General features: G+C 37.0%; 80 protein-coding genes and 5 tRNA genes (1 of these 85 running past the window's edge). 44 read left to right on the top strand and 41 right to left on the bottom strand.

Annotated features, from left to right (window positions below):
* Positions 1-249: 249 nt before the first annotated feature.
* The 5 genes from QV06_RS07355 to QV06_RS07335 all read right to left on the bottom strand — a co-directional run bounded on the left by QV06_RS07355 (position 250) and on the right by QV06_RS07335 (position 764).
* A tRNA-Cys gene (locus QV06_RS07355) sits at positions 250-323 on the bottom strand.
* 85 nt (positions 324-408) lie between these two features.
* Positions 409-495 (bottom strand) — tRNA-Leu (locus QV06_RS07350).
* A 4-nt stretch (positions 496-499) separates the two neighbouring features.
* Positions 500-575: transfer RNA gene (locus tag QV06_RS07345), tRNA-Gly, on the bottom strand.
* Between the two features lie 22 nt (positions 576-597).
* Positions 598-684, bottom strand: a tRNA-Leu gene (locus QV06_RS07340).
* Between the two features lie 4 nt (positions 685-688).
* Positions 689-764 (bottom strand) — tRNA-Gly (locus QV06_RS07335).
* Positions 765-1,023: 259 nt separating this feature from the next.
* Here QV06_RS07335 and QV06_RS07330 point away from each other — a divergent pair.
* From QV06_RS07330 to slyD, 8 genes are all read left to right on the top strand, one after another.
* Positions 1,024-2,139: a methionine biosynthesis PLP-dependent protein gene (locus QV06_RS07330; protein WP_065237574.1), complete on the top strand. Its 1,116-nt coding sequence runs from the start codon at positions 1,024-1,026 to the stop codon at positions 2,137-2,139.
* Between the two features lie 129 nt (positions 2,140-2,268).
* Positions 2,269-3,315: an endolytic transglycosylase MltG gene (mltG, locus tag QV06_RS07325; protein WP_065237573.1), complete on the top strand. Its 1,047-nt coding sequence runs from the start codon at positions 2,269-2,271 to the stop codon at positions 3,313-3,315.
* Positions 3,312-3,947: a dTMP kinase gene (gene tmk, locus QV06_RS07320; protein WP_209435885.1), complete on the top strand. Its 636-nt coding sequence runs from the start codon at positions 3,312-3,314 to the stop codon at positions 3,945-3,947. Before mltG ends, tmk begins: the two co-directional genes overlap by 4 nt.
* Positions 3,926-4,924, top strand: coding sequence for a DNA polymerase III subunit delta' (gene holB / locus QV06_RS07315; protein ID WP_065237571.1), 999 nt, complete (start codon positions 3,926-3,928; stop codon positions 4,922-4,924). The genes tmk and holB overlap by 22 nt, the downstream gene beginning before the upstream one ends.
* 4 nt (positions 4,925-4,928) lie before the next feature.
* Positions 4,929-5,714: a YchF/TatD family DNA exonuclease gene (locus QV06_RS07310; RefSeq protein WP_065233813.1), complete on the top strand. Its 786-nt coding sequence runs from the start codon at positions 4,929-4,931 to the stop codon at positions 5,712-5,714.
* A gap of 46 nt (positions 5,715-5,760) precedes the next feature.
* Positions 5,761-6,303, top strand: coding sequence for a DUF1523 family protein (locus tag QV06_RS07305; protein ID WP_065237570.1), 543 nt, complete (start codon positions 5,761-5,763; stop codon positions 6,301-6,303).
* A 10-nt stretch (positions 6,304-6,313) separates the two neighbouring features.
* On the top strand, positions 6,314-7,057 hold the full coding sequence (locus QV06_RS07300; RefSeq protein WP_245174262.1) for an SIMPL domain-containing protein: 744 nt from the start codon (positions 6,314-6,316) through the stop codon (positions 7,055-7,057).
* A 49-nt stretch (positions 7,058-7,106) separates the two neighbouring features.
* Positions 7,107-7,685, top strand: a complete 579-nt coding sequence (slyD, locus tag QV06_RS07295; protein ID WP_065237569.1) for a peptidylprolyl isomerase — start codon at positions 7,107-7,109, stop codon at positions 7,683-7,685.
* A gap of 102 nt (positions 7,686-7,787) precedes the next feature.
* On the opposite strand, the gene yggU is transcribed toward slyD, so the two are convergent.
* From yggU to yihI, 5 genes are read right to left on the bottom strand one after another with little or no spacing between them, the layout of a single operon-like run.
* On the bottom strand, positions 7,788-8,075 hold the full coding sequence (gene yggU / locus QV06_RS07290) for a DUF167 family protein YggU (RefSeq protein ID WP_065237568.1): 288 nt from the start codon (positions 8,073-8,075) through the stop codon (positions 7,788-7,790).
* On the bottom strand, positions 8,075-8,632 hold the full coding sequence (locus QV06_RS07285) for a YggT family protein (protein ID WP_065237567.1): 558 nt from the start codon (positions 8,630-8,632) through the stop codon (positions 8,075-8,077). The genes yggU and QV06_RS07285 overlap by 1 nt, the downstream gene beginning before the upstream one ends.
* A gap of 15 nt (positions 8,633-8,647) precedes the next feature.
* Positions 8,648-10,015: an oxygen-independent coproporphyrinogen III oxidase gene (hemN, locus tag QV06_RS07280; RefSeq protein ID WP_065237566.1), complete on the bottom strand. Its 1,368-nt coding sequence runs from the start codon at positions 10,013-10,015 to the stop codon at positions 8,648-8,650.
* Positions 10,016-10,037: 22 nt separating this feature from the next.
* Positions 10,038-10,472 carry a DUF2489 domain-containing protein gene (locus QV06_RS07275; RefSeq protein ID WP_065237565.1) on the bottom strand — a complete coding sequence of 145 codons (435 nt, stop codon included), beginning with the start codon at positions 10,470-10,472 and terminating at the stop codon, positions 10,038-10,040.
* 2 nt (positions 10,473-10,474) lie between these two features.
* Entirely contained in the window at positions 10,475-11,029 is a 555-nt protein-coding gene (gene yihI, locus QV06_RS07270; protein ID WP_065237578.1) for a Der GTPase-activating protein YihI, read from the bottom strand.
* 127 nt (positions 11,030-11,156) lie between these two features.
* Between yihI and QV06_RS07265 the strand changes: the two genes are divergently transcribed.
* Entirely contained in the window at positions 11,157-11,648 is a 492-nt protein-coding gene (locus QV06_RS07265) for a hypothetical protein (protein ID WP_065237564.1), read from the top strand.
* Between the two features lie 126 nt (positions 11,649-11,774).
* Positions 11,775-14,195 (top strand): DNA topoisomerase (ATP-hydrolyzing) subunit B, encoded by a 2,421-nt coding sequence (gene gyrB / locus QV06_RS07260; RefSeq protein ID WP_065237563.1) that lies wholly within the window; start codon positions 11,775-11,777, stop codon positions 14,193-14,195.
* Positions 14,196-14,323: 128 nt separating this feature from the next.
* Here the strand turns inward: gyrB and QV06_RS07255 are convergent, their stop codons facing one another.
* The 6 genes from QV06_RS07255 to QV06_RS07230 form a co-directional block, all read right to left on the bottom strand.
* The gene (locus QV06_RS07255; RefSeq protein ID WP_065237562.1) at positions 14,324-15,811 is read right to left on the bottom strand and encodes a UxaA family hydrolase; all 1,488 of its coding nucleotides are present in this window, start codon (positions 15,809-15,811) and stop codon (positions 14,324-14,326) included.
* A gap of 8 nt (positions 15,812-15,819) precedes the next feature.
* Complete coding sequence (locus QV06_RS07250; RefSeq protein ID WP_065237561.1) at positions 15,820-17,271, bottom strand: tagaturonate reductase; 1,452 nt, start codon at positions 17,269-17,271, stop codon at positions 15,820-15,822.
* Between the two features lie 13 nt (positions 17,272-17,284).
* Positions 17,285-18,577, bottom strand: coding sequence for a TRAP transporter large permease (locus tag QV06_RS07245; protein WP_065237560.1), 1,293 nt, complete (start codon positions 18,575-18,577; stop codon positions 17,285-17,287).
* Complete coding sequence (locus QV06_RS07240) at positions 18,574-19,068, bottom strand: TRAP transporter small permease (RefSeq protein ID WP_065237559.1); 495 nt, start codon at positions 19,066-19,068, stop codon at positions 18,574-18,576. The genes QV06_RS07245 and QV06_RS07240 overlap by 4 nt, the downstream gene beginning before the upstream one ends.
* A 62-nt stretch (positions 19,069-19,130) precedes the next feature.
* Positions 19,131-20,114, bottom strand: a complete 984-nt coding sequence (locus tag QV06_RS07235; protein WP_065237558.1) for a C4-dicarboxylate TRAP transporter substrate-binding protein — start codon at positions 20,112-20,114, stop codon at positions 19,131-19,133.
* Between the two features lie 131 nt (positions 20,115-20,245).
* Entirely contained in the window at positions 20,246-21,253 is a 1,008-nt protein-coding gene (locus QV06_RS07230; RefSeq protein ID WP_065237557.1) for a zinc-binding alcohol dehydrogenase family protein, read from the bottom strand.
* A 140-nt stretch (positions 21,254-21,393) separates the two neighbouring features.
* On the opposite strand from QV06_RS07230, the gene QV06_RS07225 reads away from it, so the two are divergent.
* The 17 genes from QV06_RS07225 to lpxC all read left to right on the top strand — a co-directional run bounded on the left by QV06_RS07225 (position 21,394) and on the right by lpxC (position 40,446).
* On the top strand, positions 21,394-22,308 hold the full coding sequence (locus tag QV06_RS07225) for a GntR family transcriptional regulator (RefSeq protein WP_065237556.1): 915 nt from the start codon (positions 21,394-21,396) through the stop codon (positions 22,306-22,308).
* Between the two features lie 227 nt (positions 22,309-22,535).
* A complete protein-coding gene (mraZ, locus tag QV06_RS07220; protein ID WP_065237555.1) occupies positions 22,536-22,994 on the top strand; it encodes a division/cell wall cluster transcriptional repressor MraZ in 459 nt (152 codons plus the stop codon).
* 15 nt (positions 22,995-23,009) lie between these two features.
* The gene (gene rsmH / locus QV06_RS07215) at positions 23,010-23,975 is read left to right on the top strand and encodes a 16S rRNA (cytosine(1402)-N(4))-methyltransferase RsmH (RefSeq protein ID WP_065237554.1); all 966 of its coding nucleotides are present in this window, start codon (positions 23,010-23,012) and stop codon (positions 23,973-23,975) included.
* On the top strand, positions 23,972-24,292 hold the full coding sequence (gene ftsL, locus QV06_RS07210; protein WP_065233582.1) for a cell division protein FtsL: 321 nt from the start codon (positions 23,972-23,974) through the stop codon (positions 24,290-24,292). Before rsmH ends, ftsL begins: the two co-directional genes overlap by 4 nt.
* Before the next feature lie 21 nt (positions 24,293-24,313).
* On the top strand, positions 24,314-26,080 hold the full coding sequence (gene ftsI / locus QV06_RS07205) for a peptidoglycan glycosyltransferase FtsI (RefSeq protein ID WP_065237553.1): 1,767 nt from the start codon (positions 24,314-24,316) through the stop codon (positions 26,078-26,080).
* 10 nt (positions 26,081-26,090) lie between these two features.
* Positions 26,091-27,566 (top strand): UDP-N-acetylmuramoyl-L-alanyl-D-glutamate--2,6-diaminopimelate ligase, encoded by a 1,476-nt coding sequence (murE, locus tag QV06_RS07200; RefSeq protein WP_065237552.1) that lies wholly within the window; start codon positions 26,091-26,093, stop codon positions 27,564-27,566.
* 20 nt (positions 27,567-27,586) lie between these two features.
* The gene (murF, locus tag QV06_RS07195) at positions 27,587-28,981 is read left to right on the top strand and encodes a UDP-N-acetylmuramoyl-tripeptide--D-alanyl-D-alanine ligase (RefSeq protein WP_065237551.1); all 1,395 of its coding nucleotides are present in this window, start codon (positions 27,587-27,589) and stop codon (positions 28,979-28,981) included.
* Complete coding sequence (mraY, locus tag QV06_RS07190; protein ID WP_065237550.1) at positions 28,975-30,057, top strand: phospho-N-acetylmuramoyl-pentapeptide-transferase; 1,083 nt, start codon at positions 28,975-28,977, stop codon at positions 30,055-30,057. Before murF ends, mraY begins: the two co-directional genes overlap by 7 nt.
* A 17-nt stretch (positions 30,058-30,074) precedes the next feature.
* On the top strand, positions 30,075-31,403 hold the full coding sequence (gene murD / locus QV06_RS07185; protein WP_065237549.1) for a UDP-N-acetylmuramoyl-L-alanine--D-glutamate ligase: 1,329 nt from the start codon (positions 30,075-30,077) through the stop codon (positions 31,401-31,403).
* An 11-nt stretch (positions 31,404-31,414) separates the two neighbouring features.
* Complete coding sequence (gene ftsW / locus QV06_RS07180) at positions 31,415-32,590, top strand: putative lipid II flippase FtsW (RefSeq protein WP_065237548.1); 1,176 nt, start codon at positions 31,415-31,417, stop codon at positions 32,588-32,590.
* 8 nt (positions 32,591-32,598) lie between these two features.
* Positions 32,599-33,648 (top strand): undecaprenyldiphospho-muramoylpentapeptide beta-N-acetylglucosaminyltransferase, encoded by a 1,050-nt coding sequence (gene murG, locus QV06_RS07175; RefSeq protein WP_065237547.1) that lies wholly within the window; start codon positions 32,599-32,601, stop codon positions 33,646-33,648.
* Positions 33,649-33,657: 9 nt separating this feature from the next.
* Positions 33,658-35,100, top strand: coding sequence for a UDP-N-acetylmuramate--L-alanine ligase (murC, locus tag QV06_RS07170; protein WP_065237546.1), 1,443 nt, complete (start codon positions 33,658-33,660; stop codon positions 35,098-35,100).
* Complete coding sequence (locus QV06_RS07165) at positions 35,100-36,032, top strand: D-alanine--D-alanine ligase (protein WP_065237545.1); 933 nt, start codon at positions 35,100-35,102, stop codon at positions 36,030-36,032. Before murC ends, QV06_RS07165 begins: the two co-directional genes overlap by 1 nt.
* Positions 36,029-36,880, top strand: a complete 852-nt coding sequence (locus tag QV06_RS07160) for a cell division protein FtsQ/DivIB (protein ID WP_065237544.1) — start codon at positions 36,029-36,031, stop codon at positions 36,878-36,880. Before QV06_RS07165 ends, QV06_RS07160 begins: the two co-directional genes overlap by 4 nt.
* 5 nt (positions 36,881-36,885) lie before the next feature.
* Positions 36,886-38,184, top strand: a complete 1,299-nt coding sequence (gene ftsA / locus QV06_RS07155; protein ID WP_065233571.1) for a cell division protein FtsA — start codon at positions 36,886-36,888, stop codon at positions 38,182-38,184.
* 73 nt (positions 38,185-38,257) lie between these two features.
* Positions 38,258-39,472 (top strand): cell division protein FtsZ, encoded by a 1,215-nt coding sequence (ftsZ, locus tag QV06_RS07150; RefSeq protein WP_065237543.1) that lies wholly within the window; start codon positions 38,258-38,260, stop codon positions 39,470-39,472.
* Positions 39,473-39,528: 56 nt separating this feature from the next.
* Positions 39,529-40,446, top strand: coding sequence for a UDP-3-O-acyl-N-acetylglucosamine deacetylase (lpxC, locus tag QV06_RS07145; RefSeq protein WP_065237542.1), 918 nt, complete (start codon positions 39,529-39,531; stop codon positions 40,444-40,446).
* Positions 40,447-40,505: 59 nt separating this feature from the next.
* Here lpxC and QV06_RS07140 read toward each other — a convergent pair whose 3' ends face one another.
* From QV06_RS07140 to QV06_RS07130, 3 genes are read right to left on the bottom strand one after another with little or no spacing between them, the layout of a single operon-like run.
* Positions 40,506-41,843 carry a replication-associated recombination protein A gene (locus tag QV06_RS07140; RefSeq protein ID WP_065237541.1) on the bottom strand — a complete coding sequence of 446 codons (1,338 nt, stop codon included), beginning with the start codon at positions 41,841-41,843 and terminating at the stop codon, positions 40,506-40,508.
* 12 nt (positions 41,844-41,855) lie between these two features.
* Positions 41,856-42,470 (bottom strand): outer membrane lipoprotein chaperone LolA, encoded by a 615-nt coding sequence (gene lolA / locus QV06_RS07135; protein ID WP_065237540.1) that lies wholly within the window; start codon positions 42,468-42,470, stop codon positions 41,856-41,858.
* Between the two features lie 12 nt (positions 42,471-42,482).
* On the bottom strand, positions 42,483-45,389 hold the full coding sequence (locus tag QV06_RS07130) for a DNA translocase FtsK (RefSeq protein ID WP_065237539.1): 2,907 nt from the start codon (positions 45,387-45,389) through the stop codon (positions 42,483-42,485).
* A gap of 136 nt (positions 45,390-45,525) precedes the next feature.
* On the opposite strand from QV06_RS07130, the gene QV06_RS07125 reads away from it, so the two are divergent.
* Complete coding sequence (locus tag QV06_RS07125; RefSeq protein WP_065237538.1) at positions 45,526-45,882, top strand: MmcQ/YjbR family DNA-binding protein; 357 nt, start codon at positions 45,526-45,528, stop codon at positions 45,880-45,882.
* A 101-nt stretch (positions 45,883-45,983) separates the two neighbouring features.
* On the opposite strand, the gene QV06_RS07120 is transcribed toward QV06_RS07125, so the two are convergent.
* From QV06_RS07120 to yjgA, 8 genes are all read right to left on the bottom strand, one after another.
* Complete coding sequence (locus QV06_RS07120; protein ID WP_065237537.1) at positions 45,984-46,601, bottom strand: YfgM family protein; 618 nt, start codon at positions 46,599-46,601, stop codon at positions 45,984-45,986.
* Between the two features lie 11 nt (positions 46,602-46,612).
* Positions 46,613-47,896, bottom strand: coding sequence for a histidine--tRNA ligase (hisS, locus tag QV06_RS07115; RefSeq protein ID WP_065237536.1), 1,284 nt, complete (start codon positions 47,894-47,896; stop codon positions 46,613-46,615).
* 26 nt (positions 47,897-47,922) lie between these two features.
* Positions 47,923-49,038 carry a flavodoxin-dependent (E)-4-hydroxy-3-methylbut-2-enyl-diphosphate synthase gene (gene ispG / locus QV06_RS07110; protein WP_065237535.1) on the bottom strand — a complete coding sequence of 372 codons (1,116 nt, stop codon included), beginning with the start codon at positions 49,036-49,038 and terminating at the stop codon, positions 47,923-47,925.
* Positions 49,039-49,068: 30 nt separating this feature from the next.
* Positions 49,069-50,103: a RodZ domain-containing protein gene (locus QV06_RS07105; RefSeq protein ID WP_065237534.1), complete on the bottom strand. Its 1,035-nt coding sequence runs from the start codon at positions 50,101-50,103 to the stop codon at positions 49,069-49,071.
* A gap of 139 nt (positions 50,104-50,242) precedes the next feature.
* A complete protein-coding gene (pilW, locus tag QV06_RS07100; RefSeq protein ID WP_065237533.1) occupies positions 50,243-50,806 on the bottom strand; it encodes a type IV pilus biogenesis/stability protein PilW in 564 nt (187 codons plus the stop codon).
* A 21-nt stretch (positions 50,807-50,827) separates the two neighbouring features.
* Positions 50,828-51,943: a bifunctional tRNA (adenosine(37)-C2)-methyltransferase TrmG/ribosomal RNA large subunit methyltransferase RlmN gene (locus tag QV06_RS07095; protein WP_065234387.1), complete on the bottom strand. Its 1,116-nt coding sequence runs from the start codon at positions 51,941-51,943 to the stop codon at positions 50,828-50,830.
* A 231-nt stretch (positions 51,944-52,174) separates the two neighbouring features.
* On the bottom strand, positions 52,175-52,804 hold the full coding sequence (sodA, locus tag QV06_RS07090; protein WP_065237532.1) for a superoxide dismutase [Mn]: 630 nt from the start codon (positions 52,802-52,804) through the stop codon (positions 52,175-52,177).
* Between the two features lie 116 nt (positions 52,805-52,920).
* On the bottom strand, positions 52,921-53,451 hold the full coding sequence (gene yjgA, locus QV06_RS07085) for a ribosome biogenesis factor YjgA (RefSeq protein ID WP_065234903.1): 531 nt from the start codon (positions 53,449-53,451) through the stop codon (positions 52,921-52,923).
* A 114-nt stretch (positions 53,452-53,565) separates the two neighbouring features.
* On the opposite strand from yjgA, the gene pmbA reads away from it, so the two are divergent.
* The 5 genes from pmbA (at position 53,566) to tilS (ending at position 59,345) form a co-directional block, all read left to right on the top strand.
* Positions 53,566-54,915, top strand: a complete 1,350-nt coding sequence (gene pmbA, locus QV06_RS07080) for a metalloprotease PmbA (RefSeq protein WP_065237531.1) — start codon at positions 53,566-53,568, stop codon at positions 54,913-54,915.
* A gap of 270 nt (positions 54,916-55,185) precedes the next feature.
* Positions 55,186-56,130: a bile acid:sodium symporter family protein gene (locus QV06_RS07075; RefSeq protein ID WP_065234901.1), complete on the top strand. Its 945-nt coding sequence runs from the start codon at positions 55,186-55,188 to the stop codon at positions 56,128-56,130.
* A gap of 86 nt (positions 56,131-56,216) precedes the next feature.
* Positions 56,217-57,170, top strand: coding sequence for an acetyl-CoA carboxylase carboxyl transferase subunit alpha (accA, locus tag QV06_RS07070; protein ID WP_065237530.1), 954 nt, complete (start codon positions 56,217-56,219; stop codon positions 57,168-57,170).
* A gap of 13 nt (positions 57,171-57,183) precedes the next feature.
* On the top strand, positions 57,184-58,047 hold the full coding sequence (gene pdxY / locus QV06_RS07065; protein WP_065237529.1) for a pyridoxal kinase PdxY: 864 nt from the start codon (positions 57,184-57,186) through the stop codon (positions 58,045-58,047).
* Positions 58,047-59,345, top strand: a complete 1,299-nt coding sequence (gene tilS / locus QV06_RS07060; protein ID WP_156542014.1) for a tRNA lysidine(34) synthetase TilS — start codon at positions 58,047-58,049, stop codon at positions 59,343-59,345. The genes pdxY and tilS overlap by 1 nt, the downstream gene beginning before the upstream one ends.
* A gap of 6 nt (positions 59,346-59,351) precedes the next feature.
* Here the strand turns inward: tilS and purN are convergent, their stop codons facing one another.
* Together purN and purM are read right to left on the bottom strand one after the other, a co-directional pair.
* Positions 59,352-60,002, bottom strand: coding sequence for a phosphoribosylglycinamide formyltransferase (gene purN, locus QV06_RS07055; protein WP_065237528.1), 651 nt, complete (start codon positions 60,000-60,002; stop codon positions 59,352-59,354).
* Entirely contained in the window at positions 60,002-61,042 is a 1,041-nt protein-coding gene (gene purM, locus QV06_RS07050; protein ID WP_065237527.1) for a phosphoribosylformylglycinamidine cyclo-ligase, read from the bottom strand. The genes purN and purM overlap by 1 nt, the downstream gene beginning before the upstream one ends.
* 204 nt (positions 61,043-61,246) lie before the next feature.
* Here purM and upp point away from each other — a divergent pair, with 204 nt between their 5' ends.
* From upp to hda, 3 genes are all read left to right on the top strand, one after another.
* Positions 61,247-61,873 (top strand): uracil phosphoribosyltransferase, encoded by a 627-nt coding sequence (gene upp / locus QV06_RS07045; protein WP_065237526.1) that lies wholly within the window; start codon positions 61,247-61,249, stop codon positions 61,871-61,873.
* Between the two features lie 53 nt (positions 61,874-61,926).
* Positions 61,927-63,165, top strand: coding sequence for a nucleobase:cation symporter-2 family protein (locus tag QV06_RS07040; RefSeq protein ID WP_065237525.1), 1,239 nt, complete (start codon positions 61,927-61,929; stop codon positions 63,163-63,165).
* 97 nt (positions 63,166-63,262) lie between these two features.
* On the top strand, positions 63,263-63,958 hold the full coding sequence (gene hda / locus QV06_RS07035) for a DnaA inactivator Hda (protein ID WP_065237524.1): 696 nt from the start codon (positions 63,263-63,265) through the stop codon (positions 63,956-63,958).
* Between the two features lie 11 nt (positions 63,959-63,969).
* Here the strand turns inward: hda and QV06_RS07030 are convergent, their stop codons facing one another.
* On the bottom strand, positions 63,970-64,278 hold the full coding sequence (locus QV06_RS07030; protein WP_065237523.1) for a DUF5377 family protein: 309 nt from the start codon (positions 64,276-64,278) through the stop codon (positions 63,970-63,972).
* 113 nt (positions 64,279-64,391) lie between these two features.
* On the opposite strand from QV06_RS07030, the gene QV06_RS07025 reads away from it, so the two are divergent.
* Positions 64,392-65,459: an AI-2E family transporter gene (locus QV06_RS07025; protein ID WP_065237522.1), complete on the top strand. Its 1,068-nt coding sequence runs from the start codon at positions 64,392-64,394 to the stop codon at positions 65,457-65,459.
* On the opposite strand, the gene mreD is transcribed toward QV06_RS07025, so the two are convergent.
* The 3 genes from mreD to QV06_RS07010 all read right to left on the bottom strand — a co-directional run bounded on the left by mreD (position 65,456) and on the right by QV06_RS07010 (position 68,053).
* A complete protein-coding gene (gene mreD, locus QV06_RS07020; protein ID WP_065237521.1) occupies positions 65,456-65,944 on the bottom strand; it encodes a rod shape-determining protein MreD in 489 nt (162 codons plus the stop codon). The genes QV06_RS07025 and mreD overlap by 4 nt on opposite strands.
* Before the next feature lie 2 nt (positions 65,945-65,946).
* Positions 65,947-66,933, bottom strand: a complete 987-nt coding sequence (mreC, locus tag QV06_RS07015; RefSeq protein ID WP_065237520.1) for a rod shape-determining protein MreC — start codon at positions 66,931-66,933, stop codon at positions 65,947-65,949.
* A gap of 67 nt (positions 66,934-67,000) precedes the next feature.
* Complete coding sequence (locus tag QV06_RS07010) at positions 67,001-68,053, bottom strand: rod shape-determining protein (RefSeq protein WP_156536746.1); 1,053 nt, start codon at positions 68,051-68,053, stop codon at positions 67,001-67,003.
* 56 nt (positions 68,054-68,109) lie between these two features.
* Here QV06_RS07010 and QV06_RS07005 point away from each other — a divergent pair, with 56 nt between their 5' ends.
* Complete coding sequence (locus QV06_RS07005; RefSeq protein WP_065237519.1) at positions 68,110-68,460, top strand: hypothetical protein; 351 nt, start codon at positions 68,110-68,112, stop codon at positions 68,458-68,460.
* Between the two features lie 101 nt (positions 68,461-68,561).
* Here the strand turns inward: QV06_RS07005 and QV06_RS07000 are convergent, their stop codons facing one another.
* From QV06_RS07000 to QV06_RS06985, 4 genes are all read right to left on the bottom strand, one after another.
* Positions 68,562-71,651: an efflux RND transporter permease subunit gene (locus QV06_RS07000; RefSeq protein WP_065237518.1), complete on the bottom strand. Its 3,090-nt coding sequence runs from the start codon at positions 71,649-71,651 to the stop codon at positions 68,562-68,564.
* Between the two features lie 20 nt (positions 71,652-71,671).
* Entirely contained in the window at positions 71,672-72,862 is a 1,191-nt protein-coding gene (locus QV06_RS06995; protein WP_065237517.1) for an efflux RND transporter periplasmic adaptor subunit, read from the bottom strand.
* Between the two features lie 30 nt (positions 72,863-72,892).
* A complete protein-coding gene (locus tag QV06_RS06990) occupies positions 72,893-73,468 on the bottom strand; it encodes a TetR/AcrR family transcriptional regulator (RefSeq protein ID WP_065237516.1) in 576 nt (191 codons plus the stop codon).
* A 209-nt stretch (positions 73,469-73,677) separates the two neighbouring features.
* A complete protein-coding gene (locus QV06_RS06985) occupies positions 73,678-74,967 on the bottom strand; it encodes a citrate synthase (protein ID WP_065237515.1) in 1,290 nt (429 codons plus the stop codon).
* A 360-nt stretch (positions 74,968-75,327) separates the two neighbouring features.
* Between QV06_RS06985 and sucA the strand changes: the two genes are divergently transcribed.
* From sucA to sucD, 4 genes are all read left to right on the top strand, one after another.
* Entirely contained in the window at positions 75,328-78,126 is a 2,799-nt protein-coding gene (sucA, locus tag QV06_RS06980) for a 2-oxoglutarate dehydrogenase E1 component (protein ID WP_065237514.1), read from the top strand.
* A gap of 29 nt (positions 78,127-78,155) precedes the next feature.
* Complete coding sequence (odhB, locus tag QV06_RS06975) at positions 78,156-79,358, top strand: 2-oxoglutarate dehydrogenase complex dihydrolipoyllysine-residue succinyltransferase (RefSeq protein WP_065237513.1); 1,203 nt, start codon at positions 78,156-78,158, stop codon at positions 79,356-79,358.
* Between the two features lie 73 nt (positions 79,359-79,431).
* Entirely contained in the window at positions 79,432-80,598 is a 1,167-nt protein-coding gene (gene sucC, locus QV06_RS06970) for an ADP-forming succinate--CoA ligase subunit beta (RefSeq protein WP_065237512.1), read from the top strand.
* Entirely contained in the window at positions 80,598-81,467 is an 870-nt protein-coding gene (gene sucD / locus QV06_RS06965; RefSeq protein ID WP_065233791.1) for a succinate--CoA ligase subunit alpha, read from the top strand. Before sucC ends, sucD begins: the two co-directional genes overlap by 1 nt.
* 69 nt (positions 81,468-81,536) lie before the next feature.
* Here sucD and gorA read toward each other — a convergent pair whose 3' ends face one another.
* The 4 genes from gorA to QV06_RS06945 form a co-directional block, all read right to left on the bottom strand.
* The gene (gorA, locus tag QV06_RS06960) at positions 81,537-82,886 is read right to left on the bottom strand and encodes a glutathione-disulfide reductase (RefSeq protein WP_065237511.1); all 1,350 of its coding nucleotides are present in this window, start codon (positions 82,884-82,886) and stop codon (positions 81,537-81,539) included.
* Between the two features lie 106 nt (positions 82,887-82,992).
* On the bottom strand, positions 82,993-83,835 hold the full coding sequence (locus QV06_RS06955; protein WP_065237510.1) for a 23S rRNA (adenine(2030)-N(6))-methyltransferase RlmJ: 843 nt from the start codon (positions 83,833-83,835) through the stop codon (positions 82,993-82,995).
* 10 nt (positions 83,836-83,845) lie between these two features.
* Complete coding sequence (locus tag QV06_RS06950; RefSeq protein ID WP_065237509.1) at positions 83,846-84,388, bottom strand: methylated-DNA--[protein]-cysteine S-methyltransferase; 543 nt, start codon at positions 84,386-84,388, stop codon at positions 83,846-83,848.
* A gap of 61 nt (positions 84,389-84,449) precedes the next feature.
* Positions 84,450-85,346, bottom strand: coding sequence for a DMT family transporter (locus QV06_RS06945; RefSeq protein ID WP_065237508.1), 897 nt, complete (start codon positions 85,344-85,346; stop codon positions 84,450-84,452).
* Positions 85,347-85,528: 182 nt separating this feature from the next.
* Here QV06_RS06945 and ruvA point away from each other — a divergent pair, with 182 nt between their 5' ends.
* Complete coding sequence (ruvA, locus tag QV06_RS06940) at positions 85,529-86,146, top strand: Holliday junction branch migration protein RuvA (protein ID WP_065237507.1); 618 nt, start codon at positions 85,529-85,531, stop codon at positions 86,144-86,146.
* An 18-nt stretch (positions 86,147-86,164) separates the two neighbouring features.
* On the top strand, positions 86,165-86,971 hold the 5' portion of the coding sequence (gene ruvB, locus QV06_RS06935) for a Holliday junction branch migration DNA helicase RuvB (RefSeq protein WP_065237506.1). Its footprint extends 195 nt past the window's final position; 807 of the gene's 1,002 nt are visible here — the first part of the coding sequence; the start codon lies at positions 86,165-86,167; its stop codon lies beyond the right edge, outside the window.

Genomic DNA, 86,971 nt, shown 5'->3' with positions numbered 1-86,971 from the left:
GCAAAACTAAAAGACTCACCAAAAAAGCGGTGGGTCTTTTTTTATGCGCTAATTAATGCGTTGTTCTTTGATAAACAACATTGCAAAGAAGCGTATCAGAGCGAAGTGCTAAGACGACAATATCCGAGTGATTTTAAGGAGTAATTATGCCTATCTTATTTGTATAAAATAATTGGTAGGTGATTTAGTAGGTAATTTAAGAATAAATTATTATATTTATATTAAAATCAATGGTTTATTATTAGATAATGGAGGCGTGTACCGGAATCGAACCGATCTACATGGATTTGCAATCCAGTGCATAACCGCTTTGCTAACACGCCATATAAGGCATAATCAAGGATTTTAATAATGGAAAACTAATTTAACGAAGTTACTATTAAAAATCCGCTGAATATATTAATTGAATGGTGCCCGAAGCCAGACTTGAACTGGCACGCCTCGAAAGGCGAGGGATTTTAAATCCCTTGTGTCTACCGATTCCACCACCCGGGCAGTTTGGAGCGGGAAACGAGGCTCGAACTCGCGACCCCGACCTTGGCAAGGTCGTGCTCTACCAACTGAGCTATTCCCGCAAAATATTTTTTAGTTTTAAAATGGTGCCCGAAGCCAGACTTGAACTGGCACGCCTCGAAAGGCGAGGGATTTTAAATCCCTTGTGTCTACCGATTCCACCACCCGGGCAGTTTGGAGCGGGAAACGAGGCTCGAACTCGCGACCCCGACCTTGGCAAGGTCGTGCTCTACCAACTGAGCTATTCCCGCTAAGATTAATGTTGCTGTCAGCATCGTTAATCAACGAGGCGCATTTTACGGAATTGATTTTTTTTGTCAAACGATAATTCTTACTTTTTTGTTTGATTGATGAAAAAAAAAGCTTATTACCCATAGATAGTCGCGTTTTGTTGTTTTTTTATGCGTAAAGTGCTGAAAATTTATGAACTAGAGTGAATTGCTTTTCTGGAAGTGAAGTTTGTGCCAGAATGATGACCTTTGTTGTATAAAGTTAAGGATAGGAATTTTTATGACACAACAATCAATAGAAACTCTTTTAGTTCAACTGGGTAATCGCTCTGATCCAAGTACAGGTTCAGTAGCAACGCCAATTCATTTATCTACTGCTTTTGGTCATACAGATATTAAAGGAATTGCTACCGATAATTTTGACTATATTCGTACTAAAAATCCAACCAGAAACGTACTCGAAAATGGTATAGCTCAATTAGAAGGTGGGGATCGTGGTTTTGCTTGTTCATCTGGGATGGCAGCCATTCAACTAATTATGAGTTTATTTACGAGTCCAGATGAGTGGATTATCTCAAGTGATGTTTATGGTGGAACATACCGTTTATTAGACTTCTGTTATAAAAATAATCATGGGGTAAAACCTGTTTATGTGAATACGGCATCAATAGCTGCAATAGAACAAGCAATTACACCAAATACAAAAGCGATTTTTATTGAAACGCCTTCTAACCCATTGATGGAAGAGTGTGATGTTGATGCAATAGCAAAAGTGGCTAAAGCACATAATTTGTTATTAATTGTAGATAATACTTTCTTAACACCCGTATTGTTCCGTCCAATTGAGCATGGTGCTGATATTGTCATTCACAGTGCGACTAAATATATTGCAGGTCATAATGATGTATTGGCGGGATTGATTGTTGCTAAAGGGCAGGAGTTATGTGATCGCCTTTACTATATGCAAAATGGCGCAGGTCCAGTGTTAGCACCATTTGATTGCTACTTAACAATTCGTGGCTTAAAGACATTATCTTTACGTATGGAACGTCATCAACAAAATGCTCAACAAATTGCAGCATTCTTAGCGGAACAACCTGAAGTAACAGATGTGTTATATCCAAATAAAGGGGGGATGCTATCTTTCCGTTTAGCGAAAGAAGAGTGGGTAGTACCGTTCTTGAAAGCATTAAAATTGATTACTTTTGCAGAAAGTTTAGGTGGAACAGAAAGTTTTATTACCTATCCAGCTACGCAAACTCATATGGATATTCCTGAGGCAGAACGTATTGCCCGTGGTGTATGTAATCGTTTATTGCGTTTTTCTGTCGGTTTGGAAAATATCGAAGATATTAAAGCAGATGTATTACAAGCGCTTGAAGTGGCAAAAAGATAGTCTTTAGTGTGTTGTAACAGCGTGTCGGAGTAATTACCGACACGCTGTTATATTATGGATAACCATATTTTTAGAATAGGTTAAGTTTATGGTAAACTTAGCCACTTTTTAAAAAGTAGTTCAATATCGATGAAAAAATTACTCTCTTTATTCTTGCTATTATTGATTGGCTTAGGCGGCGCTGGTGCTTATGTTTACCACCATCTTTCTCAATTATTGACTTTACCAATTTCTCATACCGAACAACAATTATTGACCATTGAAAAAGGGACAAGCAGTAAACAATTTGCTGAAAAATTGGTGCAGCAAGGATTATTGCAAGAGTCGGTTTGGGGTTTACCCTATTTATTCAAATTACATCCTGAATATACCTTAAAAGCTGGAACATTTTCTTTAACAAAGATCGAAAATTTACAGCAATTACTGATATTAATTCATAGTGGCAAAGAGGCTCAATTTGCCCTTACTTTGCCTGAAGGAAGCACTTTTGCACAGTGGCGTAAGGCACTAGCAGAAGCTCCACATTTACAGCATACCTTGGCTGACAAAAGTGAAGCTGAAATTTATCAATTATTAAAACTACCCAATGGGGATAAGACCGCAGGCAAAATGGAAGGGTGGTTATATCCAGACACTTACTATTACACGGTAAATTCGACTGATTTGGCGTTATTACAACGTGCTGCCGATAAGATGCAAAAGACCTTACAGCAGGTGTGGCAACAACGTGATCAAACTTTGCCATTAAAATCAGCATATGAATTATTAATCTTAGCTTCAATTATTGAAAAAGAGAGTGCTGTAGCAAGCGAACGACCACAGATTGCTTCCGTATTTGTTAATCGTTTGAAGAAAGGAATCAAATTACAAACTGATCCCACTGTGATTTATGGAATGGGTGAAAAATATCAGGGCAATATTACGAAAAAAGATCTTAATACGGAAACCGCATATAACACTTATATTATTGATGGTTTGCCACCAACACCGATAGCTATGCCGGATAAAAGTTCTCTTGATGCAGCAGCAAATCCAGCAAAAACAGATTATTTCTATTTTGTCGCAGATGGTAATGGCGGACATAAATTTAGTCGTACTTTGAATGAACATAATCGTGCCGTACAGGATTATTTGCGCTGGTATCGTAATTGGAAAAATCAACAAGGAAATAAATAATGAAAGGCAAGTTTATTGTACTTGAAGGGCTTGAGGGTGCAGGAAAAACTACAGCAAAAAATGTTGTCGTGGAAAAATTACAACAATTAGGTATTAACGAATTTGTCTTTACACGTGAACCTGGCGGTACACCATTAGCGGAAAAATTACGTCAGCTAATCAAACAAGGGGAAGGCGATGAAATAATTACTGATAAAGCTGAGTTATTAATGTTATATGCAGCCCGTGTACAATTAGTTGAAAATGTGATTAAACCAGCGTTAGCGCAAGGAAAATGGGTGATTGGTGATCGTCATGATCTTTCGTCACAAGCTTATCAAGGTGGCGGAAGACAAATTGATTCGCAACTATTAAAAACACTCAAACAGACAGTTTTAGGGGACTTTCGTCCGGATTTGACCTTATATTTGGATATTGATCCTGAAATTGGTTTATCTCGAGCGAGAAATCGTGGTGAACTTGATCGCATTGAACAACAACAAATTGATTTTTTTGAACGTACACGCCAACGCTATTTGCAATTAGTCGCTAACGATCCCAATAGTGTGACAATTAATGCGAATCTTGCAATCGAAGAGGTAACGGCACAACTTAATCAGGCTATTGATACATGGTTCCAACGACACAATTAAACGGGCTAGTTTGGCTTGAGCCTGTCTATCAACAAATTACCCAAGCTTTTTTAAATGGGCATGGGCACCATGCGTTATTGATTCGCAGTGCGAATGATAATGGTGCGGAGCAGTTTTGTCAGGCAGTTGCTCAATGGCTGTTTTGCGAACATAAACAGCAAGGAAGAGCTTGTGGTGAGTGTCGTCAATGCCAATTATTTGAGCACCAATCTCATCCTGATTTTTATTTTTTAGCGGCAGAAAAAGGAAAAAAGATCAGTATTGAAAGTATCCGTGAAATCACAGATAAACTTTCTCGGCATAGTCAGCAGCAGAGTGCGAAAGTGGTGTATATCCAAGGAGTAGAACAATTAACAGAAGCCGCAGCAAATGCACTGTTAAAAACATTAGAAGAACCAACAGCAGATTGTTATTTTTTATTGCAAACAGATATTGAACATCAATTACTTGCCACAATTTATAGCCGATGCCAACTTTGGCCATTACCATTGCCAACTCAAGATCAAGGTGTAGCCTGGCTGTTAGCACAAGGGTTTAAACCAAGTGATGATTTACAAATTGCGTTAGCAATGAATTATGGACGGCCATTTGCCGCAAAAAATACCTTAGAGCAGGGTGAAATTGCTAAACGTTTAGAGTTTTTACGTCAATTTTGGAAGTTTTATCGTAATAGAAATTTATTAATGCTATTGCCTTATTTTCAAATGGATAATCCGATTCCTCAGTTAAATTGGCTAGAAGCGTTTTTAATGGATGCTTTAAAAGGCGCATTGGCAATTCATACAGGTTGGCAATGTAATGATTTACGCCAAGGTGTTGAAGCATTCGCCCAACAATTATCGGCATTAAAAATTTATCAAGGATTATCAATAATTCGACGAATGCGAGTTGATTTGTTATCGATTAATGGTGTTAATCAAGAGTTAATTATTGCTAATGGATTAATAGAAATGATTGAAAACGTATTTGAAGGTTAGAGAGATGTTTATTGTTGATTCACACTGTCATTTAGATGCATTGGATTATGAAAAATTACATAAAAATGTTGATGATGTTTTAGAAAAAGCGAAACAGCGAGATGTGAAACATTGCCTTGCGATTGGTGTAGGAATTTCTCGTTTTCATCAATTACAGCAGATGTTAGGGCAACGCAGTGACATTTCATTTTCGTGTGGGCTACATCCATTAGATATTGACGATGAAGTATTTGATGCGGAAAAATTAAAAGAGATTATTGCGTTACCAGATGTAGTTGCCGTAGGAGAAATCGGTTTAGATTATTATTACAGTGCAGAAAATAAACTTGAACAGCAAGCTTGTTTTGCAGCACAAATTGATATTGCTAACCAATTTAATAAACCCGTGATTATTCATACACGATCCGCAGGTGAAGATACACTTCGTCTATTAAAAGAACATCATGCAGAACGTTGTGGTGGCGTAATTCACTGTTTTACTGAAAACCAATGGTTTGCGGATCAAGCTTTAGATCTCGGATTTTATATTTCGGTGTCAGGGATTATTACATTTAAAAATGCAGAAGATATTCGAGAAGTGATTCGCCGTGTACCTCTTGATCGGCTCTTAGTGGAAACGGATTCGCCTTATTTAGCACCTGTTCCTTATCGTGGAAAACAGAATCAGCCAGCTTATGTAAGAGAAGTTTGTGAATATGTAGCCACTTTGAAAGGCGTTTCCACAGAAGCATTGGCAGAGATCACAACAAACAACTTTAGTCAGTTATTTGGCGTTAATTTGTCACAATAATATGCTAGGATAAATAACAGTTATTGATATAAAAGGGGAAATAACTATGGCACAGCACTCTAAAGTACGCCGTTTTTTTATGTGGTTTTTCATTACTGTTGCATTAGTTGTACATCTTATTTTAGCCGCAGGAGTGAATTACACTTTTCCAAGCTATGCGATTAAACAAATCACTGGTGTTGAAGTAAAACGGGTAGATAAAGATGGCCCAATTACCAAGTCAAATCCTGCTGATGGCCCAATCAGAGATGTTTATTACATTTATACTCAAGAACCACAAACAGAGAAAGTGATGGTTTATCGCAATGAAGATACGCGTTGGGGATTTCCATTTTATTTCAAATTTGATTCCGCAAATATTCAAGCCAAAGCACAAGCGCTAGCCAGTAAAAAAGCGTTAGTACAAGTAAAGTATTATGGTTGGCGGATTACGATGTTTGATGAATTTAGTAATGTGGTTTCATTGAAAGAAGTCACCGCAGAAGATACTGCATCACACCCAATCGTCAGTTATATTTTGTATATTGTCTTACTTTTGACATTATTCTTATCAATTCAATTTATTCGTGGTTGGTTTGATAGTGAGTAAATAGGGCATAATGAAAAATATGAACAAGAGAGGATTATTAGGGCGAATTTGTTTTGTAGTTGGGATGTTTTTTATTGGGCAAGTTCAAGCCGATAATAGTGTATCAACTCAGCTAGATAATTTAAGTAAAGTCAGTTATCAAGTCACAACAGAATTAGTAGTTAAAGAAGATAGGGTTCAAGTTGTATTAAATACTCAAATTCAGACAAATAAATTGACTAAAAAGGCAAGACAAACGCTTGAACAACGTATTGATGATCTGATACCTCAGCTAGCGAAGCATTACCCTGCTTTGAAAGTAGTAGGAAATCAACGCAATAGCTATGCAAATTATAGTAATGAGGGTAAGGTGGTTGGTTGGACATTAGAGGCAAGTCTGACATTAGAGAGCGGTGATTTTGCTGAAGTGGCTATCTTTATTTCTGAATTACCTAATGATTTTAGCGTGCAAAATACAAATTTCTTTGTTTCTACGGAAATGCGTAAACAGCAAGAAGCAGAGATGGTAAAAACGTTATTGGCTTTAGCACAACAGCAAGCAGAAGTCATTAAAACGGAATTGCACCGTGAGCGGTATCATATTATCAATATTAATTTGAATAATTCAGGGTATATGGCGACTCGAGCGATGCCTATGCGTTTAGCAAAAACAGCGGTAGCTGAACAAGCTGCTAATGATGGTTTAAGTTTTACACCAGGGGAAACCCGATTAATGATGAGTGTGGATGTTGTGATTTCACTATCCGAAAAATAGAAATTCCGTTACAATTTTATTCTTATTCCTACAATTATTGGAGAAATTAATGAAAGTTGCAAAAAATCATGTAGTAGGTATTGCTTATCAAGTTCGTACAGAAGATGGCGTTTTAGTTGATGAAGCACCAGCGAATCAACCACTAGAATATCTACAAGGTCATAATAACTTGGTGATTGGTTTAGAAAATGCCTTAGAAGGTAAAGAAGTTGGTGAAAAATTTGATGTTAAGGTAGCGCCAGAAGAAGCTTATGGTGTTTATAACGAGAATTTAGTGCAACGTGTGCCAAAAGATGTTTTTGTTGGTGTTGATGAATTAAAAGAAGGTATGCGTTTTATTGCGGATACTGATCATGGTCCATTACCAGTTGTGATTACTGAAGTAACAGATAATGATGTAGTTGTAGATGGTAACCATATGTTAGCGGGCCAATCATTACTTTTCACAGTAGAAGTCGTATCTGTACGTGAAGCAACAGCAGAAGAAATTGCGCATGGCCATTTACATCAACATGGTGAAGGTTGTTGTGGTGGACATGATCATCACCACGATGATGATGAAGAAGGAGGCTGCTGTGGCGGTGGTCATGGTGGTTGCGGTTGTGGTGGACATCACCATCATCACTAATAGCAAAATTTCCACAGAAAAAGGGCGGATATCCGCCCTTTTTTATAGGTAGTGATAAGTGTTTGATATAAAAAATTTAATAACTAACACAATATGGCAATTTTATTTTAGTAGCAGAGCAATCACTTCAGGAATTTGTGTTGGTGCAGCAATGAAGAGTTGTTTGTGGCGATTTAATTCACCTTTGCGTAACTCAATTTGGCTTTTAGCAACACGAAATTGTTTGCTGAGAAATTTAATCAGATGAGCATTAGCTTGTCCGTCAATAGGTGGAGTTGTGATGGTAACCTTAAGTTCATCACCATGTAAGCCAACAATTTGGTCTTTGCTGGCTTTAGGTTGCAAATAAATATTAAGTAATAATCCTTGTTCTGTTTGTTGTATTGCCATTACGCAATTAACCAAAGTTGTCCGAATATATCGAGCAGTACGTTATTCAATAAAATAAGTAGGATACTAAGCACCATCACTGAAAAATCTAACATTCCTGTACTTGGTAATATACGGCGGATAGGGGCCAATAAAGGTTCACTAATTTGGTATAACAGATAATCTAAAGGATTATTGCCGCGGCTAAACCAACTCATAATGGCACGTAAGAAAATAGCCCAGAAAATCATTTCACCCCAAGCTTTAGCAATAGAGAGAACGCCTAATAATAAAAGGTAGAAAAGATCTAATGACAATTTGCCTGCCATCAACCAATATAAAATTGGTAATTTAATTACACCTAACACAAAAGCGACCAAGAGAGCAGCAAAATCAATGTTATATTTCATTGGAATTAACTTGCGTAGTGGCGCTAATACAGGTGTTGTAAGTTTAACTAATGCTTGTGAAAGTGGATTGTAATAATCAACACGACAATATTGTAGCCACGTCTTTGCCACTAAGATGAAAAGATAAATACCAATAATGGTTTGTACAAGAAATTGCAATGTGTTCATTAAATCTCCTATCTATTAAATAATTCGTGAGAATTGTTGGCGTTTTGCTTGCTGACGAGAGTAAGTATCAAAACATAAACAAATATTACGAATTAATAAACGACCTTTTGCAGAAACGGTAATATTGTCATCATTAATTTGTAATAACCCGTCTTCAACCAGAGGTGCCAATAATGCGAGATCTTCTGCAAAGTGGGATTTAAAGTCAATTTGATATTGCTGTTCTATCGCTGCAAATGGCAATTTAAAGTTACAAATTAACGCTTTAATGACATCACGGCGTAAACAATCTTCGTTGGTGAGTACCAAACCTTTATGCAATGCGATACCACGAGTTTCTACGTTAGCATAATAGCTTTTTAACTCTTTTTGGTTCTGTGCATAAGTATCACCTAATAAACTAATTGCAGAAACTCCTAACCCCAATAAGTCACACTCTTGCTGTGTGGTATAACCTTGAAAATTACGATGTAGTACACCGTTTGCTTGTGCAATAGCCAGTTCATCATCAGGTTTAGCAAAATGATCCATACCAATAAATTGATATCCTGATTTTTGTAAAAACTCGATTGTATTTTGCAGAATAGCCAGTTTGGTTTCAGGAGAAGGGAGCTGTTCATCCTTAATTTTACGTTGCCCAGCAAAACGAGTCGGTAGATGAGCATAGTTAAATACACTTAAACGATCTGGATTGAGTTCTACCACTTTTTTCAAGGTAAACATAAAACTCTCTAAGGTTTGTAGTGGTAAACCATAAATCAAATCAAGGTTTGTTGATTGGAAACCAAGTTCTCTAGCACGCTGCATTAAAGCAAAAATGAAATCTTCGTCTTGTTCACGGTTAATTGCGGTTTGTACCTCTTTATTGAAGTCTTGAACTCCCATACTAATGCGGTTAAAACCGATATTACGCAAATGCTCTAACATCGAAAGTTCGATTTCACGCGGATCCATTTCAATACTAATTTCAGCTTCATCACTGATGGTGAAATTCTCACGTAGCATAGCCATTAAACGTGCAGATTGTTCCTCTGTAAGATAGGTTGGTGTACCACCGCCCCAGTGAATTTGAGTGACTGTACGTTGTGAAAAGAGTGATGCACGCGTGCGAATCTCTCTTTCTAAGTAATCGAGATAAATATCCGCTTTGTGTTGATGACGAGTAATCACTTTATTACACGCACAGAAGTAACAAAGTTTATGACAAAACGGAATATGTACATATAAAGATAATGGACGAGATGGATAACGTTTTGCCGCCATCACAAAGTCATCATTATTATAAACTTCGTTGAATTCTAATGCTGTTGGATAAGACGTATAACGAGGACCTGATTGGTTATATTTACGAATCAGATCATGATCCCACAAGATTTCGGACATAATATATTTCCCACTAAATTAATTATTTGATTCCCTCAAGTAGTTGAGGTAACTCCGATTTGATTTGTTGTTCTAATTTTGATTCCGTACTTTCTCGAGTACGATCTAATTGGCGTCTTTCTTTCTTGGCTAACGCTTGACGTTCCTCTTTAATCGGCATCTCTCTCACCGTGAGATAAAGCTGATACATAGCAGGAAACGCATTTAATTGAATTTTACCATAAGCCTCAAGTAATGGTTTAAGACGCAGTACCCCTTCAGAATGGTTACATTCATCAGTCAACATAGCTTTAGCAATAATCACAATACTTTCTTGTAAACGATCCAAGCGTTGTTGATATGCTTGTTGTAACATTCGTTTTTGTTTTTTGATTGCTAGTAATAGCGAAATTAAATAACCAAGCATGGCAAGCACAATTAGGCTACCAATACTAAATAATAAAACCGTACTATTCATAATTACTTAAATTGATTGATATCTATTTTTTCAAATTGTTGGTAGAGATCTTGGTCATCTTCATCATCTTCAATACCTAAGATTTCCATTAGCTCTTCAATTCTTGCTAGGCATTGATCAACAAATTGTTGATCTTGTTTAGATAAAGTTACACCGGCATCTAATTGATCGAGTAACTCATTTAATGCAACATTATTTTCTAACGCTAATAACTCTTGTTCTGGTGAAATAACTTTTTTAGGTTGTTTTATTTCATCAGATACAGTGACATTTTGGCGATTAACTTCTTCAACAATTAATGGAATTTTTTTACGACTGCCAACACGAGGATCTTTATTAACCTGTTGATTAACCTGATATTTTTCAGTTGCTGGGCTATAACGGTTGCCTGATGGGCGGCCTTTATGTTTTTTCTTACGTTTTTCTTCCCATGCTTTATTATCTAATTCATAGCGGGTCGGCTTTTTGCCTTTTTTTGCTACATTAGGCTCTTTTTTATCTTGCTTACGTGTAGGCATTAAATCACTAATTTTTCTAGTTTTCTTTTGGCGACTCATAATCAAAAATGAATAATAAATGGTTATAAAAAGGTGATATGGGTTGCGATTATAACATTGAATTGTAAAATTTAGCATCTACTGCTTTAGGTATATTAGTTTAATTTGAAGTTAAGGAAAGCATAGTATGAAAAAAGTCTTGCTCATTATTTCTGTATTGTTGTTGAGTGCTTGTGCGGGAAAAACGCCGCCTAAACCAGTGATTGAATTACCGCCAGAACAGATTGTGCAAACATCTTATGCGCCAGCTTATGAAGCAACGCAACAAACTTACCAAGGGCGAGTAAATGATAAATTTTATGTTGATTCATTTGAACATGGTGTATTGGATTGGTTTAAAGGCAAATATAAACAACCGATCTCTGAGTTAAAACATCAGCTTTATGATCAAGGTAAAGGGTTTGATGCCTATATTTATGATTATTATAGCGGGATGATTTTTGCAGCAGACTTGCAAAGTAATTTTCAACGTTTGAACTGTTGGCAGGGTATTGATCTACCGAGTTTACAGCAAGGGATTTATGACGCATTGCGTGATTTACAAGCACAGCGTTCAGCAAAAAATAAAACTTGGATTGAGCAAGGAAGCGAAAAATTTGCTCAACAATGTCGTCCTTAAATGCAATTAAATGGCGAAATTTACTACGAAAAGGTAAGGGGTAATCTAAGGTATTTTCTAGGATTTAATCCCCTTTTCTGCTATAATTTCGCCTAATTTTTTGAGTAAAAACTAGAGAATAAAAATATGTCAAATCAAACGTCAAGTTCTTATGATTCATCAAGTATCAAGGTTTTAAAAGGGCTAGATGCCGTACGTAAACGTCCGGGAATGTATATCGGGGATACCGATGATGGTACTGGATTACACCATATGGTATTTGAAGTGGTGGATAATGCGATTGATGAAGCGCTTGCAGGATATTGTAAGGATATTGTTGTCACTATTCATGAAGATAATTCCGTTTCAGTACAAGATGATGGGCGTGGTATTCCTGTTGGGATTCATGAGGAAGAAGGCGTATCAGCAGCAGAAGTGATTATGACCGTCCTTCATGCTGGAGGTAAATTTGATGATAACTCCTATAAAGTATCTGGTGGTTTACATGGTGTTGGGGTTTCAGTTGTTAATGCATTATCCGATAAGCTGCAATTAACTATTCGCCGTGAAGGTCATGTTCATGAGCAGTTTTATCATTTAGGTGTTCCTGAAGCGCCATTAGCTGTCATTGGTGAAAGTGATAAAACAGGAACAGCTGTACGTTTCTGGCCAAGCCCAACCATTTTTAGTAATGTGGAATTTCAGTATGAAATTCTGGCTAAACGTTTGAGAGAACTCTCTTTCTTAAATTCTGGTGTTTCAATTAAATTATTTGATAAACGTACTGATAAATCAGATCACTTCCATTATGAAGGTGGAATTCAAGCGTTTGTTGAATATTTAAACCGCAACAAAAATCCAATTCACCCAAAACCATTCTATTTTATGACCGAAAAAGATGGTATTGGGGTAGAAATTGCTCTGCAATGGAATGATGGTTTCCAAGAAAATCTCTATTGTTTTACTAATAATATTCCTCAACGTGATGGTGGTACACACTTAGCGGGCTTCCGTGGTGCAATGACTAGAACACTTAATAATTATATGGAAAAAGAGGGATACAATAAAAAGACCAAAATCTCAATGGCAGGGGATGATGCGCGTGAAGGATTAGTTGCGATTGTATCGGTTAAAGTTCCTGATCCAAAATTCTCATCACAAACTAAAGATAAATTAGTGTCTTCTGAAGTAAAAGGTGTGGTCGAATCTACAATGGGTGAGCGTTTGCAAGAGTATTTATTAGAAAATCCAGCCGATGCAAAAATCATTGTAGGTAAAATTATTGATGCAGCGAGAGCAAGAGAAGCAGCGCGTAAAGCAAGAGAAATGACGCGCCGTAAAGGTGCATTAGATTTAGGTGGTTTGCCAGGTAAATTAGCAGATTGCCAAGAACGCGATCCAGCACTTTCTGAACTCTATATTGTGGAGGGAGATTCTGCAGGAGGTTCGGCAAAACAAGGTCGTAACCGTAAGAATCAAGCGATTTTACCGTTAAAAGGTAAGATTCTAAATGTGGAAAAAGCGCGTTTCGACAAAATGCTTTCATCACAAGAGGTAGCTGCATTAATCACTGCATTAGGTTGTGGTATTGGACGAGATGAATATAACCCAGATAAATTGCGTTATCACAGTATCATTATTATGACCGATGCGGATGTTGATGGATCACATATTCGTACTTTGTTATTAACGTTCTTCTATCGTCAAATGCCAGAGTTAATCGAACGTGGACACGTTTATATTGCACAACCGCCACTTTATAAAGTGAAAAAAGGAAAACAAGAGCAATATATCAAAGATGATGATGCAATGACGCAATATGAGCTTTCTATTGCATTAGATGGTGCTGCATTATTTGTGCATCCATCAGCACCAGCGATGCAAGGATTACCGTTAGAAAACCTTGTTGCGGAATATAATCGTGTCAATAAGATGATTCAACGTGTATCTCGCCGTTATCCAGCAGCAATTTTACAAGCTCTTGTTTATCACCCTGATTTAGATAAAGCAGTCATGCAACAAGAAGCGTCTGTACAACAATGGGTAGAAAGTTTAGTTGATACCCTAACGAAGAAAGAGTTGCATGGAAATCATTATGCGGCAAAAGTGCAGTACAATGCAGAACGTCATCTTTATGAACCAGTGATTACTGTTCGCACGCATGGGATCGATACAGATTATTTACTTGATTTCCATTTCGTTGAAGGAAGTGAATATAGTTTAATCCTGAAATTAGGTCACCAATTACGTAATCTAATCGAAGATGGGGCTTATGTAGTACGTGGTGAGCGTCGTCTAAATGTCACCAGCTTTGAGCAAGCGATAGATTGGTTAGTGAAAGAATCTCGCCGTGGCTTATCAGTACAGCGTTATAAAGGGTTAGGTGAAATGAATCCAGAACAGCTTTGGGAAACAACTATGGATTCAGAAGCACGCCGTATGTTGAAAGTGTCTATTCGAGATGCAGTCGCAGCAGATCAGCTCTTTACAACCTTAATGGGAGATGAAGTTGAACCTCGACGTGACTTTATTGAAACCAATGCGTTACACGCAAATTTAGATATTTAATGATTTGATCCTAGTGAAAAACGCCCATTTTGGGCGTTTTTTGTAGTATATAAATAAAAAAATAATGCCCATCCTTGGGCATTATTACGTTATTGAGTGTGTGGTGTGGAGGCACACTCATTTTTACGTTATAAAGTGACACCACTTTTGAAAATAGCTAATTCACGGAACTCATTTAGCTCATTTTTTGTTGGTTTACCGTTAACGATTTCTACAACTTTCTCAATGAAATCATTCAGTAGTTGAGGCATTGTTACATCTTCTACCAAACGACCGGCATTGAAATCGATCCAGTTACGTTTCCGTTGAGCTAATTCACTATTTGTTGCAATTTTCATAGTAGGAACAAAACCACCATAAGGAGTACCACGTCCTGTGGTAAATAACACCATATGACAGCCAGCCGCAGCCAATGCACTGGTTGCCACCGCATCATTCCCTGGGGCAGTTAAAAGATTTAGTCCAGGTTGAGATAAACGCTCACCATATTTCAGAACATCTACGACTTGGCTATGTCCTGCTTTTTGTGTGCAACCTAACGATTTATCTTCTAACGTAGTAATACCGCCAGATTTATTGCCTGGAGATGGATTTTCATAAATTGGTTGATGATGTGAAATAAAGTATTGTTTGAAATCATTCACCATATCAACAGTCTTTTGGAAAGTGGTTTGATCTCGACAATGACTCATCAAAATCCGCTCAGCACCAAACATTTCTGGTACTTCAGTTAAAACAGTTGTACCACCATAAGCAGTAACATAATCAGAAAAATTACCTAATAAAGGGTTAGCTGTAATACCAGATAAACCATCTGAACCGCCACACTCTAAGCCAAATTTAAGTTCACTTAATTTACCAGCTTGACGTTGATCGTGACGCATTTGCTCATATAGCTGCTGTAATAATTCTAAACCGATTTCTACCTCATCTTCATAATGTTGAGAAATCATAAATTTAACGTGTTGTGGATCATAATCACCTAAGGTTTCTCTAAATACATCCACTTGATTATTTTCGCAACCAAGCCCGATAACTAATACAGCGCCTGCATTGGGATGTTTCACCATATTTTGCAAAATGACTTTCGTATTCTGATGATCATCTCCTAATTGAGAACAGCCATAACTATGGGCAAAGGTAAATACACCATCAATATCAGTTGCTGGGTTTTTAGCTAAGAAACGCTGACGAATTTGATTAGCGATCCCAACTACACAACCCACCGTTGGAATAATCCAAAGTTCATTACGGATAGCAACATCACCATTGGCACGGCGATAGATTTTTACATCTCGATCAGCTTGTTGGACCTCAATGTGTAACTGTTCTGGCTGGTAGGCATAGTCATTAATATCATTCAAATTAGTTTTGACATTGTGCGTATGCACATAATCGCCCGCAGCAATGGATTGGGTAGCATGACCAATAGGATAACCATACTTAATCACATTTTGTCCTTCATGAATATTATGAATAGCAAATTTGTGTCCACGAGGAATATCTTGGGTTAACGTGATATTTTCTTTATCTAATAGAATGATTTGCCCAGCAGACAAATTCTGTAAAGCAACAGCAACGTTGTCTTGAGCTTGAATTTGAATAAACTGCTTCATAATCACACCTAGCAATATTGGGTTAATGCATTACGCATACCTTGTTGCAAAATAGCCTCAAGTTTTGCTGAAACCTCATCAACAAGTTGTGGAATTTGGGTTAAATCTTGTTGCCAATGTTCTTCTTGACTTAATACATTTTTAACAAGTTGAGTGAGGGAAATTTGTTGTTGTTCAACTTGTTGCCACCAAGTAGCAAAATGATCTAACCAAATTTGATCGTCTTGTAATGGAATAGTTTGATCGGCACGTTTGCCACGATAAAAGGCAATTAATGCGGCTAATGCAAAAGTAAGACGAGCTGGTAAGCGTTGATATTTTTGTTGATAAGTTAATAATTGTGACAAAATACGAGTACGGTATTTTGTCATACTATTCAATGCGATAGAGAGTAAGGCATGCTGGATAAATGGATTTTGGAAGCGACCGATAACAGCATCTGCAAAATGTTGTAATTCATCTTTTGGCAACGAAAGTGTCGGAATAATTTCTTCAGCAAGTGTATCAACAACAAATTGACGTAATTGAGAATCTTGCATTGCGTCACCGACATAATCAATACCAGCAAGGTAAGCCACAGGAACCAATGCAGTATGTGCACCATTTAAGATGGCAACTTTACGTTCTTTATAAGGCTTAATATCATCAACGACTAAAATATTTAGTTTTAATTGATCTAAATGGAAAAGTTTTTCTAATGATTTTGGTCCTTGAATAACAAAGAGATAGAAATATTCTGCGGTATCTAAGAAAGTATCTTGATAGCCTAATTCAGTGGTGAGTTGTTCCACTTCATTGCGCGGATAGCCAGTTACAATGCGATCTACCAATGTTGAACAGAAAGTATTTGCGGTTTCTAACCAAGAAATAAATTCGGTTGGAAGTTTCCACTCATTAGCATAACGTAATACTAACTCTTTGAGTTGTTCACCGTTATAGTCGATAAGTTCACATGGCAAAATAGTAAAGCCATATTGTTGATCGCCATTAGTAAATAGGAAACGTTCATAGAGTAATTGAGTTAATTTTGCTGGATAACTTACAGCAGGACGATCGGTTAATTTATCTCCTGCATGATAGCTAATTCCTGCTTCAGTGGTATTTGAGAAAATAAGTTTGATCTCAAGATTGTGTGCCAAATTAATATAATCGTCAAAGTTAAGATAAGGGTTAATTTCATTATTTACTGAACGAATAATTCTAGCCTGTTTAACCGCTTCCCCCTGTTCATTTAGACCACGAATAATTGTGGTATAAAGTCCATCTTGTGTATTTAATAGCGGCGGAAAATTAGTATTAATTGGACGAATAATCGTTACACCGCTATTAAAATCGGTTTTTTCATTTAAAAGATCAATTTGCCAATCAATAAACGCACGTAAAAAATTACCTTCACCAAATTGGATAATCTTAGTTGGATATTGATTGCCTGAAAAATTGGTACGATTGAGTTGTTGCATGATAAATTCCTTATTAATTAGCTACACCATAAACAAGGTTTGGTAACCAAGTTGAAATGGATGGAATGTAAGTAAGTAGTAATAGTTTGATTAAGAGTAATCCCCAAAATGGAAGTACATCTTTGATAAATTTTTCTATTGGTACTTCAGTAATTGAGCAAGTAGTAAACATTACTGTACCTAGTGGAGGGGTAATTGTTCCGATTGCACCATTGAAGATAAATACAATGCCAAAATGAATAGGATCAATGCCATATGAATGAGCTATTGGAGCAAGGAGTGGTGCAAGTACGATCATAATCGCATTGCCTTCTAAGAACATACCTAGAACTAATAAAGCAATATTTACTAGCATTAAGAAAGTAATTGGGCTATCCACAATTGTTGTCATCCATTGTGCTAGGGCTTGAGGTACTCTTTCCCAAGTAAGAAATTTAGAAAAAGCAACTGCCATACAAATGATAAGGAGTACATTGGCTGCACCTAAAGCAGACTCTCTTGTTGCTAACCATAATTGTTTCAAATCCATATTTCTATAGATAAGGGTTCCTAAAATAATTGCGTAGATTACTGCAACAGCACCAGCTTCGGTTGGAGTAAATACTCCCATTCGGATACCACCAATAATAATGATTGGTAATAGAAGGGCTAGAACAGCATCTTTTGCTGAAAGTGCAATTTCTTTGCAACTAGCACGTTTTTCTCTGATTGGTAGATAACCACGTTTCTTAGAAATAATAGATACTAAGATCATCATTAATATACAGAGTAAAGTACCAGGGACTACACCAGCTAAAAATAATCGACCAATAGAAACATTATTAACATAGCCATAAATAATCATAGCAATGCCAGGAGGAATAATTGGTGTAATTAAAGAACCAGCAGCAGTTACCGCTGCGGAGAATGAAGCACTATATCCACGAGCAACCATTTGAGGAACTAATAATTTAGAATTCATTGCGGCATCAGCAATATTAGAACCAGATAATCCACCCATTAAGGTACTTAAAGCAACATTAACTTGAGCTAAACCACCATTCATATGTCCTGTGAGGACTTCACAAAACTTTAATAACCTAGCACTAATACCAGCGTGATTCATAAAGACACCAGCCATAATAAAAAATGGAATTGCTAATAAAGTTACAGATTCAAGTCCACCAGCAAGACGTTGAATAAGCATAATCATTGGTTGATTGCTCATTAAAAAATAACTTAATGTGGAGATAAAAATACAGAAAGCTACAGGTATCCCGATAACAAATAATATTAATAAAATAGCTATAGGAATGATAACGCTCATAGTTGATTCCCTCTGTTAATTTTAAAGAAATAATAAATTTTTCTTATTTCGTAATAAGCCATGAAACAAGCGCTAATAGGGATAATGGCGTAAATAGCTAAATAAGAAACATGTAAAGTTGGTGTAAAACGGACTTTAGACATTGGTAATAGTTTAAAACCTAAATAAATCATAAAAAAAAGCGCAAAAAGTATAATGCATGGCTGGATAACGCCATCAATAAAGTTTGCTATTTTGTGAGGTAATTTGCTTAATAAAAAGTCAATACGAATCAACTCATTATTTTTACAAAGTGCACTTGATGCGAGGAATGTAAACCAAATAAAAAAGACTACACAAATTTCCTCAACCCAAGCACTTGGAGAGTTAAGAAAATAGCGCATAATGACACCATAACCAGAAAGTAGCACTATCAGCGCTAAGAAAAAGGAAGCGAGAATTTCATCAATATCGCTAAACCAGAATTTTTTTTGTTGAGATTGTGAATTCATAATGATAAATCCCTCCAATTTTGTAAAAACGGTGAGTAAGATAACTCACCGTTTGATAGTGATTAGTATTGCTCTAACTGAGCTTGAATATTTTTATATAGATTAGGTGACCATTCAGGGAATGCATTCTGGATGGTGTTTCCTACTGCATTAGAAAAGGCTTTTATATCGACTTCATTAATTTGAACACCAGCTTTTTTTAAGTTATCTAAAGCTTCTTTTTCTGCTATTTGAACTTGAGAGGCACCATATGCCACCATCTCATTGCCTGTATCAGTGATAATTTTTTGTTGCTCTGGTGTTAAGCTGTCCCAGAAGGCTGTACCAGCAACAAAAGGTGACATATGAGTAGAATGTGCAGTTAAATCTAAATTTTTAGCAACTTCAAAGAACTTTCCTCCATAAAGAACTGCAGGCGGGTTTTCCAATCCGTCAATAATACCTTCAGATAATCCAGGATAAACATCGGCTAAAGACATTGGGGTTGGAACACCACCCATTGCTTTTATTGTTTGTAATGGAACTCGAGAGTGTTGTACTCTAATTTTCATTCCTTTTAAGTCATCAGGTTTAATAACTGGTTTTTTGGTTAATAAATGGCGTGTTCCATAAATAACATCAGGAATAACAATATGAATGTTTTGCTTATCTAATTGTTGACTAAGTCCTTTAAACCAGTCTGAATGAAGGAGTTTTGATTTTTTTTCAAATGATTGTGAAAGATAAGGAGCATTAATGACACCTAGATCTGGAACAATATCCATTAAAGCGCCATAATCACTAATTGTAATAATATTGGCTCCAAAACGAGCTTGTTCTAATACTTCGGTTTCTCCTCCTAATTGACTTGATGGGAATAATTTAAAAATAATGTCACCATTAGATTTTTCTTTAACTTTATCAGCCCAAAAATGCATTGCTTTATCGATAGGTTCTCCCGGTTGATTTCCATAAGCAATCATAATTTCTGTTGCAGCTAAGCTATTAATAGAGAAGCTTAATAATCCTAACGATAGAGTTAATAAAGAGTTTTTGAGTAAGCGCATAGTTTTTACCTCGCTAAGTTGTAGTAGAAGAAATCACGTTATAAATCACTGTAATATAATCAAGTAATTAGCAAATAACGGAATGTTGAAAATGACTAAAGCCGCAATATTGCCTGTTTTTTATCTGTTTTTTATTTGAAAGTAATAACACTCTTAATTAAAGATTTATTATTAACAATTTGCTCAGCATAGATATCAGCTAGACCTTCAAAATTAAAAGTATGAGTCAACATCATGGCAGCAGATAATTTATTTTGGGCCATTAGTTGTTGTACTTTAGAAAAATCTTCATAAGTTGCATTTCGGCTTCCTAATAAAGTAGTTTCTTTTTTATGAAAGTCAGGATCAGAAAATGAAAAATCGCCTTTAAATAAACCAACAAAAACAATTCTGCCTCCATGTCTTATCAGATTTACTGCGTTATTCATGGCTTTTTGGTTACCTGTTGCATCAATGACAATAAGAGGAAGTTTCCCATTAAAATAATCTTCAACTTTTTCAGAAATAGGATCAAAGGAAGGTAATTTGAGTTGTGTTTTAATATGTTCTCTACGAGCCTCACTTGTATCTGCAATGACAACATGTGCACCATCTGCAGCTGCAATTGCCGCCGCACTTAATCCAATTGGCCCAGCTCCCACAATAAGAACATCATCATTTGGTTGGATGTTTGCTCTGCGTACAGCATGAGCACTAATTGCAAATGGTTCGATAAGAGCTGCACTAATATCATCAACATTATCAGAGATAGCTAGAATATTTTTTTCAGGAACGGATAAATATTCACAGAAGCAGCCATCTTCATGGACTCCAATCACTGAAATTTTTTCACAACAATTTGTTTTTCCACTGCGGCAGGCATCACATTCACCACAAGAAACATAAGGAATAAGAGCGACTCTTTGTCCAACCTTCCAATTAGTTACTTTATTGCCAACAGCTTTAATTGTGCCACTTGCTTCATGCCCTAGGATACGAGGGTAAGTAAAAAAAGGTTGGTTACCGGCAAACGCATGTATATCAGTACCACATATACCTACGGCTGCAATTTTTAGTAGAACATTGTTTTCTTTTGGAGTAGGAATATCTAATTCTTGATAAATGAATTCAAACGGTTTATTACAAATTAAAGCTTTCATTTTGTTATCCTCTTTTTAATAAATAGTGGGAGCATTATTCTGTAGATTTTGGAAAAATTCTTAGGGTTGTTGTAGTAATGTGAATATGAAAATGTTTTAATGTTTTTTATATGTTTTTTTATTAATTGAGAGAAAATTTGATGAGTAGAGATTTTGAATTGAGGCAAGAAGTAAGTAATCAAATGATAGATGCTTTAAGAGAGGGTGTTTTATCATCACCATTACCATCACAAACTATTTTGGCATCTTTATACAGTGTAAGCCGTACGACAATACGTTATGTATTCATGTCTTTGTTAGAGAAAGGAATTTTAGCGAAACAAGGAGATAATTATATTGTTATTCGAGTTCCTACAGAAGAAGATAAATTTTTAAAATTGAAAACGAAAAGAAATGATCCTAAATCGACTAAAAAGATAGAAACCTACTTTAAAGCAGCTATTCAATCTAAAGTTATAAAGCCAGGCGATCAGGTGTCGGAATTGTGGTTGGCTAAAAATGCGAATGTAGATATTTTTTCTGTTAGAGAATACCTAATTCAATTTTCTCGTTTTAACTTAATTAAAAATTTAGGGCGAGGAAAATGGCAACTAGTAGCCTTTACACCACATTATGCGGATAAGTTATTTGAATTAAGAGAAATGTTGGAATGCCATGCATTGAATTGCTTTATGAACTTACCTAGTTCAGATGTACGGTGGAGTAAAATGAAAATGCTATTACAGGAACATCGTACATTGAGAGAAAATATTTCTGAGAGATTTACAGATTTTTCAAAATTAGATCATCAATTTCATTCTCTAATTCTATCAGCAGCTAATAATCCATTTATAAATGATTTCATTGAGCTTATTTCTATTATTTTTAACTTTCATTATCAATGGGATAATCGAGATTTGAAGACTAGAAATGTATTGGCGGTAGAAGAACATCTGGTGATATTAGTAAAAATAGTAAGCCAAGATGATCTTGGTGCTATTACTGAGTTAAAACATCATTTAAGTACAGCAAAAAAATCATTAATGAATAGCATTGAGATAGTTACGCAAAGCTAATCATCTATTGAGGAACAAATTTATAAAAAAAGCTATGAAATTCTATTTTCATAGCTTTTTTTATGCTTTGTATCACAAGATAAGTGAAATAAGCATTATTTTGATAAAAAACAGCAAGGAATTACTTGCAATCCTCTATTTCAGAGAATAGACTAACCACAAGTGGTAAATTGTGGTAAATAGTGGTAATAAATTCTTCATTTCAACTGATTTATAGGTAGCGAGTTATGTTTCGAGGTGCATCATTAATTAATCTGGATGCCAAGGGTCGTTTAGCGATTCCGACTCGTTATCGCACCGAGCTTCTTGAGAAAGAACAAGGACAACTTATTTGTACCGCCGATATTCGCCAACCTTGCCTATTGTTATATCCCTTATCAGAGTGGGAAATCGTCGAGCAAAAATTACTGCAATTACCAAACTTTGATGAAACTGGACGACGTTTACAACGTGTTATGTTGGGCTATGCAACAGAATGTGAATTGGATAAAACGGGTCGCATTTTGTTAAGTCCTGCATTAAGACAACATGCCGCCCTAGAAAAAGAAATTATGCTTGTTGGCCAGCTAAATAAATTTGAAATTTGGCAAGCTGAAAAATGGCAACAACAAATTGCAGAAGACATTCAAATTGGTAGCAGTGGTACGATGGCGACGTCTGATGAGTTAAGAACTTTGTTTTTATAAGCGAGTTTTATTCATATGGAACAAGTAACCTATTCAGATCCTGCACATTTTACTGTTTTACTCAATGAAGCAGTAGAAGGATTGTCTTTAAAGCCTAATGGTATCTATATTGATGGTACCTTTGGGCGAGGCGGACATTCTCGTAAAATTTTATCTGAGTTAGGTGAACAAGGTCGTCTTATTGCTATTGATCGTGATCCAGAGGCGATTCTTGCCGCACAAACAATTCAAGATTCTCGTTTTTCAATTGAACACAATACTTTTTCTGAAATTAAATCAATCTGTGAAGCGCATAATTTAGTTGGCAAAATTGATGGTATTTTGCTTGATTTAGGCGTTTCTTCACCACAGTTAGATGATGCTGAACGTGGATTTAGCTTTATGCAAGATGGTCCATTAGATATGAGAATGGATAGTTCTAAAGGAATTTCCGCCGCAGAATGGTTACAACAAGTATCAGAAAATGATTTAGCTTGGGTATTGAAAACTTTTGGTGAAGAGCGTTTTGCCAAACGTATTGCACATAATATTGTCGAATTTAATCGTCAGGCATTACAAAATAAAACAGAACCATTAACACGCACATTGCAACTAGCGCAACTGATTGCGCAATCTATGCCAATAAAAGAAAAACATAAACATCCAGCAACTCGTAGCTTTCAAGCTATTCGTATTTTTATTAATAGTGAGTTAGAAGAATTAGAAAAGATTCTTAATTCAGCTATCGATGTGTTAGCTCCTGAAGGCAGATTAGCGATTATCAGTTTTCACTCTTTGGAAGATCGTTTAGTAAAACGTTTTATGAAAAAACAGAGTAAAGGTGACGAAATTCCAAAAGGACTCCCGTTAACTGAAGCACAGATCGAACGTAATCAAAAATTAAAACTAATTGGTAAAGCGATTATGCCAACAGAAGCAGAGCTTGCCGTAAATAGCCGTTCAAGAAGTGCAGTATTACGTGTGGCGGAGAGATTAAGATGATATTTAAAACCTATGATCGTTATCCGTTATGGCGAATCATTGTAGATGATATTTTTCAGGCGAATAAAACTGTTATGCTTTTATTAATTGCTTTATTAATTACCGCAGTTTCTACAATTTGGATTACGCATTTAACACGTTTAGCGATTAATGAAAAAAATCAATTACAGACGGAATATCAGGCATTACAAAGTGAAGCACTGAATTTGCGTTTAGAAGATAGCGCATTGAGTGATCGTACTCGTATTGAAGGAATTGCCCGTCAATTAGGAATGCAGTCAACACAGGATGAACAAGAAGTATTAATTATTGAATAAAACAGATAACTAGGTAACACAATGGTACGGGCAAAAATTAAATCATCACAACAAACAAGCAGTTTTTCTAAAGGACGCTATATTGTCACGATTATATTAATTATGGCTGGTCTAATTGCGCTTATCGCAAGAGCTGCATATGTTCAGTTAGTTAATGCAGATTTTTATATTGCAGAAGGCAATAAACGTTCACTTCGTACAGAACAAATTCCTTATATTCGTGGTGATATTCTTGATCGCAATGGTGAATTATTGTCTGTCAGTGTAGAGAATTATTCGATTATTGCCGATCCAAAAGAAATTTTTGAAAAAAATTCATTAATGGAAAAAGATCGTTGGCAACGCTTAGCTGAAACGTTAAATGTACCGTTATCAGAAGTTATCGGACGTCTTAATAAAAATCCTAAATCTCGCTTTGTGTATTTAGATCGCCAAATTTCTCCAACAATGGCGAAATATATTCACGATCTTAAAATTACAGGCGTTTCTATGCGTAAAGAGTACCGCCGTTTCTATCCAACAGTGGAAGAATCTGCACAATTACTAGGTTATACCAATATTGATGGACAAGGGATTGAAGGGATTGAAAAAAGCTTTGATTCTTTGTTAATTGGAAAATCAGGATCTAAAACCTATCGTCGGGATAAATCAGGAAATATTATTGAGAACATTTCGAGTACTCAAAAATATGATGCCCATGATGTGACATTAAGTATCGATCGTCATTTACAATCAATGGTATTCCGTGAAATTAAAAAAGCAGTAGCCGAGAATAAAGCAGAATCAGGCACAGCCGTATTAGTAAAAATCAGTACAGGTGAAATTCTAGCAATGGCTACAGCGCCGTCTTATAACCCGAATAATATTTTTGGTTCACAAGCTGAATTACGCCGTAATCGTGCGATTACCGATACATTTGAACCAGGTTCAACAGTAAAACCGTTTGTGGTGTTAACTGCATTAAATCAAAAAATTATTTCACCAGATACGGTGATTAATACTAAACCGTTTGTGGTCAATGGGCATACTATCCGCGATGTTGCTCCACGTAATGAATTATCTATTACTGGGATTTTGCAAAAATCTAGTAACGTTGGGGTGAGCCGTTTATCTTTACAAATGCCAATTTCGGTATTGATGAATACATATCATAAAGCTGGATTTGGAATGCCAACTAATTTAGGTTTAGTCGGTGAGCAATCTGGAACCTTACCATTACACCGTAAGCGTTGGGCGGATATTGAACGTGCAACAGTAGCTTATGGCTATGGTTTAACTGTAACACCATTACAATTAGCTCGAGCTTATGTGGCATTAGGTAGTTTTGGTGTTTATCGTCCGCTTTCAATCACTAAAGTTGATCCACCAGTGATTGGTGAGCGTATTTATCCAGAAAAAATTACGCGTGAAGTAGTGCATATGATGGAAAGTGTTGCACAACCAGGCGGTGGTGGTATTGCTGCGGCTGTTCCTGGATATCGTGTAGCAATTAAAACTGGTACAGCGAAAAAATTAGAAAATGGTCAATATGTAGATAAATATATTGCTTACACCGCTGGAATTGCGCCTGCAAGTGATCCACAGTTTGCGTTAGTTATTTTGATTAATAACCCAACAGCAGGTAAATATTATGGTGGGGCAATTTCTGCACCGGTATTCTCAAAAATTATGGGGCATACTTTACGCGCGAAAAATATTACTCCAGATGGTATTGAGGGTGATACAAAGAGTGCGAAACGTATTGTGCGTATTGACACATTAAAAAATGAAAACTTAAGAGATAACTAAGGGTAAAACAATGCAGCGTTTAAGCCGTTATTTTGACCTAACATTACCAAATCATCAGTTGCAAACTATGCAATTAGATAGTCGAGCAGTAAAACAAGGTGATGTGTTTATTGGATTAATTGGACATCAAATTGACGGTAGAAAATTTGTGACACAAGCAATTAATGCAGGCGCTGCAGCAATTATTGTCGAAAGTGAAGATCCAGCAGATCACGCTCGTTTAACGTGGCAAGATAATATTCCTGTTATTCATGTCTATCAACTGGCTAGTCAGCTTTCTAAGCTGGCTGGTGAGTTTTATCAACAACCTTCAACTCAATTAACCCTTGTTGGTGTCACCGGAACCAATGGTAAAACTACCGTAGCAAATCTATTAACGCAATGGAATCATCTATTGGGTAAACGTAGTGCAGTGATGGGGACGATTGGTAACGGCTTTTATCAGCATATCCAACCTGCAACAAATACCACAGGCTCAGCAGTAGAAATTCAACGTAATTTAGCTGAGTTTGTTGAACAGGGTGCAGAATTTGTTGCGATGGAAGTTTCTTCACATGGCTTGGTACAACAACGTGTTGCGGCATTACATTTTGATGCTGCCGTATTTACTAATTTAAGCCGTGATCATTTAGATTATCACCATACATTAGAAGCTTATGCAGCTGCGAAAAAAACATTGTTTACAGAGTTAGATGTAAAACAAAGAGTGATTAATGCGGATGACGTTGTGGGAAAACAGTGGCTACAAGAACTACCTGATGCAGTAGAAGTGAGTTTATCTGCAACCTTTACTCCACAACATCAACAATGGTTGAAAGCAGAACAAATTGAATACCATCCACTAGGTGCTACAATTCATTTCTCATCAAGCTGGGGAAATGCAATTTTTCATTCAAAATTAATTGGTGAGTTTAACGTGAGTAATTTGTTGTTAGCGACGGCAACATTATTATCACTTGGGTATCCTTTATCAGATTTACTCAACACAGTTTCGCAACTTGAAGGCGTATGTGGAAGAATGGAGCGTTTTACCGCAGAAAATAAACCAACAGCCGTTGTTGATTACGCCCATACACCAGATGCCCTAGAAAAAGCATTACTTGCATCACGTTTACATTGCCATGGTGAACTGTGGTGTATTTTTGGTTGTGGAGGTGATCGTGATAAGGGTAAACGCCCACAAATGGCAAAGATTGCAGAACAATTAGCAGATAAAGTGATTATTACGGATGATAATCCACGTACTGAAGATGCGGCAGCAATTATAAATGATATTGTTCAAGGGCTAGACTTTCCAAATAACGCTACTATAATTCATCGCCGTGAACAAGCATTAGCCTATGCATTTGAGCAGGCTAAGTCTAATGATTTGATTTTAGTAGCGGGTAAAGGCCATGAAGATTATCAAATTATTGGACACACAAAACACCATTTTTCTGATCGTGAAATTGTTTCACAATTACTTGGACTTAATAATAAAACTTAGTCAACAAAGAAGAATAACAAATGATCTCAATTAATTTCTCTACTTTAAGTAAATTATTAGCAGCAAAAGAAATTAATCCTCCCCAAGCTGATATTGAAGTAGATAGTGTTACAACTGATAGCCGCACAAATTGTTGCGGCAGTATTTTTTTTGCATTACGGGGAGAAAGTTTTGATGCACACCAATTTTTAGATCGTGTGTATCAACAAGGCGCAAAAATTTTAGTGGTTGAACAACCTAATTTGGCGATCCCGTTACCGCAATTAGTCGTAGCAGATACGAAAAAAGCATTAGGACAATTAGCTGCTTGGGTAAGAACTAAAGTGAATCCAAAAGTAGCGGCAATGACAGGTTCCTCTGGTAAAACCACCGTAAAAGAAATGACGGCAGCGATTTTACAACAAACAGCGAAATCAGCTAATGAAGTATTATTTACTGCTGGAAATTTCAATAATGATATTGGCGTACCATTAACATTATTACGTTTAACCAACCAACACCGTTATGCTGTGATTGAATTAGGGGCAAATCATGCTGGTGAAATTGCGTATACTACACAATTAGCTCGCCCAGATGCAGCATTAGTGAATAACGTTGCTCCAGCACATTTAGCTGGCTTTGGTTCAATTGAGGGAGTTGCTAAGGCAAAAGGTGAAATTTACCAAGGACTAACCACAACAGGTATCGCAATCATTAATGCGAATTGTCAGTACCTTAATTATTGGCAACACAATATTGGTTCTCATCAGATTCAACAATTTTCTATTAATTCTCCTCAAGCAGATATTTACGCAAAAGAGATTCAATCTTCTGCAATCGGCTATCATTTTATTCTTTGTACCCCACAAGGTGAAACAGCGATCGATTTACCTTATTTAGGTGAACATAATATTAGTAATGCGTTAGCAGCTACTTCATTAGCGATGGCGTTAGGTGCGTCTTTGGTAGATGTTAAAGCTGGCTTAGCTTTAGGAAAACAGGTAAAAGGTCGATTATTTCCAGTAGTAGTGAATTCACAATTCACAATTTTAGACGATACTTACAATGCTAATGTAGATTCCCTAAAAGCAGCGATTGTCGTTTTACAACAATCAGCACAAACCGTAAAAATCCTTGCAGTTGGTGATATGGCAGAATTGGGGGAAAGTACAGAACAGTGCCATCAACAGGTTGCTGAGGCTGCGCAACAAGCGAATTTAAGTAAAGTGGTTAGTTTTGGGTATTATAGCGAAATCATTAGTAGTTTGTGTCATGGAGAGCATTATCAGCAAAAAGCCGCATTAATTACCGCATTGCAGCAATACATAACAGAACAGCTACAAGCAGGAAAAACAATTTTATTATTAGTCAAAGGATCTCGTTCAATGAAAATGGAAGAGATCGTCGAAGCATTTAAAGGTTTTGAACAATGTTAGTTTGGATTAGTGAGTTTTTAGTTCAGTATCACACATTTTTTAATGTTTTCTCGTATATTACTGTGCGAGCAATTTTAGCGTTATTAACCGCTTTATTATTCTGCTTATGGATTGGTCCAAAAGTAATTACTCGTTTACAGTTATTACAAATTGGTCAAGTAGTGCGTGATGATGGTCCACAAAGCCATTTTAGTAAACGTGGTACTCCAACTATGGGTGGAATTATGATTCTCGCCTCTATTGGTGTAAGTACCCTGTTATGGGCAAACCTTGAAAATCCTTATGTTTGGTTCGTGTTATTTGTTTTATTTGGCTATGGAGCGATTGGGTTTATTGATGACTATCGCAAGGTCGTTCGGAAAAATACAGATGGGTTGATTGCGCGCTGGAAATATTTTTGGCTGTCTGTGGTGGCTTTATTGGCAGTATGCGGTATGTATTACATTGGGAAAGGTACTAATGCGACTTTATTAGTTGTGCCTTTCCTTAAAGAGATTATGCCGCAATTAGGTTTATTCTATATTGTTCTTGCCTATTTTGTGATTGTTGGTACCAGTAATGCGGTAAATTTAACCGATGGCTTAGATGGATTGGCGATTATGCCAACCGTGTTAGTTTGTGCGGCGTTTGCCTTAATTGCGTGGGCAACCGGAAATATCAATTTCGCTGATTACTTGCATATTCCATATATTAAATTTAGTGCTGAATTGGTGGTGGTCTGTACTGCTATTGTGGGTGCTGGATTAGGTTTCCTTTGGTTTAATACTTATCCTGCACAAGTATTTATGGGCGATGTTGGTTCATTATCGCTAGGCGGTGCAATTGGAACTATCGCCGTTTTAGTAAGACAAGAATTTGTGTTGGTGATTATGGGCGGTGTATTTGTAATGGAAACCCTCTCAGTTATTTTACAAGTAGGTTCATACAAATTAAGAAAACAGCGTATTTTCCGTATGGCGCCAATTCATCACCATTTTGAATTAAAAGGTTGGCCAGAACCACGAGTAATTGTCCGCTTTTGGATTATTTCCTTGATTTTGGTGTTATTAGGATTAGTCACATTGAAATTGCGTTAAGCAATATTGGGGGACATATGGCAACTCGTCATTTCGATTATACTGGCAAAACAGTCACTATTGTTGGCTTAGGCAAAACAGGGCTTTCTTGTGTTGGTTATTTTGCGAATAAGGGTGTAAGACTACAAGTCATTGATACACGCCAACATCCAGCTGGTTTAGATCAACTTGCTAATGATATTCCAGTACACACAGGTAGTTTAAACACAGAATGGTTATTAAACAGTGATTTAATTGTGTTAAGTCCCGGTATTGCATTAAAGACACCAGAAATTGCACAAGCAGTTGCCGCAGGTGTTGAGGTGGTTGGTGATATCGAATTATTTTGTCGTGAAGCACAAGCACCAATAGTTGCTATTACAGGATCTAACGGTAAGAGTACTGTTACTACTTTAGTATATGAAATGGTTAAAGCTGGGGGTATCAAAGTTGGCATTGGCGGTAATATTGGTATTCCAGCGCTGTCGTTATTAACCGAACCACACGATTTATACGTACTTGAGCTATCAAGTTTTCAATTAGAAACAACCTTTAGTTTACAAGCGGCAGCAGCAACAATTTTAAATATTTCTGAAGATCATATGAATCGTTATCGCGATTTAGAGGATTATCGCCAAGCTAAATTGCGTATTTATCATCAAGCCAAAACTTTAATTGTTAATAAAGAGGATCGTTTAACTTATCCAGATGAGAATGAGCCACAACAAACATTATTAAGTTTTGCAGAAACAGGCTCAGATTATTATTTAGCGACAACAGAAAATAAAGTCTATTTAGCCACACCAGAAAAACAGTTGTTAGCACTGGATCAGCTGAAATTAAGCGGTCGCCACAATTATATGAATGCATTAGCTTCCATTGCCTTAGCACAAGCAGTAAATGTACCTGAACACGGCATTATTGAAGCATTAAAAACATTTGGTGGTTTAGATCATCGTTTCCAAACTGTACACGAAGCTAATGGGGTGCGTTGGGTTAATGATTCAAAAGCAACTAATGTAGGAAGTACTCAAGCAGCATTAAATGGATTAGAAGTTGCAGGACGGCTATATTTATTATTAGGTGGTGATGGTAAAGGCGCTGATTTTAGCGAATTAAAACCTTTGATTAATAAGCCGAATATTTTCTGTTATTGTTTTGGTCAGGATAAACAAGCTTTAGCAGAACTTTCTACACAAAGTATTATCGTTGATACGATGGAAGAAGCAATCAATGCAATTCGTCCATTGTTACAAGCAGGTGATATGGTATTGTTATCACCAGCGTGTGCAAGTTTAGATCAATTTGCAACTTTTGAAGTTAGGGGAAATGAATTTGCCCGTTTAGCAAAACAATCAACAGAATAAGGTCAGGATTAATGTTATCGAAAATAAAAGATGGGTTTTGGCGCTGGGGACGTATTACACCACAATCGTCTTTGTATGATCGTACCTTATTTTTATTGTTTATTATCCTATTATTTATTGGCTTTATTGCGGTAACTACTGCCTCATTTACCACTGCAGCTAAGTTATATGATGATCCACTCTATTTTACAATTAGAGATGGTGTTTATATTGTTACTGGCGTTACATTATTCTTTTTTGTCTTGCAAATTCCTATGGAAAAATGGGAAAGGTGGAGTACAGGACTATACCTTCTCGCCTTAATATCGTTAATTGTGGTGTTAATTGTCGGGCGTAATATTAATGGCGCGACTCGTTGGATCTCCTTAGGATTTGTTAATTTCCAACCAGCAGAATTGGCAAAATTAGCCCTAATTTGTTACCTTTCTAGCTTTTTTGTGCGTAAGTATGATGTCGTTACTACTCGACAGCTCATTTTTATTCGTCCGACCATTGTTTGCGGAATTCTAATCTTATTCTTACTTTGCCAGCCTGACCTCGGAAGTAGTGTTGTACTGTTTGTGATCACGTTTGGGATGTTATTTGTGGTAGGGGCAAAAATATTCCAATTCTTTTTATTGATCGGTATGGGTGCAAGTATGTTGATGTTTTTAATTATTATTTCTCCTTATCGAATGAAACGGGTTACTTCTTATATGGATCCATTTGCTGATGCATTTGGAACAGGCTATCAACTATCAAACTCATTAATGGCTTTTGGTAATGGAGAGTTTTGGGGGCAAGGATTAGGAAATTCTGTATTAAAATTAGAATACTTACCCGAAGCGCATACCGACTTTGTATTAGCCATTATAGGTGAAGAGTTTGGATTTGTTGGGGTATTAGTGATTGTTTTCCTATTATCAGCACTCGTATTTCGAGCATTAAAAATTGGTAAAGAGTCATTAAAATTAGAAGCGAAATTTCGCGGTTTTTTTGCCTTTGGTATTGCATTTTGGATCTTTTTCCAAGGTTTTGTGAATTTAGGTGTCACAATTGGTCTATTACCTACCAAAGGATTAACTTTCCCACTGATTAGTTATGGTGGTTCAAGTTTAATTATTATGTGTATTGCAATTGGGATTTTAATGCGAATCGATCATGAAAATCGTTTAGCAAGTGGGCATGCACATTTACGAGATGATTAGAGTTATTTATGACAAAACGTTTATTAGTTATGGCAGGCGGCACTGGCGGTCATGTTTTCCCAGCGATTGCAGTAGCAAGAGTATTACAAGCTCAAGGCTGGCAAGTTGAATGGTTAGGTACTAAGGATCGGATGGAAGCCGATCTGGTACCTAAACATGGTATTCCAATCCACTTTATAGAAATTTCAGGATTAAGAGGTAAAGGAATTAAAGCCCTTATACAAGCTCCGTTTAAAATTGTTAAAGCAATCTTACAAGCCAAGAAAATTATTAAAAAATATCAACCTGATGCTGTGTTAGGTATGGGAGGATATGTATCGGGGCCAGGTGGAGTTGCTGCTAAGTTATGTGGTGTACCAGTCATTCTACATGAACAAAATGCAGTAGCGGGCTTAACTAATAAATGGCTAGCAAAAATTGCTACACGTGTTTTACAAGCATTCCCTACTGCGTTTGCTGATGCAGAAGTTGTTGGTAATCCAGTTAGAGCAGATATGTTTCAATTACCCTCGCCACAACAGCGTTTTTTACAACGTGAAGGCAAATTGCGCGTATTAGTGGTAGGGGGAAGCCAAGGCGCAAGAGTTCTCAATTTATTAATGCCTGAAGTTGCTAAGAAAGTAGGTGATCGTATTATAATTCGCCATCAAGTGGGGCAAGGTGGCAGTGAGAAAATTCGCGCTTTATATCCAAGCAATGCTGAAGTGACCGTAACAGATTTTATTGATGATATGGCAGAGGCTTATGCTTGGGCAGATGTAGTGATTTGTCGTTCTGGTGCTTTAACAGTTTGTGAGATTGCTGCAGCTGGTGTGCCAGCAATTTTTGTACCATTCCAACATAAAGATAGACAACAATATTTAAATGCACGCTATTTGGCTGATGCGGGTGCAGCAGAAATTATAGAGCAAGTCGATTTAACCGCTGATAAAGTTGTTGCTTTTTTACAACAATGGGATCGCCAAACGTTATTAGCTATGGCAGAAAAAGCACAAACAAAAGCAACTCCTCAAGCTGCACAACAAGTTGCGGCAACGATTATTTCAGTTACACAATAAGAGAACAACATGGACGATAAAATTAAACAAAGTTTTCAACATCAAGTACGTATGGTTGTGCCAGAAATGCGCCGAGTAAAACAAATTCATTTTGTTGGTATTGGTGGTGCAGGTATGGGTGGTATTGCAGAAGTGTTATTAAATGAAGGCTACCATATTACTGGATCAGATATTCAAGAAAATGCAGTGACATTACGCTTATCTAGATTAGGTGCAAAAATCTTTTTACAACATGCAGCAACCAATATTGCAGGAGCAAGTGTGGTTGTAGTTTCAAGTGCAATTAAACCTGATAATCCAGAAGTGGTGGCTGCACGTGAAGCACGCATTCCTGTAATCCAACGTGCACAAATGCTGGCGGAAATTATGCGTTTTCGCCATGGTATTGCCGTTGCAGGAACACACGGAAAAACAACAACGACCGCGATGATTGCGATGATTTATGCGCAAGCGAAATTAGATCCGACGTTTGTTAATGGTGGGTTAGTGAAATCAGCTGGTACGAATGCTCATCTTGGATTAAGTCGATATTTAATTGCTGAAGCAGATGAAAGTGATGCGTCATTTTTGCATTTACAACCAATGGTTTCAGTAGTCACTAATATTGAACCAGATCATATGGATACTTACCACGGTGATTTTGAAGAAATGAAACAAACTTATGTGAATTTCTTACATAATTTGCCGTTTTATGGCTTGGCCGTGTTATGTGCGGATGATCCTGTGTTACAGACGTTAACCGCAAAAGTGGGACGCCAAGTGATTACATACGGATTTAGTGAAACAGCTGATTATCGTATTGAAAATTATAGCCAGACAGGTTTCCAAGGACACTATACGGTAATTTGTCCGAGTGGTGAAAAAATAGAAGTTTTATTAAATGTGCCGGGGCGTCATAATGCGCTTAATGCTACGGCAGCGTTAGTTGTTGCTAAAGAAGAGGGTATTGATAATGAAGCGATTTTAGGGGCACTGGCTGATTTCCAAGGTGCTGGTCGTCGTTTTGATCAATTAGGTTCATTTATTCGTCCAAATGGAAAAGTAATGTTAATAGATGACTATGGCCATCACCCAACGGAAGTTAATGTTACTATTCAGGCAGCACGTCAAGGATGGGAAAATAAACGTATTGTGATGATTTTCCAACCGCACCGTTATAGCCGAACTCGAGATCTCTTTGATGATTTTGTGCAAGTGCTATCACAAGTTGATGTATTGATTATGTTAGACGTTTATCCAGCGGGAGAAGCACCAATTACAGGCGCTGATAGTCGTTCTTTATGCCGTTCAATTCGTAATTTAGGTAAAATTGACCCAATTTTTTTAGCTGATCCAGCACAGTTGCCAGAGATTATGGATCAAGTGTTGCAAGATGGCGATTTAATTTTGGCGCAAGGTGCGGGAAGTGTAAGTAAATTATCTCGTCATCTCGTAGAGTTATGGAGTAAATAATGGATATTCAACAATTAAAACAAGAAAAAATTGCCGTATTATTAGGTGGAAACTCTGCAGAACGAGAAGTGTCATTAGTTTCTGGTGCGGCGGTATTAGAGGCATTGCGTTCAGAAGGGTTTGATGCTCATCCTGTAGATCCACAAACTTTTCCAGTTGAAGAGTTAAAAAAACAAGGCTTCCAACGTGTGTTTAATATTTTACATGGCCGTGGTGGTGAAGATGGTTCATTACAAGGATTATTAGAACAATTAGGTATTCCTTATACCGGGTGCGGTGTGATGGCATCCGCATTAACCATGGATAAAATGCGTACCAAATTATTATGGAAAGCCGTAGGATTACCTGTCGCTGAAATGGAAGTTATCACTCGTGAAACGCGTGCTACTTTAGATGCGCAAGCGATTGTTAACAAATTGGGCTTACCATTGATGGTAAAACCCTCTTTAGAGGGGTCAAGTGTGGGTTTAACTAAAGTAAAAAAAGTAGAAGATCTTGCTGCTGCAGTTGATTTAGCGCTTACTCATGATGATACGGTGTTAATTGAAGAGTGGTTAGCGGGACAAGAGTTTTCTGTTCCTGTCCTTGATGGGGAAGTATTACCTTCTATTTTAATTAAACCAGCGGGTGAGTTTTATGATTATGAAGCAAAATATATTTCTGATAATACGCAATATTTTTGCCCATCTGGTTTAAGTGAGCAACGTGAAGCTGAATTACGCCAATTAGTAAAACAAGCTTATGATATTGTTGGATGTCGAGGTTGGAGTCGCATTGATGTGATGACCGATGCTAAAGACCAATTTAGATTGGTCGAAGTAAATACTAATCCTGGTATGACAAGCCATAGCTTATTTCCAATGGCAGCGAAAGTCGTGGGGTATAGTTTTTCTCAATTAGTGGTTAAAATTTTGGAGTTAAGTGCTGAATGAGAAATCGTTCAAAATTTGTGTCACCAACTCGCCATCATAGAGCCTCTGTCGCATATTACAGCAAACCAGAAAAAAGTGAGCCAGTTATCAGTTTAAAAACTTGGCTGAAATTAGTTTTGTTTGCTGTGGTAGCTGGAATTCTTTATTACGGCTATTCGCACCGCATGGATCTATTTGAGAAAATGGATCCTTCTCCGATTCATTCATTTAACTTAAAAGGTAAACCTTTGTTTACCACTAATGATGATGTTAGAGAAATGCTAAAGAAATATGCGGATAGTCATCAAGGGCTAAGAGGTTATTTTGGGCAGGATGTTGAATCTATTGAAAAAATGTTTGAATCTTTATCTTGGATTAAAACAATTTCTATTAGAAAAATTTGGCCTGCTCAGTTAAATATTAGCGTAACGGAATATATTCCAGCAGCAAAATGGAATGAGGTTAATTATCTAACCTCAGATGGAGTTATCTTTACCTTACCTAAAGGTAAAATTAATGATGATAATTTACCTCATTTATCTGGCCCTGATTTTCAAGGGGTAACTACGCTAAAAGCTTGGTATGAATTAAGTAAAATTTTAAAACCTAAAAATATGGGGTTAAAATTTGTTTCAATTGATGATAGGGGCTCGTGGAACGTAACCTTATCTAATGATATTATATTGAAGCTTGGACGAGGTGAGTGGAAAGATAAAATTGATCGCTTTTTAACGATTTATCCACAAATTGAAATTCCTGAAAATAAAAAAATTGCATATATTGATTTGCGATATAATACTGGAGCAGCGGTTAGTTTTGCTGACGCACCGCAGAATACAGAAAAACAACAAAATACATTAAGTGAATAATAATTATGGCTAAGATTGATGAACCACAAATAATTGTCGGCCTGGAAATAGGCACTTCAAAAGTTATCGCCGTTGTTGGGGAATTATTACCTGATGGTGTGGTGAATGTGATTGGTGTTGGTAGCTGCCCATCAAAAGGAATTGATAAAGGCAGTATTACTGATTTAGAAGCCGTGGTGAATTCAATTCGACGAGCAATTGAAGCAGCAGAGTCAGTAGCAGATCTAAAATTGATTGCGCGTGTTACTTTAGCGATTACTGGTGAGCATATTCAAAGTCTGAATGAAAGTGGTTTTGTTGCGTTATCAGGTGAGGTCACTCAAGCGGATATTGATGAAGCAATGCATATTGCAAGCTCAGTAAAAGTAGGTGATGGCTTAACAGTATTACATGTTATTCCACAAGAGTATTCAGTTGATCAACAAACAAATATTAAAAATCCACTAGGCTTACAGGGTGTACGTCTTACTGCCCAAGCTCATCTAATTGCTTGCCATCAAGATTGGTTGGTAAATTTACGGAAAGCAGTTGAGCGTAGTGGCTTAAAAGTGGATGAAATTGTATTTTCTGGTCTGGCGTCAAGTTATTCAGTATTAAGTGAAGAAGAAAAAGAACTGGGTGTATGCTTAATTGATATTGGAGCAGGCACAATGGATATTTTAGTCTTCACTGATGGTGCATTACGTTATAGTAAAGTGATTCCATATGCCGGAAATCGTGTGACTGATGATGTTGCGCAAGGTATTTTTACTTCTAGAACCAATGCAGAAAATATTAAAGTAAATTACGGCAGTGCGGTGTTGTTATCAACGCCAGAAAAACGCAATGCTTCTGAAAAAATTATTGAAGTACCGGGGATTGGTGGCCGCCCATCAAGAGTATTAACTAAAGAGTCTTTGTCTATTATTACTTCAGCACGTTATAAAGAGCTATTAACCCTAGTGGATAAAGAGTTACATCAATTAAAAAGACACCTTAAGGAGAACAATGTGTCATCTGAGTTAATTGCAGGCATTGTTTTGACTGGTGGTGGTGCATTAATTGATGGTATGTTGGATTGTGCAACAGAAGTCTTTGGTCAACAAGTCCAGGTAAAAATTGGTACGCCATTGAATATCACAGGATTAACAGATTATGTTGATAAGCCACAATATGCAACCGTGTTAGGTTTATTACAATATACTTATTATCAAGGTTCTGGAGTACAGCCACAAATCAAAGGAATAACCGGAGAAGTGTCAAAAACAAATAAAATCGGTAATTTATTTAAAAAATTTATTGATAAAGTGAAGTCTGAATTTTGATATTCTCTATTTTTGGCATACAATAAACAGAATGTCATAATGTTTTTTAATGGTTATATAAGAGAGAGCAAATATGTTATTTGAGCCTATTGATGAAATAGTCCAGGATGCAGTCATCAAAGTCATTGGTGTTGGTGGCGGTGGTGGTAACGCATTGAACCACATGGTACAGGATGAATTCAAAGGAGTTGAGTTTTTTTCAGTGAATACTGATGCCCAAGCGTTACGTAAAAGTTTAGCTCAACAAACAATCCAAATTGGTGCTGAAATTACTAAAGGACTTGGGGCTGGTGCAAAACCAGAAGTTGGCCGCCAAGCAGCCGAAGAAGATCGTGAAGCATTACGCAATATGTTGGAAGGTGCTGATATGGTATTTATCGCTGCAGGTATGGGCGGTGGTACAGGTACTGGTGCAGCGCCAATTATTGCTGAAGTGGCAAAAGAATTAGGTATTTTGACAGTTGCTGTAGTAACAAAACCTTTCAAATTTGAAGGAAAAAAACGGATGCAATTTGCTGAAGCGGGCATCCAAGAATTGGCTAAATACGTTGACTCTCTAATTACAATTCCAAATGATAAATTATTAAAAGTTTTAGGTAAGAATATCTCTTTCCTTGACGCATTAGCGGCTGCGAATGACGTATTACGTAATGCAGTACGTGGTATTTCAGATATCATTACTTCACCAGGGTTAATTAACGTTGACTTTGCTGACGTAAAAACTGTAATGTCTGAAATGGGATATGCAATGATGGGAACAGGAATTTCTTCTGGCGAAGTTGGTGATGGTCGCGCAGAGAAAGCTGCTCAAGAAGCGATTGCTAGCCCATTATTAGAAGATATTGATATTTCTGGCGCTAAAGGTGTATTGGTAAATATTACTACTAGTGGTTTTAATTTTGCGATGGGCGAATTTGAAGCGGTAGGTGAAACTATCCATGCATTTGCTGCAGAAGATGCGACTGTAGTGATTGGTACCAGTGTGAATCCAGAATTACCAGAAGATGAATTACGTGTGACAATTGTGGCGACTGGTATTGGTGGTCGCAATGTAAATGGTGAACCACGTATTGAGATCGTGGCAAATAATACACAAGCACAAGATGCAAAAGGTAATTTTGGTGGCTATAAATTACCACCATTAGGTGAAACAACTCGTGCTGAACAATTTAGAGCAACTGAAGGTTCAGTAGGAACTGCGAATAATGGTAATGCAGTGAAGAAAACTGCATTAGAAGAGGCAAAATTATTTGATTTGCCAACATTCTTGCGTGAGAACGCAAATTAATTTTGTAAAAATGAAAAGTTTCAATGAACTATAAATCATTGATAACTGGAGTAATTATGATTAAACAAAGAACGCTAAAACAAAGTGTGAAAGTAACAGGAATCGGACTTCACAGTGGTAAAAAAGTGACATTAACTTTACGCCCTGCACCTGTAAATACAGGTGTAATTTATTGTCGTACTGATTTGCCAGAAGTCGTTTCTTTTGCAGCTGATCCTCATTTGATCCGTGATACAACACTTTGTACTTGCATGATCAATGATGACGGCGTGCGTATTTCTACTGTTGAACATCTTAATTCAGCATTAGCTGGCTTAGGTATTGATAACATTATCATTGAAGTGGATGCACCAGAAATTCCAATTATGGATGGAAGTGCAAGTCCTTTTGTTTACTTATTGTTAGATGCAGGCATTGAAGAGCAAGAAGCAGCGAAAAAATTTATTCGTATTAAAAAAGCAATTCGTGTTGAAGATGGTGATAAATGGGCAGAGTTTAAACCATATAATGGCTTTAAATTAGATTTTACAATTAATTTTAAACATCCTGCGATTAGCAATGATGTGGCACATTATCAATTAGATTTTTCAACCAAAGCCTTTATTCAACAAATTAGCCGTGCAAGAACATTCGGTTTTATGCGTGATATTGAATATTTACAAGCTCATGGTCTTGCATTAGGTGGTAGTTTAGATAATGCTATCGTGTTAGATGACTATCGTATTTTGAATGAAGAAGGTTTACGTTTTAAAGACGAATTAGTACGTCATAAATTGCTTGATGCGATTGGTGACCTTTATATGGCAGGTCATAATATTATTGGTGAATTTACCGCATATAAATCAGGACACGATTTAAATAATAAATTAATCCGTGCTGTATTAGCAGATCAAGAAGCTTGGGAACTTGTATCTTTCGATGAAAAAGAACAAGCAACACAAGGTTACTTGGCACCTAATCAAGTATTAATTTAATTATTTATAAACAAACTCTCTTATAACCCTAATAAAAAACGCACTTATAAGTGCGTTTTTTATTTCTGCTGATTATTTACTTCCAAATCTAACTGTGCTAACCATTCTAATTTTTGCTTAATTTTGATTTCAGTGCCGCGCTCATTTGGGAAATAAAGACGAGTGCCTTTTAATGGTTCAGGGAAATAATTCTCTCCTGCAGCATAAGCATGAGGTTCATCATGGGCATAACGATATTCTTTACCAATTCCCAGATTTTTCATTAATTGAGTTGGTGCATTGCGTAAATGAATAGGTACATCAAAGTCAGGATATTGCGTTGCTAGTTGTTTAGCTTGATTGAAAGCAAGGTAAACCGCATTGCTTTTTGGTGCAGCTGCGAGATAAACAATCGCTTGAGCAATGGTGCGTTCACCTTCTGCTGCACCAACTCTGGTATAACAATCCCAAGCATTTAAAGCCACATCCATTGCTCTTGGATCGGCATTACCAATATCTTCAGAAGCAATCGCGAGTAAGCGGCGAGCAACATATAATGGATCTCCACCCGCAGTGATAATACGAGCATACCAATACAATGCAGCATCTGGCGCAGAACCTCTTACAGACTTATGCAATGCAGAAATTAGATCGTAATAACGATCGCCTTGCTTATCAAAACGTGCTTGTCGTTCGCCAAGAATATCAACCATTAATTGTTGAGTAAGTTGCTTCCCTGTGGCAGTTTCTTCCGCCATATCGACCATTAACTCTAAACAATTTAATGCAAGGCGTGCATCACCATTAACATATTCTGCCAATGTCGTTAATAAGCCCTCTTCTAATTGTAAGGAAAGATTGCCATAACCCTGTTTAGAATCTGTGATTGCGCGTTGTAACACTTCAACAATTTCGGCAGCAGACAATGATTTCAACAAATATACTCTTGCACGTGAAAGCAAAGCACTATTCAATTCAAAGGAAGGATTTTCCGTAGTAGCCCCAATAAAAATAATGGTTCCATCTTCGATATAAGGCAAAAAAGCATCTTGTTGTGATTTATTGAAACGATGTACTTCATCGACAAATAGTAGTGTTTGTTGCCCTGAAAATTGATTCTGTTTTGCCCGATCAATCGCTTCTCGAATATCTTTTACGCCACTGGTAACCGCAGACAGATATTCCACTTTCGCATTTAAGCGATGGGCAATAATTTCAGCTAAAGTTGTTTTGCCTGTACCGGGAGACCCCCATAAAATCATAGAGTGAGCATGACCTGCTTCAATTGCCTTACGTAGTGGTTTGCCTTTACCGAGTAGATGCGTTTGCCCAAAATAATTATCTAATGTGGTGGGACGCATACGTGCAGCTAACGGGCGAAAATCATCACCCGCAAAATTAAGATCAAGGTTATCCATCTGAATTAGCCACTATTTTTTACGTTGATCGTCTAACTCTGCACCTTTAGGTAGGGTGAATTTGAATAGAGAGTTAGGTAATTCGGCAGTATTGATATTACGTAAAATATATAAATTAGCTTGTCCATCTTTTTCAATGGTACTAAAACTACTTAATAAGCCATCAGCATTAATCCTAATCGTAAATTGTTTAATATTACTTTTTGCATTGCGAGGTGACAGGGTAAAAACATCATCTTTTTGTTGTACTTGATATTTTGCCCAGTGGCTTTGATCATTACTGGTAAGCAATACAAATGGTGTGTTATTTACTGCTTCACTTACCCAATTTACTGTTGCTTGTTCTACAAAAGGATCATAGAACCATAATATTTTACCATCCGCTACCATTTCACTTTCTTGTGGTGCAGTGATTGTCATTTTAAATAGGTTTGGATGTTTAATTTTTAAGGTGCCTTCTCCTTGTTGTACCAATTTACCATCCGCATCAGAAACACGTTGTTGGAAACTGCTACTTAATGAACTGATATGATTTAAACGTTGTTGTAATTCAGTTTTGGCATCAGCCATTGCTGTATTGGTAAAAATTATGCTAGCCATACCCAATAAAACGAGTAATTTTTTCATAAGTTCTCCTTTTTAATAATTATTTCTTGGGGCAAGAATTTCACGCTTACCATTGGTTGGTGCTGAAAGAATTCCCTGTTGTTCCATTTGATCTAAAATACGAGCTGCACGTGGGAAACCTAAGCCTAAACGGCGTTGTAAGAACGAAGCAGATGTATTACCGCTACTTAATACTATATCAACAGCCTCATCAAATTTTTCATCTAAATCGCCATTACTATTATCATTATTGCTTGTATCATTATCTTCTTCACTATTTTCGACAATTTCTGCTAAGTAGTTTGGTTTACCTCTTGCACGCCAATCACTCGCTACACGAACCACTTCATCATCGGTCATATACGCACCATGGACACGAATTAAATCACCTTGACCAGAGTAGAGCATATCCCCTTTACCTAATAAAGCTTCTGCGCCAGATTGATCTAAGATGGTACGAGAGTCAATTTTACTCGCCACAGTGAAAGCAATTCGGCTTGGAATATTAGCTTTAATTAAGCCAGTGATAACATCTACGGATGGACGCTGCGTAGCCAAAATTAAGTGAATCCCAATTGCGCGCGCTTTTTGTGCAAGGCGGGCAATTAATTCCTCAACTTGTTTACCCACAATCATTATTAAATCGGCAAACTCATCAACAATGACCACAATATAAGGTAGTTTTTCTAATGCAGGCGGCATAGCATCCATAGTATCACCTGGTCGCCAAATTGGGTTTGGAATTGGGAGATTCATTTCTGCCGCTTGATCGATTTTACTATTAAAGCCTTCAATATTACGTACATGTAAAGCGGTTAATAGTTGATAACGGCGCTCCATTTCATCCACACACCAACGTAACGCATTCGCGGCTTTATTCATATCCGTTACCACGTTAGTAAGCAGGTGTGGAATATCGTTATACATTGAAAGCTCAACCTGTTTTGGATCGATCATAATGAATTTTACTTCATCAGGTTTCACTTTAAATAATAGGCTCAAAATCATCGCATTGACACCAACAGATTTCCCTGAGCCGGTAGAGCCAGCAACCAGTAAGTGAGGCATTTTAGCCAGATCAACAACGACTGTTTTACCACTAATATCTTTACCTAATGCCATTGAGAGCGGAGATTTAGCCTCACGGAATTCTTTACTGCTTAAAACTTCTCTTAATAACACACTATGTCGGCGATCATTTGGTGTTTCAATACCAATATAAGGTTTACCTGGAATCACTTCAGCAATCCGAATAGAACGGAACATCAAGGCACGCGCTAAATCAGTATCAATACTAGTTACTTTAGATGCTTTGGTACCTGGTTGTAATTCAATTTCATAACGAGTAACTACAGGACCAATCGTGACGTTACGCACAGTCGCTTTTACCCCAAAATTACGTAATTGATGTTCAATTCGTCGAGAGGTTTCTTGGATTTCAGCTTCAGTAATATCCGTTGTCATTGGTTTACCTTCATTTAATAAATCAAGGCTTGGCAATGGGGTAGTTGGTTTTACTGTTGAGATAGGATCAGGTTGTAATAACGGATGAACTAACGTATTACCATAAGGCTTATAATTAGGGGGTGTAAGTTGTTCAACGGGTTCATCTTCATCTTGTGATGGCGTAAGGATATGATTTAAAGCACTTTCTTGATTTAATGCTTTAGCCCGATTCACCATATCAGTCTGTTTTTGTTGCTGCATCGCTAAGAACTCTTGTCTTAAACGATCAAAATCTTCGTTATCCTCTTCGGGCTCATTATGATTAACAGAAGATGGTTGTGTTTCTTGAATAGGGTTATTCACTTGTGAAGCAAGATTAACCGTTGGCATTGCAGTCTGTGCTTGCCAATTATCTTGAGGATTGACTAAGTCCTGAGTAGCCTCGGTTGTAGTAGCGGGCGTTAAATTTGTCGATAGTGATACTGTTGGTAATTCGGTAATTTCATTAGTATCAAACACAGGGAACTCAATATTATTGAAATTATCTGCATTAACTGTGGTCGGTGTTGGTGGCACAGACTGATGATATGCGGAATTCTCAATTAATGGGGTATCAGCCACAGTATTATCTGTACTATTTTCAGGCTCTACTTGAGTAGTAGTTGGTGCGGGTGTTAGGCCAAAAATAGTCGGATTGACAAATTGATCTTGTTGCAGATGAGCAAATGCTGGGTTGCCCGTTTCTGCTGTTGGCTGAGATTGTTGCTGTTTAACTGCATGTTTAGGAAGTGGTAATTCAATTTGTTCATAATCAGCTAAAGATTTTTCAACTTCATTATTTTGAGGTGCTTCTTCAGGTTTATTTTCGTCTGTGGCCATTAACCAGTGATAAAAGCGAGGAAATACCTTAATAAATGAATTACCAGCAGAAAGGATAAAACCTATAATTGTGGTAGCAATAGTGATTAATGATAATAGCCAAATACCGATCAAAGGCAGCGTTAATTGGGTAATTACCGCACCAATGACACCACCAGCAAGATGATAAGGACTATCTGGAAGATATAACGCCGCTAATGTAGCCAAACTAACTAAGAATAATAGAAAACCAAACGAACGTAAGAAAAACGTTCCTCCTTTAAACTCAGTAATTGGATGATAGCGCAATAGATAGAGAGGAATTAAAAAAACAAAAAAAGGAATTAGGTTACCAATAGAACCGAATAAAGCGAACAGAATATCAATTAACCAAGCACCAACTACACCAGCTTTATTAATCACTGTTGGTTGATTGCTTGCGATTGTCCAAGTTGAATCCGCTGGGTGGTAAGATGTCCAAGCTACAAGCAAATATAAGCCAAAACAAGCCAATAAAAATAGCCCTAAATTAAACAAATAGAGGTTTGAACTTAGATATTCTTTCTTGATTTCAACTTGCTTAAATTGAGATAAATTGAGGTTATTCAGTTTGATATTTTTAATTTTATTGATCATTGTTATTTATATAATTTTCGATAATCTTTCAGCACCAATTTAAGCTGCTATGATAGCAACTCAAACTGGGTTAGACAAATTTCGTAGAGCAGAGTAAAGTAGAAAAATAGTAATCAATCTAATGATAGATCTCAGAATGATAACTTCACAAATGCTTATCCAGTATCTCCAAGACCGTTACCGAGTTAAACCTGACTATATTTTTGCTAAACATCCAGATTATGCGGTATTTCGTCATCCTTTAAGTCAGAAATGGTTCGGTTTGTTTATGCAAATACCGGGAACAAAGTTAGGTTTACAAACCACCACATTAAAACCAGTTTTAAATTTAAAACTCGATCCTGAATTTATTGATGTGTTAAGACAACAAACAGGTTATTACCCCGCGTATCATATGAATAAACAACATTGGATCAGCATTGATTTAGACCAAGTAGCTGATTTGTCAGAAATTGTACCGTTAATTGAAGATAGTTATTTATTAACACGTTAGTTTGGATTTGTATTATTTAAAGCGGTTAAAGTTGGCTAGCGATAATTGAAAGGTTTTTAGCCCTTCTTTATTGAAGAAGGGCTATAGAATATAAAGAGATGCTACAAATTATTTAACTGTACTTGTAACCATTGCGCTTCTAATGGATTAGCGGTCGTTAAAGCGGTTTCAAATGCTTTTTTTGCTTCCTCTTTTTTACCCATTGCGTAATAGATTTCCCCTAATAACATAGACTTGCGTCCTTGCCATGCTTGTTCAGAAACCTTATTTAAAGTAGCGATTGCACTATCAAATTGTTTAAGTTGAGCTTGTACATTCGCAAGGCGTAATGAAATTAGCGAAGACAAAGCAGCGTCTTTAGTGTTACTTAATGCTTGACTTAATGTTGCTGCTGCTTTTTCCCACTGTTTTGCATCGACTAAACTTTTGGCTTTATCTAAAAGTAAGAAAATTGCATAAACATTATCTGGATTTTCTTGGATAAATTGGGTTAATTGTGGGTTATCAGCAGTAGGATTTGCCTCAGTAGCTGCAAGAATTTGACTAAAATTTGCAGAAGATTGATGCACCTTGGTTAATTGATAACTTTGCCAATAACGCCAACCAAATACACCAGCAATAGCAAGGATTACAGCAAGGATAATGACCTTACCATTTTCTTTCCACCACTGTTTGATCTCATCGATCTGTAGTTGTTCATCACTTGTTGTATAAGCCACAATGTCTCTCCTTAACGAGATTGATAGAATGGAGTTAAATAATTAATCATCTCACTCATTGGTAAAGTAATTTGTTCAGCACCGCTGAGAAGATCTTTAATCACGATTTGTTGTTGTGCAATTTCATCTTCACCAAGAATAATGGCAAATTTTGCACCCGCTTTATCAGCACGTTTAAATTGTTTTTTGAAATTACCGCCACTGCAATGTAGTAAAACTTTCGTCTGTGGTAATTGATTACGAATTTGTTCAGCGATTTGTAATGCTGGCAATGTCGTATTTTCGCCTTGATGAATAATGTAAATATCAACATTTGGGTTGATTGGTAAGTCAGTAACAACTTCTTGAATCAATAATACTAAACGTTCTAAGCCCATCGCAAAACCAACAGCTGGGGTTGCATGACCACCAAGTTGTTCGACTAATCCATCATAACGACCACCACCACAAACAGTGCCTTGTGCACCGAGTGCTGTGGTAACCCATTCAAATACAGTTTTATTGTAATAATCTAAACCACGTACGAGTTTTTGATTAATTTCATAAGTAATACCGTATTGATCAAGAATGTTGCATAACGTTTGAAAATGTTCACGAGAATCCTCATCGAGATAATCATGTAGTTTTGGTGCATCATTTAACACTTCTTGAACTTTAGCGTCTTTACTATCTAAGATCCGTAATGGATTGGTTGTTAAACGGCGTTTACTATCTTCATCTAACGCATCAAAATGACCTTGTAAATAATCGACCAAGGCAGCACGATAATTTTTACGAGCCTCTAATGAACCGATTGAATTTAATTGTAATGTGACATGATCCGCAATACCTAAATCTTGCCAAAGTTTTGCCGTCATAATAATTAATTCAGCATCAATTAACGGATTTGCAATACCAAATACTTCTACACCAAATTGGTGGAACTGACGGTAACGACCTTTTTGTGGGCGTTCATAGCGGAACATTGGTCCGATATACCATAAACGTTGTTCTTGGTTATACAGTAAACCATGTTCAATACCCGCACGCACACAACCTGCTGTTCCTTCTGGACGTAAAGTCAGGCTTTCTTCATCACGATCGTTGAAAGTAAACATCTCTTTCTCAACAACATCGGTTACTTCGCCAATTGCACGAGCAAAAAGAGGGGTGGATTCAACAATGGGCATACGGATTTCACTGTAGCCATAACTGTTTAAACGGTGTTTAACTTTATTTTCTACCCATTGCCATAGCGGTGTATCGCTAGGCAAATAATCATTCATTCCTCGAATAGCTTGAATTATTTTTGCCACGTTAAATTCCTATGTTTAATACTTAATTAAATTTGTTCGATTTTAATTTGATTCTTTGGATCTAAAGCACTTACTCTGGCACGAATTTGTGCTTCTAATTGATCGATAATTTGTTCATTATCAAAACGTTCTTTTTGACGTTCGCCAGAAATATAGAAACCACTTTTCTTATTTCCACCAGTGACGCCAATATCAGACACTAGCGCTTCACCTGGGCCATTTACGACACAACCAATAATCGATACATCCATTGGTGTGGTAATATCTTCTAAACGCTGTTCTAAGGCATTGACTGTTGCAATAACATCGAACTCTTGACGAGAACAAGTTGGACAAGCGATGAAGTTAATTCCACGAGAACGAATACGTAATGATTTTAGAATATCAAAACCAACTTTAATTTCTTCTACTGGATCGGCAGCAAGCGAAACACGTAAAGTATCACCAATCCCTTCTGCAAGCAACATACCAAGACCAATCGCACTTTTTACTGAACCCGATCTTGCTCCACCTGCTTCAGTAATACCGAGGTGAAGTGGTTGTTCAATTTGTTTAGCTAGTAAACGGTAAGATTCCACAGCAAGAAAGACATCTGACGCTTTTACGCTTACTTTAAATTGGTGAAAGTTAAGACGATCTAAAATATCCACATGACGTAATGCAGATTCTAATAGTGCTTCTGGTGTAGGTTCACCATATTTTTCTTGTAAATCACGTTCTAATGAACCAGCATTTACCCCAATACGGATAGGGATATTTTTATCTCTTGCACAATCGACTACTGCACGAATACGGTCTTCGCGACCAATATTACCTGGATTGATCCGTAAGCAATCTACGCCATATTCAGCCACTTTTAAAGCAATACGGTAATCAAAATGGATATCCGCAACCAAAGGCACATTTACTTGTTGTTTGATTAATTTAAACGCTTCCGCTGCATCCATTGTTGGTACGGAAACACGTACAATATCTGCACCAACACGCTCTAATGCCTTAATTTGTGCAACAGTGGCTTCTACATCAGTAGTCCGGGTGTTGGTCATAGATTGAACGGCAATTGGCGCACCATCACCAATAGGTACATTGCCAACATAAATACGAGTCGATTTTCTACGTTGAATAGGTGATTGTTTTACCATAGTTTAAATTCTTATTGTTGATTGAGTGAATTATTGTTGTGCTGGTAATGTTAATTTCGCAACACGACCATCAATTTTTAGCGGTACATCCTGTCCTTGATAAGTAATTTTGACATTTTGTGGTGCACCAATAATGAGTGAATAAGGTGGTTCACCAGTAAGATCGAGAATTTCACCTTGACGATATTCACGTTCGGCTAAGGTCTTACGGTTTGCATCTTTTACACTTAGCCAACAATTTTCACCAGTGATTTCAATTTTTAAATTGTTAGGGATCACATCAGTGGCTGGTGTCGCTGTTTGGTTATTTTGATTTGCGGTAGTTGCTGCACCATCAATTTTATTCATTTCTGTGGTTAAGGCTTCTGTTGATGTATTTGGATAAGTAATATTATTTGCTTGATTACTTTTCTCTGGTTCAGTCGTTGCTGTAGGTTGTGCTGTTGTACCGGTATCAGAGGTAATTTGTTCTACAACGGCATTATTTTGTTGTTCAGCTGTGTTATCTGCTGCAGCTTGTGCTTGAGCTGTATTATTTGCAGTTGGATCAGCCGTGACTAATGTGTCTGTTGCTGGTGCAGGGGCAGATGTTTGATTAGTTGAAGCTGTTTCAGAAGTGGTGTGTTCTTCAACAAACGTTTCTCGTTCACTTGTAGAACGTTGATGATCTTGCCACCACCATAATACTGTCATACCAATGATGATGATTAATACAATCCAACTTAGTGGACGTAACCAATGATGATGAGATACATAGCGATTAACAGAATTTTTGGTACGATGATTTTTATTTAAATCATTTTTCACTTCTTCGCCAAAAGCAGTTTGCGTTTGGATTAATTCAGCGGGCAATTTCAAAAATTTTAAATAACTACGTAAATAGCCACGTGCGAAAGTCGCTGGAATATGAGAAATAATAAAATCGTTATTTTCAAATTGTTGTAAAACAGAAATTTTAAGATTGGTTTTTTCTGCAGCGTCTTCGAGGCTTAAGCCAAGTTTCTCACGCGCATTACGTAATTGCTGTCCTAAATTTACGTCATTAGAAAGTTGTTCTTGATCCATAATAAAAACTAATTTTGGTTAAAAGGAATAATTAGGCTGACAATCATCATAAGTTGCCAGCCATTTGTTAAAGATTTGGCTATTATACAGGAATGACTGACAAGAGTGGAACAGTTACAGCACATTGACAAGGGAATTCTTATGATTTTTTCATTCGTTGTTGTAAAGCTTCTGCTTTTTCTGGAGCGTATTTTTGTAACTGTGTTAAAGCCTGATTTAACTTTTGTTGATCTTGGGCGAGATAGGCACAAATAGCGATATTTTCGTAAGTATCGGCAAAATGATAATAGGCTTTACTTGCAAGCGCTTTGTCGAAAAGTTGAAAGGCAGGGGTAAATTGGCGTTGGCTACACAAATAGGTTGCATAATTATTTAAAACATCACCATTATCTGGAACTAGTTGAAGTGCTTTCTGATAATAATATTCGGCTTGTTGGTTTTGTGCCGTATGTTGATAAAAATAGGCTAAACCAAGATAAGGTAAATAATCGTTTGGTGTGTGTTGTAATGCTTTATCCAAATTGGCTTTGGCTAATGCAATATTACCTTGCGCTAAATAGGCTAAACCTAGTTCTACTCGGGTCTTTGCAGCAGCATTATTGCCACTGTTTTTTGTTTGTGGTGAATGAGAGCTACAAGCAAAAAGAGTAAAAAGTGAGAAAAATAGCAGGATAAATTTGATTAAAGATACGGTTTTCGACATATTTTCCTCACTTAATTGATTTTAAGATTGATTAATTGCAATAGCCTTCCCAAAAGCACGTTTCTGAGCCGTACGTTTAGTGCGATCAATCACATCACCAGCTAATTGCCCACAAGCAGCATCAATATCATCACCACGTGTTTTGCGGACAATGACAGTAAAACCATATTCCATTAATGTTTTTTGGAAACGGTCTATTCTTGAATTAGAACTTTTGTTGTAAGGTGCTTCTGGGAACGGATTCCATGGAATAAGGTTAATCTTGCAAGGTGTATTTTTTAATACTTTTGCTAATTGATGTGCGTGCTCAATTTCGTCATTTACATGATCTAACATCACATATTCAATCGTGACTTTGCCATGATTTGCATTAGAAATTTTTAAATAACGATTCACAGAATCGATTAACATTTGGATATTATATTTTTTATTTAAAGGTACGATTTCATCACGTAACTCATCATTTGGGGCGTGTAATGAAATAGCCAATGCAACATCAATCATCTCACCTAATTTATCCAACGCAGGTACAACACCAGATGTAGATAGGGTTACTCGACGTTTCGATAAACCATAACCGAAATCATCAAGCATAATTTCCATTGCCGGAACAACATTACTTACATTAAGTAATGGTTCTCCCATTCCCATCATCACCACATTGGTAATTGGACGTACTTTAGTTTCACCAAAAGAACCAAGCACTTTAGACGCACGCCAAACTTGCCCAATAATTTCTGATACAGTGAGGTTACGGTTAAAACCTTGTTGTGCTGTGGAACAGAAAGTACAGGCTAATGCACAACCAACTTGTGATGAAACACAAAGTGTTGCTCGATCAGCTTCTGGAATATAAACACTTTCAATTTGTTGATCACCAACTTGCATTGCCCATTTGATTGTGCCATCACTAGAACGTTGTTCTACGGCAATTTCAGGTGCTTTAATTTCTGCAACTTGTTTTAATTTTTCCCGTAACACTTTGTTAATGTTGGTCATATTATCGAAATTATCTTCACCATAGTGATAGATCCATTTCATAATTTGATCTGCGCGGAATGGCTTTTCGCCTAATGTTGCTAAGAAATTACGCATATCCTGACGAGTCAGGTTAAGTAAGTTGGTTTTTTCAGTCATTGACATAAATAAATCGCCTCGTTATTACACATTGTGGCTAGGTGTGCTTAAGTGTAGTGGTTACAAAAAGCACGAATTTTACTGATTTGTTGCGCGTTATGCTAGTAAATTTATTCGTTTATTTTGATATTTTGCGATGGTTTTGCGAATAAGATCGAAAAAATAAAAAATAGTAAATTTAATAGAGAAGAAAAAAGCCGCTAATAGCGGCTTTTCTAGGATTATTTTAAATTATTTTGCTAGGTGTTCTTCATAACGTTGGGCAACGAAATCCCAGTTTACAACATTCCAGAATTCTTTAATGTAATCTGGACGACGGTTTTGGAATTTTAAGTAATAAGCGTGTTCCCAAACATCAAGACCAACAAGTGGGAAACCTTCACAACCAGCAACTTCTTTACCCATTAATGGATTATCTTGGTTAGCAGTTGAAACAACAGCTAATTTACCATCTTTCACGATTAACCATGCCCAACCAGAACCGAAACGAGTTGCAGCTGCTTTTTCAAATTCTGCTTTAAATGCATCAACAGAACCGAAATCACGTTCGATAGCTTCTTTTAATTTACCTTGTAAAGTAGTGTCTTTTTTCAATGATTTCCAGAAAAGAGAGTGGTTGAAGTGACCACCTGCATTGTTACGTAATTCAGTAAATTTTTCTGCTGGTACTTTATCTAAGTTAGAAGATAGTTGACCTGGGCACATATCTTGTAATTCTTGAGATAAACCTTCTAATGCTGCATTTGCATTGTTAACGTATGCTTGGTGATGTTTGCTATGGTGGATTTCCATAGTTAATGCATCAAAATGTGGTTCTAAAGCGTCATAAGCGTAACCTAACTCAGGTAATTTAAAAGCCATAATTTCATCCTCTTTTGTTAAATAATGTTAATAAACGGTGTCATATAAGTATGAAAACGGCAAAAATTTTAACAAAATTTTTGAAAGAAAACATCTTTATTTTTGATAACAAAAACTTATACATCCAAAATATGTTCTTTAAGGTATTGATATATCTCACGATATGCTTTTGGGGTAGTGTTGTTTTCTTTTTCTTTTAAAGCGTTGCGAATTAAAGCACGCAATTTTTGGCGTTCCAGTGTTGGATAATCTTGTAATAATTCGCTAATTGTTTCATCACCATTAGTTAATAAAGCCTCACGATACGCTTCAATTCTATGTAATAAAATTTGTTGCTGATTATGTTTATTTTCAATTTTATCTAATGCTGCCTGAATAGGTTCAACATCACGTTGACGTAATAATTTACCTATATATTGAATTTGACGACGATAACTTTCACGTGACAGGCGTCTAGCTAACATAATCGCATCTGATAATTGATCATCTAATGGAAGTTGAGCTAAAGCATTTTCTGGAAGATCAACAATTTTTTGTCCTAGCTGTTTTAACATTTCTGCATCACGTTTAATTTCACTTTTACTGACCCAGATGATCTCCTCTTCATCTTCTTCTTGCCACTCTAATTCTTTGTTTTTATGTCTCATAACAGTTTCCTATATCGTAATAACATGAAATATGGTCGCACATTCTAGCAGAAGATCCGCTATTTTTTATATAATCCTTTCCTATTGGTTAAATGTGCGAAAGAGAGATGTAATATGACACAACAGAACAAACGTAATTTTATTGACCAGCAACAACAATTATGTGATGCAGTTGAATATGCTTTATCACTAGCTGAAAAAGCAGGGGCAACGGCAGAAGTAGGAATGACCAAAGTAACTGGTTTAAGCGTTTCTACTCGATTAAAAGAAATTGAAAATTTAGAATTTAATAATGATGGTGCATTGGGGATTTCTGTTTATGTTGGAAGTAAAAAGGGGAATGCCTCGACCTCCGATTTAAGTTCAGAAGCGATTAAACGAACTGTCGAATCAGCGTTGTCGATTGCAAAATATACATCAGAAGATCCTTGTACCGGCTTAGCGCCGAAAGAATTAATGGAGTTTAATCCACCCGATTTACAACTCTATCACCCTGCGGATATTTCTGTTGATCAAGCTGTGGAACTTGCATTAACTGCAGAAACTGCAGCATTAGATTATGATAAAAGAATTGTGAATAGTGATGGTGCTAGTTTTAATTCCAGTGAAGGAATCCGAGTATATGGTAATACCCATGGTGTATTGAATAGCTATTTATCGTCACGTTATTCTCTTTCATGTAGTGTGATTGCTGAGCAAGAACAGGCTTTAGAACGTGATTATGAATATACGATTTCAAGAAAGTTTACTGATTTACAGTCAGCGACTTGGGTTGGAAAAACGTGTGCAGAAAAGGTAATTGCACGCTTAAAGCCACAAAAATTAAGTACGCTACAAGTCCCAGTGATTTTTTTAAATGATGTAGCAACAGGGATTATAGGTCATCTTGCTTCAGCAATTAGTGGTGGTGCGCTTTACCGTAAATCATCATTTTTATTAGATCAATTAGGGCAACAAATTTTACCTGCTTGGTTCCAAATTAGTGAACGTCCTCATTTATTGGCTCAATTAGCTTCTACACCGTTTGATAGTGAAGGGGTAAAAACTCGTGATCAAGAGATTATTATTGATGGAGTGTTACAAACTTATCTTTTGACGTCATATAGTGCAAAAAAATTAGGGATGCAAACAACAGGACATGCGGGTGGTATCCATAATTGGTTGGTGAAACCAAATCATACAGGTGGTTTATCCGCTTTATTAAAACAGATGGGAACAGGGTTGTTAGTGACTGAATTAATGGGGCAAGGCGTAAATTTAGTGACCGGCGATTACTCTCGCGGTGCAGCAGGTTTCTGGGTAGAAAATGGTGAGATTCAATACCCAGTAGCAGAAATTACGATTGCGGGTAGCTTGCCAACGATGTTTCAACAAATTGTAGCGGTGGGCGATGATGTTGAACAACGTTCTAATATCCGTACTGGCTCTATCTTAATTGAGAGTATGAAAGTATCAGGAGAATAAATTTTTATAAATGAGAATAATTCTTATTGACATAAAGAAATAATCTGCTACTATTCAACACAGGTCGGCATATGAGTGAGTGTGCAGTCCGAGTAGTAGTAGAGTAGAAAGTAAATTTGCAGTAATAGATAGGGCGAGGAAGGGATTCCTCGCCTTTTCTTTTTTTCTAAAAAAATCGATAAACTGATTGAAAATTTTTAATAAAGAGGTAAATTCTTAGACCTTTTACTAATCAAACAATAAATTTATTAAGATCTAAGGATAAAAAATATGCAAACGTTACAAAAAATAAGCGCCTTTGCAGGCAAAACATTTTCAATCTGGGTATTGCTTTTCGGATTCCTAGCCTTTGAGTTTCCAAGTTATTTTGCTGGATTTGTTGGGTATGTACCATATTTATTAGGTATTGTGATGTTCGGGATGGGAATTACACTAAAGGTACAAGATTTTAGTGAAATTATCAGACATCCTAAAGCTGTATTTATTGGGGTTATTGCTCAATTTATCGTGATGCCAGGAATTGCTTATGCATTAGCAAAAGGGTTTAATTTGCCACCGGATTTAGCCGTAGGCGTCATTTTGGTGGGTGCTTGTCCAGGCGGAACTTCATCAAACGTCATGACCTATCTAGCGAAAGGAAATACTGCATTATCGGTTGCTTGTACTTCTGTTTCTACGTTACTTGCACCATTTTTAACACCGGCCGTCTTCTATTTATTGGCAAGTCAATGGTTAGATATTGATGCATATGCGATGTTTATTTCTGTATTAAAAATTGTCTTATTCCCTGTATTCTTAGGGGTTGTAGCAAGAGCACTCTTAACTAAACAAATGGTACAATTAGGAACCTGTACGCCATTAGTATCGGTAATTGCAATCGTATTAATTTTAGCGGCAGTGGTTGCGGTAAGTAAGGATAAAATTATCGAATCTGGGTTATTTATTTTTATTGTTGTTGTATTACATAATGGCTTGGGATATTTATTCGGTTTTTTAGTAGCAAAATTATTTAAATTAAATTTAGCGGATAGCAAAGCAATTGCGATTGAAGTTGGGATGCAAAATTCTGGCTTAGGTGCAGCGCTAGCGACAGCTTATTTTAATCCGATTGCAGCGGTACCAAGTGCAGTATTTAGTTTTTGGCATAATATTTCAGGACCAATTATTGCAACATTCTTTGCTTCTATGGATAGTAAAGAGAAGTTACAAAAATAGAAAAACACTGCAATTCAGTAAAAAAAAGCATAGAATAAGCGACATTATTTTATCGCTTATTCCATTAACAAGAAGAAAGGAACAATATGAATCAAGATTTTTTAGATTTTGAATTACCGATTGCCGAACTTGAGGCAAAAATTGACTCGCTGCGAGCGGTATCTGACCAAGATGATAAAATCAATCTTGACGAAGAAATTGAACGATTAAAGAAAAAAAGTGAAGAGCTAACTAAAAAAACGTTTGCAGATTTGACTGCATGGCAAGTATCACAAATGGCTCGTCATCCACAGCGCCCATATACTCTTGATTATATTCAACATATTTTTACTGAATTTGAGGAGCTTGCTGGCGACCGTGCGTTTGCTGATGATAAAGCGATTATTGGTGGTATCGCGCGTTTAGATGATCGTCCGGTGATGGTAATTGGTCATCAAAAAGGGCGTTCTGTTAAAGAGAAAGTAATGCGTAATTTTGGTATGCCAGCGCCAGAAGGTTATCGTAAAGCGTTACGTTTAATGCAAATGGCAGAACGTTTTAAGATGCCAATTATTACTTTTATTGATACACCAGGAGCATATCCGGGCGTTGGTGCGGAAGAGCGTGGACAATCAGAAGCGATCGCACGTAATTTACGTGAAATGTCCACATTACAAGTACCAATTATTTGTACTGTGATTGGTGAAGGCGGTTCTGGTGGCGCATTAGCTATTGGTGTGGGCGATAAAGTGAATATGTTGCAATACAGTACTTATTCAGTCATTTCACCAGAAGGGTGCGCATCTATTTTGTGGAAGAAAGCAGATAAAGCTTCTACTGCAGCAGAAGTGATGGGGCTAACAGCCGATCGTCTAAAAAAATTATCATTAATTGATAGTATTATTGAAGAACCGTTAGGTGGTGCACATCGCAATGTTGAACAGATGGCAGAGAATTTAAAAACACAAATTAAAACAGATCTAGAAGAATTAGCACTATTAGGACAAGAAGAACTTTTAGATCGCCGTTATCAAAGATTGATGAGTTACGGTTATTGCTAATTAAGGAAATGTGATGAAGAACGTTTTATCAATACAATCTCATGTTGTATATGGTTATGCGGGTAATAAAGCAGCGGTATTACCGATGCAATTACTCGGAGTTGATGCATGGGCGTTAAATACCGTGCAATTTTCTAATCATACTCAATATCAACGTTGGAAAGGAATGGTAATTCCTAAAGAACAAATTGCAGAAATTACGCAAGGTATTGCAGACATTGGAGCCTTATCTGAATGTGATGCTGTGTTATCAGGTTATATAGGAGCAGCAGAACAAGGGCAAGAAATTTTAAATACGGTGAATGCTGTAAAAGAAGTAAATCCAAATGCAATTTATTTTTGTGATCCAGTAATGGGGCATCCAGATAAAGGCTGTATTGTAGCACCAGGTGTTGCCGAGTTTTTAGTAAGAGATGCAATGAGCCAAGCAGATATTATTGCACCAAACTTAGTGGAGTTGCGCGAATTAAGTGGATTAACTGTTGAGAATTTTTCGCAAGCACTAACTGCGATTGAAGCAATTCTAGCGAAAGGTCCGAAGAAAGTCTTAGTAAAACATTTAAGCCGAGTAGGGCAAGATCCAAGCAAATTTGAGATGGTATTAGCGACTCAACAAGGTATGTGGCACGTTAGTCGTCCTTTGCATGAATTTGTTGGTCGTGATCCGGTTGGTGTGGGTGATATGACAAGTGCTATTTTCTTAGCGAATTTACTAAATGGTAAAACAGATATTGAAGCATTTGAACATACTGCTAATGCCGTGAATGATGTGATGACAGTGACTAAAGAGTCGCAAAAATATGAGTTACAGATCATTGCTGCACGGAATTATATTGTGAATCCAATTAGTCAATATCACGCGGTGAAAATTGCTTAATGATGAATCTATTGATCAGTGAATTAAGTAAACAAATTGAAGAAAACGCCTTGCAGGACAAGGCGTTTTTAATTGGTTTTAGTGGTGGTGTAGATTCAACAGCGTTATTGCATCTCTTTGTGCAATTACAAAAATGTTATCATTTCCTGTTACGTGCGATTCATATTCACCATGGCTTAAGTCAAAATGCTGATCAATGGTTATCTCATTGCCAACAAGTTTGTAGTCAATTAGGCGTTCCTTTTCTGGCTCAGAAAGTTCAGCTGGTTACAGCAACAAATATTGAAGCAGAAGCTCGAATTGCCCGTTATCAGGCAATTCGAGAGATATTGCAGCCTAATGAAATCCTGGTTACCGCACATCATTTAGATGATCAATGTGAAACCTTTTTTTTGGCATTAAAGCGAGGCAGTGGGGTAAAAGGTTTGGCAGCGATGCCAGTAAGATCACAGCTATTTAGCGTTCCTGTTTTTCGACCATTACTAACTATTACACGTTCGCAATTAGAGCAATATATTACTGAACAGCAATTAGTCACTATTTTTGATGAAAGTAACGATGATGTGCGCTATGAACGAAATTTTTTACGCCGAGATGTATTGCCCTTATTAAAACAACGTTGGCAACATTTTGATCGAGCAGTTGCACGTTCTGCTCAATTATGCGCAGAACAAGAGCAGTTGTTACAAGAATTATTAACCCCGATTTTTTTGACCCATCTGGCAGCAGATAACAGTTTTAATTTAGATAACTTTGCGACTTATTCTATGATTAAACAGCGACAATTATTGCGCTTTTGGTTTGCACATTTACAGCAACCGATGCCAAGCCAGAAACAGATGGAAACCTTATTAAATGAAGTGGTTTTAGCACAAGTAGATCGCCAGCCAGAATTGCAATTAAATAATTGTATGGTACGGCGTTTTCAGCAACATTTATACTTGACGCCGATATATCAAGATCTGCGATCTTGTATTTTACCGATAACTCCAGGCGAAATGATTTTATTGCCAGATGAATTAGGTGAACTACATTGCCGTCAAACCGGACAAATGTTGGTATTTGAGTGGCAACAACATCAATTACAGATTCCTTTACCGCAGCAAGGGCAACAGATAACAATCCGTTTTCATTATTCTAAGAAAGTGAAAATTGCAGCCAATCAGCCCCACAAAGATATTAAAAAAGTATGGCAAAATTTGCAGATACCTGTTTGGCAACGCACACGAATTCCGTTCGTTTTTGTGGATGAATGCTGTTGTGGGGCAATCGGCTATTTTGTGAATTATGCAGAATAATAGAGATTATTCTGCATCAGATAAGCTTTTAACAATCGGGTTCAATAGCGGTTGGTTATCAAAATAAGCCTGATCACGGAAAACTAAACGCTGTTCAACAAACCAATTAATCACTTGTGGATAGTAGCGTTGTTCATAAAACTTCACTCGTGCGGATAAACTTTCTTCTGTATCATCAGCGAGAATGGGTAATTTAAATTGAAACACTAATTGCCCACCGTCCATTTCTTCATTTACAAAATGTACGCTAAACCCGTGTTCGGTATCGTGATTTTCTAAGGTACGCTGATAGGTGTGTAGCCCTGGATATTTAGGTAATAGTGAAGGGTGAGTATTGAGAATTTTTCCTGCAAATCGTTGGGTAAATTCTGCTGTGAGAATTTTCATATAACCAGCCAATACAATCAGATCAACCTGATACTGTTCTAATAGATCACCAATAGCTTTATCCATCTGCTGATTATCGGCAAAGTTCTTGCGTAAAAACGTATGGGTAGGAATATTGGCGTTTTTAGCTCGTTGTAAGCCATAAATATTCGCTTTATTACTGATAACAGTAACAATTTCTGCATTTAACTCACCAACGTTACAAGCGTTGATAATTGCTTGTAACGTTTGACCTTCACCTGAAATAAGAACTGCAATTTTTTTCTTCATTAGCGAATAATAACTTGTTTGGTTTCTTGAGGTTCAAGGTGTTCAATTTGACCGATAACCCATGCTTTTTCGCCTGTTTGTGCTAATAAGGCTAATGCGGTTTCTACATCTTCTTGTGGTAAGGCAATTACCATACCAACACCACAGTTAAAGGTGCGATACATTTCGTAGGTATCCACATTACCATTTTCTTGTAACCAACGGAAAACAGATGGCCATTGCCAACTATTTTCATTAATGACCGCACGCACATGATCAGGTAAGACACGAGGAATATTCTCCCAGAAACCGCCACCGGTTAAATGTGCGATAGCATGAACATCAACATGTTTAATCAGTGAGAGAATGGATTTCACATAAATTTTAGTTGGAGCAAGTAGATGATCAGCTAATGGTTTACCATCAAGAAGTATTTCTGCTGGAGAAACACCTGCTAATTCGATAATTTTACGAATTAATGAGTAACCATTAGAGTGTGGGCCAGATGAACCTAAGGCAATTAATGCATCACCAACACGAACTGCACTGCCATCAATAATTTCATTTTTTTCAACTACACCAACACAGAAACCGGCTAAGTCATAATCATTAGCGTGGTACATTCCAGGCATTTCTGCAGTTTCACCACCAATTAAGGCACAATTAGATTGCTCACAACCATCAGCAATTCCTTTAATCACATCACTTGCAACATCAACTTCTAACTTGCCTGTTGCATAATAATCTAAGAAGAAAAGCGGTTCTGCACCTTGTACGATTAAGTCATTAACACACATAGCCACTAAGTCAATGCCGATAGTGTCATGCTTATGTAGGTCAATAGCTAAACGAAGTTTTGTACCAACACCATCAGTACCTGATACCAGAATAGGCTCTTTATATTTGGCTGGAATAGCACATAATGCACCAAACCCACCAAGTCCGCCAATTACTTCAGCACGGCGAGTACGTTTTACATGGGGTTTAATTCGATCAACTAATTCATTACCTGCATTAATGTCAACGCCAGCATCTTTATAACTTAATGTTTGTTTGTCCACATTTGCTCCTTAGCGGGTTTCACAATGATTATCGGGCGCAGATTGTACACGATTACGCAATCGTTTGCGATATGAAACAAGGATAAATACCAGAAATATTTTGTTTTAGATTAGGTTATCAACAGATTTTTGGTAGAGAGGCTAGCTATTTAATGGTGGGTAGTTTAAAATCACCCGATTTTTTTAAATTTAGAGGACAACAAAATGAAAATCGTTGAAGTAAAACATCCGCTTGTAAAACATAAACTTGGTTTAATGAGAGCGGCTGATGTAAGTACGAAACATTTCCGTGAATTGGCGACTGAAGTAGGTAGTCTATTAACTTATGAAGCAACGGCTGATCTTGAAACTGAAGTGGTAACGATTGAAGGTTGGTGTGGACCAGTTCAAGTAGAACGCATTAAAGGTAAAAAAGTCACTGTTGTGCCAATTTTACGTGCTGGTTTAGGGATGATGGAAGGTGTATTAGAACATATTCCGAGCGCAAGAATTAGTGTAGTTGGGATGTATCGTAATGAAGAAACGTTAGAACCTGTTCCTTATTTCCAAAAACTTGCACCAGATATGGAAGAACGTTTAGCGATTATTGTTGATCCGATGTTAGCAACAGGTGGTTCAATGATTGCTACAATCGATCTTTTGAAAAAAGCACAATGTCCAAGAATTAAAGTATTAGTATTAGTTGCTGCACCAGAAGGGATTAAAGCATTACAGAATGCCCATCCAGATGTAGAACTTTATACTGCATCAGTTGATGATCACTTAAATGAAAATGGTTATATCATTCCAGGCTTAGGTGATGCAGGAGATAAGATATTTGGTACTAAGTAAGGATCGAATATCTTTTTTTTAGTTAATTTATCCAGAGAGGTGAAACTAGTTTTATGGGTTCAGAAACTCAACCAATCGTTGTAGAAAGTAAAGTTAAACAAGCCTTTGTTGGCTTACAAATGTTATTTGTGGCATTTGGGGCATTAGTGCTAGTGCCATTAATAACTGGGTTAGATAGTAATACGGCATTATTGACAGCTGGGGTAGGTACATTGTTGTTCCAGTTGTGTACTAAACGTCAAGTGCCGATTTTTCTTGCTTCTTCTTTTGCGTTTATTGCACCAATTCAATATGGTATTGCTACTTGGGGATTACCGATTACGATGGGTGGTCTTGTCTGTGCAGGCCTAGTTTATGTAGCATTAAGTGCATTAGTCAAAATTAAAGGTGTTGAGGCTTTACAACGAGTATTTCCACCGATTGTTGTTGGCCCAGTGATCATTATTATTGGGATGGGATTAGCCCCAGTCGCTGTTGATATGGCGTTAGGAAAAAATAGTAATTATAGCTATGATCAAGCGATTATCGTATCAATGATTACATTATTAACGACATTAGGTGTAGCAGTATTTGCAAAAGGAATTATGAAATTAATTCCAATTATGTTTGGTATTGCGGCAGGGTATATTGTTTGTGCCTTTATGGGATTAATTAATCTACAACCTGTCTATGATGCGCCTTGGTTTAGCTTACCAACAATTACAACCCCAGAGTTTAAACTCGAAGCTATCCTATATTTATTACCTATTGCGATAGCACCAGCAGTAGAACACGTTGGTGGTATTATGGCGATCAGTTCAGTAACCGGAAAAGACTTTTTACAGAAACCAGGGTTACATCGTACATTATTAGGGGATGGGATTGCGACTTCTGTTGCCTCTTTTTTAGGTGGCCCACCAAATACTACTTATGCAGAAGTAACAGGTGCTGTGATGCTTACCCGCAATTTTAATCCAACAATTATGACTTGGGCTGCTGTATGGGCGATTGCTATTTCGTTCTGTGGTAAGATTGGGGCATTTCTTTCAACGATTCCAACCATTGTTATGGGCGGTATTATGATGTTGGTATTTGGTTCTATTGCTGTAGTAGGAATGAGTACCCTAATCCGTGGCAAAGTAGATGTAACGGAATCACGTAATCTCTGCATTATTTCTGTGGTAATGACTTTTGGAATTGGTGGTATGTTTGTGAATTTTGGCGAAGTTTCTTTGAAAGGAATTAGCCTTTGTGCCATCGTTGCAATTTTATTGAATTTGGTGTTACCAAAAGAACAAAAAGCAGAAAAATAATTGAATTAACCCGAAAACATCAGTTTGAAAACTTGCTCAAGCTGATGTTTTTCTTTATTCTTATAATCACTTTTTTCTTTGCTCATTAGGTAGTTTTTTGCAGCATCAATATACTTTACCCATTCATGAATTTGACCCTGAGACCTTTGATAATTTTGATGCAGAGAATAATCAGGTGTTATGTAATTCGCTATTTGATAATTTTAGCAAGTTGCAGCAACCATTTTTCTATTTATGGGGAACAAAAAGTAGCGGTAAAACGCATATTCTAAAAGCCGCAAATAATCTATTCTTGCAGCAAGAAAGAGCCTCTATCTATATTCCACTGACAAAAACAAATTATTTCTCACCAGAAATTTTAGAATCCTTAGAAGAGTTAGATCTGGTCTGTTTAGATGATCTTGATGCGATTGCTGGGAATGATGAATGGGAAGTGGCAATTTTTGATCTCTTTAATCGGATTAAAGAGCGTGGTCAAACATTATTGTTGATGAGTGCTAATGAACCAGCTCAACAATTAGCGATTAACTTACCTGATTTACGTTCTCGTCTAACTTGGGGGGAAACCTATCAATTAGCGGAATTATCGGACGAGAAAAAAGCGTTTGTGTTGCAGCAAGCGGCGCGTAAAAGAGGATTAGAATTGCCCGATGAAGTCGCTAAATTTTTATTAAGCCGCTTAGATCGTGATTTAAAGTATCTGTTTTCAATTTTAGATAAATTAGATAAAGCCTCTTTGCAAGCGCAACGCAAATTAACCATTCCGTTTGTCAAAGAGCAGCTTCATCTATAATGGATTGCGGATTAAGCTAATTGGCTATGTAATTGACCAATTTTCACTCCAAGTAAGCCGAGCGAAACGGCATCTAGTGATTCCCCTAAAAATTTAAATAAAGTTTCTAACTCAGTGAACTCTTGAGTAAATTCGATACGATCTTCTACTTTACGTGTAAATTGATAATGAAAGGTTTGTTCGTTATAAATTGCATCTAATTGGATAGAAACTGTTTCAAATAAATGGTTTCTTGCGCCTTCTTCACCGGGATCGCTTTGACGAATGACCCAACTATTTTGATAGAGTGGATAAGTTTTATTTTCTGTTGTGTTGCTCATTATTTATTTCCTTGATATAGCTAGTGAAAAGGTGCGCATAGTATAGATTTACTCTTTATTCAAGTAAATAACTTGCTTATAATCTATCATCGCTTTATGTAAGGAGATCAACTATGTTTGCTGTATTTAAAGAGTGGTATAAACGTCGCCTTAGTGATCCAGAAGCGGCTGGATTATTTAGTTTATTATTAATTGTTTGTGTTGTTTTTTACTTTTTTAGTGATCTCTTTACACCACTTCTGATTGCGTTGGTATTAGCTTATTTATTAGAACTACCAATTCAATATCTCTCAGAAAAATTCAAGTTTCCTCATCTTTTAGCACTTATTTTAGTGCTGGGGGGCTTTATTGCGGCAGTCTTTTTTATCTTTTTAGTGATGATTCCAACGTTGTGGAATCAGACCATTAACTTATTAAAAGATCTCCCAACGATGAGTAATCGGCTGCATGAATGGGTGTTGTCATTACCAGAGAATTATCCAGAATATGTCGATTATGCAATGATTGATACGATTTTTAATAGTGTGCGTGAAAAAATTTTAGGGGTAGGGGAATCCGCATTACGTTATTCACTGGTTTCAATTGTAAGTGTTGTTACGATTGGTATTTATGCTTTTTTAGTTCCATTGATGGTCTTTTTCTTAATTAAAGATAAAGATTATTTAATTGCTGGGGTGACACGTTTTTTGCCGCAAAATCGTCAGTTAGTAAATCAAGTTTGGGCTGAAATGAAGCAACAAATTGCAAATTATATTCGAGGTAAAGTTGCAGAAATCATCGTGATGACGGTAGTCAGCTATATTACTTTCCTATTATTTGGGCTTAATTATTCGCTCTTGCTTGCAGTAGCGATTGGGTTATCAGTATTAGTGCCTTATGTGGGAGCGGTATTGGTGACTATTCCATTGGCTTTAGTTGCCTTGTTCCAATTTGGTTGGTCAGCAACATTTGGGTACCTTATGTTGGTTTACACGATCACACAACTTTTAGATGGTAATTTATTAGTGCCATTACTCTTTTCTGAAGCCGTAAATTTACACCCATTAGTTATTATTGTTTCAGTTATCTTTTTTGGTGGATTATGGGGATTTTGGGGTGTATTTTTTGCAATACCATTAGCAACATTAGTGAAGGCGATTATTACTGCATTGCCGCCACTCAATGTCACTAATGCTGATTAACGTAACGAAAGTTTACGGCGTAGGCCTCGTAGGATTAAAAACAGCCAAGGCCATAAGATACCGCTTAAGATAGCGCCAGCAAACTCCTGAGAGTTAAAGGTGGCGCTATGTAAGAAAAGTTCTAACAAAAAGATAGCAATACGAATAAGAAAAACACAAAGAATCACTAATAGGCTTTGTTGCCATAAAGAGAGATTGCGTAAAATCATAGAATTTACTGCTATCAAATAAGCAAAAATAGAAAGAATGAGTGTATGAATACCAAGGATTGAACCAAGCACCAAATCCCATACTAAACCGGTTAAAAAAGCCACGCCAATATTAATACGTCCCGGAATAGCCATTACCCAGTAAAGTAAGACTAATACCAACCATGCAGGGCGATAGCCTGAGAAATCAGCAGGCCAAGGCATAATTTCAAATACTAAAGCAATTACAAAAGTAACTGCGAGCATTAGCCATTGAAATAGAATATTTGCTCTCATAACTATTCTTCTTCAACCTTTTCTTTTGTTGGTAATGGTTTTTCTAATTTATCTGCTGGTAAATCATTATTTTCTTCTGCTGGAGGTACAGCCTGTTGTGAAGATAAACGCTGTTTCACGACTTCTTTAATTTGCGCCGGTGAATTACTGTTTAAACGTTTCATATCTTCATTAGTTGGCCACAGTAATAGTAAATAGCGAAGGCGCTCGAGTGAAGCCAACGGTTTTGCAATTACTGTAGCAAAATAGTTATTTCCTTCTCGTGAAACAGATTCCACAATAGCAACTGGGTAGCCTTCAGGAAAACGGCGGCCTAGACCTGATGTAACTAACAGATCGCCTTTTTCAATATCGGCAGAACGAGAAACGTTATCTAAGACTAATTCATCAGGACGGCCTGTTCCACTAGCAATCACACGGATATCTGAGCGTAATACTTGCAATGGAATAGAATTAGTAACATCAGAAATTAATAAAACCCGACTGGTGTTATGGCCTACGGAGATAATTTGTCCAACAACGCCTTTTTCATCAATTACTGGCTGTCCAACATAAGCACCATCTTTTTCGCCTTGATTAATAACGACTTGTTGGCGATAAGGATCTGTTTCTGCAGTTAAAACTTCCGCAATTTTTTTGAATTCATCATGGCGTAAGGGTGAATTGAGTAACAGACGTAAGCGCTGATTTTCAACTTTGAGCTGATCCAAAAGTAATAGATCAGCATTTTTTTCTAATAATTGATCCTTAAGGACTTTATTTTCAATTTGTAAGGTACTGGTATCGACCAAATTATCAGAAACACCATCTAGCACAGAACGAGGTGTATTCGCCAAATAATAAATCCAACTCACAGTGGTTTCTAATACACTGCGAATTTGTAATAAATTACGTGTTTGACCATCGGAAAACATTAAGATTACCGATAAGATAACAGCAAAAATAAGCCTAACACCGAGAGATGGGGATTTTGTAAAAATTGGTTTCATACCATGCAAACTTACAAAATAAAGCAGCTTGATTGACAAGCTGCTTTAGTAGGTCTAATTGTTAAAATTATTCGTCACTAAAAATATCGCCGCCAAGCATATCAATCATTTCTAATGCTTCACCACCACCACGCGCAACACAAGTCAATGGATCATCGGCAACGATAACCGGTACACCTGATTCTCTAGAAAGTAAGATATCAATATTTTTCATTAATGCACCGCCACCAGTTAATACCATACCGCGTTCAAAAATATCGGCAGCAAGCTCAGGTGGGCATTGTTCAAGCGCAGTACGTACTGCACGTACAATTCCATCTAATGGTTGTTGAATGGCTTCAAGAACATCACGGGTATTTAAAGTAAATGTTCTTGGCGCACCTTCAGCAAGGTTATGACCATGGACTTCCATTTCTAAGATTTCATCACCTTCTTCAATATAGGCACTAGCTAATTCTTTTTTGATTCTTTCTGCGGTAGTTTCACCAATAGATGAACCAAAAGTACGGCGTACATAAGCAATAATTGCTTCATCAAAGCGGTCACCACCGATACGAACAGAAGAAGAATAAACTACCCCGTTTAATGAGATAACCGCAACTTCAGTTGTACCACCACCAATATCAATTACCATAGAACCAGTTGCTTCAGAAACAGGTAATTTAGCACCGATTGCTGCTGCCATTGGTTCTTCGATTAAATGTACTTCACGTGCACCAGCACCGTAAGCAGATTCTTTGATTGCACGGCGTTCTACTTGAGTTGCACCTGCTGGGACACACACTAACACACGAGGACTTGGACGCATAAAATTGTTGCGATGAACTTGTTTGATGAAATATTGCAACATTTTTTCAGTAACAAAGAAGTCGGCAATTACCCCATCTTTCATAGGACGAATTGCACTAATACTTTTTGGAGTTCTACCTAACATTAATTTTGCTTCACGACCAACAGCAGCAATACTTTTTAGTGAGCCAACACGATCTTGGCGGATGGCAACTACTGAAGGCTCATCAAGAACGATGCCTTGGCCTTTAACATAAATAAGAGTATTTGCTGTTCCTAAATCAATAGAAAGGTCATTAGAAAATAAACCACGAATTTTTTTAAACATAATCTTCCGCTTAATTGAGTAATAAATGGGTTGTTTTACAGTGAAAAAATTGGGTGTAAATGTATCAAAAAATCGCTGTTTTTGATAGGGCAGAATGGGATTTTTTTTTGCAAAAAAATAAATATCAAACCAGAGAAAATCCTATATCGGTAAGTAATCAGATTGTAGATAAATCTAAATTTAGTTATGAATCTCAAAAAGTGTTTGTTGGGTTCCCTCTCACACTTGCCCGAATGCAAATAAGATTTTTAGGCAAAAAAAGTGATCATTTTTCGAATGTAGTGAGAAAAATTTCTGTTTTTTGCCGCCCGGAAAATCTTATTGGAATGAGGATTAGCAAGTGTGCGAGGGCGTATTTTCTTTTGCTTCGTTTTCTTTGTACGAGCAAAGAAAATGAAGTCGCCCTTTAGGGCGAAACCTAAATGTTAATTAGAACAAAGATATCAAATAGACTTTGTTATTAAACTGGAATAAAGGGAGAAATTCTCTCCCTTTATTAAGATTAAGGAACTTAGTGAGTAGTTGATTGTTCAGCGTTTTCTTCAAATACCGGTAACGGTTTATGCTGACTTGCAACTAAAGTATAAATCACTGGCAACACAAATAATGTAAACAGTGTGCCAATAGCAAGGCCAGAAACAATCACAATACCGATACTAAAGCGTGATACAGCACCTGCACCGCTTGCATAGAGTAATGGAATCAAACCTGCAATCATAGCAGCGGTAGTCATCAAAATTGGACGTAACCGTACTTTTGCTGCATAGCTAATCGCTTCAATACGATTTTTACCAAAATTAAGCTGCTGTTCTTTAGCTACTTCACACATCAAAATACCATGTTTAGTAATCAAACCAACCAAGGTTATCAGACCAACTTCTGAATAGATGTTGAGTGTGCTTCCAGCTACGCCTAAGAAAGAAAGTAAATTTAACGTTAATAATGCACCACTAATCGCCAATGGAACCGAGATCATAATAACGAGTGGATCTCGCATTGATTCAAATTGGATTGAAAGTACTAAGAAAATAATCAATACAGCTAACACAAAGGTAACTGCGAGAGCATTTCCTTCTTGTACAAATTGACGAGCCTCACCTTTAAAGTCATAGTTATAGTTTGTAGGTAACAGAGAAGCACCTTCATTTTGGAACCATTCTACTGCATCACCCACAGAACTTGTTGGCATAGGAATTGCACTAATTACCGCAGAACTTAATTGGTTAAAGCGACTAAGTGAAAGCGGTTCAGTATTCACTTCCATTTTAATTAAATTGCCTAAAGGTACTGAATCACCATTTGCAGCAGTAACAAAGTAATTATTTAAATCTTCTGGATTTAAACGATCTGCACGAGGCACTTCAGAAATCACTTTATAAGAACGTCCATCAATCCCAACGCGGGTAATAGTCCCACCTGCAAGATAACTACCTAGCAGAGAGCTAATTTGTTGCATACTAATGCCATAAGTACCGGCTTTTTCTTTGTCGATAGTAATGTGCATTTGTGGTGTATCAAATTTTAAATCAAGACTGTTATAAATGAACTTACCTGATTTTCTTGCTGCTTGTAATACATTATCTGCAATTAAAGCGAGTTTATGGATATCATCCGCAGAAGTAATTACAAAACTCACCGGTGGTCCTTGTTCACCAGTTTCAATTTCTGGGAATGAGAAACCATTTACACTAATCTCTGGGATCGCTTTTGCACGTTGGTTAATTTCATTCGCAATCTCAGTTTGGCTGCGATCACGATTACTCCAATTCACTAAGCTTGCAATCGCAATCGAACGATTTGAACTTGGTACCCCAGAAATCACCATTGAGAATTCAACTTCAGGAATATCAGATAGAATTTTTTCATACTGCTTCGTTGAAGTTTGCACATAATCTAAATTGGCATTAGAAGGTGCGGTCCCCATTGCTAAAATTGCCCCTTTATCTTCTGTCGGTGTTAATTCACTCGAAAGGTTACTCATTAGCACTGGTAAACTTGCAAAAATTAATACCGCAAAAAAGATTACCAACTTACGACTGTTTAGCATTAATGCCAACATACGTTGATAGAGATCTGTTACTCGAGTTAAGGTTCTTTCAACACGTTCTTCTAATGCAGTTGGGTTGGTATGTGCTTTTAAAATATTACCGCACATCATTGGTGATAATGTTAAAGCGATAATTCCAGAAATAAATACTGCACCAGCAAGAGTTAATGCAAACTCTTTAAATAGCGTTCCTGTAATTCCACCCATTAATGCCATCGGTGAATATACAGCACATAACGCGATTGTCATTGAAATAACTGGTGTAGCAATTTCACGTGTTCCGATAATGGCTGCTCGGAATGGCGTTTCACCCTCTTTGATATGGCGGTCAACGTTTTCCAAAACAACAATCGCATCATCTACCACCAACCCGATAGCGAGAATCAGGGCTAACAACGTCATCAGGTTAATCGAGAAGTCAAACAGTTGTAATAACATAATTACCCCAATCAAGGAGATTGGAATAGTAACAACTGGAATGATCATTGCTCGTAATGATCCTAAGAACATTGTAATAACCACTAATACGATCACTGTCGCTTCTAAAATAGTTTGCACCACTTCATGAATCGAGTCATTGATAGCAATAGTTTTATCGTAGAGAACACGAGTGTCGATACTGTTTGGCAAACTTTTCTTAATTGAGTCATACAATGGATAAATATTTTTTACCACTGTTAGTGGGTTGGCATCAGAGGCTGGTTCAATACTTAATACAACAGCATTTTCACCATTTGCTGCAGCACGGGCATCATCGCTTTCTTTGTCTAAATCAACTTTAGCAACATCACCCAATTTAACAACATTGCCATCTTTAGCAAACAATACAAGATTACGTAGTTCATCAGCTGATTTAGTGGTGGTTTCTACTTTGTTTTTATAAGTGACATAATAACTGTTTGCACTTCCTGCAGCAGTTTGTACATTATTTTTCGACAAAGCGCCCATTACATCAGTGGATGAAAGCCCTAAAGCAGCCATTTTTTCAGGTTGTAGCCAAATACGTAATGCGTAAGAAGCACCACCAAATACTTCTACTTTAGCTACGCCTGAAACCGTAAAGAATTGCGGTTTAACGACTCGTTGAATATAGTCAGTTACCTGGCTAGAGTTGAGTTCTTTAGAGGTAAAACCAATATACATAATCCCTGAACCACCTGTAGAAGAGGTGATAGTCGGGTCTTCAATATCAGATGGAAGTTGAGAACGTACAGAGTTCACTTTTGCTAATACATCAGCCAAAGCACCATTTGGATCAGCATTCAATTTCATTTTCACGGTAATACGTGAAGAACCTTGAGCACTTGATGATGACATATAGTCGATATTATCTGCTTGAGCTACTGCTTCTTCAATTTTTGAGGTAACAAAAGCTTCAACCAATTCCGCATCTGCACCCGGATAAGTGGTTGTAATATTAATCACGGTAGTGACTAATTTTGGATATTCCCGCACAGATAATTTCGAAATTGCCTGTAAGCCGAGGATAACGATTAACAAGCTAATCGAAATTGCCAGCACTGGACGTTTTATAAACAAATCAGTAAATTTCATCTTTTTCCTTCATTTAATGCTTAAAGATTACTTTTATTTTCTGGTTCAGTTGCCCCAATAATTGGTTTATCAACAACTTTTACATAACTACCGCCAGAAACATTTTGTAAACCGCCAGTGATGATAAAGGTTCCAGCTTTAAGAGCCTCATTGTGAGCAAGTTGTGCATATACACTACGACGATCTTTAGTTTGCACAGTAATTTGTTGTGCTTTATACACGTTATCTAAAGGTTGATCTCCCAATTTTGCTTTGTCTTCATCAGTTAAAGGAACAAGGATATAAGCTGTTTCGCCATACATATTGTAACTAATTGCAACTTGTGGAACGACGATTTGATTAGATTCAGTTTTACGTTCAACACGGATATGTACGAACATCCCTGAAAGGAGTTTGCTATTTCCTTCAAACGTTGCTTCAACTTCGACTAAACCGGTTGATTTATTAATTGCTGGTTCAATGGCTGTGACTTCAGCATTAAAGGTTTCATCAGGATAGACATCTGTGGTGGCTTTTACTTGTTGTTGTAGATGTAATTGACTGAGTTGATCTTGGGAAATCCCAAAATTCACTTTCATTTTACTACGATCTTCAACACGTACGATTTCAGTACCAGCAGTAACATATTCACCGACATTGACTTTCACGATCCCAGCTTCACCATCAAACGGCGCAATAATTTGACGACGTGCAATAGTTGCTTTGAGTGCATTAATCGTAGCAACTAAATTTTCATATTCTGCTTTAGCATTATCTAACTCTGTTTTTGATACACTATTTGTTTTTGCTAAAGAGAGATAACGTTGGTAAGTTAATTTTGCTGCAGGGAGTTTAGCTTCTGAAGCAACAAGATTTGCTTTTTCAACAGAATTATCTAATTCAACTAAGACCTGACCTTTTTTCACTTTTTGACCAGATTGAATATTGACACTTTGAATGGTACCTGTTGATTGTGCACTCAACATTGCGCCTTGATTAGGACGAATGAGGGCAGTACTGTTTAATACTGGAATCCAATCCTGAGGTTCAATTTTCACAGCGGTCACAGGAGTGATATTGGGCGGCATATTTGCCAAGAATTCATTAGTTTTTACTTTTTTAAGAATATTTAAACCAATGACAACGGCAAAGATTAAGATTACAATTAATAAAACGACTTTGACTATAAAGCGCTTTGAACGACTAGGCTTGGTAGCCTGAATTTCAGTCATTTAAGTTTCTCCGTATAAAATAATAAATTATTAGGCAAGTGGTAAAATCGCATTCCAGCTATGTTGAATCACTTTTTCTAACATCTCAGGATCCGTTTTGATATGTAAATGCAGATCCTTCTCAACCATCTTAAAAGCACTTTCCAAGCTTAAACTGAATAAGACTTCTTTTGGTAGGTTGGCTAATTGACCAGATTGTTGGCCTTGGCGTACAAATTTAAACCAAGCGTCTTCTTCTGGGTTATGACACTCTCTTGTCATTTCATAAAAATCAGGTAACGCTTTGTATTGATTGACGTTCAGAATAATTTGAGGGTTATTATGGAGAAAATGCCAAATATTCCACCACATCTGACGATATTGTTCAAAGAGAGGCATATCAGGATTTACTCCGCGATCAATACATTCTTGTACTTGCTGAAAAATATTGAATGCTAAGCGACGCAATAATTCTTCTTTACTTTTGAAATAGATGTAGATTGTACCGGCAGCAATTCCAGCTTCTTTTGCAATTTTTTGCATAGAAAGTTGGTGAATACCATATTGAGCAATTAATTTTTCAGTAGAATGAAAAATTTGCTGAAGCATTTCATTTTCTGCTGTCATCTGCTTTATTTTCTCCTCCTATTGGCTATGAATGAACGTTCGTTCATTTTATTTTTTTTGTGATCAAAGTCAAGGTTTTATTCGAGGAAAACAGCTTGTCAGTTCAGGTATGCAAGTAGATAAAAGCAATAAAAAATAGTGTAAATAGAATAAAAAAATCCCACACTTTTATTGCTAAAAGTGTGGGTAAACATCAAGGTAGGAGGAAGTTAAATTTTATCCATTGGTTCAAAATTACGTTGAGGTTCGCCAGTATAAATTTGACGAGGACGAACAATTTTGAAGTTGCCTTGATTATACATTTCTTTCCAGTGAGCAATCCAACCTACGGTACGGCCTAAAGCAAACATTACAGTAAACATTGAAGTTGGGATACCGATTGCTTTTAAGATAATACCTGAGTAGAAGTCCACATTTGGATAGAGATTTTTCTCAATGAAGTATGGGTCATTTAACGCAATACGTTCTAATTCCATTGCCACATCGAATAATGGATTATCAATCTTCAACTCTTGTAATACTTCGTGACAGGTTTGACGCATTACTTTGGCACGTGGGTCATAGTTTTTATATACACGGTGACCGAATCCCATGAGACGGAATGGATCATTTTTATCTTTAGCACGTGCAATAAATTCAGGGATACGATCCACAGTACCAATTTCTTCTAACATATTGATACAAGCTTCATTTGCACCACCATGAGCTGGTCCCCAAAGTGAAGCAATCCCTGCAGCGATACAAGCGAATGGATTGGCACCAGAAGAAGCCGCAGTACGCACAGTTGAAGTAGAAGCATTTTGTTCATGGTCAGCATGAAGAATAAAGATACGATCCATCGCTCTTTCTAATACAGGATTAACGACATAAGGTTCGCATGGTGTTGCAAACATCATATATAAGAAGTTACCTGCATAAGAGAGGTGGTTTTGTGGGAACATAAATGGCTGACCGATAGAATATTTATAACACATCGCCGCCAGGGTTGGCATTTTAGCCAATAAACGAATTGCGGTTAATTCTCTGTGTCTTACATCACGAACATCAATAGAATCATGATAAAATGCTGCCAATGCTCCACTAACACCACACATTACTGCCATTGGGTGAGAGTCACGACGGAAACCGTGGAAGAAACGGCTAAGTTGTTCATGAACGAGAGTATGTTTTTTAACTAATTGAGTAAATTCTTTATGTTGTTCTGGGGTAGGGCGTTCGCCGAAAAGAAGTAAATAAGCAACCTCTAAATAATCTGCATTTTCTGCGAGTTGGTCAATTGGATAACCGCGGTGTAATAAAATTCCTTGATCGCCATCGATATAAGTAATAGATGATTTACAAGTGGCGGTGGACATTAGTCCTGGGTCAAAAGTGAAAAGTTTTTGTGAGGTTAAGGATTGGACATCAACTGCATCATAGCCTAATGTTGCTTTATGTACTGGTAAGTCATATTCACGTCCATCACCAAGCGTTAATTTTGCGGTAAGTTCTTCTGACATATTAATCCTCCTTCTATTGTCATTTTTAGAAATAAGTCAGTATGATATTGTGAGTTGATTTACATATATGTTAATAACTTGTTATGCAATATATCATTATTATTTTTGAATAGTCTTTAGTTTTTTTTTAAAATTAGAGGTAGATCAAAAAATTTTTAGAATTGTTTGTTTTGTTTTTGTTAAAAATGTAACAAATGTCACAGAAAATAATTTTTTTATAGTTGATAATAAGCATACTCCAATTTAGAGTGAATCTTCTAGCTATTTTATAAGGTGAATATTAAATTTAATTATTGCTTTATAACATAGTAAAAAAGTTGTAGTACAACTGTTGTAAGTAAAAAATGAAGGACTTATTTAATGCAATCTAACAATACAATGAAGGCTTGGTTAGCCTCAACCGCATTTGGAGGCGCCAACCAATCTTATATTGAAGATCTTTATGAATCTTATTTAACCGACCCAAATAGTGTTTCCTCCGAATGGCAGTCAATCTTCCAGCAATGGAAGACAGAAAATGATCAGCCTCACGCTCCAATAAAAGATTATTTCCGCCGTTTAGCGAGTGAAGGTCGCCGTAATCAACAAACTGTGATTGATCCTGAAGCTGGGGCGAAACAAGTTCGCTTATTACAATGGATTAATGCCTATCGTTTTCGTGGACATCTAAATGCTGATCTAGACCCATTAAAAATGTGGAATCGTCCAGAAATTGATGAATTAGATTTTCATTATCATGGTTTCTCGGATGAAGAGTTAGATGAACGCTTTAATATTGGTCACTATGTGTATCAACGAGAGAGCATGACATTACGTGAAATTAATAAAGCGTTAAAAGAAACCTATTGTGGTCATATCGGTTTAGAGTTTATGCACATTACGGATATTGAAATCCGTCGTTGGTTACAAGAAAAAATTGAAAGTGTATTAAATAAACCATTGTTTACTAAAGAAGAACAATTAACTTTCTTAAAAGAATTAACCGCTGCAGATGGTTTAGAACGTTATTTAGGTGCGAAATTTCCAGGTGCAAAACGCTTCTCGCTAGAAGGAAGTGATGCCTTTATTCCATTGATGAAAGAGATTATTCGCCATGCAAGTAAGCAAGGTGTAAAAGATGTCATTATGGGAATGGCACATCGTGGTCGTTTGAATATGTTAGTGAATGTACTTGGTAAAAAACCAAGTGAGTTATTTGATGAGTTTGCAGGTAAGCACGCTATCAATAGAACAGGTGACGTAAAATATCACCAAGGTTTCTCATCAAATTTTGCTACTGATGAAGGATATGTTCATTTAGCATTAGCTTTTAATCCATCTCATTTAGAAATTGTTAGCCCAGTAGTCATCGGTTCAGTACGTGCAAGACAAAATCGTGGGCATGATACCGAACGTAAAAATGTATTGGCGGTGACAGTACATGGTGACTCAGCGGTTGCAGGACAAGGTATTGTACAAGAAACTTTAAATATGTCGGCAACTCGTGGCTATACCGTAGGCGGTACAATTCGTATTGTCATCAATAACCAAATTGGTTTTACTACTTCTAATCCGCACGATACTCGTTCAACCGAATATTGCACAGATATTGCGAAGATGATCCAAGCACCAATTATCCATGTTAATGGTGATGATCCTGAAGCAGTTGCATTTGCAGGACGTATTGCAGTTGAATATCGTACAAAATTTAAACGTGATATTTTTATTGATTTAATTTCTTATCGCCGTCATGGTCATAATGAAGCAGATGAACCTTCAGCAACTCAACCATTGATGTATAAGAAAATCAAAGGTCATCCAACCCCCCGTAAAGTGTATGCTGATTTCTTAGTTGAACAAAAAGTCATTACTGAGGAAGAAGCGAATGTGTTTGTTAATGATTATCGTGATGCCTTAGATAAAGGGGAATGTGTCGTTCCAGAGTATATTCCAATTGATATGAATAAGATCGACTGGTTGCCATATTTAAATCATAGCTGGACATCTCCTTATGAAAGTAAATTCCCAGAAGAACGCTTTAAAGCCTTAGCACATAAAATTAGTGAATATCCAGAAGATCACCCGCTACAAAGCCGTGTAGCAAAAATTTATACCGATCGTCAAGCAATGGCACGAGGTGAAAAACCATTTGACTGGGGAATGGCTGAATCTATGGCGTATGCAACTCTTTTAGATGAAGGAAATCATATCCGCTTATCAGGTGAAGACGCTGGACGCGGTACTTTCTTCCACCGTCATGCGGTATTGCATAACCAAGAAAATGGTACGACTTATACTCCATTACAACATCTACATGATCAACAGGGTGAATTTGAAGTATGGGATTCGGTGCTTTCAGAAGAGTCTGTATTAGCGTTTGAGTACGGTTTCGCAACAACAACCCCAAGAACATTAACGCTATGGGAAGCACAATTTGGTGATTTTGCTAACGTTGCTCAAGTGGTAATTGATCAATTCATCAGTTCAGGTGAGCAAAAATGGGGAAGAATGTGTGGTTTGGTTATGTTGTTGCCACATGGTTATGAAGGCCAAGGTCCAGAACATTCATCTGCTCGTTTAGAACGTTATTTACAACTTTGTGCAGAAGATAATATTCAAGTGTGTGTCCCTTCAACACCAGCACAGGTTTATCATATGTTAAGACGCCAGCTATTGCGTAAAGTCCGTCGTCCGTTGATTGTGATTACACCAAAATCTTTATTGCGTCATCCGCTTGCGGTTTCTGAAATGGATGAGCTATATAACGGCGAATTTAAGAATGCAATTGGTGAAATTGATAATTTAGATCCAAAACAAGTGAAACGTGTTGTGTTGTGTTCAGGTAAGGTTTATTACGATTTATTAGAAGAAAGACGTAAACGTGAAATTACGGATATTGCATTAATTCGTATTGAACAACTTTATCCTTATCCACACGCAGAAATGAAAGAAATTTTATCTGATTATCAACATGTAACTGATTTTGTATGGTGTCAAGAAGAACCACAAAATCAAGGAGCTTGGTATTGTAGTCAACATAATTTCTATGCTTCTTTACCTGAAGGAGCGAAGTTGCGTTATGCAGGACGTCCAGCATCTGCATCGCCAGCGGTTGGTTATATGTCATTACACGTCAAACAACAAAAAGCGTTGATTGATGATGCGTTAACTATTGAATAACAGAATCTAACTAAGTAGAGGATATATAAATGAGTAATGTTGAAATTGTTGTTCCTGATTTGCCTGAATCCGTTGCAGATGCAACTGTAGCAACTTGGCATAAAAAAGCAGGTGATTTTGTTAAACGTGATGAAGTGCTTGTTGAAATTGAAACCGATAAAGTTGTGTTAGAAGTTCCTGCGAGTATTGATGGTGTCTTAGACAGTATTGTTGAAGAAGAAGGCGCAACAGTTGTTAGTAAACAATTATTGGGTAAACTTCGTGAAGTGAAAGAAGGCGAAGAAACAAAAACGAGTGTAAGTAAAACTGAGCCAACACCAGCAGATCGTCAGCATGCGGCGATTGAACCAGAAAGTTCAAATGATGCATTAAGCCCAGCAGTTCGTCGTCTATTAGCAGAAAAAGAGCTCGATCCAAGTAAAATTAAAGGATCGGGTGTTGGCGGTCGTTTAACTCGTGAAGATGTTGAAGCTTATGCTGCTTCTAATAGCTCAGCACCGGCCGCAGCAGAAGTGGCGCCAGTATTAGCTGCACGCAGTGAGAAACGTGTACCAATGACACGTTTACGTAAACGTATCGCAGAACGCTTATTAGAAGCGAAAAATAGTACAGCAATGCTTACTACGTTCAATGAATTGGATATGACACCAATCAAAAAATTACGTAAACAATATGGTGAGCAATTCGAGAAAAAACATGGTGTACGTTTAGGTTTTATGTCTTTCTATGTGAAAGCGGTTGTTGAAGCATTAAAACGTTACCCAGAAATCAATGCGTCTTTAGATGGCGATGATATCGTATATCACAATTACTTTGATATTAGTATTGCCGTTTCAACACCACGTGGTTTAGTTACTCCAGTATTACGTGATTGTGACCAACTCAGTATGGCTGAAATTGAAAAACAAATTAAACTGTTAGCTGAAAAAGGTCGTGACGGAAAATTAACTGTTGAAGACTTAACGGGTGGTAATTTCACTATTACTAATGGCGGTGTCTTCGGTTCATTGATGTCAACACCAATCATTAACCCACCACAAAGTGCAATTTTAGGTATGCACGCCATCAAAGATCGTCCAGTCGCTGTTAATGGCCAAGTGGAAATTCGTCCGATGATGTATCTTGCGTTGTCATACGATCACCGTTTAGTTGATGGTAGAGAGTCAGTTGGTTTCCTAGTCACAATTAAAGAGTTATTAGAAGATCCAACACGTATTTTATTAGAAATTTAATCTCACTAATCATCACATTTTACTTAATACCTGCCATAGGGTTATGGCAGGTACGCAATCAATAGGAGAAAGCATGAATTTACATGAATATCAAAGTAAGCAAATTTTTGCTGAATACAAATTACCTGTGAGTAAAGGGATCGCTTGCCAAAACCTAGAAGAAGGTTTACAAGCAATGAAAACATTAGGCGGCAATGAATGGGTGGTAAAATGTCAAGTTCATGCTGGTGGACGTGGTAAAGCTGGCGGGGTAAAACTCGTGCGTTCAGAGCAAGAAGTCGCAGAATTTTTTGATCTCTGGTTAGGCAAACGTTTGGTTACTTTCCAAACAGATGCAAATGGTCAGCCAGTAAATACAATTTATGTTGAACAGTCATCAAATATCAAAAAAGAACTCTATGTTGGTATGGTAATTGATCGTTCATCACAATCAGTCGTATTTATGGCATCAACCGAAGGTGGCGTAAATATTGAAGAAGTTGCGGCAAAAACACCGCATTTATTACATAAAGTTTATGTTGATGCATTGATTGGTGGTATGCCTTACCAAGGTCGTGAGTTGGCATTTAAATTAGGGTTAAATCCAGAGCAAACTAAACAATTTACCCAAATGTTCTGCCAATTAACTAAACTCTTTATTGAAAAAGACGCAGCATTATTAGAAATCAACCCATTAGTAATTTTAGATAATGATAAGTTGCACTGTTTAGATGCGAAAGTTGTCATTGATGGTAATGCACTTTATCGTCATCCAGATTTACTCGCAATGCGTGATTTAAGCCAAGAAGATCCACGTGAAGCAGAGGCTGAAGAGTCACAACTTAACTATGTTGCACTTGATGGCAATATTGGTTGTATGGTGAATGGTGCAGGTTTAGCTATGGGAACTATGGATATTGTTAAATTACATGGTGGTAATCCAGCAAACTTCCTTGATGTTGGTGGTGGTGCAACCAAAGAACGTGTTGCGACTGCATTCAAAATTATCCTTTCAGATAAGAATGTAAAAGCTGTATTAGTAAATATCTTTGGAGGTATTGTACGCTGTGATCTCATTGCGAACGGTATTATTGATGCAGTAAAAGAAGTCGGTATTAATGTACCAGTTGTCGTGAGATTAGAAGGGAATAATGCGGAATTAGGTCGTGAAATTCTAGCAAATAGTGGACTTACAATTATGGCTGCTAATTCATTAACAGAAGCGGCGAAATTAGTGGTTAAAGCTGCGGAGGAAAAATAATGTCTATTTTAATTGATAAAAATACTAAAGTAATTTGTCAGGGCTTTACTGGCGGCCAAGGAACATTCCACTCAGAACAAGCTTTAGCTTATGGTACACAACTTGTTGGTGGGGTATCACCGAATAAAGGGGGAACCACCCATTTAGGCTTACCAGTATTCAATACTGTACGTGAAGCAGTAGAAGCCACAGGTGCAACAGCCTCTGTAATCTATGTGCCTGCACCAGGTTGTAAAGATGCTATTTTAGAAGCGATTGATGCTGGTATTCAATTAGTTGTTTGTATTACCGAAGGTATTCCAACAGTGGATATGTTAGTAGTAAAACAAAAATTGAATCAAACTGGTGTACGAATGATTGGACCTAACTGCCCAGGCGTGATTACACCGGGTGAATGTAAAATTGGGATTATGCCAGCACATATCCATAAAAAAGGTAGTATTGGTATTGTTTCTCGTTCAGGTACTTTAACTTATGAAGCTGTAAAACAAACTACGGATGAAGGTTATGGTCAATCTACTTGTGTTGGTATCGGTGGTGACCCAATTCCAGGTTCAAGCTTTATTGATATCTTAAAATTATTTGAAGCTGATCCTGAAACTAAAGCAATTGTGATGATCGGTGAAATTGGTGGTTCTGCTGAAGAAGAAGCGGCTGCCTATATTAAACAACACGTGACTAAACCAGTTGTGTCTTATATCGCAGGTGTAACTGCACCAAAAGGTAAACGTATGGGACACGCAGGTGCAATTATCAGTGGTGGTAAAGGTACTGCAGATGAAAAATATGCTGCACTTGAAGCTGCAGGCGTGAAAACTGTACGTAGCTTGGCTGATATCGGTAAGGCATTACGTGAGTTATTAGGTTAAACTTAACCTTATTGTTTAAAATAAAAAACCGCCATTTTAGGCGGTTTTTTGTTATCGAGATAGAGAAGATTAACGCATTGTAACAAACTCTTCTGAACCCGTTGGGTGGATTGCTACTGTATTATCAAAGTCTTTTTTGGTTGCACCCATTTTAATTGCTACCGCAAAACCTTGAATCATTTCATCCACACCGAAACCAATCCCATGTAAGCCAACAATTTTTTCATCATCACCGGCGCAAACTAATTTCATCCGACATGGTTGACGATGTTGGGTAACAGCAGTGTACATAGAAGTAAAGGTAGATTTATACACCTTCACATGTTCAGCACCATATTGCTCGATTGCTTGTGGTTCAGTTAAACCGACTGTACCAATTGGTGGATGGCTGAAAACAACCGTTGGAATTAAGTTATAGTCTAAATGTTCAGTTGGTTTGTTGTTAAATAGACGTTCAGATAAACGGCGTCCAGCAGCAACGGCAACAGGTGTAAGTTCCACAGCACCTGTATTATCACCAACAGCATAAATACCTTTTACATTAGTATTTTGATATTTATCGACTTCGATAAATCCTTTGCTATTAGTTTTCACACCGGCTGCTTCAAGATTTAAATTATCAGTCATTGGGACACGTCCAATTGCCCAGACAAGACAATCAACGGTTTGTGAACGACCATCTTCTAAGAAGAGCGTTAAACTACCATCAGCATTTTTAACAACTTTTTGTGGAATTGCCTGAGTGTGTAAAGTTGGGCCTTCGTTGTTGATGACTTCTACTAAAGTATCAACAATTAAAGGATCAAAATTACGTAATGGTGCGTGTTTACGAACAAAAAGATGGGTTTCTACACCAAGATTATGTAATACACCCGCTAATTCAACAGCAATATAACCAGCACCAACCACAGCAACACGTTTTGGTAATTCAGTTAAGGCAAATACACCGTCTGAATCAATACCGTATTCGGCACCTTCAATATTTGGGTGACTTGGACGACCGCCAGTTGCAATTAAAATATGTTTTGCTTTAATTAGCTCGCCATTAACTTCAACGGTATTCGCATCAACGAATTTTGCAAAACCACGAATGACATCAACTTTGTTATTGCCTAATACGCGTTCATAAGATTGATGAATACGATCAATATAAGCTTCACGGCTTTCACGTAATTTAGCAAAATCAAAACGGTTAACAGTGATATCAAAACCATAGTCAGGCGCATATAGATTAATCGCTTCTGAGATTTGTGCTCCATACCACATTACTTTTTTCGGTACACAACCTACATTAACACAGGTTCCACCAAGATATTTGGCTTCAATAATGGCACATTTTTGACCATAGCTTGCTGCACGGTTGATTGAAGCGATACCACCACTACCGCCTCCAATTGCAATATAATCATATTCTTTCATCGTAATTTCTCCGTATTGATACGTTTTTTTAAGTGCCTTTATTTTGGCGAATTTTCTTTGATTAGGCTAACTGTTAGCATAAATCGGTTTGATTGGTAAGAGTGATTTATTCAGGTGTAATCCAATTTACTGACCAATGCCCAGTACCTGCTGGCGCTAATACTTCACTTAAGTAAGGCAGAATTTCTTGCATTTGGCTTTCTAATTTCCAAGGTGGATTAATGACAATCATGCCGCTTGCTGTCATACCTCGTTGAGTAGAATCTGGACGGATACCTAATTCAATTTGCAGAATTTTGCGGATTTGTGTTGCTTCAAAGGCATGAATCATCTTTTTAATTTGTTGTCGTAATACGACAGGATACCAAATTGCATATGTTCCAGTGGCAAAACGCTTATAGCCTTCCACAATTGCATCAACAACCAGTTGATAATCTTCTTTTAATTCATAAGGAGGATCAATTAACACAAACCCACGACGCTCTTTTGGTGGCAAGGCAGATTTTAATTGTTGGAATCCATTTTCACGTTTGACTTGGATATTACTGAACTTCTGCATATTTTTACGTAATAGTGGATAATCGCTAGGATGCAGTTCAGTTAAAATAGCATGATCTTGAGGACGCAATAAGTTAGCCGCTAATAAAGGAGAACCTGGATAAAAGTTGAGTTTATCTTTTGGATTAACCTGTTTAACTTGTTGTAGATAATGGCTAATAATCTCAGGTAAATCATCACGTTCCCATAAATAACCAATACCTTCAGTAAATTCAGCTGTTTTTTCTGCTTCAAAACTTTGTAAAGAGTACAATCCAGCACCAGCATGAGTATCAAGATACAGGAATCCTTTCTCTTTTTGCTGTAATGCTTCCAGAATGAGTAATTGCACAATATGTTTTAACACATCAGCATAGTTGCCAGCATGGAAACTGTGGCGATAACTTAACATAAATATCCTCTTATTTTTCTAATCTTTTCCAATGTTTAGGATTGACAAATTCTATCCCTTTATCAATGAATGTAATGTTTTCATGTTGTAATAGATAACGTTTTATCGGTAAACCACCACCGAAACCAGTTAATTGTTGTTGTTTTCCTAAAATACGGTGGCAAGGCACAATAATACTAATCGGATTACGCCCTACAGCGCCACCAACCGCACGTACTGCTTTTGGTTTTCCAATACGTTGGGCAATATCGGCATAAGTTGCAGTTTGTCCAAAAGGAATTTGTAATAATTGATGCCAAACCGCCTGTTGAAAATCTGTACCTAATAATTTTAATGGTAATGATGTAAATGCTTGATGCTCACCAGAAAAATAGCGAGTTAATGCTTGTTCTGTTTGTTGCAAAACTGGGTGATCACGACCACACAGCCAATGAGGTTGAGTGATTTCGTTTTCGCGCTCAAATAGCACTCCAACTAAATGATGTTGATGGGCAAGTAATTGTAGTTTCCCTACTGGGGAATCTATTGTGTGTAAAAAGATGTGTTCTTTCATTTTCCCCTCTTGATTAGGTGGTTAGAAAAAGGCGTTATTTTGCGAAGAAATACTAAATTTCTCAAGTAGATTGTCGATTTTTACCTTTGAATAAACCAATTAAATTTTGAATTCGATAAATTAATAAAGCGGATAAAATCAAGATACTGCCGATAATTTTAATCGTACTAAGTTGTTCGCCTAATAGAATGACACTTAAAATAATCGTCCAAACTGGCTCTAATAGCATAATAATGGAAGCATTTGCAATATGACAATAACGCTGCCCGATCGTTTGTAACATATAACGGAAATTGGTACCAATTAATACGCTAGTCGCTAACCACCAAATCGCAGAAGAAGGAATATCACTTTGCCATTGTTCGGTGAGTAAAGAGTAGAAAAGACATAGTACGCCAACTACGGCAAGCTGTAATGTAGTTAATGGTAAAGGTGGAATGGATTTAGAATATTGATTATGTAATACAAAATAGATCGCAGAAAATAACGAAGCGAGTAAATATAGCGAGCTATCAACTGAGAAATGGAAATCACCTTTTGAATTAGCGAGTAGATAGACACCACAAAGTGCGGTCGGTAAAGCGATCCAGAATGTGCGTAATGGTTTATTGCGGAATACAAGCCAAGAAATCAATGGTGCAAGCAACATAGATACACTTAATAAAAATGCACCTGAGCCAAGATTATTGTTAAAGGTAATTGCCATAATCCAAGTTGCCATAAAGATAGCAAAAAATAATCCAGTAGCAAAGGCACGAATAATCTCAGAGCGAGTTAAGCGTTTTAGTTGTGGATATGCAAAGGGAAAAAAGAGAAGTGCAGCAGAAAAGAAACGCAATCCAATAAAACCCACTGGAGGAAAACCGACTAAAGCATATTTAGAAAAGAACCAACCCAATGCCGCTAAAATTGAAACAAAAAACAGAATTATCTCACCAATACCATCAATATTTTTCATTTGTATATCCATATTCTTTTATCGTTAATTGTGTATTATCGGTATTCCGAAAAAGCCTGTAAAACCCTTTTCAGTAAGAATTTACCAATTATTGTCATAGCGCAAAGAGAACTGGCAAAGTTACTGGATGTTTATACAGTTTTCTTGTATGCTATGCAGCAGTTTTTTTTGTGAGGTTGAGTATGATTGGGCATTTACGAGGCATTCTATTAGAAAAATCGCCACCAGAAATTTTATTAGATGTAAATGGGGTGGGATATGAATTGTTATTACCAATGACCAGTTTCTATCATTTACCAGAAGTAAATATGGAAACAACACTTTATACACATCTTGTAGTAAGAGAAGATGCACATTTATTATTTGGATTTTACCAAAAGCAGGATCGTACCTTATTCCGTGAATTAATTAAAACCAATGGTGTTGGCCCAAAATTAGCATTAGCGATTTTATCGGCAATGTCAGTGAATGAATTTTCTTATGCAATAGAGCATGAAGAACTCTCTAAATTAGTGAAAATTCCTGGGGTAGGAAAGAAAACAGCAGAACGTTTATTAGTCGAACTAAAAGGGAAATTTAAACAGTACCGTAATCAAGATTTCTTTATTGAGCAGAAAGTGGGTACCACAACAATGGAACAAAGTTTGGCAACTGAAACTTCTCCAGCTGATGATGCGATTTCTGCCTTGATTGCGTTAGGTTATAAACCAGCTGATGCAGAAAAAATGGTGAAACACGTTGCCCAACCTGATCTAAATAGTGAACAATTAATTCGTGAAGCATTAAAGAATGCATTGTGATTAGAAACGGTATAAAAGATGATTGAAGTAGATCGTATTATCAGCCCAACAGCCAAAGCAGAAGAAGAGTATATTGACCGAGCTATTCGCCCAAAATTACTAGAAGATTATGTTGGCCAGCCACACGTACGTGAGCAGATGGATATTTTTATTAAAGCGGCAAAAATGCGTCAAGATGCACTGGATCATCTGTTAATTTTTGGCCCACCAGGGTTAGGGAAAACGACATTAGCAAATATTGTTGCTAATGAAATGGGGGTTAATATTCGTACAACATCAGGTCCTGTTTTAGAAAAAGCGGGTGACCTAGCAGCAATGCTGACCAATCTTGAACCTCATGATGTGCTATTTATTGATGAAATTCACCGTTTATCTCCAGCAATAGAAGAAGTGTTGTATCCAGCAATGGAAGACTACCAGTTAGACATTATGATTGGTGAAGGGCCAGCTGCAAGATCGATCAAATTAGATCTGCCTCCCTTTACATTAGTTGGTGCAACGACAAGAGCAGGTTCACTCACTTCACCGTTACGCGATCGGTTTGGTATTGTGCAACGTTTAGAATTTTATTCTATTCCCGATCTCACCTCGATAGTTATGCGTAGTGCAAACTGCCTTAATTTACAGATTGCAGATGAAGCTGCACATGAAATTGCTCGCCGTTCTCGTGGTACACCACGAATTGTAAATCGTCTATTACGCCGTGTGCGTGATTATGCAGATGTCAAAAATGGTGGTTTTATCTCTGCAGAAATCGCTAAACTGGCGTTGAATATGCTGGATATTGATTCAGAAGGTTTCGATTTTATGGATCGTAAATTGTTG

Origin of the sequence: Gallibacterium genomosp. 3 (assembly GCF_001678475.1) — a bacterium.
GTDB classification, from domain to species: domain Bacteria; phylum Pseudomonadota; class Gammaproteobacteria; order Enterobacterales; family Pasteurellaceae; genus Gallibacterium; species Gallibacterium faecale.
The sequence above is the reverse complement of the archived record's forward strand: the minus strand, read 5'-3'. Positions and strand labels throughout refer to the sequence as shown.

Coding starts and splice junctions, on each gene's coding strand:
- QV06_RS07330 (WP_065237574.1), top strand. CDS start 1,024: ATGACACAACAATCAATAGAAACTCTTTTAGTTCAACTGGGTAATCGC.
- mltG (WP_065237573.1), top strand. CDS start 2,269: ATGAAAAAATTACTCTCTTTATTCTTGCTATTATTGATTGGCTTAGGC.
- holB (WP_065237571.1), top strand. CDS start 3,926: ATGGTTCCAACGACACAATTAAACGGGCTAGTTTGGCTTGAGCCTGTC.
- QV06_RS07310 (WP_065233813.1), top strand. CDS start 4,929: ATGTTTATTGTTGATTCACACTGTCATTTAGATGCATTGGATTATGAA.
- QV06_RS07305 (WP_065237570.1), top strand. CDS start 5,761: ATGGCACAGCACTCTAAAGTACGCCGTTTTTTTATGTGGTTTTTCATT.
- QV06_RS07300 (WP_245174262.1), top strand. CDS start 6,314: ATGAAAAATATGAACAAGAGAGGATTATTAGGGCGAATTTGTTTTGTA.
- slyD (WP_065237569.1), top strand. CDS start 7,107: ATGAAAGTTGCAAAAAATCATGTAGTAGGTATTGCTTATCAAGTTCGT.
- yggU (WP_065237568.1), bottom strand. CDS start 8,075: ATGGCAATACAACAAACAGAACAAGGATTATTACTTAATATTTATTTG.
- QV06_RS07285 (WP_065237567.1), bottom strand. CDS start 8,632: ATGAACACATTGCAATTTCTTGTACAAACCATTATTGGTATTTATCTT.
- hemN (WP_065237566.1), bottom strand. CDS start 10,015: ATGTCCGAAATCTTGTGGGATCATGATCTGATTCGTAAATATAACCAA.
- QV06_RS07275 (WP_065237565.1), bottom strand. CDS start 10,472: ATGAATAGTACGGTTTTATTATTTAGTATTGGTAGCCTAATTGTGCTT.
- yihI (WP_065237578.1), bottom strand. CDS start 11,029: ATGAGTCGCCAAAAGAAAACTAGAAAAATTAGTGATTTAATGCCTACA.
- QV06_RS07265 (WP_065237564.1), top strand. CDS start 11,157: ATGAAAAAAGTCTTGCTCATTATTTCTGTATTGTTGTTGAGTGCTTGT.
- gyrB (WP_065237563.1), top strand. CDS start 11,775: ATGTCAAATCAAACGTCAAGTTCTTATGATTCATCAAGTATCAAGGTT.
- QV06_RS07255 (WP_065237562.1), bottom strand. CDS start 15,811: ATGAAGCAGTTTATTCAAATTCAAGCTCAAGACAACGTTGCTGTTGCT.
- QV06_RS07250 (WP_065237561.1), bottom strand. CDS start 17,271: ATGCAACAACTCAATCGTACCAATTTTTCAGGCAATCAATATCCAACT.
- QV06_RS07245 (WP_065237560.1), bottom strand. CDS start 18,577: ATGAGCGTTATCATTCCTATAGCTATTTTATTAATATTATTTGTTATC.
- QV06_RS07240 (WP_065237559.1), bottom strand. CDS start 19,068: ATGAATTCACAATCTCAACAAAAAAAATTCTGGTTTAGCGATATTGAT.
- QV06_RS07235 (WP_065237558.1), bottom strand. CDS start 20,114: ATGCGCTTACTCAAAAACTCTTTATTAACTCTATCGTTAGGATTATTA.
- QV06_RS07230 (WP_065237557.1), bottom strand. CDS start 21,253: ATGAAAGCTTTAATTTGTAATAAACCGTTTGAATTCATTTATCAAGAA.
- QV06_RS07225 (WP_065237556.1), top strand. CDS start 21,394: ATGAGTAGAGATTTTGAATTGAGGCAAGAAGTAAGTAATCAAATGATA.
- mraZ (WP_065237555.1), top strand. CDS start 22,536: ATGTTTCGAGGTGCATCATTAATTAATCTGGATGCCAAGGGTCGTTTA.
- rsmH (WP_065237554.1), top strand. CDS start 23,010: ATGGAACAAGTAACCTATTCAGATCCTGCACATTTTACTGTTTTACTC.
- ftsL (WP_065233582.1), top strand. CDS start 23,972: ATGATATTTAAAACCTATGATCGTTATCCGTTATGGCGAATCATTGTA.
- ftsI (WP_065237553.1), top strand. CDS start 24,314: ATGGTACGGGCAAAAATTAAATCATCACAACAAACAAGCAGTTTTTCT.
- murE (WP_065237552.1), top strand. CDS start 26,091: ATGCAGCGTTTAAGCCGTTATTTTGACCTAACATTACCAAATCATCAG.
- murF (WP_065237551.1), top strand. CDS start 27,587: ATGATCTCAATTAATTTCTCTACTTTAAGTAAATTATTAGCAGCAAAA.
- mraY (WP_065237550.1), top strand. CDS start 28,975: ATGTTAGTTTGGATTAGTGAGTTTTTAGTTCAGTATCACACATTTTTT.
- murD (WP_065237549.1), top strand. CDS start 30,075: ATGGCAACTCGTCATTTCGATTATACTGGCAAAACAGTCACTATTGTT.
- ftsW (WP_065237548.1), top strand. CDS start 31,415: ATGTTATCGAAAATAAAAGATGGGTTTTGGCGCTGGGGACGTATTACA.
- murG (WP_065237547.1), top strand. CDS start 32,599: ATGACAAAACGTTTATTAGTTATGGCAGGCGGCACTGGCGGTCATGTT.
- murC (WP_065237546.1), top strand. CDS start 33,658: ATGGACGATAAAATTAAACAAAGTTTTCAACATCAAGTACGTATGGTT.
- QV06_RS07165 (WP_065237545.1), top strand. CDS start 35,100: ATGGATATTCAACAATTAAAACAAGAAAAAATTGCCGTATTATTAGGT.
- QV06_RS07160 (WP_065237544.1), top strand. CDS start 36,029: ATGAGAAATCGTTCAAAATTTGTGTCACCAACTCGCCATCATAGAGCC.
- ftsA (WP_065233571.1), top strand. CDS start 36,886: ATGGCTAAGATTGATGAACCACAAATAATTGTCGGCCTGGAAATAGGC.
- ftsZ (WP_065237543.1), top strand. CDS start 38,258: ATGTTATTTGAGCCTATTGATGAAATAGTCCAGGATGCAGTCATCAAA.
- lpxC (WP_065237542.1), top strand. CDS start 39,529: ATGATTAAACAAAGAACGCTAAAACAAAGTGTGAAAGTAACAGGAATC.
- QV06_RS07140 (WP_065237541.1), bottom strand. CDS start 41,843: ATGGATAACCTTGATCTTAATTTTGCGGGTGATGATTTTCGCCCGTTA.
- lolA (WP_065237540.1), bottom strand. CDS start 42,470: ATGAAAAAATTACTCGTTTTATTGGGTATGGCTAGCATAATTTTTACC.
- QV06_RS07130 (WP_065237539.1), bottom strand. CDS start 45,389: ATGATCAATAAAATTAAAAATATCAAACTGAATAACCTCAATTTATCT.
- QV06_RS07125 (WP_065237538.1), top strand. CDS start 45,526: ATGATAACTTCACAAATGCTTATCCAGTATCTCCAAGACCGTTACCGA.
- ispG (WP_065237535.1), bottom strand. CDS start 49,038: ATGGTAAAACAATCACCTATTCAACGTAGAAAATCGACTCGTATTTAT.
- QV06_RS07105 (WP_065237534.1), bottom strand. CDS start 50,103: ATGGATCAAGAACAACTTTCTAATGACGTAAATTTAGGACAGCAATTA.
- pilW (WP_065237533.1), bottom strand. CDS start 50,806: ATGTCGAAAACCGTATCTTTAATCAAATTTATCCTGCTATTTTTCTCA.
- QV06_RS07095 (WP_065234387.1), bottom strand. CDS start 51,943: ATGACTGAAAAAACCAACTTACTTAACCTGACTCGTCAGGATATGCGT.
- sodA (WP_065237532.1), bottom strand. CDS start 52,804: ATGGCTTTTAAATTACCTGAGTTAGGTTACGCTTATGACGCTTTAGAA.
- yjgA (WP_065234903.1), bottom strand. CDS start 53,451: ATGAGACATAAAAACAAAGAATTAGAGTGGCAAGAAGAAGATGAAGAG.
- pmbA (WP_065237531.1), top strand. CDS start 53,566: ATGACACAACAGAACAAACGTAATTTTATTGACCAGCAACAACAATTA.
- QV06_RS07075 (WP_065234901.1), top strand. CDS start 55,186: ATGCAAACGTTACAAAAAATAAGCGCCTTTGCAGGCAAAACATTTTCA.
- accA (WP_065237530.1), top strand. CDS start 56,217: ATGAATCAAGATTTTTTAGATTTTGAATTACCGATTGCCGAACTTGAG.
- pdxY (WP_065237529.1), top strand. CDS start 57,184: ATGAAGAACGTTTTATCAATACAATCTCATGTTGTATATGGTTATGCG.
- tilS (WP_156542014.1), top strand. CDS start 58,047: ATGATGAATCTATTGATCAGTGAATTAAGTAAACAAATTGAAGAAAAC.
- purN (WP_065237528.1), bottom strand. CDS start 60,002: ATGAAGAAAAAAATTGCAGTTCTTATTTCAGGTGAAGGTCAAACGTTA.
- upp (WP_065237526.1), top strand. CDS start 61,247: ATGAAAATCGTTGAAGTAAAACATCCGCTTGTAAAACATAAACTTGGT.
- QV06_RS07040 (WP_065237525.1), top strand. CDS start 61,927: ATGGGTTCAGAAACTCAACCAATCGTTGTAGAAAGTAAAGTTAAACAA.
- QV06_RS07030 (WP_065237523.1), bottom strand. CDS start 64,278: ATGAGCAACACAACAGAAAATAAAACTTATCCACTCTATCAAAATAGT.
- QV06_RS07025 (WP_065237522.1), top strand. CDS start 64,392: ATGTTTGCTGTATTTAAAGAGTGGTATAAACGTCGCCTTAGTGATCCA.
- mreD (WP_065237521.1), bottom strand. CDS start 65,944: ATGAGAGCAAATATTCTATTTCAATGGCTAATGCTCGCAGTTACTTTT.
- mreC (WP_065237520.1), bottom strand. CDS start 66,933: ATGAAACCAATTTTTACAAAATCCCCATCTCTCGGTGTTAGGCTTATT.
- QV06_RS07005 (WP_065237519.1), top strand. CDS start 68,110: ATGTATCAAAAAATCGCTGTTTTTGATAGGGCAGAATGGGATTTTTTT.
- QV06_RS07000 (WP_065237518.1), bottom strand. CDS start 71,651: ATGAAATTTACTGATTTGTTTATAAAACGTCCAGTGCTGGCAATTTCG.
- QV06_RS06995 (WP_065237517.1), bottom strand. CDS start 72,862: ATGACTGAAATTCAGGCTACCAAGCCTAGTCGTTCAAAGCGCTTTATA.
- QV06_RS06990 (WP_065237516.1), bottom strand. CDS start 73,468: ATGACAGCAGAAAATGAAATGCTTCAGCAAATTTTTCATTCTACTGAA.
- QV06_RS06985 (WP_065237515.1), bottom strand. CDS start 74,967: ATGTCAGAAGAACTTACCGCAAAATTAACGCTTGGTGATGGACGTGAA.
- sucA (WP_065237514.1), top strand. CDS start 75,328: ATGCAATCTAACAATACAATGAAGGCTTGGTTAGCCTCAACCGCATTT.
- odhB (WP_065237513.1), top strand. CDS start 78,156: ATGAGTAATGTTGAAATTGTTGTTCCTGATTTGCCTGAATCCGTTGCA.
- sucC (WP_065237512.1), top strand. CDS start 79,432: ATGAATTTACATGAATATCAAAGTAAGCAAATTTTTGCTGAATACAAA.
- sucD (WP_065233791.1), top strand. CDS start 80,598: ATGTCTATTTTAATTGATAAAAATACTAAAGTAATTTGTCAGGGCTTT.
- gorA (WP_065237511.1), bottom strand. CDS start 82,886: ATGAAAGAATATGATTATATTGCAATTGGAGGCGGTAGTGGTGGTATC.
- QV06_RS06955 (WP_065237510.1), bottom strand. CDS start 83,835: ATGTTAAGTTATCGCCACAGTTTCCATGCTGGCAACTATGCTGATGTG.
- QV06_RS06950 (WP_065237509.1), bottom strand. CDS start 84,388: ATGAAAGAACACATCTTTTTACACACAATAGATTCCCCAGTAGGGAAA.
- QV06_RS06945 (WP_065237508.1), bottom strand. CDS start 85,346: ATGAAAAATATTGATGGTATTGGTGAGATAATTCTGTTTTTTGTTTCA.
- ruvA (WP_065237507.1), top strand. CDS start 85,529: ATGATTGGGCATTTACGAGGCATTCTATTAGAAAAATCGCCACCAGAA.